The sequence below is a fragment of the Colwellia sp. MEBiC06753 genome (assembly GCF_053470325.1).
Genome location: NZ_JBQMTM010000002.1, coordinates 57,672 through 173,014, shown reverse-complemented (window position 1 = coordinate 173,014; position 115,343 = coordinate 57,672). Strand labels below are relative to the sequence as shown.

Sequence of the window (115,343 nt, the reverse complement as noted above, 5' to 3'; positions counted from 1 at the left end):
ACTGCAAAAAAGATCATGTTGAAGCGTTTATGCAAGCCTTTAAAGCCACCCTGCAAGCCAATAGCTTAGTCGATGAATCGCCGTGCCGTGTTTATGTCAAAGACATTAATCCTCAAGGTATTGAGCTATATGTGCTTTCTTATATCAATACCCTTGACTATGAAACCTACCTTGCTACAACGAACGACCTTAACTTAAGTATTTTAGCTTTGTCAGCTGAGCATCATTGCCCACTCGCTAAAGTGCCAGAATTAAACTGAACTTACTTTAAGTGTTAGCCCAATTTAAAACCAAGTTAAAAAGAGGCCAATATAGCCTCTTTTTTTACTGATTTTTATACTTTAAATTGATTAACAATATTCGACAGCTGTTGTTCAAGTTGAATTAATTGCTCTGCCGTTGCGGTCAACTCCAACGCTCTCACAGATGACTCTTCAGCAATATCAGCGACTTGTTGTACATTAACGCTAATTTCATTGGCCACCGCTGTTTGTTGCTCTGCCGCTGTCGCAATTTGGGTATTCATTTCATTAATGACACCAACAGACTGGGTAATAGTGGCAAGTGATTGCTTAGCCTCTGCGGTTTTCTCAACGGTCTGTTGTCCTTTAGTCTGACTCGACTCCATTACCGATACCGCATTGGAGGCACCAGCTTGCAAGCGCTCAATCATAGTTTGAATTTCTTCGGTGCTTTGCTGAGTGCGGTTTGCTAAGGTTCTTACTTCATCAGCAACCACTGAGAAACCTCTGCCCATCTCGCCTGCACGTGCAGCTTCGATTGCCGCATTAAGTGCCAATAAGTTGGTTTGATCGGCTATATCTTTGATTACGTTTAACACATTACCTATATTGTCCGCATCATTACTTAGCTGATTAATTACCTCAGCAGCGTGAATAATCTCTTCTGACAAGTTAGTAATGGCAGCGATGGTTTCTTCAACAGTTTGTTGCCCTTTATTTGCTTCAATATCAGCGTCTCTGGCAGCTTCTGCAGCGCCTGCAGAACTGGCCGCTACCTGTTGTGCTGTTGTTGCCATTTGCTGAATGGCCGATGCCGCTTGCGTAGTTTCGCTGCGCTGACGATCAACATTAGCATTAGTGCTGTTAACCACTTGCCCCATTTGTGTGGTTGAGTCAGTTAAGTTTTCAGCGCCAGTTTTCAACTCTAAAATTGAACGATGAATCTTATCAACAAACATGTTAAAGCTTTTCGCCACTGCCCCAACTTCATCCGCCAAATACACTTTTAAACGCTGAGTTAAATCCCCTTCCCCTTGACTAATATCATCGAGCGCTAAAACGGTATCATGCAACGGTTTAGTAATACGTCCTGCAATATATAAACTTAATATCACGACAATAATAATAGCGATGACACTGATGCTGACAATGTATAAAAGTGCTTGAGTAATGCCACGCTCTGACTCTAATTTAGTTTTTGCGACTTCTTCTTCAATATCATCGATATAAAAGCCCGTGCCTACCATCCAGTCAAATTGTGGTAATGACACCGCATAACTTAGTTTACTAACATTGGCATTTTTAGAGGCCTTTAACCATTGATATTCAAAATACCCACCACCTGATTTTGCAATATCGATTAAACCTTTGATTACAAGAACACCATTGGGATCTTTTAAATCAATTAAATTTTTGCCTTCAAGCGAAGTGTTTGTGCGGGTGACAATGTTTGTACCGTCATACTTATAGACAAAAATATAACCGTCTTTAGATTGCTCAAAAACAATACTACGCAATTTATCTGCGGCTAAACGCTGCCGTTCAGCTATTGGGATTGATTGATCATTTATCGTTTGCTCTATCGATGACAGCGCAATATCAACATAGTTTTTAAGCGTAACTTTTTTCTCTTTCAGCATCGAGCTCTCAATTTTAGCAACCTCTTGCTCACCCAATTGCGTCAATTGATAATTAACAATAAACATCAAAATAGCGACTAAAAGTACAATTGGTGCTAACGCCAATAATATAATTCGCTGTTTAATATTCAATGTTGGCATAACTCAACTAGCTGTTGGTAACCTGCTACAAGTATTGCACAAAATTAAAAAAAAACCGTTGAACCGCAGCACACTTTGCTCGCTATCGATGCAAACTAACTAAAGGGCTGCGATAAATAAAAACTCTCGGGTGATCACTTCACTTCTCGACAAATTTAGGTATAAATATGACAAACAACAATAAAGGGTGGCTATGGAAACGTTTGATTTTATTATTATTGGCGGCGGCTCAGCTGGATGTGTGTTAGCAGATAAACTTTCAGCCTGTGGTCAATTTACCGTTTGCTTAATTGAAGCGGGTCCTAAAGATAGCTCTCCGCTTATTCATGTGCCACTTGGCGTTGTCGAGTTAATGAAAAGTAACAAATACAATTGGCGCTTTGAATCGGCACCAGAAGTAACGCAAAACCAGCGGCAAATCTATAACCCCAGAGGGAAAACTTTAGGTGGCAGCAGTTCAATCAACGCCATGCTCTATACCCGAGGACAAAAACAAGATTATGATCATTGGCAGGAGCTAGGCAACGAAGGTTGGAGTTATGATGATGTCTTACCGTACTTTAAAGCTACTCAACATCAAGAACGCGGTGAAGATGACTATCACGGTGTAAATGGTGCACTAAACGTCACTGAATCTCGTTCAAAATTGCCAGTTTTCGATCGCTTTATTGACGCGGCAAGCAACGCTGGCCACCCCAAAAATAATGACTTTAATGGTGAGCAACAAGAAGGTGTTGGCTATTTTCAGGTCACGCAAAAGGATGGCAAACGCTGTAGTGCAGCTCGCGCATTCTTAACACCTGCGTTAACTCGAAAAAAACTAACGGTGATCACCAATGCCTTGGTGACCAAAATACGCTTTGAAGCGAAAACTGCCGTTGGTATTGAATATAAAATTAAACAAAAAACTTATCAGCTAGCTTGTAAAAAGGAAGTGATTGTCAGCGCTGGCGCCTTTGGTTCACCTCAGTTATTAATGCTGTCAGGAATTGGCCCTAAATCAGAGCTAAATAAGCACGATATTCCGCTGGTTCATGAGCTAGCTGGCGTTGGGCAAAACCTGCAAGATCATGTCGATATTCTTGTGGTGAACGAATATAAAGACACAGATATTATTGCGTATCGGCCAAAAGCCTTAGCGAAACTTATTCCAAGCGCACTAAAATTTTCTACCGAACGAACAGGCATTTTAACCAGTACTGTAGCAGAAGCTGGCGGCTTTATTAAATCGTCACCAGAGCTCAATCGGCCAGACTTACAATTACACTTTATTCCGGCGGCAATGGACGATCATGGCAGAAACTTTAACATGCTCTGCCAATATGGCGTTGCCATGCATGCCTGTTTACTTCGACCTGAAAGTCGAGGCAGCGTAACCTTATATGGCAACGCACCGCATTTGCATCCTAAAATTCAACTTAATATGTTAGATCACCCCAATGATCAGGCACTTATGATCACAGCAGTAAAAAAACTAAGGGAAATATTTGCCCAAATGCCGCTTAAAGACAAACTGGGTAAAGAAATTTTTCCAGGCGAAGACTGTCTATCTGACAGCCAAATTCTCGAATTTTTAAAAGAAAAAGCGAACACCATTTATCACCCTGTTGGCACGTGTAAAATGGGAGCAGATGCTGACTCTGTAGTTGATAACCAATTAAAAGTACATGGCATAAAGCAATTACGCGTTATAGACGCATCAATAATGCCGACCTTAATCAGCGGTAATACTAATGCCCCCACTATTATGATCGCTGCGAAATCCGCTGATAATATTTTGGCACAATATAATGAAAAATAAACAGTAAATCAGTTGATTACTCAGTAAACTTCATTGCTCCATTACGTCCATAATGCTTATATTTAAGCTGCTTACGCGTTTTGCCATCATGAGTCCAGTGTAACGCCTGCGTTAATAATCGTTTTTTATACGTTATTACCAGTGCAGTTGTCTAAGGCAACGCTTGAAATCACAGAAATTATATTCAACTAGCGTATTTTTTAGGCTATTCAACGCATCACTTGCTTGTCTGTTATTTATTTCGCTATAGTGAGTAACAAAGTCAACAACGGAGTGTGTATGTTTAATAAAAATCAGCGCCACGGCAGCTTTACCTTAAATAAGGAGAATGACACTTTAATTGTTGACGCACTTGGGCCATTTAATCGAGAAACGATTTTAGATTATAAAATGGCTGTGAGCTCTGCAATTGATGCATTTAATGGTAAGCCATGGAATCAACTCGTTATAATGCGTCAAGAAAGTATTTTTACCCCAGAGGCAATCGATGAAATGGTAGCAGTAACAAGCTATCGAATGTCTCGAGGCTTGAAATTCAGTGCCGTGGTATTTATTGACTCGGTTGCCCGCTCGTTAATCGAACACCAACTCTCTAGCATTTACTTACGAGTAGGACTTGATTTTGATTTCTTTGATGATATCCATAGTGCCAAAAAATCGCTAGAAGTCTTAAGTCTTGCCTAAAGAAGCATTCTGTTAAAAACATTGCCTAAAACTCAAGATTAAACGCCCAATCTAGTTAGCGCTCAATAAAAACCGACTAACTAAAATTACGGACTTTTATAAAGAAATTAACGAAAAAGCCAGCAAATTTGCTGGCTTTTAATGCTTATTGCTTGATCAACAAGTAAGTTGGGTTTAATTAGAAAATAAACTCTTCTTCGCTGTGAGCCATCATCGCATCAGCGCCGTTTTCAATACAAGCTGCATGACCGTGAGCACGAGGAAGAATACGCGCAAAGTAGAAACGAGCTGTTTTAATTTTCGCTTCATAGAAGGCTTTATCTTCTGTGCCGTTAGCAAGTTGCTCAAATGCCACTTTCGCCATTTTCGCCCAGAAGTAGGCTAAAGTTAAATAACCCGAATACATTAAGTAATCAACCGATGCGGCACCAATTTCATCTGGATTTTTCATCGCTTTCATGCCAATTTCTTGGGTCATTTTCTGCCAAGATGGGGCAATAGTGATCATTGGTTTGATAAATTCACTCATGTGCTCATCGGTAATATTTTGCGTACAGAACGCTGTTACTTCCGCAGCAAATGGCTTAATTAACTCGCCTTTTGAACCTAAAATTTTACGTGCTAATAAATCTAATGCTTGAATACCAGTTGTACCTTCATAGATACAGCTGATCTTGGTATCACGCATTAATTGCTCCATACCCCATTCTTTGATGAAGCCGTGACCACCAAACACTTGTACACCGTGGCTGGTACACTCTAAACCTAACTCCGTTAAGAATGCTTTAGCAATTGGTGTTAACAGCGCTAGCTTACTATTAGCTTCTGCCACCTTGGCAGGATCTTTTTCTACTTCAACAATATCAACTAACTGGCCTAAATAGCCATTTAATGCTCGGCCACCTTCAGCAATTGATTTTTGCGTTAACAACATACGACGCACGTCTGGATGCACAATAATTGGATCAGCAGCACCTGATGGGTTTTTAGGACCAGTTAATGAACGCATTTGTAAACGATCTTTCGCATAGGCTAGTGCGCCTTGGAAAGCAGCATCAGCAGCAGCTACACCTTCATTTGCTACGCCTAATCGTGCCGCATTCATGAACGTGAACATGCAGTTAAGGCCACGGTTAACTTCACCAATTAAGTAACCTTTCGCGCCATCAAAGTTAATTACACATGTCGCGTTGGCGTTAATACCCATTTTGTGTTCAATAGAGCCACAGCTAACCGCATTGCGATCAATAATTTCACCATCAGCGGTTGCATTAAATTTAGGTACCGCAAAAAGAGAAATGCCTTTAGTGCCTTCTGGCGAGCCAGGAATACGGGCAATCACGATATGAACAATATTCTCTGTTAAATCATGCTCACCTGCTGAAATAAAGATTTTAGTACCGCTAATTGCGTAGCTGCCGTCATCATTTAATTCGGCTTTTGTACGCAGCATACCTAAGTCTGTACCACAATGTGGCTCAGTTAAACACATAGTACCAGACCATGTGCCTTCTACCAGCTTCGGCATGAACATCGCTTTTTGCTCTTCAGTACCATGAGCTTCTAATGTCGCTAACGCGCCATGGCTTAAACCTGGGTACATGGCAAAACTATGGTTGGCACCTGATAAGAACTCACCAATGGCAGTATTAAGTGAATGTGGTAAACCTTGACCACCAAATTCAACCGGTTGTGATAACGTTGGCCAGCCACCTTCAACATATTGTTGATAGGCTTCTTTAAAGCCGTCAGGTGTTTTTACATCGCCGTCTGTCCAAGTACAGCCTTGCTCATCACCAATTTGGTTAATTGGCGCAATCACTTCTTCGGTAAATTTTGCCGCTTCGGTCATGATCGCTTCAATCATATCTGGCGTTGCTTCTTCGAAACCTAAATTCTGATAATGCGTTTCGCAATCCAGTAACTCCTGCATCACGAACTTCATATCGCGTATTGGGGCTTTATATTCTGGCATTGTTTCTTCCTCAACTTGCTGTTGCCACTGGTAAGTGGTCTGATTTGTTCTAGTACCTGAATTAAATCACGTTAATCGGCATTTGAAAAGGATAAAGTTCAGCATTTACTTGCGTTACACCTAGTGGTCAACCTCTCATTCTTGGGCGTAGAACAATAGAGTATAGCTAAGAATACTAAACAATTTTTATTCATTCTAAAGGCAAAATCATCGCTAAGTATGTTGATTAAGTTACATTTTAAAAGCGAATTAAAAACAAACTAAAAATGGAGTAAACGTTAAAATTAAAGGAAAAAAAGGGAGCTAACAGCTCCCTTTTTTTGATAATTCAATTGCTAAATATTGAACATTAAGCGCGTGACTCAAAGTGAGCGAAAACCGTTTCAAAAGCTGTTTGCTGAAACTTCTTAAGACCTGTATCTCTAAAATCAATACCTACTTGGCTTTTTGCTAAAGCAGTTTTAACGAAACTACCTGAGACAATGCTAACATCTAATGCTTCAATTAATTGAATAGCCGCCTCTAATTTGAAGCCGACCGGGCCACCCGCAAATTTTCCTTTTAATGCACGGCCTTTAATGACCACCTTCTCTACTTTGTAATCTTCCATTAATTTGGCAAAGGTATTTTGAAATTTTTGCATTTGCTCTGCATCGCCAGCATCTGTAATGCTAATTTTAGGTACTCTTACCTGAGGAATATCGTAAAGGCCATTTTCCAATGCCAAAATGCAAATAATGGCATCATTTCCCTTGAGTTCAACACCACAAACTTTCATCAATTTCACCTCTTAAGTAATATGCCGCTATTATGCTTGGTTATGACAATGAAAAACACTGTTTTGCTCGAATATTCAATTTTCTTTATCAAAAGTATACCTTGCAAGCACCACCAGCATGATTACAACTCGACATCAAGTTCAGCCTCACCTACACTGCCTTGCAGCATACTTAAACGAATTTGGTTGTAATATCGCGTTTAATTAACCAAACTTATTATTCAATTCAATATTAACCTGATGAATTATATAACAATAAAAACTCTACATGCGTAATCAATCAGTCATTCAGGCCAAACAAGTAAGAAGTCAACGTACACAGCAAAAGCTTCTAGCAGCGTTAAATTCTTGCTTAAAAGAGCAGTTTTTCGAACATATCAGTATTGCACAGCTTACCGATGCCGCCGGCGTATCGGTTGGTACTTTCTATCGACGTTTTAAAAACAAAGAAGCGTTATTGCCAGACTTGTATCAAGATTTTGGCACTAATTTTATTCGCTGGTTAGCCACTTTAGAAAAACAACCTCAAGCAAACTTAACCGAGCAAATAGCATTTATCGTGCAACAAACCGCTAACTTTCTTAACGATCATCTGCATGTATTACGAACATTGCACTTAAATGCTCGGCTATACCCTGAGATTTTACCAGCCAGTCAGTTAAGTCAGCGTTCAAGCGAATACCAGCGACTAGCGGCATTGTTACTTGCACATAAAACGGAAATTTCTCACCCTAACCCAGTGATAGCGTGCGATATGGTAATTTTTATTATCAGCAGTAACTTAATCGACAAATTACTTTATGCTACATTAACGCCAGCTATTGCTTCACCATTATCGTTAGCTGAAAACTGTCAAGAGCTAACCCTGATGATTAAAGGGTATTTGCAGCCTTAAACCATTGAAATGATAGGCTTATAAGCAAGTTAACACGAACCAAATATCTCGACCAACAATAAGGCAAAACACCAATGGGCAAAACATGTGTTATCACCGGAGCGAGTTCAGGTATTGGCCTGAGCATAGCGCAGAAATTTATCGAACAAGGCGACACTGTTTATAATTTAGATATTCAACCCAGTGATTGCGGCCATTTTATTCCTTGCGATATGACCGATGTTGACGCCGTAAAAAAAGCAATAACCGAAATCGGTAACACCCAAGGTATCGATATATTAATCTTAAATGCTGGTATTCACTTTTCTGGCAACATTGAAAACACCACTGAACAAGACTTAGAACGTGTCTTTAATATCAATGTTAAAGGAGCCTACGCTGCCACTCAAGCAAGTTTGCCGTTTATGCGCCAGCAAAATAATGGCGCTATTTTATATATTGCCAGCGACCAAGCAGTAATTGGCAAACGTAATTCGTTTGCCTATAACCTGTCTAAATCGGCATTAGCCTCTATGGCACGCACTACTGCCCTTGATTACGCAGAATTTAATATTCGTGCTAATGCTTTATGCCCCGGTACCATTGAAACACCACTTTACCACCAAGCAATTGATAGGTACGTGCAAGCGAGTGACGCTGACAAAACACAGGTTCATCAAGAAGAAGCAGCTTTGCAGCCAATTGGCCGTTTAGGTCAGCCTAAGGAAGTTGCCGACTTCGCCTATTTTTTAACGTCGGATCAGGCCAGTTTTATCACTGGCAGTTTGCAGGTTATTGATGGCGGCTATACCGCGCAATAACGCAGTATGGCTTCCAAATAAGTACTTTGATGAAAATCGTCGATCCACACATACATTTATTTGATTTAGCTGAAGGTAACTATCATTGGCTAAAACCGGAAAACCCACCGTTTTGGCTAGATAAATCGGTGATTAATCGTAGCTTTTCCACTGATGATCTCGTGTTATCAGCGCCTCTTTCCCTCGCTGGTTTTGTCTATATTGAAGCGGGGTTTGACAACCAACAGCCTTGGCGTGAAATTGCTTGGTTAGAGGCTGCTTGGTCAAAAACTAAAAGTAACTTACCTTTTCGCAGCGTCGCGACCATTGATCTAACTTTGCCACCAGCTGAGTTTAACGCCATGCTACATCAGCTAACCGCATTTAGCTCCGTGGTTGGCGTTCGGCATATTTTGGACGATGATGCGATGCAAATTTTGTCATCGGAGCATTGTTTTACCAACTTAACCGCACTTGCAAAACACCAGTTATTATTTGAACTACAGCTGCCATTTTCAGCGCTTAAAGCGGTTGAGTTGTTTGGCGAATACCTTAATAACATTGAGTCACTAACTTGTATTATTAATCATGCAGGCTTGCCCAATTCCTTATCTCATGTGAACCATGACTGGCGGCAAGGGCTCTCGTTACTCGCTAATTACCCAAACGTGGCAATAAAGTGTTCGGGTTGGGAGATGATTGACCGGCAATATCAATTGACCGATGTGCAATTGATAATCAACCACATTATTGAAGCGTTCTCAATTGAACGGGTAATGCTGGCCAGTAATTTCCCACTAACGCTATTTACTCGCAGTTATAACGAACTGTGGCTGGGGTATGTTGAAAAGCTAACGCTGTCAAACGCACAGCAATCAGCGTTACTATTTAACAATGCCAAGCATTGGTACCAACTTGATCTTTGACTTATTAAAGCGTGTCAGATTGAGCGATAAAAAAAGCCAGCGAGATGCTGGCTTTTTGTTAATTTAGATTAACCAAATAAAAACTCGGCGCCACCTATATAGTAGCGCTCTCCTGTTATTTTACGTAAGCACGTGGCATATCAGTAGTAGCCATGTAACGATCACGTAACTTGTCTTGACGACTTTCTAGTGATTGTTCTTCGCCATTAATCCACACATGTTCTGCGCTAGTGCTTAATTCAAACGGATCTGCACTCCAAAGCACTAAATCAGCCGCTTTACCCACTTCAATACGACCTGAGTTTAGCTTGAACGTATCAGCAACGTTTGCTGTCACTGCCGCTAATGCTTGCTCATAGTCCATGCCATTAGCAACAGCGTTACCCGCTGTAAAGCGCAATTGATGGGCATTATGCGTATCTCCATCAACAGTTAATAACACTTTTACACCTGCTTTAGCCAATTTACCGGCATTGGCTAAATTAGTGTGCAGTGAATCAAAACTTTGAGGTAAATTGCGCATTGCGCCCATAATTACAGGCGTATTAGATTTGGCAATTTCATCAGCAACTAATACTGAATCCGCAGCACCTAATAGCACTAAATCAAGACCAAAACGCTGTTTAAGTGACAACATCGCTAAAATATCGGTTGCGCGATCAACATAAGCAAGTAATGGTTTTTCACCCGCTAATAGCTGATTTAACACCTGTTCATCACGCTTTGGCTCTTTGTCGTCTTTCTTGTCGTCTTTTTTCGCTTTAGCTAAGGCTTTTTGTGCATCTTCTAGCTTATTAGTTAATGCTTGTAATTCTGTAGCGCGCGAGCCTTCAGACTTACTTCCTAACTCAATTACTACACCATTTTGCGTTTGAATAATGCTATCAAATTCACCGGTTAAGTTAACGGCAAAGCTTTGGCCTTTAAACATATCATCACCGCCCTGAGGCACTGAGATATTGCTGGTGATACCGCCTTTACGGGTATAAGCGATAGCAGTAGATTTCGGGTTAAACGCTAAACTCGGATCAAAGGTAATATCAGCTTTCTTTTCACGAGCATCACGCGTGCGAGATACTGCGCCAACTTCTACTAAACCAAGCTGGTTAATTGATGTGATAAAGCCAGGCGTTAATACACGACCTTTAGCGTCAATAATTTGATCAGCAGAAACTGATTCAGGGTTTAATTCACTGATCACGCCGTCTACAACCACAACAGTGGCATTGTCTAACACGCCAGCACTAGAAGCTGTGTGAACTTTAGCATTAATAATTGCCAAACTAGCAGCTTGCGCTGATGCAGCTGTCGCCAACGCTAAGGCGATTAGAGATGATTTAAATAATTTCATAGTTATTTCCTCGCCTTATTCCTGACCTAACATAAAATCGCTTTGCGCTTGGTATTTTTCGTCAAAACGATCATACACTTTTGCGCCATCAACAAACACTTGCTCAGCTTGTGCGTAAACACTAAACGGGTTGGCGTTCCAGACAACCACATCCGCATTTTTGCCTTGCTCTAAGCTACCTGTTTTATCAGCAATACCTAATGATTTTGCAGGGTTACTTGTGATCCAACGAATTGCATCAGCCTCAGTTAAGGCAAAGCCATTTTCATTAGCACGGTACATAATTTTACCGGCTTCTTGGTTTAAGCGTTGAATTGTTGTGGCTGAATCTGAGTGAACAATGGCACATGAATTTTTCACCGCATCAACAACAGCAACATTTTCTTCAATCATGTCATAAGCTTCCATTTTGAAGCCCCACCAATCTGGCCACATTGCCGCACAGTTGCCATTTTCTGCTAAGTTATCAGCAATTTTGTAAGCTTCAATAGCGTGATGGAAAGTGCCTGATTTGTAGTTAAACTCTTTACCAAGGTCAATCATCATTGCCATTTCTTCGGCTTTGTAACAGTGGTTATGAATTAAAATATCACCGTCTAACACACCTTTAAGTGTATCTAATTCAATATCACGAACTGGTGCTTCTGGGTTTTTACCTGCGGCATAATCAGCTTCATATTTTTCCCAAGCACGTTTGTACTCAGTCGCTTCAGCCCATGCCATGCGATAGCCAGCCATATTCCCCATGCGAGTACCTGGTGCTTGTTTGCGGCTGCCATAAACGCGTTTCGGGTTTTCACCACAAGCCATTTTTAAACCGTAAGGTGCTTCAGGGAATTTCATGCCTTGCATAGTATGACTAGGCACGTTCTTTAAGGTAACACCACGGCCGCCGAATAAGTTCGCTGAGCCTGGTAAAATTTGTAAGGTCGTGATACCACCTGCACGAGCAGTTTGGAAACCTGGATCTTGTGGCCAAACACTATGTTCAGACCAAACTTCAGAGGTATTAGGCGCAGTCATTTCATTACCGTCAGAATGCGATTCAACCGACGGGCTTGGATAAACACCAAGGTGCGAATGCACATCAATAACACCAGGGGTTACCCATTTACCTTTACCGTCAACTACCTCAGCACCGTCAGCAGATAAATTAAGCCCAACTTGGCTAATTTTACCGTCAACAAATAAGACATCAGCACCATCTAGACGCTCACCATTACCGACTAAGACAGTGGCATTTTTGATTAGTGTGGCTTGTTGAGGTAGTACTTGATAAGTACTAGGGTATGGATTTTTATTAATTTTGACTTTAGCGTCTTGCTTTTCTGATTGCATACAACCAGTTAAAGCAACAGACACCGCCGCCATCACTAAAGATGGTATCAATTTCTGCATGGTGATTTTCCCGTTAGTTTTGCTCTTAATTGGCTAATCCAAAAAAATGGCTAGCAAGTGAGCAATATCGTTATTTAAGTAAGTCGTTATAACTATAAGAACCTAGCTACATTAGTATGAATAAATGTTAACAACAAGTTATCTTAGAGGTTTTCATCAGCAATTGCGACCAACTACTTGCCTAGCAAGATTAATGTCTATGCCAACTAATGTGCAGCGTTAAAATGCTAAATATAAATACTAAATATAAATACTTAGATGCAATGCTTAGTTAAGCTGCTTAAACAAGATGCTCAGTCGAGGTGCTCAGTCATTGTGACTAATTGCGGTGGCTAAATTGAATAGCAAATAAAATGGCTAGAACAACTGACAGAACAGACGTTTATGCAGTTTACTTCAGCCCTAGCCATGATTTAATGCGCTGCCAGCGTTGCGCCAGCAGAAATAGCGTAATAGCTGCATATAAACCAGGCTCATATATATCTGATTTCACTGACCAATAAAAATGTATCACCACCAAAACTGTCGCCACATAACCCCAGTTGTGTAGTCGCTGCCAGTTTATGCCCATTTGACGTTTTATTTTATCAACAGACGTAATAGCTAAACTGGTTAATATCAGCAATGCGGTAAAGCCAACGGTGATATATGGGCGCTCAATAATTTCACCAAATACTAATGACCAATTAAATTGCAATTCAAAGGCAATGAAATTTATTAAGTGAATCAAGGAGTAAGTAAATGCCCACAAACCCAGCAACCTTCTAAATTTAATTAACACTGGCTTTTTTAGGCGTTTCGCTAGCGGCGATAGAGTTAACGTAATAAGTAGTAAATGCAATGCGCCTATGCCGGTAAAATGAATGACCCGCTCGACTGGATCTGCACCGATAGTATCGAAATAAGCGCCCCAATATAACCAGACTAACGGCGCTGCCGCAGATAAATGTACTAAGGTTTTCCAAACAACTAGATTCAAAGATTAACTACCTTTTCAATAAACTATGCCAACTGAATTAATAAAACTTGCTTAAGTTCATGCCTTTGTATAAATGCGCGACTTGTTCAGCATAGCCATTAAACATTTGCGTTGGTATTCGATTTCGGGCAAATAAACCGCCATCACTAATACGACGCTCGCTCGCTTGACTCCACCTTGGGTGATCCACCGTAGGATTTACATTGGCATAAAAACCATATTCATGTGGGGCTAATAAATTCCATGTGGTTGGCGGCTGATGTTCGACAAGCTTAATGCCAACAATAGATTTAATGCTTTTAAAGCCATATTTCCATGGCACGACTAAGCGAATCGGTGCACCATTTTGTGGTGGTAGGGTTTTGCCATATAAACCAACACTGAGCAAGGTTAGTGGGTTCATTGCCTCGTCCAAACGCAAACCTTCAACATACGGGTAATTAATACCGCCGCCAATTCTACGACTTGCTTGCCCTGGCATTTGCTTAGGATCATACAGTGTTTGAAAGGCGACATATTTCGCTTTCGACGTGGGTTGTACTTTTTTTAACAGCTCTGCCAATGGAAAGCCTATCCAAGGAATGACCATAGACCATGCTTCAACGCAGCGTAAACGATAAATACGCTCTTCAAGCGGAAATTGCTTATACAAATCGTCGTAGTCTAACGTTATTGATTTTGCTACTTCACCGCTAATGGTCAGTTGCCAAGGGTTAACTTTAAATTGTTGAGCATTAGCCGCCGGATCTGATTTATCTAATCCAAATTCATAAAAATTATTGTGGGTAGTAATTTTAGCTTCAGGCGTTAATGTTTGTGTTGTTTGAGGCACTTGTTTATAGGTCAGCGCTGATTGCGCAAACTTGCTTGACTCTTTGTTCGAGTCTTTTGTCGACCAAAAATCGAAAGAGGTTGCGGAAGCATTCATTGACTGCGCCAACAAATTTCCTGCGCCAAGATAACCAAGTGATTTGAGTAACGTGCGCCTGCTAAGGTAAACCTGCTCATCGGTTACATCATGTTCGGTCAATTCACCAATGTTACGCGATTTAATTAGCATAAACCCTCCACTATCAACACCTTGTGGTAATTAGCTTAATTCGTTTAAAAAAATAGCGCATAAAATGCCATTTAAAACGTAAGCAAAAAACTTAAGCAGAAAAGCTTAAGCAATAAAAAAGCCGACTAAATGTCGGCAATATTTATAAAGACCTGCGCAGCAGCAAAAACTTTCAGCAACGAAGTTCAATCGCTACTTTTTTACTAAGTTTTCCAAGTAAGCAATAATGTCGTTTGATTCATATAACCACTGAGCACTGCTTGCATCAACACCGTCACCAGCTATACGTAAACACGGCACCGTTGGTTTACCACCAAATTGAACTAACTCATCACGAAAACCTTGTTGGGAGTCTTTGATATTTTTTAATTCAATATCAATACCTTGTCTTTTCATCGCCCGTCTTACTTTTACGCAAAATGGACAAGCCGGTAACTGATATAAACTTAAATGTGCCGTTTTTTCAGCAATATCTGCTTGCTGCTCGGCAGTTAATTTCGGTGATTTGGGTTGGGTAATAAAGTTAATTAATAACACAATACGCCCAACTAACCATCTGATGATTGCCATGAATACCTCTTTAATTCCTGATAAAAGTTCCTGAAAAAACGCCGCGGATTCTACCACAGCTAAATCATTACCACATTAAGTCATCAGGAATTTGATAAGCCGCATATGGGTCATCTTCATCGGCTACCTGCTCTGTTTTGTCATTTTTCAACAGCACAACATCTGCCGCTAAGCTGGCAATTTTTTCAGCGGTTTCAGCAGTCACCACATAAGTTGTTTCTTCAAGGCCGCAAATAGATAATCGGCCATTAATTAAGGCTTTCTGACTTACCTCATTGACCATTAATTTTTTAATTTTATTGCCAAAGGTATAGTTATATTCAAGTTCACCAGAAATATCGGCCACTTGATGATGCTGAAGAATTTGTAAAATACGCTGGTGCTTTTCCTTTTCCGCCAATTGCGCCTGACGCTCAGCATTTAGCGCGGCATCTTTGGCGAGCTTATCGGCTTTTTGCTTTTCAATATCCGCTCTTGCTTGCTCTTGCAAGCTAACTTCAACATTAACGCCGCTGCGCTTTTGCTTGTTTTTTTTACGTTTGTCAGTATTGGCTTGACGTGCTTTTTGCTTAGTGGTCAAACCCGCTTTTAATAGTTGCTCTTGAAGAGAAGCCATAATGTATTCCACTCTAAAATGTATTCCGCGCTAAATTGCTAGCGCGCTATTTCTTGGGCGCTATGCTACCAAAATCTGAATTATTCGGGTAATTGAAAAAGCTAAAATTGAGTAAAATTTTTAGGGTTAAATTCGCCCCATAAAAAAACGCCTAACCGTAGAATCTCGATTAGACGTTTTTAATGGTTGTTTTTGGCTTTCGCTAAATAAGCATTAGTGCCAACAAATTATTGTTAAATAAAGCTATTTGTTAATAACCATAGTATTTAATAACAGTACTTATTACTAACTAGATAATACCTTGTTTATTTAATGGTAGCTCTCGATACCGCTTGCCGGTTAACGCAAAAATCGCATTACAAATAGCCGGTGCCACGGGAGGAACACCCGGTTCACCAACACCACCTGGCGGATGGTCACTTTCAACAATGTCAACAATTGTTATCGGCGCATCGGTTATTCGAGCAATGGGGTAATCATGGAAGTTACTTTGTTCAATCACGCCATCTTTAGCGGTAATTTCACCAAAGAAGGTAAGCGAGATACCAAAAACAGCCGCACCTTCCATTTGTGAGCGAATGCGCTCTGGATTAACCGCTGTACCACAATCAACGCTCATCCAAACCTTATCAACCGATATTTTACCTGAGCTGTTTTTAGATACTTCAACAACACAAGCAACATAACTGACAAAGCTGCGATGAACCGCAATCCCTAACGCTTTGCCCTTAGGTCGTTTCTGTTGCCAATTTGCCAGATCTGCCACTCGATTTAGCACGTTTTTTAATCGTGCCGTGTCTACCGGAAAACTCTCTTGTGATTCACCATAGTTACCATATTTTGCATTCTCAGCGGCCAAATCAAGCAAGCGATCTTCGCCAATCAATGATAATAGATATTCTTTCGGATCTTGTTGAACTGCACTAGCAAGTTCATCAGCAAATGAGCAAATAGCAAACGCTTGATTAATGTTGGTAACCGAGCGTAGCCAGCCAATACGGGTATGGGCTTTAGCTCTACCTGCCGCGCATTGCACGTGGTCAATTTGATACGGCATATCGATTAGCCCTAAGTCAGCTTCTGAGCCAATCACATCTGCCCCTTTACTAAAGGTTGAGGCAATAGTTGGTAGCGCAACATTGTGTCGCCATGCTGTTACCTGATTATCAGCGGTTAATCCTGCCGATAATTTTTGATAACTCACCGCGTGGTAATAGCCGTTTTTGATTTCATCTTCCCGCGTCCACATGACTTTTACAGGTTTGTTACGAAGCTTGGATAATAGCGCTGCTTCAACGACAAAATCGGGCTTAGATTTTCTGCCAAAACCGCCACCAAGTAGCGTGACATTAATATTGACTTTTTCAGGTTCTACACCAAGTAATTGTGCCACCGTTCCTTGGGCAGATTGTGGCGTTTGCGTACACGCCCAAATATCAAAGATACCTTCATGATAATGAGCGGTTGCCGCTGGAGGCTCCATCGGTACATGAATTAATTCTGGCACGTAATATTCGGCATTAATCACTTTGTCAGCCGCTGCCAAAGCTGCTTCGACATCGCCTTTTTTACGTAAAATAGTATCCGCATTATAGCAACTGTCTGCCAGTACTTGTTTATAGCTTGCTGAGTTATAGTTTTGATGATCGCTATTTTGCCATTCAATTTCCAAGGCATCTCGCCCTTGCGTAGCCGCCCAAGTATTGGTTGCGATCACCGCAACTCCACCTAGCGGTTTAAAAATAACGGGCTCTTCAACATTATCCAAGGCCACAACATCAATCACGCCGCTAATTTTTTTCGCTTTCGTTGCGTCAAATTTGACCAATTTAGACGCCAGCACCGGTGGACGGGCTATAACTACGTATTCCATCTCAGGTAATTCAACATCAAAACCGTAAGTGGTGTTGCCCGTGACGATATCGTGCCCATCAACTAACGCGACATGAGATTTACCAATAAAGTTAAAGTCTTTTTTAGACTTAAATGCCAGCCCTTTGGCGTCAGGTACCGGCATAGTTGCAGCAAGGCCAACCAAGTCACCATAACTTACCGACTTATCGCTAGTTTTATGATAAATACGGCTTTCTTTGGCGTAACATTCTGTTACTGGCACATTCCACTGTAATGCCGCGGCATGTTCTAACATGGTACGAGCAATGGCGCCTGCTTCTCTTAGCGGCTGATAAAAACGTCGAACTGAACGTGAGCCATCGGTATTTTGACTACCATATTTTTTATCACCTAAGCCTTGAATGACCTTGATCGTTTGCCAGTCAGCAGATAATTCATCAGCCACGATCATTGGAATGCTAGTGCGAATGCCTTGTCCCATTTCTGAGCGATGAACCACAATACCTATAGTGTTGTCAGCATTAATATGCACATAAACACTGGGCTCAAACTTTGTCGCAGACTCAGCGGCAAGCGCTTTAGGAAGACCACTAATGTTACTATTAATGCCAGGAAGGTTAACGGCTAGTACAAGCGCACCAGAGCCAATACCTAATTGTTTTAAGAAGCTACGGCGGCTAACATTTTCTACTGTTTGCACATCGGTTTTAGCATTTGTCTTCACATCGACGTTCATGCCTTACCTCCTTTCACTTCAATGGCTAAGTCTGAAGCTAAATGAATGGCTTTTCTAACGCGCTCATAGGTGCCACAGCGACATAAATTACCACTCATTGCCATATCAATTTGTTGATCGTTTGGCTTAGGATTGGATTCAAGCAAAGCAACTGCCGACATGATTTGACCTGACTGACAATAACCACATTGCGGGACATTGAGTTGCTGCCATGCTTGTTGAACTGGATGCTCACCAGTTTCTGACAATCCCTCAATTGTCGTAATTGTTTGATCGCCGACCGTTGAAACCGGTGTGACACAGGCTCTAATTGGCTGACCATTTAGATGGACAGTACAGGCACCACATAGCCCTTTACCACAACCATATTTTGTACCGGTATATTTTAAAATATCGCGTAATGCCCACAGCAGTGGCATATTCTCATCATCGTGATATTGATGTTTTTTACCATTTACATTCAACGTGATCATTTGTAGTTCCTTGATTGCTTTAATTTTTATAATCGTTATTTATTCTTAATATCAACAGACCCTAACCTCAGGCTATGTAATTGTTCTGGCGTATCTAAATCAGCCCCAGCACTCGCCATCGGCACTAATTCACAATTGTGCATGTCACTGACTATGATAGGTTTAGCACCTCTGTTGCCTGAAAGCTCGGTTAAATTTGTAAACATTGCTTTCGGAAAAATGACAGGTGGCCCAAACGTAGTGCCTTCATTGATGTTTTCTTGCCAGCTACTGGCAATAATCTTAGTCGGATTTTGGCAATATTGCTGATAAAGCCGCGTAATATCGCTTCGAGTTAATTGCCATTGATCCACTAACATTAATAAAACCGCATCAGTTTGCTGATTTTTTTGATGGTGGAGTGCTTTAACACCCACCGCTATCGAACTGCCTAAACCAGATGCCCAGTTTTCATTGATTTTGATCACTAAAGAACTAGCGACGCGAGTATTAGTTTCATCATTAATTTCAACTTTACTGTCAACCTCATTTTCTATACTCGCGGCAATTCGCGTCGCATCTGCACCTAGTACAACCACTATGTGCTTAGAAACCGCTTTTGCTAAGGCTATTGCCCGATTTAATAAGGTTTTTCCTTGATACTGTACTAGCTGCTTGGGCTGCCCTAAGCGGCTGGAGTTGCCAGCAGCTAGAATAATAACGCTTAAGTTTGGTTTACTCATTGCCTGCTTCACTAACCCTAGCGTTAGCAACTAAGGTTTCCGAAACTAAGCTCTCCGAGACCAAGCCATCAGTAGCCATACCATCAATAATCTGGCATTGGTGGCTTACCACTTTTTCCGTTAGTTGCTGCTGAACCTGCGCTAATATAGATAAAGCAATGGCTTGAGGACTTCTGCCACCAATGTCCAAACCTACTGGGCCAAAAACTCGACTCGCAAGTTCATCACTATCAAACCCTAATTGTTTAAACATTTTCTGTTTGCGCGCAGCGGGCCCTAATAGACCAATATAGCCGACATCACTTGCCACTAAACAAGCTAAATATTGCTGATCAAAAGTTAAATTATGGGTCATCACCACAACACCATCTACACCATTAAAGTCGTCTGGTGTCGCATTGTCCGCCCTTAGCTCAAGTTTAATTAATGATTGTAAATTTGGACTGTCGGGCTTTGCGTGATGCTGAGCAAGCGCATTAATTCGATGGTCAAATAACTGCACTTGCCAGCCCATTTCTAAGGCCATAGTCACTAATGGCACAGCATCAGGACCGGCCCCAACAACGCCAAGCGCTATGGGTGGAGTAATAGGAATAGAAAGCCAACGCGATTTTTTATGGTCTGGGTTTGCATGTTCATTTGCTTGAGCACTTGTATTAGTACTTTTTATAGCTAAGGTCAGCTGATTAATATCAGGGTTAAATACTGCAAGCGCAGTTTGACTGTCAGCTTGATTTTCAATTCGACTATCAGTTCGACTATCAGTTCGACAATCAGATAGAGAGTCCGGCAGCTGTATCCAGTAGCGACCGGTTTGTCGATTGGCTACTGCTGCTAATACATGGTCAAACGCTAAATAATGATTGTCTGGTGATAATAGCAACAGCAAAATATCGATAACACCTTCACAGCCGAGTCCTAATCCCCAGAGTAAGTCGGCATCTGCGGTGAGATCATAATGGACATATTTCGATTGATTGCCATCAAAAACCGACTTTGCATGTAGAGCGATATCAGCTTCTAAACAGCCTCCACTTAACAGACCAGTACATTCCCCAAGCTCGTTAATTAACATCATGGTGCCAGCTTTGCGGTAAGTAGCGCCTTGGGTGTTAACAATAACCGCCAAAACAAAACGCCCTCTTTTGGCAAACTGCGCTGATATTTCCAACCAATTTTCTTGCATCTATTTACGTTTTCGCCTCGTAAAGTTTTAAACTCTAGTCGTGAGTTATGCTTACTTATCGTCTCTTGATTTTACTAACGGTTTATTGTGATTCGCTTTTCTGTGACTGGCTTAATTGTGATTCTGTTTTGGTTAAACATTTCACTGCTACTTGCCATGGCAGTAAAGCACACTGTTTTCGTATTGGAAAATTAAATACTGCATTGAGTGGCGCGATATCTCCGGTTAATTCGCTATTATCGGTTATGGCATTAAATACTGATGTCACTAGGCTAGTTGCCGCTTTTAGGTCAATACTGGTTAATTGCTGACACAATATTGAAGCCGATGCCCGACAAATTGCGCAGCTATGACCGGTAAATGCACTTGCCGCAATAACCTTATCCGCGCCTTTGCCGTTGCCACCAGCAAATTGCAGTTCAATAGTAATTTCATCACCACAGGCAGGGTTATAACCACTTTCTTGTCTATCTGCTCGAATAGCTTGTTCAAAACCACAAGGGTTTTGATAATGAGTTAACATTGCTTGCTGATAAAGCGTATGATCCATAAGTCGTTAGACTTTCCTAATTATTGATTAAAGTAGCACTTAACTTTGTTGCTGATTTAGTGATGGCTTTAAATTGGCGCTTGGCTGAAATATAGCAACCGCGCGTTCTAACCCGCTAATTAATGCATCGATATCTGCTTTATCATTATAAAGCCCTAATGACGCTCGAACACTGGTGTTACAACCTAATGCCTGATGTAAAGGCTGAGCACAATGATGGCCCGCTCTAACAGCAATATTATCATTAGCTAATACAGAGGCGACATCATGACTGTGAATGCCATTTAAGTTAAATGCAACAATACCACTCGCTTGCCCCTTAGGGCATAGCAACGACACTTCAGCTATCGAGTTAAGACGCATGAGTAAATAATCACTTAACTTAGCAATATGATTTTGCGCGTGATTTATTCTGGCATCGGCTAAATAGCTAAGCGCTGCCGATAAACCAAATAGTGCTTGGGTATTTAACGTGCCCGCTTCAAATTTTCTAGTACCACTTAGCCAAGTGCTATGATCTTTTGTTACGCGCTCGACCATGCCACCACCTAGTATTACTGGAGACATCTTAGCAATGCCCTCATCGCTGGCGATCAGTACGCCAATGCCATTGCCGCCATATAATTTATGGCCAGAGCACACGTAAAAATCGCAACCGAGTGTTTGAAAATCTAGCGGGTTATGGGCAACGTACTGCGCACCATCAACCAAGACTTTGGCATTAAATTGCCGCGCTAGTTTAACAATAGCCGTGATATCATTAGTGGTGCCCAAAACATTGGAAGTATGAAATGCGGTAATGATTGCGGTATCTTCATTGAGCTGTTCGGCAAGTACCTCCAAGTCCATCTGCCCCATGTCATTAACCGGAATAATCTTGAGCTCAGCCCCTGTTTGCTGAGCCAATTGCTGCCACGGTAAGAAGTTAGCATGATGCTCTGCGGCACTAACAATGATATTACTTTTTTCAGTCAGTAGCGACTTAATATAGCCATGGGCTACTTGATGAATTGCCGCTGTCGTGCCAGAAGTAAAAATAATATTATTGGCCGAGGGCGCACGAAAAAAATCAGCCACTTGCTGACGAATTTTTTCAACCTGCTCGGTTAATATTGCCGATAGCGGATAAAAACCACGATGACTATTGGCATGAAAGTGTGCTTGATAATGGTGGCTTGCTTGAGCAACCACTTTAGGAATTAAACACGTTGCCGCGGTATCTAAATAGTGTAACGGTAAACTAGCAGCCGTTGGCTGGTACGACGGAGAAAAAGGTAACGCTGACCATATTGGATTGTCAGTCAGCACAGTAAAATCACTTTTCCAGCGACTTGTCATACCTAAGTTACACACCACGTTAAGCCAGTACTCTTTAAAAAGGATTACTGGCTAGCTTAACTAACTGGTGATTTTTAGCAATATTGATTCGGTAACAAATAATGAGCTAAGCAATGGTTAACGAATTATTTGTTAGTTATTTGTTAGTGAGGATTTAATGAATCGCCTTTGAGATATCATACTCTGCCAAGGGTTGTGGCATATCAATACCATAACCCTGAACAAAATCGACACCAATATCACTAAGTAAGGCTTTGGTATTGTCGCATTGGACAAATTCAGCAATGGTTTTCATGTCCATGGTTTTTGCCATAGTAGCAATAGCCTTAACAATGGAATGATCACTATTATTAGTCAGAATTTGTTCAACATAGCTGCCATCAATTTTAATATATTGTGCAGGTAAACTTTTTAAGTAACTAAAGGTGCTAAAGCCTTTGCCAAAATCATCAAGGGCAATGTTAAAGCCAGCATCTCGAAGTTTATCCACCATGATTTTAGCTTTTGCTAAATCAGCTATGGCCGCGGTTTCAGTAATTTCAAAACAAATTGCTGAGCTTGGGAAGTTACATTGTTGATGACTAGCCAAAACTCGTTCAATAAAGTCATTATTGGTAACACTGTCACCTGATAAATTGATCGCAACCACCTGATTCTGCCAAATACTCGGCTGTTGCTCTAACCAAGCAAATGTCTTCGATACCACCCAGAAGTCAACTTTATCCGCTAAACGAAAACGTTCCACTGCAGGCAAAAACACGTTCGGGCTTAATAACTTGCCTCCCGACTTCAAACGCAGCAGAATTTCAATATGTTGCTTTTCTCTACTACTCGCATCTAATGCCTGAATTGATTGAAAGAACAAAACAAACTGATCACTTTCTAACGCTTGGTGGATCCTTGCTGCCCATTGCGGCTCTTGCTGCAGAGAGGTTAATTGGCTATCACTTTGGCTAAAAATTTGATTGTGGTTAATCCCTTTATTTTTTGCGATAAAGCAGGCGGTATCAGCTTGCTGTTTTACTTCGGTTAAAGGTGGTGATAACCGATTAATTAGCGTTGCACCTAAGCTTGCGCCTACTTCAAAAACCTGACCAGAAAAATTAAAAGGCGTTTGTTTAAGTGCTTGGTTCAGCTTGTCCATCACTTTCTGAACTATCTCAGGGGTAATTCGATACAGTAAAATCGCAAATTCATCACCGCCAATACGGGCGCAAACATCACTAGAGCGCACATTTTCACGTAAGATCCCAGCAACATTTCTCAATAATTGATCGCCAGCTGCATGACCAGCATTGTCATTAATCAGCTTAAAACGATCCATATCAATATGAACTAGCGCGTGTTGTACATCGCTGTCTATTGCTTCATGCCATGCATCGGTTAAACGCTGTTCAAACTTATAACGATTATACAGCTTAGTCACATTGTCGTGATTCGCCTGAAAACGCAGACGTTTTCTCAGCTTTTCAGCCTTAGTAACGTCACGCAGCACTATAACGGTACCGCTAAGTTTTCCGTGCTGATAAATAGGGGTAATTTGACGCTCAATAGCAAACAAACGATTATTCATATCAACATGAAATACCGACTTAAATAAAACGTTACCTTGCGATTGCTGCTCAAGTTTTATTAATACCTCACTAAAATCAATATGATGATCTTCGCAAGCTATCGCGCGCTGACATAAATCATAATCTTGATTAAGCAATGCTGAGTGTTCACAATTAAATAACGCTAAACAAGCATTGTTTACTGCCAGCACTTTTCCTTGGTTGTCCGTTCTTATTACCGCATCATTTATCGCGTCTAATGTTGCCGCAAAACTATCTCGCTCCAACGTTAAATGATAAATATATTCTTCAACGCGGCGAATATTTGACGAAAGCCAAGATGAAATTAGGTTAGGTTTTTCAGCTGGTCTATTAGATAAAATACGAATAAAAATTTGGCTGATTTGCCAGTTAATTTGCTTACGATATAGATACATTGAAATCGTCAATACACCACTAAACACCAGAAAAGTTTCCACAGGTGAAATGGAGTTCATCATGACAAGCGGCAGCAGCGATACAGCTAAGACACTGAATAAAAAATAAAATTTTCGTTTAACGATATACAACAAAACTATCTCAAAACAAGTAGTACAAAAATCGCGCAGGATAATAGCAAAAATCAGACATACGATCCATCGTTGTCTTCTTTTTATTTAATTGAAATTTTCAGAATATATTAGGTGTACAGAGGGTTGTATACAATATTACAAAGCTATTTCACTAACTTAATGTAGTCAGCGTCCGTGTTTAATTTTTCATCAGAAACCGTTGATTTTTTTACTTTAACTTCTTTAGTAACCGATTTACCGTTGTGGTATCTATGATAAGAGAAATTATCCAGCCCCATCATTTCAGTGAACTGATAAAACGTCATAAAGTCTTCTTTCGTAAACTCTTCTTCAGATTTAGTGACTAAACCATCAACATACATAGAGTCACCATTAATATTACAGTTAGCGATTGCAGAATAAGGCTGACCATATTCTTTAACTTTCAATGCTCTGACTAACTTTAATTCAAAGCACCAATCGCCAATTTGCACAAATCGTTTCACGTCTTCAGACATGTAACCTCCTGATTTTTATTGTTCTTAACATGATTACAATAATAGACGCCAAAGCTTTTGCCTTGTTTGAAGTTATTAACCAGTAACCGTTAAGGATTGAACTTACCATTATGTCGAACAATATCGAATACTGTCGAATAATGTCGAACAGCTTTTATATCAAGCCTATTTACTAATAGCCTCAATATAAAACTTGCATAAAATAAGCCACCAACCCGCCAATATTATTACATTGTGCTAACATTTCAGCTAATGATTATTTACACTAATTAAATTGTTAAGCTAAAACATTAGCTTAGTTTATAAACATAATAATGTGATAGGTTTAAAGCTGTCTTTTTCGACAGAGAATATCGCGCGTTGTACGTAAATAATTAGAAAATATAGGTGCAAGCTTTTGCCGCAAAACGTAAGCTAGAGCAAACAATTCTATAACTCGCAGGCTTGGAAAGGTTTTAAAACCAAATTTAACGCTAAATTCCATATAAACTTAGCCCAAATAACCTAGCTAAAACAACCTGCCCAAATAACTTAGCCAAAACAACTTGGAAAGTAACGTTCAATTTAATTAAACAATAATAAAAAACGACATGAAAAATATTAAACAAATTCTAACCGCCGTACTGCTTTTTTTAATATTGATCTTTGCCACTATAGCGGCATGGATATATAGCCAAATTGACAGTGCTTTGCCGCAGCTTGAAGGCAATGTCACTTTGTTTGGCTTACAAGAAACTGCGACAATTGAACGAGATGAAAATGGTGTTGCCACTATTACCACAGAAAACCGCAATGATGCGGCTATGGCGTTAGGCTTTGTTCATGCCCAAGAACGCTTTTTCCAAATGGATTTACTTCGACGAAACTCTGCCGGAGAGCTATCAAGTTTATTTGGCGAAATGGCATTAGATTATGACAAAAAAATTCGCGTACATCGCTTTCGTGAACGTGCCAGAAAAATAGTTAGTCAGTTAAATCCGAATGAGCAAGCCATTCTTAAGGCGTACACTCGAGGTGTAAATCAAGGTCTAGAACGACTAAATGTTAGCCCACTTGAATACTTACTACTCAGACAAACACCTGTACTTTGGCAAGAAGAAGACACCGTATTATCTGTATTTAGCATGTATTTAGACTTGCAATCGTCAGATGGTAGCCGCGAACGTAGTCTAGGCATTATGAAAGCGGCTCTATCTGAGGAGTTATTTGCTTTTTTAACCCCCAAAGGTAGCCAATGGGATGCTGCAATTGACGGTACAACGTTCAGCCCTTCAGCTATGCCCACTAGTTTTCCTAGTGACATACTAACCAGTTTAACCAATGCTCGTAATCAGCTTGCTGATATAAACGTTATTGGCTCCAATAGCTGGGCAGTTTCGGGGGATCTATCCTCCACTGGAGCGGCAATTGTTGCCAATGATATGCACCTGAATATTCGCGTACCTAATACTTGGTATCGAGCGTCCCTTCACTATCAGCAAGACGATCAAGATGTGGTCGTAACTGGTGCTACCTTGCCGGGCACACCCAATGTTGTCGTAGGCAGTAACAGTAATATCGCTTGGGGCTTTACTAATAGCTATGGCGACTGGAGTGACGTTATAACCCTGAAAACAACAAAAGATAAACAGCAATACCTAACACCAGACGGTTATAAGCCTTTTAGCCAACACCGCCAGATTATTGCAGTTAAAGGCCAAGACTCAGTTGAATTCAACACCCTAGAAACTATTTGGGGACCAGTCATTGGCGAAACTGCCCAAGGGCAATTACTGGCTTATCGCTGGGTAGCACATGATACTAACGCTGTAAATTTAGCTCATATCCAACTTGAAGCCGCAACATCTGTTGACCAAGCTTTTGCAATTGCCGCAACCTCAGGTATTCCCGCCCAAAATATGATGGTTGCCGACAAACATGGCGATATAGGCTGGACCATTATGGGGCCCATGCCACGTAAAGTAGGTTCAGTAGGTGATTTACCCAGCGATTGGTCAACAGGTGAGAACTATTGGAATGGCTATTTACCGGCAGATGAATATCCCAAAGTAAAATCGCCAGCACAAGGCCGCTTATGGACAGCAAACTCTCGTATTGTCGGGGGTGAAATGTTGGCAAAAATCGGCAACGGTGGTTACAGTCTTGGTGCTCGCGGCCAGCAAATTCAAAAACGCCTATTTGAAAAAACACAATTTTCAGAAAAAGACTTACTAGCAATTGCCTTAGATACAGAAGCGTTATATTTAAAACGCTGGCAACAGCTATTGTTATCAGATGTTTTAACAGAAACGTCAATTAAGCAACATGCTGATTGGGGAGAGGCCAAGGCGTTATTAACCACAGATAAACTTGCAGCAGCGGTAGACTCAATCGCTTATCGTTTGGTTAAAACCTTCAAAATAAAATTAAAAGAACGAGTATTTAACCAACTCGATCATTATTTAAGCCAAATTGATAGCAATTTTGAGTTAAAAAATATTCGCCATCAATTAGAAATAGTGCTTTGGCAATTAGTTGAAAATAAACCTCAGCACTTTTTGGCTGATAACCTTACTTGGCAACAATTGTTCGATGAATCATTACAAGCTGCATTAACCGAAATGACTGCCGAGCAGCCACTTTCAGACGCAACTTGGGGCAAATTAAATGCTGCGGCAATTAAACACCCGCTTGCTAACGCCATTCCATTATTTGGTGACTCGCTCAATATGCCGGTAGAACCATTGCCTGGCGATAGCTATATGCCCAGAGTTGACGGCGGTAGCTTTGGTGCATCAGAACGTATGATTGTCTCTCCTGGTCATGAAGAATCTGGGATATTTCATATGCCGACTAGTCAAGCTGGGCATCCTTGGAGCCCTTATTTTGGCAAAGGTCACAGTGACTGGGTTAACGGCAAACCAACGCCATTTTTACCACAAGCAACCAAGTATAAATTAACCTTGAGTAGCTATTAGTGCTTGAACTCTATCTCAAGGATCGCTAGAGTAAAAAAATGAACATAAAAAACACATTCGCACTCTTTATTTTCTTTTTTACCTCACTTAGTTGAGGGGCGTTTTTTGTGTAAAAATTTTACGAAGCAGAAAACCTCCGCATAAGGAGGTTTTTTTATCCCTAATATTTATTTTTATCGCTGATACAGAGGAACCATAGTGGATCAAGAAAAAGAGCAAAAGCAAGAACTAGATCTCAATCAAATAAGAGCCCAAATTACTGAAACTGATCAGCAGCTATTAGCATTGTTTGCCAAACGTCGCGCACTTACGTTAAATGTCGCTAAAAGCAAAGCCCATCAAGTGCGTCCAGTTCGAGATCAGCAGCGTGAGCAAGAGTTACTTATCCGTTTAATCACTGAAGGAAAAAAACTGGGTTTAGATGCGCATTATGTCACTAGCGTCTTTCAAACCATTATTGAAGATTCAGTATTAAACCAGCAAGCCTACCTACAAACGCTCACCAACCCTAACATTCAAGTGCCTATGGTAAGCGTGGCGTTCTTAGGCGACAAAGGCTCTTACAGCTATTTAGCTAGCCATCGTTACTTTTCACGTCGCGCTGAAAAAATTATCGAATCTGGTTGTCAGAGCTTTGCCGAAATTATGCAGTTGGTGGAAGCAGGTCACGTTGATTACGGCATGTTACCGATAGAAAACACCAGCTCTGGCAGCATTAATGAAGTTTATGATTTACTGCAACACACCAATTTGTCGATTGTTGGCGAAATTACTCAACCGATAGAGCATTGCCTGTTGACGGCAGTAAACACCCAGCTTGCAAAAATTAAAACGATTTATGCCCACGGCCAGCCGTTTACTCAATGCAGTAACTTCTTAGACAAGCAACATGATATGCGCATTGAATACTGTGACAGCACCGCTGATGCCATGGCTAAAGTATTTGAGCTACAAGATGAAACTGTGGCGGTAATTGGCAGCGAAGAAGGTGGCCAACTGTATAAGTTACATGCGTTAGAAAAATCAATTGCTAATCAAGAAGAAAACCACAGCCGCTTTATCTTAGTGGCAAGAAAACCGGTTGATGTTGCCGAGCAAATTCCGGCAAAAACCACGGTAATTCTAGCGACCAATCAAAAACCGGGCGCGCTGGTTGATTCACTATTAGTGTTTAAAGATAAAGGCATTAATATGTGTAAATTAGAATCCCGTCCGATCCAAGGTCGTCCATGGGAAGAAATGTTTTATATTGATGTCGAAGCCAATTTGAAAACACTTGCCATGCAAGAAGCGATTGCCGAGCTCACAGAACTAACAAACTTTATTAAAGTGCTAGGCTGCTACCCAATTGAGCATATTAGCCCAACAAGCGTGCCAAGCAGCGCGGTATAACGGTAGCGCGGTATAACGTTTAGCATGTACCCGCTATAAACGTCATCACTAAAAAAGGGCCTTTGGGCCCTTTTTGTTATGTGTATCAATGAATATTTAGCCATTAATAACGCGTTAATGGGCTTAAGCTCGATAAATTCATAACCGCGGTTTTACGATAATTTTCCTGCCAAAAACCAATGGATTTATGTAGTGCATTCGACTGCAATGACAATTCCAACTGCCCTAATTCTGATTGATAAAAATCGATGTATTTAATCAAATCATTGTCGTCGATATCGCGATATAAATAATAAGAAAGTAACGATATTTGTTCAGATAAATCATTTTCAAGTAAGGCGCGCAACTCAAACAGTTGCTGATTAATGCTGTCTTGATCAAAGCCACTTTCTTTTGCCGTAGGTGAGTCCAATAAAGCCACCATCACAGGCTCGCTCACTGACAGTGTGAGCTCCACCATAGCGTCGACAATTTGTCTAGCGTCAAGTAACTGATTAATCAAGGCGCGCTTTTCTAGTGAAGGTAAACTGTTAGGTAATTGCTGAGCAAAGTTATAAAACTCTTTACTAAAATCGTGCTGTTCGGTTAGTGCTTCTTGCTGCTTAATAATTTGCATAACGCCACTATTTTGCCAATCAACTAGCGCGGTTAACTGAGTATCGTCTACTAACTCAGCGAGCGAATTAATTAAACTTTGCTGAATTTGCTGCTGGCTCCAAGCTTGTACTAACGCTGCTAGAATTTTCGTATCACCAGCATTCTCGCCCTGTTCATCAACGGCTTCTAGATACATAGTTTCAATTTGCTCAGGTATTGACGTTAATATTTGATTAACGCCAGCCAGCTCCAAATATTGAGCTAACAATACTGGGTTAGCCTGAGGACTTTCGGTTTGATTGATAGAGTGCTGATTAACGTGCGATTGGTTAGCATGTGGTTCGCTGGCGTTACTGGTTAATGAACAGCAAATCCCTATGCTATAAATAAGCGAAAAACATAATTTTTTCAAAAGATTAGATTCCCTAAAACTAAACCTACTAAAGCTAAATCTACTAAAACTAAGCCTCACAAAAACAAAGCCTTAAATAAGCAAAACATTCGCAAAAATCGAGTCCTGTTAAGCACTACAAACTGAAGGCAACTTCCAGATAAAATTTTTACTGCAATCCAGCATTCTAGCTTAGTAGATATAACCTAGACAAACAAAAAAGCATGCTAAATTGCATGCTTTTTATTCACTTATTAGTCCTGCGATTGCGCCTCATTGTTTTGTAAGGCTTTTATTTTATTTTCCAGTGCTTTTGGTGAGCCAGTATGTCGACATAACCAGTAATAAGCACTTGGTACAACAAACAAGGTAAAGATACTCGCCAATGAAACCCCGGCAAAAATTACCACACCAATAACCATCCGGCTTTCAAAACCAGGCCCCGAAGCCATAACCAAAGGTACCGAGCTCATTACTGTAGTAAAGGTTGTCATTACAATTGGGCGTAAACGCTGCTGCGCGGCATTAATTAGCGCCTGTTCAAACTCAACACCTTTATCTCGTAATTGGTTAGCAAACTCTACGATTAAAATACCGTTTTTCGCTGCTAAACCAATCAGCATAACAATACCAATTTGACTGTAAATATTCAGGCTCATGCCCATATACTCTAGGCCAGCCAAAGCGCCCACCAGCGCTAATGGTACGGTCAGCAGTATAACAAATGGATGAATAAAGCTTTCAAATTGTGCCGATAACACTAAATACGTGATCAGTAGTGCTAAGGCAAAAATAAACAATACAGAAGTACCAGACTCTTTCAGCAACATTGACTGACCTTTATAATCAACTTGCGCTTCATCCGGCAATTCTTCATCAACCACTTGATTTAAGAAATCTAAAGCGTCACCTAACGCATAGCCGTCGGCAATATTGGCACTAATGGTGACACTTCTTAGTCGGTTATAACGATTTAATCGTGAAGAAGTCGCACTTTCAGTAACTGTGATCAAATTCGACAATGGAATTAATTCACCTGAAGTTCGAGAGCGCACATAAACATTATTGATATCTTGTGGGCTAGCAAAGTCATGTTCGTTACCTTCGATAATTACGTCGTATTCTTCACCACGATCAACAAACGTTGTCACTCGGCGTTGTCCCAGCATGGTTTCCAATGTTTTACCGATATCTCCGACCGGCACGCCTAAGTCGTAAGCACGGTTGTGGTCAATCTCGATTAAAAACTGCGGATAAGTTTCTTTATAGTCACTATCAACATCAGAAAAATTTGGATTTTCCTGCGCTTTGGCAATAACAATATCACGCCATTTCGCTAGGTCTTCGTAGGTATTACCCTGTAGTACAAACTCAACCGGCTTGCTGTTTCCGCCACCACCTAAGCCTTGACGCATAATGGCATAAGCACGAACGTCAGTAATGGAAGCAAGTTCAGCATTAAAACGATTAGCAAACTCGACAGTTGAGAACGCGCGCTCTTCCCATTCAGGTAAACCAATAATGGCAACGCCACCACGACCGCCCCAACCTGGCACTCGAATTAACACTCGCTCTAGCTCACCACGCTCGTGATAAGCTAATAGCTTCTCTTCAATAATTTGCATGTGCTTAACGTTATTTTCATAACTAGCACCCTCTGCACCTTGCATAGCGACAAACAAGTTACCTCTGTCTTCTTTGGGTGCATATTCAGACGGTAATTTGTTAAACAAGCTATAAACCAAGAATAAGCTAACACCAATTACTGCCACTAACATAATTGGCTGATGGACAGTGTTTTTCAATGCTCGACCATAAGCCGCTTCAAGCTTAGCAAAGCCGTTATCAAGTAATTGACCAAACGAAGAGCTACGCTCACGGTGTTTAAGCATTTTCGAGCACAACATTGGCGTTAACGATAATGCGGTTAAACTTGAGAAAATAACCGCTGCGGCAATCGCTAAGGCAAACTCAGTAAACAGCCGCCCAATATTGCCCGATAAAAACACCAAGGGCACAAATACCGCTACTAACACTAAAGTGGTCGCAATTACCGCGAATGCTACTTCGCGACCACCTTCATAAGCAGCAAGTAACGGCGGCTGACCATTTTCAATTCGGCGATAAATATTTTCTAAAACTACAATAGCGTCATCAACCACCAAACCAATGGCAAGAACAAAGGCAAGCAGTGTTAGTAAGTTAATTGAAAAACCGAGCCAAGATAAGACGGTCATTGACCCGATCAACGCAATAGGTACGGTCAATGCTGGAATAAGTGTTGCGCGAATATTACCTAGGAAAATAAAGATCACAATGACTACCATCAACATGGCAATGCCTAGGGTGTTATACACTTCATCGATTGAACCTTGAATAAATACCGATGAGTCATAACTATTAGCGATAATCGTACCTGGCGGTAGCGACTCTTTGATTTTTTCCATTTCTTTAGCGGCGGCTTTTACCACATCGAGGGTATTAGCTTTAGATTGCTTGATAATGCCCAAGCCCACCATGTTTTTGCCATTACCACGGAATAAGTTTTCATCATCGCGGGCATCAACCCCCACTTTGGCAATGTCGCCTAAGCGTACAAGTTCATTATTGCTACCTCGCGCAATTACCATAGCGGCAAAGTCAGCTTCGGTGCGATAACTACGCTCAACACGCACGGCAAAGTCGCGATCGATAGACTCAATTTCACCTGCCGGCAATTCGACATTCTGTGCACGTAATGTCGATTCAACGTCATCAACGGTAATGCCGCGAGCAGCCATAGCGACGCGATCGAGCAATATTTTCATGGCATAAGTGCGACCACCACCGACTCGTACTTGAGCAACACCATCAACTACCGCAAAACGATCAACAATATAACGTTCAGCATAATCGGTAAGCTGTAAGGTGGTCATTGAGTCACTGCGTAGGTTGTACCAAACAATGACGTTTTCATCGTCGTTGGCTTTAAAAACCTCAGGCGGATCAGCTTGATCAGGTAATTGTCTTAACGCCCGAGAAATACGATCACGAACATCATTGGTTGCCGAGTCAATATCACGGTCAAGTTCAAACTCTATCGTGATGTTCGAGCGTCCCACTCGGCTACTAGAAGTGATGTTTTTCACCCCTTCAATACCGCTAATGCGATCTTCTAAAAGTTGTGTAATTTTGGTTTCAACAATTGCCGCAGCAGCACCTGGATATGAAGTATTTATACTGACCACTGGTGGATCAATATCTGGATATTCCCGAAGTGGCAGCATTAAAAATGCCACGATACCGAAAGTCACCAACAATAAGTTGATTACCGTGGCAAATACCGGTCGTTTAACTGAAAGATCAGATAAAATCATGGTTATTGCTCCAGCACTTTAACTTGGCTACCGTCGCGTAATTTCAGCGCCCCCTCTATAACAATGGCTTGGCCTTCTGAAATACCTTGTTTAATTTCTACAATGCCAGGCTTACGACGGCCAACCACGACTTCAGTCATTACCGCTTTTTCGCCTTCAACCACATATACGTAGTTCTTTTCTTCGATCGGAATTATCGCGCTTTCAGGTAGCTGTAAAACGTTATCAACTCGACGTTCAACACTCACTGATAACAACATGCCTGAGCGTAAAGCGAAATCTGAGTTGGGTATTTCTGCACGAATGCTAACCGTTCTCGTTACATTGTCGATACGAGGATCAACTGAAATAACCACCCCTTCAAACAAGCGATCGCCGTAAGCAGTATTTTTTGCTTCTACTTTTTGACCAACGGTAATTGTCGTGTAAAAACGCTCTGGCACATTAAAATCAACTTTAACCTTGCTTAAATCATCTAAACTGGTGATGACGTCACCTGCTTTAACATACGCACCGGCACTCAAATCTCTAAAGCCTAAAACACCATCAAATGGCGCTCTAATGGTTAATTCATTTAGCTTAGTTTTTGCAATTAATAACTGCGCAGCTATGGCTTTGGCTTTAGCTTCTTGTTCATCTACGGTTGACTTAGATGCCGCTTTTTTCTTTAACAAGTCTTGGAAACGATTAAGCTGAGCAACAGATTCTGCTAAATTAGCTTCCATTTCACTAACTTTCGCCGCCTCTTCTTTATTATTAAACTGCACTAGAATGTCATTTTTCTTAACCAGTTGACCATCAGTAAACGAGACATAATCAACAAAGTCAGCATACTTAGAGGTAATAAGTACTTGCTCATTGGCGCGCACACTACCTAAGGCTTCAATAACATCACGAAAATCGGCTTTCTGGACCTCGACAACCTTCACCGATACTACGCGTTGTCTGCGTTGCTGTTCTTGCTCAGCTGAAGGCCAATTAAGATACGCCGCTAATGCGACGAGTAACCCTAGTATAATTAGATAAGGTAATCGTTTGCTGATTGAATTAGACATAACTTCCATTAACTCATTATTTTAATGATATAAATATACCGCAGACGCCATATTGGCGACGAGGTAACTCATCCGAAAATATAGGACGTTAAACGTATAAACGACAGTTATACGAATAATAAGGCGTTAACGGTTCAAATATGGATATAATAACTGCAACGTTTCCAAGATCTTAGATGTTATGAATAAATTAGCTAGTTTAGCCATGATCGTGCTGTTATCGCTTGGTGGACTAATGTGGTATGCCGCCAATGGTTCAATGAGTGAATACCTACAACATGCCGAACAACAAATTACCCAACAATTGCCATCAGGTAGCCAGTTCTCCATAGATCAATTTCATGTAACCAAGGCCAATAGTCAGGGCGAGGTAACCCATATTTATTTATCTGTACCACTTAGCGATAAAGAAGTTAATAACGGTGAAGATAACGAGAGTGAAGTTGGCAATGATGACATTGATAATAACGCCAATACCCAAAAAATTAGCAAAATCGTGATTTCTATCCCCAGCATTCAGTGGCAATTTGAAGCACGTAGTTTAAAAAAATCAGTTGTAAATGTTGAGCAAATTTCCTTACCTGAAGTGTCAATTACACTGCCAAGTTCGCTAAATACAAACGCAATTGCGCAATTAACAGCTACCATCACACAGCTCATAGCTAATGCCAGTTCAAATGAAAGTGATGACCAACTAGGCTTGTTCGGTAGGCATGAATTTTTAGTCAAAGCCCAACAACTCTATATTGAGCAGTTATATATTACCTTAACCGACGGTGATAACCCTGTTGAAGAAATTATTGCTGGCCAGATTTCATTAACACCAAAGCATTTATCAAATGATAATCGCATGACCATCACGGCGGCCTATATTTTTGAAGCAATATTGAATGCTGCAGATCAAGAGCTAGCGAAACACATCAATTAAACCAAATACTTGTATTGTGCCAATGGCGGTGTAATCTATAGATATAAGATCAAAAGGAATAAGTCATGTTACAGATAAAATCACTAATAAAGTGTACCGTTTTATGCGCATTAGCCTGCGCGAGCATTCAAGCTAACGCCATACAAAAGGATAATAAGAAAGGTTTCGAAATTACCCCTTATTTAGGCTATATGATTGGCTCTGATATAGCGGAAGCTGATGGCTCGGATATCGAGCTGTCAAAGGATGCTCACTATGGTCTAGCGTTTTCTTGGCAAGACTCGCCAAGCGGTCAAGGACAAATATTAGTGAACTATGTCGCTCATGATTTTGATTCAGCGACAACTCAAAGTAATGAAGAATTAAAAGTGTTGTATGCTCACTTTAGTGGTGTTGCCCAATTTCGTGAGCGAAACTACATTACAACATTTAGCATCGGCTTAGGTGGTGCTTATATGGATGGCGGTGATAACACAGAAATCTATCCATCAGCGACTGCGGCATTAGGTACTCGCTATGAATTTTCACCTAGCTTTTCCGTATTTACTGAGTTACGCGCATACGCCACTCTTACTGATGAAGACGATGACTTATTTTGTAAAAATGATGTGTGCGCCGCACAGTTTGATAACGCGCTGTATTTTGATACCTCATTGTCGGTTGGCTTAGCTTTTAGCTTCTAAGCACAATATAAATACCATAACGATAACAAGCAACCTCGGGTTATGTAGTTACAAGACGTACTGAAAAAATCGTTAAAAGAATAACAAAAGCCAGCATATTGCTGGCTTTTTTGTTGACGGTTATCGCTTTGTTCAATTGCGCTAGGATTTAATAAATTGCGTAATATCAGTAATTAAATCTGTTGCCGGTCGCTCAATAATACGCCCGACTTCACGACCATCAATTTTAACAACAATGGTCGGTGTATATTTGATATCAGCTATTTTTTCACGCCCTAACGGCTCTTGCTTATGACCATCAAGTGCGACCAAGTTCACTGCCACCTTTTGATTATGAGCTAAAGCTTTTAACAACCTAGGTACTTCGCGCTGACTATCATGACACCAAGTACCAAAGTAAATATCCAGCGTTAAGTTATTGGGAAACTGTTCAACCATCGCTATTTGCTCTGGCGTTTCTTGAAAGCTAGAAAACTCAGCTAAAAACGACGGATATTCTGCCAGCAGTTGAGTTTGATTGATATCGCCAACGGCGATACTCGCTTGCTGCCCAGTACTTTCTGCCGTTGTAGAACAGGCTAACAAGGTAAAAGTAAGTGTTAACACACTAAAGATTTTTATTATATTTTTCATTACTGCCCTATTTTATTTCATTGGCTTTTTGCAGCATTAATTTACTTTCTTCCAAGAACAGCTCGGCATAATCGCCGAACCAATCAGACACTTGGTTAAACATAGCTACAAAAGCAGTTTTATCGCCCATTTCAACATCTTCTAATAATTCTAAGAAACGATAGGCAAAGCGCTTCATCATAGCGACATTATCTGAATTGGCAAAAATTATATCGCTATAAAGCACAGGGTCTTGAGCGAATAAGCGTCCAACCATAATCAATTCCAAACGATAAATTGGTGAGCTCAAGTCGACTAATTGCTGCAAATTAGCACCTTCAGTCATCAGATGATAGCCATAAGCGATAGTGGAAAAATGGCGCATTACCTGCACCATCGCCATGGCTTTATCATGCTCAAACGCCGAAACCGGATATATACTAGCGCCCCACACTTTAAATTGTTCGAGTAGCCACTGGTAGTGTTCGGCACCACGGCCTTCACAGGTAATTATTGTTTGCTTTATTAGCCCGGAAACATCAGGGCCAAACATCGGATGCAAACCTACTACCGGCCCCGAATGCACCTTCATCATTTCATATAAAGGCGATTCTTTAATACTAGTAACGTCCGCTAAAATGCAATGTTCAGGCAGGCGAGTTAACTGCTGAATAACTAGTGCGGTATAACGAATTGGCACAGCCACAATGACCAAACTGGCTTTAGCTAATACTTGCTGACTCAGCGCCCAGTCATCTTTTTCAATAATATGTACTTGGTAACCAGAACGCTTAAAAAGGTCGACAAATATCGCGCCCAGTTGCCCTTGCCCACCAACCACGACAATATCTTTAGCATCAGGATTAACGCAACGATAGCCGCTTTCATCTTGGCTTGAATAAGAGTCTTGCATCATGCGACGCAAAATATCTTCAATCAGCTTAGGATTCACCCCCCGCTCGCTTGCTTGTTCACGACGTTCTTTAAGTAATGCCGCTTCGCGATCTGGGGCATAAATTGGCATGCCGACTTCACTTTTGAGCGCACCAATTTTTCGCGTAATTTGCCGCCTTTTCGCTAACAGTTCCACCAGCTCGCTATCGAGCGCATCAATTTCTTGACGATAGTTTGCTAACGCTTTAGATATGTCTTTCATAAATAATAAGTTAATAGCTTAACGATTGTAATTATTAAGAAATTCTTGATGGTAACACCGATGCCAATTTCTGACTCGCTTTTTCAAAAAGTATCTTAGTTTCATCCAAATCAATGCAGGCATCTGTCACCGATACCCCATATTTTAATTCAGATTTAGGCAAGTCAGCACTTTGATTTCCTGCGTGAATATTACTTTCGAGCATTAAGCCAATAATTGAAGTATTGCCCTCACATATTTGATTGACGACATTATTGGCCACCATAGGTTGGCGGCGGTAATCTTTATTTGAGTTGCCATGACTACAATCAACAACAATTGCCGGCTCAAGACTATGACTCGCTAAGTCTTCTTCACACAAGGCGATATTAACCGAATCATAATTAGGCTGCTTACCACCACGTAAAATCACATGGCCATCTGGGTTGCCCGAGGTCTTGATTAACGCCACTTGTCCTTGGCGGTTTATCCCCATAAAGCGATGTGATGATGCTGCCGATTGCATGGCATTAATTGCCACCGACAAACTACCATTCGTGCCATTTTTAAAACCAATCGGCATAGACAAACCACTGGCCATTTCACGGTGAGTTTGTGATTCAGTTGTTCGCGCGCCAATTGCCGCCCAACTGAATAATTCTGCTAAATACTGTGGGCTAATAGGATCCAATGCCTCGGTCGCCAACGGCAAGCCCAAATCCGTCAAGTAAATGAGTAACTCTCTCGCTTTTTTCAAACCGGTTTCTACATCAAATGAGCCGTCCATATGCGGGTCGTTAATTAAGCCTTTCCAGCCTACCGTTGTTCTTGGCTTTTCAAAGTACACGCGCATTACCACATACAAGGTATCTTTATATTTATCGTGCAACTGCTTTAACTCATGGGCATAAGCTTTTGCCGCCTCAACATCATGTACTGAGCACGGACCGCTGATCACCAGTAATCTTGGATCTTTTTTGTGAATAATATTTGAAATAGTTTTGCGTGACGCTTTAACAAACTCACGACCAGCCTCACTCAGTGGCAATTCATTACGCAATTGCTCTGGCGTGATAAGAATTTCTTCTGCGTTAACGTGAATATCGTTCAAAGTTTTGATGTGCTCTGTAGTAGACATAATAATCTTCCGGTGAAGTTCGTTATAAAAATAAATATAGGGTACAGGGGGTAGTAAGCAATGCTTACTTAATAAAGTAGGTAAAGCGCATTGCTAGTGAATAGCAATAATATCGATAACAAATTGTCAGAATTGAGTGTGGCATTATCGTCGCTAAAATTTGGGTTTATCTATCAGTTAGTACTAATTAAGGTACAAATTAAGACACTAATTGAGTATTTGCTCTGTGCCTGTTGACGACATATTAGCCCGCAAAAATCACAATTGTAAAGTTTTATTTTCACCTTTTGTAAACAAAATAAAACAGCCATTATATTTACTTAACCTCAGGTTTGTATAAGAAGTTGTGTTAAGCTTTATAAAACAAAGATTTCTCTGTTTCTTAATTTCAGCCAATAAAAAAGGCCACCGAAGTGACCTTTAATTTAAGATTTTAGCAATTAGCCATTTACTAGTAGACTAATTCATCAAACTTTTACCTATTTAACTCAGCAGTTGCTTAAGCGTAAACAGGGAAGCGAGCACAAATATCTTTTACTTGCTCTTGAACGCGCTTGCTTACTTCTTCGCTTTCAATGTCATCTAAGATGTCACAGATCCAGCCAGTTAATTGCTTAGTTTCTTCAACACCAAAACCACGACGAGTAATTGCCGGTGTACCTAAACGTAGACCAGAAGTCACAAACGGTGAACGCGGATCATTTGGTACCGAGTTTTTGTTTACTGTGATGTGGGCTTTGCCTAATGCCGCATCAGCATCTTTACCTGTGATATCTTTGTCAATTAAGTCAAGCAACAATAAGTGGTTTTCAGTACCGTTAGATACGACTTTGTAGCCTCGTTTTTGTAACACTGCCACCATAGCCTTAGCGTTATCTAATACTTGCTGTTGGTATGCTTTAAATTCAGGTTGTAATGCTTCTTTAAATGCAACAGCTTTTGCAGCAATTACGTGCATTAACGGACCACCTTGACCACCTGGGAATACCGCAGAGTTTAACTTTTTGTAAACTTCTTCATCACCACAGCCAGAAACAATTAAACCGCCACGAGGGCCTGCTAATGTTTTATGAGTTGTGGTAGTCACAACGTGAGCATGTGGTACTGGGTTTGGATATAAGCCTGCTGCGACAAGGCCTGCAACGTGAGCCATATCAACCATTAAGTAAGCACCAATTTTATCAGCTATTTCACGCATACGCGCCCAATCAACAATGCCTGAGAATGCTGAGAAACCAGCGATAATCATTTCCGGCTTGTGCTCTAACGCTAAGCTTTCCACTTCCGCGTAGTTAATATCACCCGCTTCATCTAAGCCATACTGGAACGCTTCATAAGACTTGCCAGAAAAGTTTACGTGAGAACCGTGAGTCAAGTGACCACCATGAGCTAAGCTCATACCTAACACTTTTCCACCAGGCGTAACTAACGCTTGGAATACCGCGGCATTAGCTTGCGAACCAGCGTGAGGCTGAACGTTAGCGTAATCTGCACCAAACAATTCTTTAGCACGCTCAATCGCTAATTCTTCTGCTTTATCAACGAATTCACAACCACCATAGTAACGCTTACCCGGATAACCTTCCGCATACTTGTTAGTTAGTTGAGAGCCTTGAGCTTCTAATACGCGTGGGCTGGTATAGTTTTCAGATGCGATTAATTCGATGTGTTGTTCTTGACGAACAACTTCGTCTTGCATGGCCTGCCATAATTCAGCATCGAAATCTGCAATATTCATATCACGAGTAAGCATGTTTTATCCTCTGTGGTGATAGCGTTAGACTTAAGTATTTTAAGGCGAAGTATTTTGCCCGAATCTGATTGATTTGTACACGATAAAGCCACTGGATTTTCACGAAAACGCGATGAATTTCACAATAAAATATTTCACAACGGCCATCAGCTTATCGAGCTTTTGAATATATAAGAACCAAATCCCATATTCAACGATTTTAATTCCATCAAAGCAACAATAAGCAAAATATTATTCGACAATAAACCATGAAACCATTTGTTATTTGGTCATTCGATTTAACTCAACCGCTCGGCGTCGTTTAAAGATCACACCACCAATGACCATCACAGTAACCAGAGCATTGGCCATTATATAAGCGGGCAATATTGGCTTTGTCGCAGTTTTCCCTAGCTCCCAAATATACCAATTAACCAAGGGATACATTAAATAGCTGGTATAAATCCAAAGATTAGCATAGTGAATTGCGCCCTTTATGCCACTAATGCTTTTTTCAAACGCCTGCTGAGGATCGCTGGCATCCAGCTGCCAAGTACGAATACGAATGCGAAATTCTAAAATGGTATACACCAATGACCCCAAGCCGCCAACCGCTAGAAAAACCAAGGTTGCAGTATCATCTGGGTCAGTTTTTAATTGATAAACTAAGCAGCCAAGCAAAAATAGGGTTGCCAATATATCAAAGGCTAGTATCACTTTTGCCATCAATGTGCGATGCGACAATTGCTTAACCAGCTTATCGATATCTTGCGCTTGATAAGGCTGAGACTGCCAATCATCAACCAGTGTTTGCCAATTGTCATCTAAAGGCGATTTTTCACTCATGATGCCTCCAATATTTTCATAAGAGATGCTTTTGCTCTGTTCAAACGCACCCCCACTAGATTTTGGCTAATCGATAAAATATCAGCCAACTCTTGATAACTCATACCTTCTAGCGCCAAGGTAATGACTTGTTGTTGCTCGAAACTCAGCTGCCTAATAGCTGAGGAAAGTCGTTGTTGGCGCTGGGCTTGATCTAGCGCATGGTAAGGTGTCGATTGACCATCACTTACCAGCTGACAGTCATCAATATCTTGATCGGCTTTAATAGTACGCACCGCTTTAGCAACATGGGTCGCTAAAATATTATGGGCAATACGTGCAACGAAGGTTTTTACCGAGCTATTGCCCTTAAATTTAGGCAAGGCCTGCCAAATATTTAAGGCAACCTCCTGATACAACTCTTCTTGTAAGGCGGGCTTCGCTTCAAAGCCATGGATGATATGTTTGAGCATGCGATCATGCTCGCTCATCCATTGGCTAAACTGTTGCTGTTTGTTTAAATTTAACGTCATAAAATCAAGCGTTTGATGGCATTAGCTTAATGCCATCACCACTTTTTCTGACTTAAGTTTTTTCGCCAAAATTAACACCAGTACTGCGGTTACAGCAATCGTGACAAAACTGGTCACGGCAAATGCCGGCCAATTTACCGGCAAGCCTTTAAATAGATTCTCTAAAATAATTGATTGCCCAGCAATTGGCGTCCAGTCTAGCCATAAAGGTCGATTATCTATAAACATTAAGGCGGCAGGAATAAACGCCGGTAACATAATTAACATAGTCACAGTTGATTGGGCTTCTTTAAAGCTTTTGGCTTGAAACGCGAAAAACAACTGCAACGCTGCAGCAAATACGCAAATAGGGATCAGCAGCAGTAATAGGGTTACAAAAGTAAAACCATCAATGCTAAAGGTTGCACCAATTTTAGTTAAATCAACAAAACCAACGCTGATTGTGGTCACGGTTAACATCAAGACAATGGCTAACGCCGAAATAGCACTTGAGCAGCTGAGTTTGGCTAAAACAATTTTTAACGTGCTCACTGGCTGACACAATAAAAGCTCTAAGACATTGCGTTCACGCTCACCTGCACTAGAGTCAATTGCGGTAGATAAGCCCGACATAAAGGCACCCATTAACAAATATAAGCCCAGCATAATGCTGATCATCATGGCGTTGCTGCTTGGTTGCGCTCTATCTTGTTCAATCACATTAAGCGGCTGCAAAATGCGCATATCAATGCCACGCATCATAATGCGTTTATAGCCAATAGCTCGGGCATGATCACTGATCACATCTTTGATACGGCGCACCGGGCTTAACGTCGGCTTATCGCTATAATCAGCATTAATAACAATATCAATCACCTCACCCGCGGCCATTAACTCGGCATAATCGGCAGGGATCGTAAGTTTAATTGCTCGTTTTTGCCAAATAGGCAAATCGCTGTCATCGGCTTTAGTGATCGAAAAAATATTGTCATCATTAAGTGCTTTGGTTAATTTTGGCGCGTATTCTGCGCCAGTAATTTCAGCGTAAACTGCAGGTTTATCCACCATTTCTTTAATCATGGTTTTTGACATCACCATAATCATCACCGGCGCCAATAACGACATACTAAATGCCACCAGTAACGCACGTTTATCACGAAATGCTTCTTTAAATTCTTTAATAATTAACGCTTTTAATTGGTTCACGCCGCGACTCCTTCATCCGAACCGATTAACTTGACAAAGGCTTCTTCCAGGTGTTGCTCGCCAGCTAATTCGCATAACTCATCTGGCGTACCTTGCGCTGCAAGTTTGCCGTTCGCCACTATGACTACACGGTCACATAATGCAGCCACTTCTTGCATGACATGGGATGAAAATAAAATACAATGCCCCTGCGCTTTAAATCGCGTTAAATAGTCGCGTAAAATGCGAGTGCTCATGACATCAAGACCACGAGTGGGTTCATCAAGTACAAAATTTTGCGGCTTATGCACCAAAGCCTGTGCCAATGTCACTTTCATACGCTGGCCTTGAGAAAAGCCTTGAGTTTTACGATGGGCTAATGACTCCATGTCCAAGTCACGAATAATTTCAGCAATTGCCGCTTTCTTTTTCTGCCCACTAAGGCCATGAATACTGGCAAAATAATCGATTTGCTCGTAAGCAGTTAAGCGTTCATATAAACCAAACTTGTCAGGAAAAATGCCAAGTTTTGCTCGTGCTGACAGCGGCTGTTCAACCGCACTGATCCCATCAATAGTCGCGGTACCTTGGTCTGCCTTAAGTAAGCCGTACAGTGTGCGAAGACAAGTAGTTTTACCTGCACCATTTGGCCCTAAAATACCGGTAATTTCGCCATCGTTAGCGGTAAAAGATAAGCCGTCGAGCGCTTTCACATCTTTACCAAACGTTTTATGTAAATTATCTACAATAATCATTTTTAATCCCTTACATATTGCCATTTAGACTGGTCATAAATGACTCATCGGGTAATTCTGTCAGGCAGGTTTCATCCAATGCCGCTAAATCTAACGTGTCAATAAACTGATTCACTAAACCAACCGCGCATTCGCTACTAGCAGCAATATGTGCAGCGTTTTTAATAATAATATGACGACTATTTACTAAGGTTTTATTAGCATATTCGCCGTTGCTTGGTGGCGTTACTGGATCTAAATTTCCCGATAAAATAAGTGTTGGCACTTTCGCGGTAACCGGCTGATAAAATTCATCAGCTACTTGATATTTAGGCCACAATGGGCAGGCCAATTGCCAACCGCGATGGCTAATTTTTCGGCCGAAATTATTGTCACCATCTTGCTGCCAAGCAGAAGGGCTTATTCGTGGAAAATCTTCATTACAAACAATATTTAACGTTAATCCGCTATAGATGCCACCCGCCTGATGCTCACTATCATTTTGCGCAACTAACCCCGCTAATGGCATATAATTACCTAGGTATGCTTGGTGGATCACTAAAGGAACAATTGTGCGCATCGGCATGCTATAAAGTTGCATTCGTAAGGTATCGACAAACTTTTCAACATCGACAACAAAATCAGTCGGCGTACCTAACCTTGGGTGAGCAATAGTTATGGTTTTCGCTTTTGCAGCTAACGCGCTATAAACTTCCTGAAACTCATTGGCTAAATTAGGGTAGGCTTGATGGCAAGCTGGCTCAGCGGCACAATTTTCTACTAACAAGTTAAACGAACGAGCAGCACTTTGACCAAATGGCCCGATCGGCACTTCAATTGGCCCGACACTATCTAATACCACACTGGCTAGATTTTCTGGAAATAATCGTAAATACACTAGCGCAGCGCGCGTACCGTAGGAGCCCCCGTATAAATTTATTTGCTCATAGCCCAGCGCTGCACGGACAGCATCAAAATCTCGGATGGCATTTTCTGAGTTATATTGGCCTAGCTCCTGCTTAAACTCGCTTAAACATTGATGAATTTCGTCAACATCAAATTCTGTTGAACTCATTTGATAAACATCTTTGATATTTAGCGCATTATTGTCACAAAGCAGTGGGCTTGATTGTCCAGTTCCACGCTGATCAACCAAAATAATGTCGCGGGTTTTACGAATTTCATAAAAGTTTCGACGGATCATTGGCGCTAATTCTGTTGCTGCCTGCCCCGGTCCACCCGCTAAAAACATCAGTGGTGATTTATTTTGCGCACTATCTATCGCAGGTAGCACCGCAAAATTGATTTCGATGGTGGTTGCTTCTGGTTGTTGGTAGTTTTCTGGCACGGTTAACTTACCGCATTTGACTTGTTCGCGAATGCCATCAAGGTGGCAGTCGTCAAAAATTAACGGGTAAGGTTCAGCGGCTTTAGCTGGTGTAATAAGCAATAAGGCTAAACCTAATAGAATGCCTAACTCTTTGCCTAATAATTTGCCTAAAGCCATGCCAAACAACTTAATTAAGTATGATTTCCACATTATATTATTTATATCCTTAAATAATCGTTCCAAGCTATTAGTGCTAATTATTCAAAATTTATTACAGTGAAAATAAAATTAATCAAAAAACTAGCGCGGGTAATGCTGTCAAAAATAAGCGCTTGAGACAACCATTACAAATATTTTATCAATTACTTACTGGTTGAATGCAGAGTTAAGTGCAGAGTTGAATATCGAGTTAAATACTGAGTTAAAAGTATTTGTTAGAATTTATTGGCTTTTAATTTAGATTATTCGTGACGAAGCGCTTCAATAGGGGTGGCTTGCGCCGCTTTAAGTGCAGGGAAAATTCCTGAAGCTAAACCAATAACGGCTAAAAACACTAACGTGGCAAAAAAGATAGATAAGTTAATTCCTTGCAAAACATCCAACCAGAAAAATTTAGTAAAAAACATCACCAGCAAAAACAAGGTAAACCCTAAAATGCCACTGAGTACCGCCATCGCGGTTGCTTCTAACACAAACAACGAAATCAATTGCTTAGATGAGCAGCCGAGCGCCCGCAATAAACCTATTTCACTGATGCGCTCTGAGACATTAATCGACATAATCGTCGCTATACCAATGGCACCAACAAATAGTGATATTACACCTAACGCTGCCCCTGCTATTTTAATCACATTCAAAATATTATCTAAGCTAGCCAACATGTCGTCTTGGGTCACTAAGGTAAAATCTTCCCGGCCATGGCGCTTAACCAGCAATTGTTTTATGGCTGTGGCCGTTTGACTGCTGGTGGCATTAGCGTGATAAAACACATCTATTTCCATTACGCTTTCACGATTAAATAATTGCATAGCGATTGCGGTAGGTACATACACCATTTCATCTAAATCTTGACCAACAAATTGCCCTTTAGGTTTAAGCACGCCAACCACGCGAAAACGTTTATCACTGATATGAATAAACTGGCCAATTGGACTCGTTTGACCATAAATAGCTTCAGCAACTTTACTTCCTAACACGGCAAAATTACGGGGCTGATTAATATCATCGCTTGGCAAAAACTGACCAGAAGCTAAGGATAATTGCCAGGCCTGCTCTGCTAATGAAGTAACGCCAACGATATCTGTGTAGCGAAATTTACTCTGTGCTTTAACTTTTGCGGTGCCCGCAATAACCGGCACTGTGTAGGCAACATGATTTAATTGGTTAATGGCAACACTATCAGCTAATGAAAGTGGTCGCACAGTATTAAGCAAGCCACCAACGCCAAAGGTTTCCGTTTTACCTGGTGATACCGCGATAATATTACTGCCAAATTGAGTGAATTCGTTCAAAATATATTGCTTTAATGACTCACCAATTGCCGTCATCATCACCACAGCGGCAATGCCAATGGCAAAGCCGGTAATCGACAATATTGCTCGCCTACCTTGAAATGAAATGGAACGACGCACCCAAACAACAATATCAGTCACTGTCATTTAATTGCCTCGCATCGCAATAACAGGGTCAAGCTGTGCCGCTTGCCGTGCTGGTAGCCAAGTAAAAGCTATACTTATGACCGTTGCAGATACAACCGCCAGAGCCGTCGACCACCAAGGTATGGCCATGGAAAAGTAGGGAATAAATAAGTTAATCGCAAAAACTAATGCATAACCGGCAATTACGCCAAATAAAGCACCGAGTAAAGTGAGTAAGCTAGACTCTTGAAGAAATAACGCTTGCACTTCTCGTCTGCTAGCACCAATGGCTTTGAGTAGGCCTATTTCTGGTTTTCGTTTAACCACAGAAATATAACTAACATTCATAATTAAAAAGCCAGCGACTAACAAACTAATGCCAGCAATAACGCCAATGGCGGCGGTCACTATGGTGGTAATATTATTAAAAGCGTCCATCATGGCATTTTGACTAACAATCGTAATGTCTTCTTCCCCTTCATGGCGGCTCTTAATTAAATCAATAAGTTGTTGCTTTGCTGCTTGTTCTTGAACTTGCGGCTTAAGTTCAAGAACAATGCGAAACAACGCCGTTGAATTAAATAATGATTCAGCCGAGCTAATAGGAATAATTACCATATCACGCATATCTAATCCCAATGATTCACCGCGCTCTGCCAATACCCCGACAATTCGATAGCGGCGATCAGCAATATCTAGCCACTGGCCAACAACATGTTCATCACCAAATAAACTGCGTTTTAATTTAGCCCCTAAAATAGCTTCATGGCGCGCTCGCTGTTCATTGTCAAAATTAAAACCACGGCCATGAGATAAGGTTAATTTGCGCACTTTTAAAAAATCAGCCGTTGAGCCAATAGTAATCACTTCTCGGCTAAGACTTCCGGCACTAATTAGCGCCGTGCCGGCATTAATTGGCGCAACATATTTAACATTGGGTAGCTGCTTAATTGCTTTTGCATCTTGCCAAGTCAGCTCTCTAGGGGTTGTGCTATAAAAGGGTAGCGAACCGCCAGAAGTTTGTTTTTTTCCCGGTAAAATAATCAGTAAATCAGAGCCGATATTACTAAATTCTCGATTGATATATTGCCTTGCTCCTTCGCCAATACTGGTCAGCAATAATACCGAGCAAACACCAATAGCAATCACCAGCAATAATATTGCGGTACGAGCAGGATTTAACATTAGCACTTGTAACGAAAATCGCCACCTGTCTTGCCATCTAATCACGGCTGTGATCTCCGGTGATTTCACCATCAACCATAGTAAGTTGCCGCTGAGCACGCTGCCCTAATGCCTGATCATGCGTCACCACTAACAGCGTAATGCCGGTATTATTGAGCGATTCCAAGACCTCAATAACATCGGAACCTGACTTTTGGTCTAAATTTCCCGTAGGTTCATCAGCCAATAAAATTTTAGGTGACATAACCATGGCTCTAGCAATGGCAACTCGCTGCAATTGGCCGCCAGATAGCTGCTTCGGTAAATGGTGCAAACGCTCAGCAATACCCAGTTGTTCAAAAAGCTGAGCAACTCTAGCTTTACGTTCTTTTAATTTAACTCCCGCCAGCATCATAGGCAGCGCAGCATTTTCTTCGGCGGTTAATCTAGGTATTAATTGAAAATTTTGAAAAATAAAACCAATACTATTGCGACGGATTACCGCTCGTTGCTCTTCTGGCAATTCGCTGGTTTCACATTGATCAATCGTTAGCTGCCCGCAATCTGGCCGATCAAGTAAACCTATCATATTTAGTAAGGTTGATTTACCTGAGCCCGACGGTCCCATAATTGAAATATATTCGCCTTGATTAATATTAAGCGAAATATTTTTAAGTACCTGTAGTGGCCGCTCTCCAAGCAAATAGCTTTTATTGACTTGCTGCAGCTGAATGAGCGGAATCGTCATGTTTCAACTACTCGGCTTTAACTTGCACTGCATTAGCCTGCTGACCTTCTGCAAGTCCAGTAACAGTAAGTGATGTAATAACCCTATCTGAAGCTTTGAGTCCTTGGGTGATTTCACTGTATTGCCAGTTAGTAAGACCTACTTCAACATCTTGTTTTCTAACAACATTATTGTCATCAACAATATAAACGAAGCGGTTATCCAGCACTAATTCACTGGGCAGGCGCAGCACTTTATCCGCTTTAGCAACCGTAATGGCAATATCAGCGCTATAGCCGGTTAATAATGGGGGCTCATGGTTATCAACTTCATCGATAAATTCCACGTCAACATCAACCGTTCGTGCTTGTTTGGCATAATCTTGCACGTAAGGTGAAATTCGACGAATTTTTCCATTAAACGGGTGCTGTTTAAATGCATCTATTTCAATAGTCACTGGCATACCTAAAGTTAGCTGTCCTGCATCAACTTCATCTATAGGCGCGGTTACGTAATGGCAATCATGGGTTAAAATATCAATTGCTGGCGGCATCGGGATCCCAGGAGGTGACGGTGTGGCATATTCGCCAAGCTCGCCAGTTATTTCAGCAACCATACCGGCAAAAGGCGCATAAAGCTCCGTTTGTGCCAAACTTGCTTCAGCCACTTGCAGCAGAGCTTTAGCCACATCAACTTCCGATTGCGCTGATAAACAAGCTGCTGCAGATGCCTCAGCCGCTGCAGTAGTATTATCTAAAATTTCTTGTGAAGTCAGTTTTTGCTGAAGTAGCTGCTGATGGCGTTTAACTATTTTTTTATCATTGGCGGCGGTAACGCAAATACTTTGCTGATGTTGTGTTCGTGCATTGATTAAGGCTTGTGCTTCAATAACTTTTGCTTGGCGATCTTGTTGCCACAACATCATTAGGCGTTGCCCTTGCTCAACCATCTGCCCTTCTTTAACGTAAATAGACTCTATTTGCCCGCCAATAGCAAACGACATCTTGGAGCGTTGGCAGGCTTCAACAGTGCCTGAACGGGTATTGGCAACGATGGTCGCAACATCGGCAATTTCCGGATGCTGCCAGCTAACGTTAATGGATGAGTCTCGATTCAGCCACCAAATTACACTTGCTATTATTGCCACAACAACAAGCCATTTAATTCCCTTTGCCATAACTTTTTGCCTAATTGTCAGAACGCCTATTTGCTAGAACTGCTTTTAGGTTAGATGAATATTTGTGGTAAACCAATGATCTAGCACAAAGTAACTCAAGTTTTTAAAGACAAAGACAACCGTTAATTAAGGCCGCGAGAGCACCAAAAAATGGCTTTTACCAAACCTTTAAGCGTTCAGGTAAAAACATATCTCGCTTTTCAACAAAATAGCCCAACCAAATAACCAGCAAGGCGGGGATTTCGGCACTGATGAGTGGCATCAGTAAAATATGATTAACCGCAATAGCAAATGTCAATAAAATACAACTCGGTAAAATCAACCAAGCGATATGATCGCTCACTTGTACTCGACATAATTTCGGCATGAACATCACCAGCAACGATGCGACGATAATTGCAAAAATGCCAATAACAACACTATGGTAATAATTGACAATAAAGTCGGGATAACCATGAAAAGAGCTTGGTACTTCGGCATGTATGCCTATATCCATCATGCCTAAATAGCTGTACGCCAATAAGCAGCCAATAATGAAAGTTACCAACTTTTTACTTTTTTTATGCGCCTCATGCTTCATCAACCCCATACATTCACCCCGACTATCCATATAAATTATTTTTATTATCAAGGTTATTTATAACGAATGGTTATTTTTTGTGCAAGGCATTTATTCGGCTGGTATTGAAACTATACCAACCAAATTGGGAGGTTTTAAACAGTTGAAAAATAATAATTATTAGGGCGCGTTGAGCTTTGTTGTTCAATTTTTATTCGAGATAAACGCGGTTTAATCGCGGCGTGAGGTGTGATGCCTAGTCACCTAAGCAAACCTACTCACAACCTTTTTTTTAACAAAAAGAATAAAACGCTTTTAGCCGAAACCTTTCAGGCAGCGTTTGTTGTCATTTTTACTGTGTTAGCACTTTATCATGTGGAATAACCACACATTAAAAGTGCTGCCTTATATAAATTTCCAACAAACTGCTGCAAAAACAAACTTGAAAGGTCAACACGCCCTAGCTATCTGGTTTAATAGCAATAACATCTGACTTCAATAGCTTCAACACTTTCTCAGCTGTGTTTCCCATCACTCGACCAGCAATGCCTTTACGTGCAACGGTACCTAACACCACGACACCTGCTTTCACATTCGCCGCAGTACTTGGGATGACTTTTTCAGGTTGGCCAGCTTTTAAAATAAAGTGACTAGCCGGAATATCGAAAGTAATCGCAAGCTCGGTAATTTGTTTTTCTAATACTCGATTAGCCTGAAGCTCTAATTCATCAATATATTGAATACCTAAATCTCTTAATAGTGTCGAGAATGGAATGGTATAGCAGACATAAAGCTCAGCAGATCTTGCGTCTGCCAGCGCTTTCGCTTGCTTCAAAATTTTACTGTTTAGTGCCTGCTTACTTGGGTTTGTTGTCTCTAAATCAATTGCCGCAAGGATATTCGGGGCTTTACGCCATTTAGTTTCAGAAGCAATCATTAATGGCGCATCGCATTCGCGTAATAATTGCCAGTCGGTCGGCGTATAAAACAAGGTTTCACTACGATGGCCGGTTTTAATCACTAATTTAGGTTGCTTTTCATGAACATAGCGTTGTGTCCATTGGGGTATATGTTTTTCCCAAACGACATCAAACGTCACTTCCACACCTTCAAAATTTATCGCTGCTAATTGCGCATTGGCGGTAGCGGTTAATGACGCCATTATTTTTTCTTTTATTTGCGCTTTATCGCCGGCGACATGACGTAAATTTTCGTAGCAAAAATAAACAATATGCATTGCAGTATTATAAATTTTTCCACACTCAATAGCGCGTTCAATGGCAATGGTTTGCTCTTCATTAAAATCTGCAATAACAAGAATATTGTTCATGTCTACCCTTCCTTAATATGGTGTAACTATCCACACACTATAAATAAAATAGCTGTGGTGGTGCAAATCATAAATTTCCCAATTAACAATACCTTGATAGTGATCAACTAAGTATTGGCTAATATGATAATGAATGCATCAAAGCAAGGTTAATTGCCAACAACCCCATTGTTATCAGCATAGCATTCAACTGCTATGACCATTAATATTATTAAAATAAATCATTCCATTATCGAGCAAGACAAGATAAAGTCAGGTTATCTACTATAGCCAACATTGAGGTAGCGTTATGGAAATTAACCAATGGGTAGACGAATTATTTGAAGTATTTGATGAAGACAAAGACGGTATGATTAATCGTAGCGAGTTTGTTGAATTAATCGATTGTTTATTACAAGACAAAGGGCTTCGTATGTGCGAAACCATCTTCAAACGTTTCGACACAAATCACGATAATGCCATATCAAAAGAAGAACTTCGTGAAATGGTGATTGAGTTAGCCCTTTAACTCATCATCACGTTCTCTTTTTAGCAGCTTTTATTGACTAGTCTTTCACTGTTCGTATTTTACTACTCCCTCCTAAATTACCAAGATTTATTTAGAAAAGTTCGCGTGAATTAACGCCAATTGAGCGATAACAGTTAGCTAACTCACGGTAAACCTAAACATTATTGCTCAATAAAATTCACATTAACAAACTAAAGTAAACATGCAGATTTCTTTGAAATTCATCAAGTTTTAGCTATACCTTTAATATGGTTTCTTGTGTGTTTTTACTATGCCTCTGTCATTTCTAAATAAAGATCAAAAAAATACTCTACCACCATGGAAAATAGCCATTGTTGATGATGAAGAAGACGTTCATGTCGTCACAAAAATGGCATTAAAGCGTTTTACTTTGGATGGAAGAAACCTCGAATTTATTGATGCCTATTCAGCAGAAGAAGGTAAAAATCTTTTTGAACAAGAATCGGATATCGCCTTAGTTTTTTTAGATGTGGTAATGGAAACCGATGAAGCCGGGCTCACTTTAGCAAAGTGGCTAAGACAAGAAAAAAACAACCATTTTACTCGCATTGTATTAAGAACTGGCCAGCCCGGACAAGCCCCAGAAGAGCAAGTTATTGTCGATTACGACATCAATGACTACAAAGAAAAAACCGAACTTGATCGAAAAAAACTATTCACAACGGTATTTGCTGCTTTGCGCGCTTACCGCGACATTATCAATGTTGAAGAGGCACGAAAATATCAGGAAATTTACCGCTCAGGTTTAGAGCGCGTTATTGATTCAACTTCACAAGTACTTGAAAAAAGAACATTACAACCGTTTTTTAGTGGTTTATTACAACAAGTTGTATCGCTACTGAAAATTAATGATGAAAGTCTCTTGGTTCAGCTTAAAGGCTTAAGTGCTGTATTCTCAGAGAATGATTATGAAGTTTTGGCTCATATCAACGCTGGGGAAAACGTCGTGGTTGATGAGGAAGTTAAGCGTTATTTAAACCAAGCGCTTGAAGCTAAACGCAGTATTTATCAGGACGATGTTTTAGTGGGCTATTTTCCCAGTCAAAGTGATAAAGTCAGTTTATTGTATTTAAAAGGCATTAAAAGCCTAAATGAGATAGACAGCAAATTATTAGAAATATTTTCCGGTAATGTCAGCCTAGCATTTGATAATTTGCTACTTAATAGAGAAATCATTGAAACCCAAGAAGAGCTCATTTATCGGTTAGGTGATGCGGTAGAGTCTCGCTCAAAAGAAGCTGGCAATCATATCCGCCGCATGTCTGAGGTCAGTTACATTTTAGCCAAAGAAATTGGTCTACTTGAAGAAGAAGCTGAGCTACTTAAACAAGCAGCACCCATGCATGATATTGGCAAAATTGCTACCCCAGATAGTGTGCTATTAAAACCCGGTAAACTTACCGAAGATGAATGGCAGGTGATGAAAGCACATCCCAATATTGGTTATGAAATTTTACGCGGTTCAAGCCGCCCCATATTAAGTTCTGCGGCAATTATTTCACAGCAGCATCATGAAAAATATGACGGAAGTGGTTATCCTGATGGTCGCAAAGGTGAAGATATTCATATTTTTGCCCGTATTGTTGCGGTGGCCGATGTTTTTGACGCGTTAACCCACAAGCGTTGCTATAAAGATCCGTGGCCGCTAGAACAAGTTGTCGATTTTCTTAAACAAGCATCAGGAAACCACCTTGATCCTAAGGTTGTTGACGCAATGCTTAGGGTTATTGATCAGGCGGTAGAAATAAATGAGCTTTATCAAGATGGATAGCAGCGACAAACCACCAGTTTATATTTATTAAAATAGTTTAGCCTTAGCTGTGCTGAGTCAATCAGAGCTAAGTCAATCAGAGCTAAATCAACCGGTGTTGAGTTAATAAACGCAAAGCAGCGGTGGAATGGCTCTTAGTTAATCTGACAGTTTACGTTGAGGGCTTTAAATATTATCTAACCAACGGTTATGTGTGAATTTTACGCATTCAGTCAAAATAAAAATAACTATCGTCATCCCGTGTTTTTTTTACACGGGATCTCCAGCAATTGTGAAGAGCCTTAAAAACCTTCAGTTATAGCAACTCTTCAAATCGAGGAGATTGCGGCCTTCGCCGCAATGACGCAGAAAGTTGTTAAGTGTTAGGAAATGTCAGTTATTGCCACTAAGCCGTTAACCTACGACAGATTTGATTAAGCTCTAAAAATACAACTTGGCAGGTTAAGTTAAGGCTTATTCAGCTAAAGCTTATATCTGTATGTACTCTATATCAGCTTTCAAGTTGTGACGGGAACTTAATGAAGTACGCTAAGCCCTTTCCTATCTCACTTTTTGCTTCTATCCGCCCTTTTAACGCTGATGTCACAAGGTTATAGACTAAATGAGTACCCAAGCCACTGCCGCCATCGCCACGTTTAGTGGTAAAAAATGGGTCGAATAATTTAGCCATCGCTTCTTCCGAAATACCATTACCATCATCGGCGTAGCGAACAATGGTAAAGTCATTTTTCTGTTCAACAAAAATCGCAATATTGCCCGGTTCAATGCCATCAAAACCGTGCTTGATTGAGTTCATGATCAAATTAGAGATAATTTGCGAAATTGCCCCGGCATCAGTTGTTATTTGAATATTTTCATCACACGAAACTTTAATTTGATGTTTAATTCGTTTTAACGTTGGTCGTAAACTCAGCAGAATTTCATCTATATATTGCTTCAGTTTAATTTGCCTTACGCTATTACTAGATTGGTCAACCGCCACTTGCTTAAAGCTTTTTACTAAATCAGCTGCTCGTTGAATATTATTATCAAGAATTTTACTGGCTTCAGTCACTTCCTTTAAATAATCCATTAGACCATCCTCGGTCAGACTGCCATCGGCAATGGAACGCTCAAGGTACTTTGTTTCTTCGTGTAAATGGCTAATTCCCGTTACACAAATGCCTAATGGAGTATTGATTTCATGGGCGATTCCGGCAACTAAACCACCAAGCGATGCCATCTTTTCTTGTTGAACTAGCTGCTGTTGCGTGGATTTCAGTTTGGCCAATGTTGATTGCAGTTCACGATGACTTTCTTCCAACACTCGGTGTTGTTTAGCAAGTTTAAGCTGCGCCTCTTTACGTTGTTGCTCATTAAGGGTTGCCTCAATAGCGTTAGCAACGTGACTGGCAATATAATGCATTAACTCGACATCTTGCTGGGTAAAAATTATTTTTTCATCATAACTTTGCACCACCATCACCCCGTGCAAAATATTCGACGAAATCATCGGAACCCCTAACCAACAGGTATAATTTTGCGAGCCCCGAAGCGCTCCTATTTCCTTAGTTTGCACCAAATCATTGACTTTAACAGGGGTTAATAACTGAGGTTCACGAGTTCTAATAACATATGAACTTAACCCTTCGCCAACTGGAATAATCATCCCTTGCTTAATTTCATTATCAATTTCATCAACAAAATAGCCTAATGTTAATTCCTGTTTGTCTTCATCAAGCAAAGCGATATAGAAATTTTTTGAATAAATTAGCTGATCAATTATTTGGTGTACCGCTTGAAAGAACTCATCAAGCGGTGGTGATTTAGCCGTTAAGCTGGCAATTTGGTACAAAGCATTTTGTAGCTTTGCCGCGTGTTTACGTTCAATCAGCTCCTGAGAAAGTGCTAGGTGCGTATCATCTAACTCTGCTTGCACGGCACTCTCTATTCGATGCTTTTCCAGTGCCGAAGCAATGATCGAAGCAAATAATTTAAAAATGGCAATATCTTCTTCGGTATAGCTAATTGCCTTGTCATAACTTTGAATAACAATAGCGCCGATACATGTGCCTGTGCGCGCAATTAACGGCACGCCAACCCAATGCTCAGACTTAGTTCCTTCCCCCCAATAATCACCAGTAAATGTAAGTAAAGGTGCTTTTTCACCGTCAAGTATCAGCATTTTACGATTGCCAATCACCCATGCAGTAGGAGACTGCTCTGGTGTGGCTAAAGTAAATTTTCGCTCTGGTGGCAGGGGTTCATCCTTTTCGTCTACGTTGTAAAGGTACTGAATGGTCTTTTCTTGGCTATTAAAGCTGGCTAAATAAAAGTTTTTCGCAGGCATTAATTTAGCCAATAGCTTATGCACATAACCAATATAGTCATTTAATGACTGTGCTTTAGGGTAGAAGCTATCAAGCTTTACAAAGGTTTGAAATATCTGTTCTAAACGTTGAAGTCGTTGTTCTTTATTAGTCATACGCTACTCAATACTGCAAACAAAAGCGTGTTGACCTTTGTGGTATGAGTTTTGTTCTAATTTAATGGCTTTTAATTTAGGTACACCAAGTAAGATTTAGTTATTCCAAATAAATGCGGTGTAACAACGAGTAAAAACCGTACAGCCAAGATTAACACGCTCTATCTAATACTAGTTAATAACTTATAAATTGCGAGCCATAAACAACTGACGTTGGTAACAAAAAAGCCAACATCATGTTGGCCCTACTCGTTTAAACTACACATCTAAAATAAAAACTAAAACAAACGGCTAAAGTTCAAAGTCACCAAAGTCCATATCATCAGAGGTTACTAATTTGGATTTGGTGGGAGGATCAAGTAAAGACGGTTGCACTACAGTAATTTCAGTAGCCTCTTCTTTGACTTGCTTAACGGCAGATTTGCGCTTCTTGCGCTGCTGACATTTTTTGATCACTTTTTGCTTGTCGTCTGAAGTTAAATTAATCCAAGTTTGACGTTCTTCACGCGTACGAAAGCAACCTTTGCAAAGGCCTTTCTCATCTGATTGGCAAACACCAATACAGGGACTAGGAACATCAAAAAACTCTAATTGCATCTATTTTTAATTCGTCAAACGATCATTAGTTAAAGCTTAATCTAGCTTCAACAAGCGGTTAAGCAGCATAAGTTAACCTAACCGCAAAAAAAAGCGAACTATTTTAAGTATAGCTCGCTGTTAGTATTCAGTAACGTTAGGCTAATTTGTCACTGGCAATGTGATAGTTAGGGTCTTCAATAACATTCACTTCAACTAAATCACCGGCCTTTTCAAGCAATAGCTTACATTCTTGACTTAAATGCACTAAATGTATGGTTTTGCCCTGACTAATATAGCGCTCTGCCAAGGTATCAATTGCTTCAATGGCAGAATGATCGGCAACGCGTGAGTATTTAAATTCAACAATGACATCGTTGCTATCTTGGTCGATATTAAACTGCTCTAAAAAGCTACTTACCGAGCCAAAAAACAGTGGTCCATGTACTTCATATACCGTAGAACCTTGATCATTTGTCGAGCGTTTTACCGTCACATGTTTAGCATGCTCCCAAGCAAATACCAGTGCCGATACGATAACACCAACGATTACCGCAACCGCTAAATCGGTAGCTACCGTTACACCTGACACCAACACTATGACAAAAGCATCTGCCTTAGGCACTTTCCTCATAATACGAAAGCTTGACCACTCAAATGTACCAATTACAACGATAAACATCACACCAACCAATGCAGCAAGCGGGATCTGTTCAATCAAGCTAGAGGCAAATAATATAATTCCCAATAAACCTAATGCTGCGGTTATGCCAGACGCTCGACCTCGGCCACCAGAGTTAACGTTAATCATTGATTGGCCAATCATGGCACAGCCACCCATACCACCAAAAAAGCCATTCACTGTATTTGACGCACCTTGGGCAATACACTCTTTATTACCTCGACCACGAGTGCCCGTTAACTCATCAATTAACGTTAGCGTTAACAGCGATTCAATTAAACCAATGGCGGCTAAAACAAGGGCAAATGGGAAAATAATTTTTAAGGTTTCAAAAGTAAAAGGCACGTTTGGAATTGCAAATTGCGGTAAGCCACCAGCAATAGTTGCCGCAGGATCATTAGTCATATCACGCACATAATCAACCACAGTGCGAGCATCTAAATCTAAGCTTTGCACTAATAAAGTAACAACGACAATTGCCACTAATGAAGACGGTACCGCTTTAGTCAACTTAGGTAAGAAGTGAATAATCGCCATGGTTAACACAATTAACCCAGCCATAGTGAATAACTGATTGCCCTGCATCCAAACAAAAACACCTTCAGCATTGGCAACTTTAAACTGGCCGAGTTGTGCTAAAAAGATCACAATCGCTAAACCGTTTACAAAGCCGAGCATAACCGGATGCGGTACTAAACGAATAAACTTCCCGAGTTTAAATATACCAGCCAAAATTTGTAGGACACCAGTAAGCACAACGGTGGCAAACAGGTATTCCACACCATGAATAGCCACAAGCGACACCATAACAACGGCCATCGCCCCTGTTGCGCCGGAAATCATGCCCGGTCTACCACCAAAAATGGCGGTAATTAAGCCAACCATAAATGCAGCATAAAGTCCGACTAATGGCTCAACCCCTGCAACAAATGCAAAAGCTACGGCTTCTGGCACTAAAGCAAGCGCTACGGTTAATCCAGATAGCACATCATTTTTCAGGCTAGTAACCTTACTCGCATGAATTTCAAACATTTTTTTCTCGCGTATTTTTAAGAATGTTAGTTAATTTAATTGATGCTGTACTAGTAAAGGTTAGCCAGCAAACATCCACTGCCGTGAAAAGTGAAGGATAATTGGTGTTCAAACCAATGAATTCAGGGCTCGTGACGGAACAATAAAGGGAGGGGATAGTATAGATTTGGTGAAAAAATGTCAATAATTGTTAACAGCGCCGCCCTGCACCATTAACAACTATCTGATTGAAAAATAAGAATAATTAAGCTTTTGCGCTTTCTCTTTGTAACAAGAACTCTTTGATCTCATCGCGAGAGCCAAGAATATGTTGGGTAAGCAGCGCTACGGCTTTTTCAACATTTTTAGCTTTGCAATACGCTAAAATATTATTATGTTCCGATTCTGCTTTAGACATGCCACCCGCCCACAATAAATGCATACGAATATACCGATCGGCATTCTTATTTAAGGTATTCACTAAATCTTGAGTTTGCGGGCGATTAGCCGCCGAATATAAACAATTGTGATAGTCAGAATTCAGCTCACTCCAGGTATTTGCTGCATTTTCTTTTCCTAGCGCATTATCTAGTTTTTGCAGTAACACCGTCGCTTGCTCCAACGCTTCGTCGGTTAAATTTGGAATTGATGCTGCTAATAAATCGGCTTCAAGCATTGCTCGTAATTCAAACAACTCGTCAACTTGCTCAACATTAAGTTCGGTCGCTGTCGCGCCCTTGTGTGGTTCAAAAGCAACTAAGCCTTCAGCTTCCAACTGCAATAATGCCTCACGAACAGGAATACGGCTAACATTTAACTCTTCAGCTAACGCGGCTTGTCTTAATGGTTGGCCAGCGGTAATTTCGCCACTAAGAATTTTTTCCCTTAAGGTCTCTACCACTAATTGAGTTCTAGTTTTATATACAATTGCCATGAATAATGTTCCCTGTGTTGGACTGCGAACATTATAAGAATTGTATTCAAAATGCAAAGTGCATCAGACAAAAAACTAAAAAACGAAAAAAGGGCATAAATGATAAAATAAATGCCCTGTGTAAAAATAGGAAGGGATTACACAAATAAAACCATTATTTTAAAACCAATATTTCCTAACCTTTTAATAACTCTGGCAACAATTCCAGTGGCATATTTTGATAACATATTGGCCGCTGAAATCGCTTAATTGCCTCACCGCCAACAGATGTCGAGCGAATATTAGTTGACGCAGGGAAAGGCCCACCATGGTTCATGGAATGACAGACTTCAACCCCCGTTGGCATCTGGTTGTATATCAATCGGCCAACCTTATGCACCAGCTGTTGCGCAATTGTTGCTGTCTGGGGCAAATCTTGCTCACTTGCATGAATACTGGCGGTCAGGTTGCCTTTAAGTAGGGTAGTTAGTTGCAACATTTGTTCGATATCAGCACATTTGACGATTAACGCACAAGGGCCAAAAACTTCTTGCTGTAAATCATTGTGTTCAGCAAAACCAGCCAAAGTGGTGGTAAAAAGCATTGGCGTAGCGAAATGCTTTGGAGTTTCCGGCAAATGATCGCCAGTGGCGATGCAGTCGACTCCAGACAAGGTTTGCCACTTAGCAACACTATTTTGATAGCTGTCAGCAATTGCAGGTGTTAGCAAAGCGCCTGGCATTTGATCAACAATTAACGCTTTTGCAGCGTGTTCAAATGCAGCATAATTCTCATCAGCCAATACTGCCCAAATGCCAGGGCTGGTGCAAAACTGGCCAACGCCCATCATCATCGAAGCAACTAAAGCCTCAGCAATCGCCGCGGGGGCTTCAGCAACTTTATTTGGCAAGATAAATTGTGGGTTTACGCTACCAAGCTCGCCATAAAACGGGATGGGCTCAGGTCGCTGATTAATTTGCTGCTGTAAAATCATGCCCACACGCTCAGAGCCAGTAAAGCCGACGGCTTTAATTAATGGATGAGTGACAATTTGACTTGATATCGCGTGATTTTCTCCTTGGATAAGCGAGAATACTCCCGCGCTTAGCTGGCATTTATCAATGGCAGTTAAAATCGCTTGCGCCACTAGCTCAGAAGTTGCGGGGTGCGCCGTATGAGCTTTCATCACCACAGGGCAGCCTGCCGCTAACGCCGATGCAGTATCGCCGCCAGCAGTTGAAAACGCTAAAGGAAAATTACTTGCGCCAAATACTGCTACTACACCCAAGGGTAAATACCCCAATCGTGTATCGGGCTTTGGTAATGGCTGTCTTTGCGGTTGCGCGTGCTCAATAATCGCCTGATATTCACCGTTTCGTAAAATTTCAGCAAACATGGTTAATTGATTAATAGTGCGGCCACGTTCACCTTCTAATCGCGGCTGAGGTAACCCGGTTTCTTGGCAAGCGGTTTTTATCAATTCGTCGCCTAACGCCAAAATTTCCTGCCCTATTGTTTCTAAAAACTCAGCTCTTTGCACTGCACTTAGCGCACTATAACTATGAAAAGCATCGTTAGCTTGAGCAATTGCCGAGTCCACTTCTTGGCTGGTTGCATCAATAAATAACTGCGATAAAGGCTGACCTGTTTCAGCAGCAAAAGCATTAAAAGTTGCGTTACCGGCTGCCTGCCACTTTCCTGCTATTAAACTTTTTCCAGTAATTGTCATATTTAATCCTATGAATGTTATTTACATTAAGTAACGATAAAACCAAACGCATAAGGATCGTCATCATCAATGGTAATAGTGTTTTGTCCAAAGACATGCGCCCAGCCAGAGATAGACGGCAAAATCGCTTCAATAGCCCCACCCTTAGTGTCGATAGCGATCGTCTGTTCAATACAGCCAGTAAACTGACTGCCAATATAGCTTTCGTGCACAAATGGCTGACCTTTCGCTAAATGACCTTTCGCGTATAGTTGCGCCATGCGTGCACTCGTGCCGGTACCACAAGGTGAGCGATCGATTGCCTTATCACCATAAAACACTGCATTTGCTGCGTCCGAATTATCTTGCTTAGGCTTACCTGTCCATAATAGATGACTAGCACCTGTTACTGTTGGGTCTTGAGGGTGCACACAATCTAGTGTTTGATTAACAATAGTGCGAACAATCGGTGACCAAGTTAAGATATCACTAGCCGACCAATGCTCTATGCCTGGAAAGTTTGCTTGTGGTTCAACAATAATATAAAAATTGCCACCATAAGAAATATCCACCACCAACTCACCAAGCCCAGGTACATCAATATGAATATTACGGTGCGCTAAAAATGCCGGCACATTGTAAATTTTAACACTGGTAACTTTTGATCCCTGCTGCTGATAATCAACCTTAATTTGCCCAGCTGGCACATCTAAAATAAGCTGACCAGCCACTTTAGGGTTTATCACCCCATGCTCGATAGCGGCAGTAACAGTGCCGATAGTACCGTGACCACACATCGGCAAACAGCCAGAAGTTTCAATAAATAAAATTGACGCATCAGCATTGTCACTGCAAGGCGGATAAATAAAAGCGCCAGACATCATGTCGTGGCCTCTAGGTTCAAACATCAACCCCTGTCTTATCCAATCAAATTCATTGATAAAATGTTGGCGCTTTTCACTCATATTCGCGCCCAATAAATTTGGGTGTCCACTGGTGACTAGACGTACGGGGTTGCCACAGGTGTGGGCATCGATACAATTAAATGTGCCTTTGATCATATTGTTAATCTAATTTGTATTAATTTAAGTTGGGTTAATCTAAGTTATATTTAGTTAAATCTAATCGCGTGGCGACCGCTTCACGATAAAGTTTTTCAACGCGTGCTCGTTCCTCGCCAACTAGCGGTAAGCGTGGTGCCCTAGTCATTTCAGAGCCTCTACCTGCTAATTGTTCACAAAACTTAATACATTGTACTAGCGTTGGAATAGTGTCTAAACGTAATAAAGGTAAGAACCAGCGCCAAATTTCTTTGGCTTCTTCAAAGCGTCCTTGGCTCGCCAATTTAAATATAGCCACTGACTCTTGTGGGAATACATTGGTTAAGCCAGAAATCCAGCCAGTACAACCTAACATGATGCTTTCAAGCGCAATATCATCTACGCCACCAAAGACAATAAAGCGATCGCCAAAGGCAGAGAATAATTCTGAAATTCGACGCGTGTCTTCAGTCGCCTCTTTTACCGCAACAATATTTGGCTCTTTAGCCAGCTCTCGCATGCCTTCAATTGACACATCAACACCGTAAGTAACGGGATTGTTATAGATCATAATTGGCAACTTACACTGCCTAGCAACCTGTTGATAATGGTAAATTGCCTCGGCTTCAGTAGAGCGGTAAACCATACCCGGTAGCACCATTAAGCCATCTATGCCAATTTGTTCACAGGCAATGGCATAGTCAACAGCAAATTGGGTAGTGGTTTCGGCAACACCCGAAATTAACGGTACTCGGCCTGCGACAACCGCTTTAACCGCTTTTAAAATTTCAATTTTTTCTTCCTTGCTATGAGAGCAATTTTCACCAACAGTCCCTAAAACTATGATGCCATCAACCCCTTCTTTGATCAGCGAATCAACCATTTGCTGAGTGGCATCGAAATTAATCGACATATCGTCAAAATATTGGGTGGTGACCGCAGGGTAAACGCCTTGCCAATTTACTGTCATAAGTTGTTCCTCAATGTTTATTTAATTATTTTTTTCAAAAGTTAATGCAAAAGTTAATTTCAAAAATGTGCTTGTGTAATTCAATGATAGATATATTTTGATATATTGTATACAATTTATTTTGTCAGACAAGTACTGGCGAAATTTACTGTAGCTTTAACTAGAGCATGTTGCTTTTTGTGGTATTAATATTGAACAACAACTTGGCTACTAGTGTGATAATTTTTAGCGCTAATTAATAGCAAGCATTGATAATGACAACGACTAATAACATCCAACAATCAAACAACAATCAGCAACACATTGCCGTCTTAGGCGCGGGTATCATAGGGATAAATTGCGCAATAGCCCTGCAAAAAAAAGGCTATCGAGTCACGGTTATTGATAAAGACGGTACAGCACAAGGCTGCTCAAAAGGTAATGCTGGGCACTTTGCCACAGAGCAGGTATTTCCACTAGCTCACGCCAGCATGCTGCCACAAGTTCCCAAAATGCTTCTTGATCCTTTAGGTCCGATCTCAATAAAAACTCAGCATTTATTAAAATCGCTACCTTGGTTTGCCAAGTTTGTTATCAATATGATGCCAAAACAGGCACATCGTACTCACCTTGCACTTAAGGCACTTAATCAACATGCTCTTGATTGCTATCAAACCTTGGTCGAAGAAGCTCAGTGCCAACACCTACTAACCTTAAAAGGCAGCTTACTAACGTTTGAGCAAACGCCACTTAATAAAATTCAACAACTAGCTCGCCATTATCAAAATGGTGGCGTCACGGTTGAGATTCTAAATAATCAGCAAGTTAAGCAACTAGAGCCAGCATTAAGTGATATCGTCAACTATGGGTTATTTTTCCCAGATGTCGGTCATACCATAGATCCTTATCAGCTTTGTCTCAAATTAGCGGACTATGCACAGCAATTAGGCTGCGAGTTTATCCAAGAAAATGTAGCGCACATCTCACCGCAATCAGATGGTGTTTTACTGAGCATGAATGGCCAGCAGCAATCATTTGATAAGTTAGTGATAGCCACAGGTGCTTGGTCGCCAACATTATGTAAGCAATTGGGCTATAAATTACCAATGCAAGCAGAGCGAGGCTATCACCTTGAATGTCAGCAATTTAATGCCTTAAGTCGACCTGTCGCTTCTGCTGAGCGCAAATTTATTATCACACCGATGGTAAATAGTTTGAGGTTGGCAGGGACGGTTGAATATGCAGCGCTAAATGCGCCGGCCAATTACCAAAGAGCACAAGTATTGTTTAGCCATGGTCAAGCTTTGATAAAGCAGCAGCTAACAAAACATGAGGTAGATAGTGTCTGGATGGGGGCCCGCCCATCATTACCAGACTCGCTGCCGGTGATATGTCAGGCTCCCAAGCATTCAGCAATATATTTGGCCTTTGGGCACCACCATTTAGGATTGACGCAAGGGGCAATAACCGGCCAGTTAATTTGTGAATTAGTGGCTGGAATCCCAACAACTATCGACGTTTCACCATTTAATATTAAGCGTTTTAATTAAATTAAATTAAATTACGATAAGTTAAGATTGAGCCTTCTGGGCGCCGCCAACAAACTCAATTGGCACTTTTACTTTAAAACAGCAACCTGTATCAACATCAGGACAAGTAATGGTACCACCTAGCTTGGAATGCACTAAGTTAAAGACAATATTCAACCCTAAGCCCGAGCCACCTTGCCCACGCTTGGTGGTAACAAAGGGATCAAAAATAGTTTTTCTGACATCGGGATTAATGCCATTTCCATTGTCTTGATAAAGTAAGGTTAAGAAACCATTACTTTCGGTAAATTGAATCGAAATTTCCCCTTCATCACGTCCTTCAAAGCCATGAATATGAGAGTTCATTAGGAAATTAGTGAGAATTTGGTTCCAAGCACTTGGAAAGGTGACAAATTCAAAGTCTTCATCAACCTCAACATTAATATGATATTTCTTGCGTTTAAACATGGTTTTAACGGTATTTACCACATCGTTCACGTGTTGAGCTAAATTAATTTCAAGTTCAGGATCAGTATGTTGCTCAACGGCAACCGATTTAAAGCCGCGGATCAGCTCGACAGACTTATCTAGGCTGCGCTCAATGATTTGTTGATACTCAGAGAGTAAATCTAAGGTGTCTGTAAGTTGAGTTTTAGTCAATTCTTGTGCTGCTACCGCATGTTTTAACGAATCAACTTTCTCTTTAAGTGCGGTAATTGAAGTTACACAAATACCTAATGGTGTATTTACTTCATGGGCAACACCGGCAACAAGCTGTCCTAGCGAAGCCATTTTTTCTGATTGCACTAATTGGTCTTTGGCTAAGGTTAAATCATCTAATGACTTTTTCAATTGGGTATTACTTTGTTCAAGTTTTGCCGTGCGATCGAACACCTTAACTTCTAGATCGCCGTTGAGCTTTAGTAAAGCGTTCTCCGCTTCTTCTAACTTGATGATGTCACTTTTAATTTGTAAGCGCATAGTATTTATCGCATCAACTAAAAGGTCGAGTTCATCTTTGGTTTTTGGACGATTTTCTAACTCTAAGCTGACATCTAAATTATCGGCGGCAAGTTGTTGCGCATAGTTAGTTATTTGATAAATATGGCGAGTCACCAACCAATGGACAACAAACATAATGGCAAAGGCAACAATAAAAATTTTAAAGAATTCGAAGGTGATGATAAAGCCAGCTTTTTGCCATAAGCGTTTGATTATATCGTCATAATCAGCGTATACCTGCAGCACGCCAATTTCGTTGTCACCATAAAATATTTTGTATTCTTCAAAAATGCTGTGAGATACCACCGACTTATCACCAAAGTCGTGCTCATTGCCTAAATCGGTAATCACTTTGACGTAAGAAATATCAGGAAGATCAACAATACCTTTGATTTGTTGTTCCATTAATGGCTTATTGAAATCCCATAAACTGGTTGCCATCGAAGGAATATAGCTGGTTTCAATATTATTAAAGCGCTGTTCTAAGCTCACAATATCGTCATTATAGTCTGCATACAGCTGCATCCCTGTCGAGAACAAGGAAAGCACAACACTACAAAGAAGGATATAGCCAAGCACTCGTTGGCTTAACTTATTGTTATAGTAAAAAAGCTTACTCATGAGCTAAGTAATTCACTCCTGTGAAAACGTCCAAGTTACACAGTCGTAACTTCAGATAGACTAACTTTTATGCGACTTTCACGGTGATGTCAATAAACAGATATCGACGACACCAAATGTTAACAATTTAGTTACACCCAACTTGATAACATTAACTTTTATTTTATATATCAACTATTAGCATACCACTCTTAGTTTTTTTTTGTACTTATCTCATTGATTAATTTGTAACCACAAGCCAGTTACAGCTCTTTTAGTGATAAAAAAAAGCCAGCTTACGCTGGCTTTTTACACAAAGTTTTTTCTTAGTTAGTGCGAGATAACATGTATTCCGCTACCGCTAAACGAGTTTCTTCATCTAAGTAATTTTGCGGTGGCATTTCAGGATAATCTTCACGCTTTTTCACTGGGTTAGCAATGTAGTCAGCTAAGCCTTTGGGGTTATCCATATAAAGCGCCTGAATAATTTGTACAGGAGGACCAATCATGCGTCCCGTGTAGGTATGACAACCAGTACAAATTCCTAAGTAAGCAATTTTACCTTTTTCACTGCCGTTAATTTCACGTGGCGCTACTGGCTCGTCCAAGATATAGGTATCAATACTATCCGTATTGGTAAATGAACACTCAGCCCAATCTTTAACACCAACAGTGACATAACGATGACGATTGATAATACAGCTATCGCGGCTAGTACCCACACGTATAATGTCAGGGTTGCCTTGTTTAAACTCAGTTAGCATCAAGGCTTTAGCTTCATCAATCGTATCGTAACCATTATTCATCATCAGGTTATTTAAGATCATTATCTTGTCAGGTTTTGAATCAGCTTCAGGATCGATTGTCGTATTTGGTGCATTTTCGTGGTCAGTAATGATAATACCAGCGGTTTTATTGCCAGTGATAATGTTGTCTTCAACAATCACTTCGTCAGCCGCCATAATCAAAATACCAGTACCCGCTGGAATACCAGCTACAGTTGAACCCGGTGCCCCAAAGTTTTTCGTGTTGTTATTAACAATAAAGTTGTCACGAATAATAACATCGAATGTGGTTTTAATCGGTAAGCCTGGCGTGATAAACGCTAAAATACCGCCAGTATTGTTATGCACATAATTATTTTCAACAATTGCGTGGCGAGAGTTCTCAATTTCGATACCTGCAACCGAATCAAACACTTCATTGCGCGAGACATGAATATTGTCACTCATACCTACGTAAATCGCAGCGTCTTCAATACCCGAGATAACATTACCTTCAACAATACCGTTTTTCCCCAACTGCGGGAAAATACCGTATACACCAGTATCAACAATAATATTATCGCGAATTTCAAAGTTGTTACCGGCTTGGCCCATAATGGCATTGCCTTTATATTTAGTGATCATCATATTCTGAACAATTATGTTGTTGCCCGAATATAAAATGGCATCATTAAGCTTGCCCTGACCATCCATTGTCGCGCGTTTACCTTCTTGGATAACGCCAATAATATGAATGTCATCTTTATCGATATATACCGTTTCATGGTAAGTACCCGGCATAACTTGAATAGTATCACCAGGGTTAGCCGCTTTAACCGCTTCCATAATAGACTCACCATCTTTAACAACATGAGTCTGACCAGGTGTTGTTCTAGCACTAACCGCCGACTTAGTGCCAGAATTCGTGCTTGAGCTATCAACATCACTATTTTTGTCATAACCGCCTGAATAGCTAGCACCGCCAGAACTACTTGTAATAACGGGAGAACTACTACCGCCACCAAAGTACATACCAACAGCAAACGCTATTGCCAGTAATATTATCCCCAAAAGTTTATTCATATTATTCTCCAACCACATTAGTTGTTGTTTGTTTTATTAATTTTTTGTTATGCGTTAATTGATATTGCTGATCTACTGGCGGTAAACCAGAAGGTACTTGATTAGGTACTTGCGGCGTTAAACTTTCATCGGTTAATGTTCCTAAAAATTCGACAATTAAATCTAACTCTTCGTCGGTTAAGTTCGGCTCCCAAATATGCCAATGCAACTGTAAGTGTTCACCTTCAGGCACCGCATGACCGCGACCTTTATTGTAGAACTCGACCGAGTCACGCAAATTACTGAAATTGCCGGCATGCATATAAGGCGCAGTTTTCACTATGTTGCGTAAGGTTGGCACTTTAAATCCGCCACGTAACTTCTTCGCGTTATAGGTACGCTCTGCACCAACATCGAGCGGCACACCTTCGGCTTCTGGCACACCGATTACTGCAACTTGGTTATTGGTAAATAGCGGTGGCTGATGACATTCTGCGCAACGAGCGACAAATGAGCGAAAAATATTGTGCCCTTGCTTCTCTCTTTCGGTTAGCGCGTCGTGATAGCCGTGCGCGTATTGATCATAACGGCTATTAAGTGAAATCAATGATGTTTGAAACGCGGCTAGCGCCGTATAAATTTGGCTAACATCAATTGAATTTGAATCTGGGAATGCTTGAGCAAACATACGGCGATAATCTTCATTATTACCAATTGTTGCTATTAGCTGCGCTGGGGAGCTACCCATTTCTTTAGGATCAAAAAGTGGGCCAACAGCTTGTTGCTCCAAGCTGTTTGCTCGAGCATCCCAGAAAAACTTATCTAAAAATGCAACGTTCCACAAAGTTGGCGCCGAACGAGCAACTTTGTCGCCAGTTACACCAACACTGCGATCAAGATCATCGCTAAACCCTTTATCTGGCTGATGACAACTTGCACATGAAAGCGAGCCATCTTTAGACAATGCTGGATCAAAAAACAAATAACGGCCTAGGTCTATTTGCTGAGGTGTAAAACCATCGCGATTTGGCGGCAAGGCTGTTTGCGTTCCACCAACACCACGTCCTTGCACAGAGTCGTACATTTGATAACGGTTGACCAAACGGCAAACACCTGCCTGAGTAAACTCAAAGCTAGGGGGACAATGGCTAGCTAACTGAAAGGATGCCGCTTTATTTTTTTCCTGAGCACCAGTAAACGGCTGAGCACTGGTGAAAGTACTTATCAGGGCAAAAATGACCAGTAAACCATTCACCATTCCTTGTTTCAAAAGAAAAGGTTTCAGAATAAAAGCTTTCAGAGTAAAAGATTTCACCATAAAGATTTCGCTATAAACCGCTTATTGCTGAGAGATAAAATAAATAATGTCATTAAGATCTTTTTCATTGACAATTCTTGCCATCATCGACATTTGCTTACCGAATTTATCTTCAGCGTGGCTACCGCGAACTCCAGCAACAAAGTTTGCCATTTGACGCTTTAAGTAATCCGCATCTTGGCCCGCCAGTTTTGGCGCATTAAACGACTTATTACCTTCCGCTGCACCGCCATGACATGCGCCACATTTAGCTTGGTAATAACGATAACCATTTTTAGCATCGCCTTTTTGCGTAGAATTGTCCGCTTTTCCGGTTAAGCCACTAATATATTCAGCTAAAGCGGGAACATCCTTGTTTGGCTCTAGTTGACTGGCAATCGCGCGCATTTGCTGGCCATTAACATCTTGTTGATGGCTGCCACGCACGCCTGTAATGAAATGTAGAAGTTGTCTTTGAGTATACCAAGCATGCTGTCCAGCAATTACCGGAGCATTTAACGCTGGATTTCCTTGACCTTGATCGCCATGACAAGCCACACAAGTTTGATAACTAGCTGGAACTTCATTTGCATTGGCTGAAAGATTAGAGCCAGCTAAAACAGTCGTAAAAATAACGGAAAAAGATAATAAGTATTGTCTAAACGTCATGTGAACTCAAAGTAGACTTGATATTGGTAGGTTCACTATAAAGAGGGTAATTAAGATTTGCTGACGAATTCCAAAAAAAAGCTGACGAATTCTAAAATAACTCAGTTTTATTAGGCTTTAGCTAGTATTTGAACTATCTAATGCTTGAGGAATTTAGTATTACTGACGCTGCTTTCGGTATTCCGTCGGCGTTATACCATGAGTCGTTTTAAACGCTTTATTAAACGAACTTAAACTGCGAAAACCACTTTCCAACGCCAAAGTTAATACAGGTGTTTGAATAAACTCAGGCTGAATTAACTTTTCCGTCACTTCTTTGATGCGGTAATAGTTTAAAAAGTCATTAAAATTTCGATAATTCATTTCGCCATTAATCAAATGCCGTAATTTATATTCATGAATCGCTAAATGTTTAGCAAAACTTGCGATGGTAATTCCTTCTTGTTGATACAGCTTTTCTTGCTCCATCGCAGCAATAATTTTAGTCAGCTCTTTAGGTGGTGCCTGATTTTGTATTGGTGTCGGCTCTTTAGGTTTACTCGTCACAAACAGCACCGACAGCTTACTTTCAAACAAGAAATAATTAATGGCAGTAATTAAACCTGCCAGTAACATACTTTTAATGACTTCCAAGCCAGCCCATTCAACATTTAATAATTGTTCAAACACTATCACTAAAAAGATGTAGATTGCCGATACTGAAATTACACCGCCTCGAATGTAACGACGCTCTTGTACTAAGTCATTGCGCCAACTGTTAATAGACACATAAAGCGCATGAAAAATTAGGCCAAGCTCTAGGAATAATTGCAGGTAAAAATAGACTAATGCAGCATTTACATGGCTTCTTAGCTCAAAGCCAAATAGTAATTGCGCTGCTTTCATCAAGATAGGCAATAGTAAGGTTGAAGCCGCTAGCCAACATTGCCAGCCTTTAATATGGGTTTTATCCGCAAAAACACTCTGCGCGGTTAACCAGAATATTCCCGGCAAGGCGTTACCAGCAATAAAGCCAATATAAAATGCCAGAACCGAGTCATACGGGTATAAGCCACCAATAATGTAGCCGGCGCAAGACAACATTAACATCACGAAAAGTTGAACTGACTGGTTATTACGGCAGTGCTTTAAAAGCAGCAGAATGCACAAACATATTTGAGCGAAAGCAAAGTGAGAAAAGAACAAGTTCAGCATAGTAAATCAGCGGATTATGGTTATAGTTTTTAGCTTGTGATCCGCGACCATAGTAAACGTAACACCATTAAATGCAAGGAAGAATTATTCGCAGATCAGATGATTAGATTGACGAGTAATGAATAAGTTTATAGCCACTTCACTTCTTTCAAAGATAAAAAGCCTAGTTTTCACTAGGCTTTTCATGAGCACTTTTGCTGTATTCACCATATTATTTAAACAGTATGAAAATAATATGGGAGCATGTCATTAGAATGAGTATTTAATATCAACACCTGCTTCTAAACCACGGTTTATACGGCCAATAGGTGTACCTAAAACATCAGCAGTTAAACCACCGATACTCTCAACATAACGCTCATCAAATAAGTTTTTACCCCATAAACCAATTTCGATATTGTCATCATGATTCGCCCAAGATAAGCGAGCATTCAATAACGAAGTATCTTTAAAGTAGGCTTTAACTTCTTTTTTGTAGTCTTCTAAGCCAGGATCTTTATCGCGGGTATTTTCTAAAAATACATAATCCATATGGAAGTTAACCACACCAAAGTCAAAATCAGGTGCCCAATCTAAGGTTAATGTGTAATTTAAATCTGCATCTGACGTTGTTGTTTGTGCAGCAACCAACTCACCTTCACCATTATAAAATTCAGGTGAATTGTTATCCGTGCTGCGAATTTCAGACACGACACCTAACGTTAAGCTATCTGACGCTAACCATTGAATATCAAATTCTACACCCGTAATTTCACGGTCTTCATTAATAATTGTTGGTACTGCTTGCGGTGAACCCGGCGTTTTAGAATCAACAGAACGTTGCAGGTTATCTAACTCAAGATAGTAAGCACTTACATTCGCTATAACTTGTTGCCATAAAACACCTTTATAACCAAATTCATAGTTAGTGGTATCTTCTGGCTCAAATGCTTTAGTGCTTGGCGTTAATGAGTCAAAACCACCCGACTTATAGCCGGTAGAGTAAGAACCAAACAACATATGATCATCAGTAATTTGGTAACTCGCCACTAATCGCCCTGTGACTTTGCTCCAACTATCAGAAGCGGCTAAATCAACATTTTTAAACAATAAGTTACTCACGCCAGGGCGAACTTGAGCAAAGGTATTTTGCGGAATATTCCAAGTAAAATCCTTCTCATCTTTTGAATAGCGTAGGCCACCAATAATGTTCCACTTATCATCAATTTTGTAATCTACGTCAGCAAAAACACCCCAGTTTTTAAAATCACCGGTATTATTGACTGATTCTTGCCACCATTGACCGCTATAGCTAGGCCCCATCACCTCAGCAATACCAAGCTGAGCGGCAACTACGTCATAGGTTACATCACCAGTTGCATTAACAATATCAGCAGTTAATGGCACACCCGGCATGCCAATAGCAGCCATAATATCGCCGGCAAAACCTAAAGCATTTAATGCTCCTGCCCATTCATCGGCATTCCACATATGATCCATTGGGAAACCGTTAACTGCGTAGAATGTATCAACAGCACCGGCAAAAGTAACACCTGGGCCGAATGCCGCCTGAGCGTGGGCATCAGTATTGCCACCAATCATCGCAGCAATTTGTTCTGCAACGCCGCCCTTAATAAAGTTATTTAACTCACCAGTAATTAATCGTGCAGCAGTATCAGCGGTCAAATTTAACTCGGTTGTTTGGCTAACATCTTCTTTTGAATATGAAAAACCAGCAACAGCGTTTATTTTGTCGCTAATATAGTTAACCTGTAATTCGGTATAGAAAATATCAGAATCTTCGTTATTAGACGTATCGAAGTATCGAGTAATATCTGAAGTACCATCTTCATCTTCTCGGTTTACAGTTTCCCAATCACGGTATGAGACAACGTATTTCATTGACCAATGGTCGTTAAAGTCGTGGTTTAATTTGGCAGTAACGCCATACATATCACGCTTTTCAACACCATTTCTTACGTCATTTTGCGCTTTCGAAGCAAATGGCTTTTTACCATTGTTGTAGGCAAATTCACTAAAGCCAATCGCCATTGGTGGCCCTTGCTCTAGATCATCCCAATCGTAGGCGACTTGAAATTTGGTCGCGGCTGAAATATCCCACAAAAACGATACGCGCGCGGCATCATGTGAACGCTCACCTAGATCCCAAATTTTGTTACCTTCATTCCAATCAGGCTCGGCAATATTCTTTACTATGCCATCTTGAGAGTTGGACAATATGTTAGCACGCATATAAAAATTGTCGGTAATAGGTAGGTTAATCATACCTTCATAGCGACGTAGGTTATCTGTGCCTAAATTGGCTTTAACAAAACCTTCAAAATCGGCAATCGGTGAGTTAGGCACCATGTTGACCACACCCATCGCCGCGTTACGACCAAATAGCGTACCTTGCGGACCTTTTAATACTTCAACACGCGCCATATCGGAAAAAATTACGTTTTGAGCAGCACGTGGCATATATACATCATCATAAAATGCTGCAGAAGATGGATCACCACCAACACTGATATTTGGGCTTGAAATACCACGCATGGTAATGCCCGCTTGGGTCATATTGCCATCGCTAAATTCAAAACCAGGAATAAACTTATCAACATCACTTAATAATATTGAGCTACTTTCCTCTATCATGTCAGCACTAACACTGCCAACGGTCACAGGAACTTTTAGAATATTTTGCACACGCTTTTGCGCGGTTACTTCAATAACTTCTATCGCATTTTTTTCTTCAGACCCTGCTTCTTGAGCTGAAAGCCAAAGAGGCGTTACCGCAAGCGCAGAAATAATTGCTTTGGTGATGGCATTATGAGTACGCGTGCGACGACAACGCGAACCCTGATAATTCGGCTGATGGTGATCAGTCATATACTTTCCCCTGTTATTTATTGTTATTGCTGTTCTTTTTATTGCTGTTATAGCTATAGGTTAGCCATTTCAGTGTTAGCTGCTTAGCAAGCATTTATTTTTCTATTTTTTATTTTTTCGCCTTATCCCTAGCAAATTATTCTTATCTACTCTGACTATAATGAATCTTTTGTTTTGCTGGCTTGCGAAATGTTAAAAAACCCTGACGAAAGATTAAAATAACCTGAGTGATTATTTAAAAGTCTTGATATTTCTTGTCTGAAGGCGAGTTAACATTATTAAACAAAGTTGAAAATAGCTGTCCGAATATCGCGATTTTCTAATAATATCTTTGTTAAACTAACACAAATTTTCAAGCAAATTAGTTTACGAACGTGTTAGACAATGCCACTTGCCAAAGAGCAAGAATGAGTAAAGATGCTAGGTTTGATGGCAAGTTTTATACTGCGGTATTAACTACTGGCATTTTTTGCCGACCCATTTGCCCTGCCCGAGCACCCAAAGAAGAAAATGTCCGCTACTTTGAAACCGCGGCGCTCGCTCAGCACGCTGGATATCAACCGTGTAAACGCTGCATGCCAGAGCTCGCTCCTTCACAGCCTTTGCCCGTAGACCTTGAAAAATTAACCAAAGCGTTAGTTGACGATGGGCTATCAGTAACCGCTGCAGCAAGTCAGTGTCGGATGTCAGCACGTCAATTTCAGCGCGTATTTAGCCAGCATTTTGGTTTATCGCCAAGCGAGTATCAGCTACAACAACGATTATTAACAGCTCGCCAGTTACTGACCGGTACTAATATTCCAATGGCTGATGTGTGTTTTAATGCAGGGTTTAATAGCATCCGGCGGTTTAATGAAGCGATTAAAAAAGCTTATTTAGAAACTCCTAGCCAACTTAGATCAAGGCTCAACAAACAACTTCAAACCAGTGAATTAACTATTTTATTGAGTTATCGACCACCTTTTGACTGGCAAGGCATGTTAGCTTTTTTCCGCTTAAGACAGCTGCCCGGTATTGAGCTGGTAACCGATGATAGTTATCAACGTAGCATAACCTTAGAAAATACCGCTGGCTGGATCGAAGTTAGTGAAGTACCAGAAAAGCATGCGTTAAAATTACGAGTTGCTATCGACGATTTGTCATTGCTCAACAAAGTGATCAAAAAGGTACGGAAAATATTTGATTTAGATGCTGATATGCCGACTATCCATCAACATTTAGCAAGCGATCCATTGTTAGCAAACCAAATAGCTCAATCGCCTGGCATAAGACTGCCAGGTTGTTGGGATATTTTTGAGTTTTCAATTCGAGCAATTTTAGGGCAACAAGTATCGGTTAAAGCAGCGACTACTTTGGCGGGTAGAATTGCCAAACAATACGGCAAGCCGCTAGATAGTGAACACCCTACACTTAATTATTGCTTCCCGAGTGCCACAGAATTAAGTCAAGCAAGCTTTGAAAGTATCGGCCTTACGCAATCACGAATTGATACCCTTAAACGCTGGGTGGCTTTTTATCTAGAACAACACGAAATATTTAGCCAATATCAAAGCCTATCTGCGCTAGAACAAACGCTTACCTCCATTAAAGGCATTGGCCCATGGACCGTTAATTATCTTGCAATGCGCGGTTTAAGCGATCCTAATGCGTTTCCTGCCAGTGATTTAGGCGTAATTAAAGCACTAAGTAGCAGCCAAGACCCACACAGTAAGAAATTAACCACCAAGCAAATTTTGGCAATGGCAGCGCAGTGGCAACCTTGGCGCGCATACGCCACCATTTATCTATGGCTGTCATTGGCCGACAAGGAATAATGATGAATCAAGCAACACTTCAAACCGAGTTCCAGTCAATTTATCAATCGCCCTTTGGTGCAATTGCTATAGTTGCAAACCAGCAAGGCATTACGGCACTAGCATTTCAGCAAGGTAAAGCACCGATACTTATTGACGATAAAGCCTTAGAAAACGGTAAAGCGAATTCTGATATTTTCGCAGCAGTTCATCATCAACTTGATCAGTATTTTAACGGTACCAGAACCATATTTAATTTAGCTTTAGCCCCAAAAGGCACGCCATTTCAGCAAAAAGTTTGGCAAGCACTCACTGAAATTCCGTTTGGTGAAACGGTTAGTTATGGCTGGCTAGCGAAAAAAATTAATAATGAAAAGGCAGTAAGAGCCGTTGGTACCGCTAATGGCGCAAATCCCATTGCCCTAATAATTCCTTGCCATAGAGTGATTGGCGCCAATAAAAAATTAACCGGATATGCCGGTGGCTTAGCATTAAAAGCCAAATTGTTAATGCATGAACGGGCAGACTTTAAAATCTGACTTCAACGCCCGAAAATAATTTCTGAAACCAACACAAAAAACCGGCGCCTGAAAGCTATGCCTAAAAAAATGCCAGAAAGCTAGAAACTTACTGTGTTGAGTTGCCTTTAATCAAGGGCAAAAATCATCTCGACATGACCGGCCAGCACTTGCTCAAAGTCTAGGTTAAATACGTGTAACTGCGGATCAAGAGCCAAAGCTGATTGCACAACATCACTCGGGTGACAATTTGCCCAAGCACCAATAATACAATGATGTAGCATGATAAAACGTTGCATTAACTGGCTGGAGTTTAGCTGAGTATGTGGAGCAATTTGTCCGACTAAAGCCGCCATTTTCTGCGCTAAGCCACGTTTAAACGCTAATGCCTCTTCAACTGTTAAATTTCGTTCTAACAAAGTATGCAAAATACTGGTCATCTTGCAATACATTGGCACAGCTAACACTGCTTGCGTTATACGTTGCGTTAGACTTGCTGTGGCTTTAAGCAACGCAGCTTGTGCTATTAGCTGATCAATTTGTCGTTGGTAAAGCGCTAAAAACAACACTTCTTTCGTGCGAAAGTAACGATATAGCGCCGCTTTAGTAATACCGACATCACTAGCAATATCGGCTAAACGAATATCGTTAAAATGCTGGGTAATAAACCGCGTTTCTGTAGCATCTAAAATTTGCGTAATTCGTTGCTGTTTTTGCTGAGCACCTACCGCTCGCTGCTTAATTGCCAACCTGATGACCTATCGATAATGTTTATGAAAATGTTTTTAATATGCTACCACTTTTTATTTTACTAGCTCAAACAATCACACAGCTAATTAATGCCATTGCTTTTTAAGTGCTTACTGCTAGTATGCCAGCTGTAAATTTGTTGGTTAATTTAACTAACTTTAGGTTAACGAGCTTTTCAATCACTTTTCGCGAGTTTTTCGCAAACTGTTTCACCAGTAATGAGGTATTAATTTCAAGCATGGAAATTTTGGCTACTGCAGCAATTATGCTAATTGTTTGGATGTTATGGCAACTTTATCGGGCTCGACGTTTTAATCAATTCAAACGACATATAATCCGAGAACTTAAGCCGAAGGTGCAGAAAGCAGTTGACACTTGGCTAGTGGCTCAGCGCAGTGAACTAACCCCAAACACTGACGCGCATATTGCCGCTAGTCAAGCTTATTGGACTGCATACCCCAGTCGTACTTTACAAGCAGCACTGCGTTGGCATGTCATTGATCAGCAGTGGTTAATTGATTCAGGCAATGTGAGAAATTGCCAGCATTTGTTTTTTATCGAACAAGATAAGCTAGCACATTTCAACGATGAACAAACAAGTGACGATTAGCACTTTTCGAACTGTAAATCCCAAACTCCGTGCCCTAAATTTTGACCACGATTTTCAAATTTAGTTAATGGGCGATTTTCAGGTCTTGGCACATAATCATTAGTTGGTGATAAGTTTTTGTAACCCGGCGCACTTTGCATATCTTCTAACATACACTCTGCATAGTTTTCCCAGTCTGTTGCCATATGAAACACGCCACCGGCTTTTAGTTTTTGACGAATGGTTTCAACAAATTCAGGTTTAACAATACGGCGCTTATGATGCTTTTTCTTGTGCCAAGGATCTGGGAAAAACAATTGAACCGTTGTTAAGCTTTCATCAGGAATGCAATCAGCTAACACTTCAATCGCATCGTGTTCGTAAACACGTAGGTTAGTAACTTCCTGCTCTTTAGCTAAAGCAATACAAGCACCAACGCCAGGGCGATGTACTTCAACGCCTATATAGTTAAGCTCTGGCGCATTCTTTGCCATTTCAACTAAAGACTTACCCATGCCAAAACCAATTTCAAGCACCACTGGGTTGTTGTTGCCGAAAATTGCTTGTACATCAATTAAGCCATCAACATGGTTTAATCCCATTTCTTGCCAGTAGTTTTCCAGCGCGTGCGCTTGGCCTTTCGTTAATCGCCCTTCACGCTTTACAAAACTGCGCACAGTGCGAATATATTTACCTTCCTGTTGTGCTTGCTCAACAGTTTTATGAGTTCGTTCAGTCATGATTTCTTCGGCATAGTTAAGGTTCAAATTTTTAGGGCGCGTATTATCCTTTTTTATTGTAGTAAACTCAAATACGTTAATTAAATTTATTAGGGCGTTTGAACTTTGCTGTTTGATTTTTGTTCGAAATAAAAGCGTTTTAATCGCGACGTGAGGTGTGCCCCCTAGTTATCTAAGCAAACCTCCTCACAACCTTTTCTTTAAACAAAAAGAGTAAAACGCTTTTAGCCGAACCTTTCAGGCAGCGTTTGTTGTCATTTCTACTGTGTTAGCACTTTATCATAGGGAATAACCACACATCAAAAGCGCTGCCATGTATAAATTTCCAACAAACTGCTGAAAAAACAAACTTAAAAGATCAACACGCGCTAAAGTAATTAGGCAATTTTCCGATATTAAGCAATAATCTTTAGAATAAATTCATTATCTTAGGAAGTTGCCTTAATGAACATCAGCACTTGGTTTGAAAATCTTTCTATTAGAAAAACACTAATAGCCGTTATCACCATGTCATTAATTACCTTATCGATACTTAGCCTAGGGCTAAATAACTATATTTTTAGCGGGGTTTTTCAAGAAAATATTGAACAAGATGTACTGCCCAACCAACTAGCAAAAGTGGAAGCAAGAGTAAGGAAACAACTCAGCACACCACTTGAGTTATCAAAATCAATTACCCAAAACAAATTCTTAATTGACTGGGCTAATACTGGCGAACCTGAGGCGAATCGCCAGCAAGTAATTGATTTTTTAAGCTATATGCAAAAAGAAAATAACGCACTAACCGTATTTTGGGTATCAAATATTAGCAACGATTACTATACACAAGACGGCATTACTCGGCGAGTAAACCCTAATGATGACGGCTGGTTTTTCAGCTTTATCAATAGCGACAAACCCTTTGAAATTTCTTTTGATATTGAAAAAGGCACCACCAAATTAACCGCCTTTGTAAACTACCGAGTAAAAAGCCAAGGTAAAAGTATTGCCATTGCCGGTCTTGGCTATGCGGTGGATGAAATAAGCTCTGATATTCTAAAGAATAAAATTGGTGAAAACGGTTATGTGTTTGTCACTGACTACCAAGGCAATGTCATTATTCACCCTAATTTATCTTCACTAAAGAAAAAACAACTGAAGGAATTTGATGGTTTCGCTAAGGCGTCAACTAAACTATTAACCCAAAATGCTGGCTATGTCTTCGACCAAGTAACCTACGAAGACGAAGGTTTTTACGTTGCCAGCGTTGGCTTGCCGGAATTAAATTGGAAAATTATCGCCATGTTGCCAAAGGCAGAGCCGTTATCCAAAATCCATTCTGCACTCACTCAAACCGCAGCACTTAATTTAGTCATTGTCGGTATATTTATTTTGCTGATGGTGTTGCTGGCTAACCGCATTACTCGCCCTATTTTAAATATTGGCGCACGTCTATTGGAAATGGCCGGTCAAGGTGGCGATTTAACTCAACGCTTAGATGATAGTCGTAGCAACGAGTTAGGCAAATTGGCCCAAGGTTTTAATGCCATTATTGGCAAGGTTCGCGATATGATTATTGATATTAAGCAAACCGAAAATGTCATGACCCAATCTTTTGACCAATTAAGAAGCATGGCACAAAATGTTGAAGGCTGTGTCCAAGAGCAGCAAATAGAGTCTAGCTCTGTAGCCACCGCGACGACAGAAATGAGTCAAAGTATTCAGGAAGTCAGTACGCTCGCCAATAATACGGCCGACAAAACTAATAATGCCGAACAAAAAATCGAACAAACCAATGTCCAAGTAGATGATACCAGCAAGGTAATGCTGCAGTTACAACAAAGTAATGAAGTGACTCAGGAAAAAATTTCTGCACTTGCCGCGCAAGCCCAAACCATTAGCTCGGTAGTTGATACCATCAGCAGCATTTCTGAGCAAACTAACCTGTTAGCATTGAATGCCGCGATTGAGGCTGCCCGTGCTGGTGAACAGGGCCGAGGCTTTGCTGTGGTAGCTGACGAAGTAAGATCGCTGGCTGCACGCACACAAAACTCCACTAAAGAGATCAACGATGTTATTATCGCGCTGCAAAATCAGGCCAACGAAACCGTTGAGGCGATGAAGCAAAATACCTTGTTAGCAAGTTCAGGCTTTGAAAAAACTAATGAGGCAAAAGAAGCGCTAACGGAAGTTGTCGGTGAAATCAGTGAAATCACCGAAATGAACATGCAAGTAGCAACAGCAACAGAGCAGCAAAGTAATGTCATTAATGAGCTAAACGTTAATGTCACCAAAATTGCTGATATGGCTGATGAGGTCTCTGGGCTTTCAAATGCTACTGGCAATATTATCAACGAATTAGACGTTCAAAAAGAACAATTAGCCAACTTAGTTGCGCAATTTAAAACAGAGTAGAGTATTTCATGAAAGCACTATTAATCAGCATTACCGCTATTTTCTTTACATCAGGAGTGGCAGCAAAAACATTATGGCAAGACTTCAGCCTAACTTTCTTGCATGGTGAAAATTACAAGGTCGGACATAAAGAGCGTCAAGTAGCAACCATCGAATATGCCTCAGCAACTACTTGGGGTGATACCTTTATGTTTGTCGATCGACTGCACTCGAAAAATGGTGACAAAGAAACCTACATGGAATTTTCGCCACGTATAAAAGTAGTCGATTACCAAAATGCCCTTATTGAAAATGTTTATATTGCGACCACTGCCGAAGTTGGTGATGGGTTCACTAACTATCTATATGGTGTTGGCACTAAACTAAAAGTACCAAGCTTTCATTACTTCAATTTAAACTTTTATCGTAGAAATAATGATGGCGCTGATAATGGCTACCAAACAACAATCTCTTGGGGCGTTCCTGTGGGACCATTATATTTTGACGGGTTCGTCGATCACGTACCGTCGACCGACGACAGTGCCACTACCACAAACTTTACTTCTCAGTTAAAGTACGACATCGGCCAAGTGCTTGGTTTAGATACTAAATTATATGTAGGCCTTGAATACGCTTATTGGAATAACAAATTCGGTATTAACGGCATTGATGAACGTAATGGCAGCCTACTGGTGAAATATCACTTCTAAGTCAGATTTTATTGTTCAAAAGTAACAAGGTGGCGAGAATTACTCTTGCCACCACACATCATATAGTTCACTTACTGCAACCGCCGTTGCCCCATTGTCAGTTAACCATTGCTCAACCGCCGCGCGATTCTCTTCTGTACACTTACCTAATTTCTGCGTACAAATTAAGCCATGCCACAAGGTATCGCCTTCGCCACCGAAACCTAAACCATTTGGCTCAATGATCTCGATAAAAAAACGATCTACAAAGTTATCAATACTTTCGTCGGTAGAGTCTTCTGGTAAACGCCACGCAACATCAAAACCTAACTCCTGAAATTCATCAACTCTCAGTTTTTTACGTAAGCGCAAACTGCGATTTTTGGCATCTAGTTTCATTCATTAACCTCTGCATTAAATAGAATCTATTAAAAGCGTGAGCATAGTGGTTAATCACAGTTTTGCCAACCCTCTATCTGATTACAATAGTTTCTAAAAAGTGTGGTTTTCGATACACTGGCGCGCTATGACGACACAAATTTCTATTTCACCAAAGTCAGCTAAACAATTTAGCGACAACATTCTTAGTTGGTATCATCAACAAGGCCGTAAACATCTACCTTGGCAACAAAATAAAACGCCCTACAGAGTATGGATTTCGGAAATTATGTTGCAACAAACGCAAGTAGCAACGGTCATCCCTTACTATCAACGCTTTATGGAAAGTTTTCCTGATGTTGTTAGTTTGGCAAATGCCGATGAAGATACGGTACTGCACCACTGGACTGGACTGGGTTATTATGCGCGCGCTAGAAACTTACACAAAGCAGCAAAAATTATTGCAGCTGATTACAAGGGTAAGTTTCCAGAAGATATTGAGCAAGTCATGGCCTTACCTGGCATTGGTCGTTCAACCGCCGGCGCAATATTAAGTTTATCGTTAAAGCAACATCATGCAATTTTAGATGGTAACGTCAAACGTGTACTTGCACGTTGTTATTTAGTCGAAGGACACAATGCTCAGGCAAAATTTGATAAAGCTCTGTGGCCGATCACCGAAACGCTAACACCAAAATCAGGGGTAGAGTTTTTTAATCAAGCAATGATGGATATTGGCGCAACCATCTGCACGCGCACTAAACCTAAATGTGAATTATGCCCAGTGCAATCAGGCTGTATGGCTTTTGCTACTGATGAACAAGCTAATTTTCCCCAAAAAAAGCCAAAGAAAACAACGCCAGTAAAACAAACCATTATGGTGATCCCTCGGTTAGACCAAACAGTTTTATTGGAAAAGCGGCCACCGGCTGGCATCTGGGGCGGGCTATGGTGTTTTTACGAGGTTAACTCACTTTCTGATATTCCAGAGTTGTTACAAGCTTTAGGCTTACAACAAAGCAAACAAACACAACTTACCGAGTTTAGGCATACCTTTAGCCATTTCCATTTAGATATTACCCCGATTATGGTTGATTGTGACGAGCTATCAAAGACACAGACGACAACAATCCACGAACCTCGCACACAACAGTGGTTACCGATAAATGGTTCAAATGCTGTTGGTTTATCTGCCTCTACGGTTAAAATTTTACAGGAAATAGCTGAATTAAATTTAGTGAATTAATGTGCTTACCACTAAATTTATACTCGGAAAAATTAAACGGAAAATGTTATGATAGCGGGCAAATTTTTCGTTAAATTTATGCCTCAATATTTTACGACAAGTAATTTTACGGTAACGACTAACTTCAAAGAGAAAACATTATGAGTAGAACGGTTTTTTGCCAAAACCTGCAAAAAGAAGCTGACGGTTTAGACTTTCAATTATATCCAGGTGAAATTGGCAAACGTATTTTTGATAACATTAGTAAAGAAGCTTGGGGTAATTGGCAAAAAAAACAAACCATGTTAATTAATGAAAAGAAAATGAACATGATGAATCCCGATGATCGCGCTTTTTTAGAAAAAGCCATGGTTGACTACCTTTTTGAAGGCAAAGAGCCAGAAATTGAAGGTTATGTTCCTCAAGCCAAAGGCGAATAATAACGATGGAATCATTTTTCAGTATTGACTGGCGCGTATTTTTTACTATTTTTGCCTCAGTATTTATTGCCGAGCTTGGTGATAAAACACAATTAGCAACCATGTTATTTGCCGCTGACGGTAGTTCAAGCAAATGGATGGTGTTTGCCGCCGCATCTGCTGCTTTAGTAGTCGCATCTGCTATAGGTGTACTTGCCGGTACATTTTTATCAGCCTACATTAGCGAAAAATTATTAGCTTATATTGCCGGCGTTGGCTTTATCATTATTGGTGCTGTTACCATTTATCAAGCATAAAGTTTGAGCAATTAGTTGTTATTAACATCGAAAAGCACAAAAAAGCAGCGAACAAATATTTTTTTTAAAAAAAGTGTTGACGTTAATTCAGAAAAACAGTTTAATACGCCCCGTCTTCAGGACAACGCGGTGAAAGCCCAAAGTCTTGTTAGATTGCCCAGATAGCTCAGTCGGTAGAGCAGGGGATTGAAAATCCCCGTGTCGGTGGTTCGATTCCGCCTCTGGGCACCATCTTTTAAGTTATGGTTTATTTTAGATAACGGTAACTTGGTGCCAGGGTAAATATTTCCAAAAGAATATATTTATCGCACACAGCTTTGTGTGCCGACTTAGCTCAGTTGGTAGAGCAACTGACTTGTAATCAGTAGGTCGCCAGTTCGATTCCGGCAGTCGGCACCATTCCTTCTTTTGAAGACAGCAAGCCTCAACTTCGGTTGGGGCTTTTTTGTATTTGCAATCAACCAACCTGCTTTCTGTTCATTATTACGCTTTCGCTATATTTAAATGGTAAAAGGCCAACTGCTCATTTAATTAATCAAATGTTGCGCTAACATTTCGTGTAATCGTTTTAACCCCTTTCCTTTGTTAACTAGTTTCCATGCCATATAAATATTATTTGGTTGAGTTGTCTGGTCTACTTCTATGGCCACCAATTCGCCACTGGTTATATATGATTCAACACGGTTTATCGGCAAAAAACCTACACCTAAGCCAGCTTTTATTGCTTCAATTTTATGGTTAACAGAGGTCACGTATAAATGTAGGCTTCGTTCAATTAGGTTGCTTGACCATGGAATTGCGCGCTTTGCAGAGTCATGCACCACCACAGTACGATAACTTTGAATATCTTTTTTAGCTATCGGCTGTTTAAGTTGAGTCAATTCATGATCTTTAGGAACAATGAGTGCGTGCTCCAGTTCAAATAACTTTATCGCTCGAAGACCTTGTTGATTAGGTACGGGTTCAGGTGCGCCTATAATTAAGTCAGCACTATCTTCAATTAGCGCCTCCCAACTGCCGCTCATCACTTGTTCTGAAATATCTATCTCAATATTAGGATGTTCAATTAAGAACTGCTTTAGTACAGGGTAAAGCGCTTTAATGTCAAAAATAGAGTCGATAGCAATTCTTATTTTAGGCTCCCAGCCATGAGCAATAGTTTGGGTTTGCTCAGAAAGTTTACTAACAGCCCCAAGTAGCTTACGCCCTTCTTCAAGTAAATGGCGACCTGCAGGCGTTAACACTGAACGCCTGCCCTGTCTCACAAACAAGGTGACGGATAAGTTTTCTTCAAGCTTTTGGACAATATAAGAAAGAGCAGAAGGCACTTTATTAAGTTGCTCTGCGGCGCCGGCAAAACTGCCTCTTCGTTCGATGGCGTCTAACACCAACAGCGCTTCCATAGTAATTGATGAGCTATACATTTTTCCACCATTAATTATTCAAATTTTTTGAACATACCATTCATTAAATCACGGTTATTCGGTTAAATAAAGCGCAGTACAATAGCTTCAACTTAAACAAGTTACTATTTCTAACTGGGATATATACAAATGAATACATCAACTATTAAGAACATTTTCACATCGAATGCAACGTTAGCTAGCTTACCGTTACGCTTAGCGGCAGGTGTTATTTTCGCAGCACATGGCAGCCAAAAATTATTTGCATGGTTTGGCGGCTATGGCTTAGACGGCACAGGCCAATGGATGGAATCTATCGGATTAGCTCCGGGCTTTTTAATGGCATTACTCGCTGGTAGTGCAGAGTTTTTTGGTGGTTTATTACTGATTGTCGGGTTGCTTACTCGCCCTACGGCACTAGTGTTGGCATTCACTATGCTAATTGCCATCTTCAGTGTGCACTTTGACAACGGCTTATTTATGTCAAACAACGGCTATGAATTTGGCTTAACCTTGTTTGCTATGAGTCTTGCTTTAATGTTCCAAGGTGGTGGCAGATTCTCATTAGATAACCTTATTGCCGGTAAATTTTAAACGGCTATTACGCAAGTTCACTACTTAGACTTAACAAGGGGTAACTGTTGAAGAAACGCAACGGCCCCCTAATACTTTTTAAAAAACATCTCTCAGGAGGCAAAACATGGGCTTAATCGTTGAAGGTAAATGGCACGATAAATGGTATGACACCGAAAAATCAAAAGGAGAATTTCAACGTCAAGCAAGCCGCTTTCGCAATACAATATCTAACGCAGACAACGCTCAATATCCTGCAGAAGCAGGTAGATATCACTTATATGTATCGTTGGCTTGTCCTTGGGCACACCGTACGCTTATTTTTCGCCAGCTAAAAAGCCTAGAGCCGATTATTTCAGTCAGCGTGGTAAAGCCAGAAATGCTGGAAAATGGTTGGGAATTTGGTGAACAAGGCTGTAAATTTGCCGATCCGCTATATGGCCATGAGTTTTTATATCAATTGTACTTACATGCGGCAAGCGACTACCAAGGCCGGGTTACCGTACCTGTTTTATGGGATAAAAAAACGCAAACCATAGTTAATAATGAATCGAGCGATATTATTCGTATTTTCAACAGCGCATTTAATGATTTAACCGGTAATCACGATGATTACTATCCTAAAGCGCTGCGCACCGAGATAGATAAACTTAACGATCGCATCTATCACACCATTAATAACGGTGTATACCGAGCAGGGTTTGCCACCACTCAGCAAGCGTATAATCAAGCCTATGATGAACTATTTGATAGCTTAGACTGGCTAGAGTCGCATTTAGCCAATAATCGCTATTTAGTGGGCAGCAAGCTAACTGAAGCAGATTGGCGGTTGTTTACAACATTACTAAGGTTTGACGCGGTATATCATGGCCACTTTAAATGTAATCGCAATAAACTCAGCGAATTTCATCATATTAGTCATTATGTGCGTGAGCTATATCAAATGGGTAATATCGCGAACACAGTCGATATCGAATATACAAAAATCCACTATTACGCGAGCCATAAAACCATCAATCCAACGTTGATAGTCCCCAAAGGACCAAGGCTCGATTTTTCACTGCCACACGATCGCGAACAGCTTAGTTAATAATGCGATAGGAATTTATCATGATTAAACATTACCCTTTTCAAGCGTTAGGTAAAGCAAATCACGGTTGGCTTAAATCGAGCCATCATTTTAGTTTTGCAAACTACTACAATCCAGCACGAATGGGCTTTGGTACATTGCGGGTAATTAATGACGATTGGGTGGAGCCAGGTAAAGGCTTCCCTCCTCACCCACACCGTAATATGGAAATTATCAGTTTTATTCGCTCGGGTGCAATTAGCCATCAAGACAGCACTGGCAACAAAGGCGTAACACGTACTGGTGAAGTGCAAGTAATGAGTGCAGGAACGGGGATTGTTCATTCAGAATATAACCGATCATCAGTGCCGCTAACCTTCTATCAAATTTGGATAACTCCACATACGGTTGATGTTAAGCCTCGATGGCAAAGCAGCGTATTTCCACAAAAGGAAAATGATAATGAATTGCCGCTATTAGTGTCGGGTTATCCTGAAGATAAAAACCAAGCCTTGTATATTCACCAGCATGCTCGTATTTATGGTGGTCAACTCAAAGCTGGTGCATCGGTAGAGCAAACACTAGATCACCAAGGCTATGTGTTAGCATCTAAAGGAAGCATCACTTTAGTGGATAATGGTAAAGAAGTGACACTCCAACAAGGCGACGGTGCTGAAATTACCAATCAACGACACTTTATGATAAACGCAACGCAGTCGGCAGAAGTGATTGTTATTGATGCGCCAAAACACTAGTAGCATTTATCACTTATTAGCTTTTAAATGTCAGATTTTGTTACACAATTTAAACCTCTTATAATTCGTAACAAATTAAAAATAATTATTTCAACACTTTGTCAATCCGGCTTTGTTTTTGCTTAGCGTAAGAAACGAGCAAATTGTTTATTAACTAAACATAAAAGACTTGTTGGCTAATCATTGTATTTTATAGCTTGTTTATCGAGTTAAATACACAGTCTAAAAATAACAACAATGCAGACAGAGGATATAATGAATAATTTATTAGGATCTTTAGGAGCTATAACCCTTCTAGCTTCATCAGTCGCGACAGCGTCACAAACCGAAAGCCTACCAAGAACAGCTGCTGAAGCCTCACCAACCGCTTGGTTTGTGCAGTTAGAAAGCAAACCAGGAAGTAGTTCAAAATCATTAAACTCAGAGCGTAAAGCTTTCCGTGAAGCAATGAAATCGGCAGGAATATCGTACAAAGAACGAAGAAACTTTGAAAAGCTATGGAATGGTCTATCTATTGACATAAGTGCAGAGGATGCTAATAAAATTAAATCCTTTTCGGGAATAAAAGGTGTATGGCCTGTCGTAAAATTTGACATGCCAGTGATAGACGCAACATCGTCCCCTGATTTGATATCTGCTATAAAAATGACAGGTGCAGATATTGCTCAAAACTCTTTGGGTTACAAAGGCGAAGGCATTAAAGTTGCCATCATGGATACTGGTATTGACGTAGATAGTGAAGACTTCGGTGGTGATGGCGTAGCTCGCAATGATAGCTCGCTATTTCCAAGTGAACGGGTCGCCTACGGTTATGATTTTGTCGGCGATGCATATGATGCTCGATTCCCAGAAACCTCTACTCCAATGCCAGATGACAACCCTGATGATTGTCAAGGGCATGGTACACATGTCGCCGGTATCGTAGGTGCTAATGGACCTACAATTAAAGGGGTAGCTCCAGAGGTTACGTTAGGTGCATACCGAGTATTTGGCTGTGATGGATCCACAGACGCCGACATTATGATTGCGGCAATGGAAATGGCACTAGAAGACGGCATGGACGTGCTCAATATGAGTATTGGTTCATCATTCCAATGGCCGCAATATCCAACAGCTGTTGCCGCTTCAAATTTAGTTGACCAAGGTATGGTTGTTGTTGCCTCTATTGGTAACAGCGGCACATCAGGGCTTTATGCAGCTGGCGCACCTGGCTTGGGCGAAAAAGTAATCGGTGTTGCCTCAATAGACAATACTGAAGTTTTATCTTCTTACTTTGAGGTAAATGGTCAAGCAGTTACCTACAGTAGCATGTCATTTGCTGGTGATGCGCCAACGTCTGGCTCAAGTGAATATGCCTATGTTGGTCTTGCTTGTAATGGTATGCCATTAGAAGCTGATGTAACAGGAATTACAGCCTTAATTTCTCGTGGTGGTTGTGCGTTTAGAGATAAAGCTGTCAATGCGATTAATGCAGGAGCAACTGCTGTGATTGTTCACAATAGTTCTTCCGGAGGCTTTAACGGAACATTAGGCACCCCAATAGATGGTGCAACACCAGTTGTAGGTATTTCACTTGAAGATGGTGAGTTTATGAGGGCTCAATTGGCTGGTAGCACAGTTAATTGGTCAGACTCTTTAATTTCTGCACCTAACCCTACAGGTGGTCTAATATCATCATTCAGTTCTTTTGGTTTGTCCCCTGATTTAGCACTTAAGCCTGACATTTCTGCTCCAGGTGGCGCTATCTACAGTACCTATCCATTAGAAAAAGGTGGTCACGCAACATTAGGTGGTACTTCAATGGCTTCACCTCATGTCGCAGGTGCTGCAGCGCTTGTACTGCAAGCTAAGCCCAATACTCCAGCAGGTGAAATGCGAGCTTTACTACAAAATAGCTCAGATCCTGCGTCTTGGTCTTTAAACCCACAATTGGGGTTACCAGACCACGTGCATCGCCAGGGTTCGGGTATGGTTGATATTGATGACGCTATCTTAGCAACAACAATAGTGACTCCGGGTAAAATTGCTACAGGCGAAAGTGATAGTGGTCCACATACAGAAACATTAACAGTACGAAATGATGGTACTGAAAGCATTACTTACAATCTTTACCATCAATGGGCAATTTCAACTTCGGGGGTCACCGATGTAACCGGATACTATGGAAGTGACGCTTCTGTAGTGTTCTCTCAACCATCAATTACTGTTGAATCTGGTAGCAGCGCATCATTTGATGCAACGATTAACCCAGCTACCGGACCAGCACCTGATGGTTTATATGGTGGCTACATTGTACTTGTTCCTCAAGATGGCGGAGAAGTTATTCGTGTACCTTATGCAGGATTTGTTGGGGATTACCAAAGCATCCAGCATATGACACCAGGTGACTATGGTATGCCTTGGTTAACCTACTTAGAAGGTGGCTTGTACAATAAAGTTAACTTCGCTGAAGATCATACGTTTACTATGGAAGGTGATGACATTGCATACTTCTTAGTGCACTTTGATCATCAAGCCGAATACTTTGAAGCAAACATTTATCATGCGGAGACAGGTGAACTCGTTCATCCGGTATTTTATCATGCATTCGTCAATGAATATTTACCTCGCAATGATGCGCAAGATGGCTTCTTCGAATTTAGCTGGGACGGCACTCGATTGCACAGTAATGGTTCAAATGGTAAAGGGAACGATAAGCAAAAAAGAAAGACGCTGGAAAATGGCAACTACATAGTAGAGTTAAGACTACTTAAAGCAAATGGTGACGTTAATGATCCTTCTCATTGGGAAACTTGGACATCACCAGTTGTATCCATTGAACGTCCATAAAATAGGTTTCTAATCTATCAATGAAAAGCCTTCATGTATTGAAGGCTTTTTTCTATATAAAAAAGATTAATAAATAGCTTTTTGAACAAGGTAATTTACAGGACATTAGTAGATTACGCCGACAGCAAAAACACTATAAGTATAAAGAAAATAGCACTTTCTTACTCGATTTCTGCTTTACATCATCATCAAAGCGTGACAATTATGTACATGGCAACTTGGATATCAAGTTATTAACCATAATGATAATTATCAAGGACATTTATGGATATTCTTATACAAAATATAATTAACCTAGTGTTTAGCGTGCAGTTTGTTTTACTGGTTTTGGTATTAGCTATACTCAAAAGCGGCATTAAGTTTGTTCCACAAAATCGCGCTTATGTCATCGAAAGATTTGGTAAGTACAGCCGGACATTAGAGTCTGGCTTAAATTTTCTAGTGCCTTTTATTGAGCAAATAAGTGCTGATCGCTCATTAAAAGAACAAGCAGTCGATGTACCGAGTCAGGGGGCTATTACCAAAGACAACATCACGTTAACGGTGGACGGTGTCTTGTATTTTCGAGTACTTGATCCTATGAAGGCGACTTATGGCGTAGACGACTACAACTTTGCGGTAACCCAATTGGCACAAACCACCATGCGCTCTGAAATTGGTAAAATGGAGTTAGACAAAACCTTTGAAGAGCGAGATGCAATTAACTCTGCAATTGTCTCAGCGATTAACGAAGCCGCGCAAACTTGGGGGGTTCAGGTTTTACGTTATGAAATTAAAGACATCATTCCACCACAATCAGTGATGAATGCGATGGAACAACAAATGAAAGCCGAAAGGGAAAAGCGCGCGACCATTCTAGAGTCTGAGGGGTTAAAGCAGTCACAAATCAACAAAGCTGAGGGCGAAAAGCAATCAAAAATTCTTGCGGCAGAAGCTGACAAACAAGAACAAGTACTTAAAGCTGAAGGTGAAGCCGAAGCCATAATTAAAGTGGCCGAAGCGCAAGCGCAAGCAATCGAGAAAATAGGTGAAACAGCATCGACACCAGAAGGTCAAAAAGCAATAGAGTTAGATTTAGCTACTAAGGCCATCAGTGCCAAAGCCGCAATAGCAAAAGACTCAACAGTGGTGTTATTACCTGATGGGCAAACAGAAGCCGGCTCGTTAGTTGCACAGGCCACAAGCATTTTGAACGTGATGAATCAAAGTAAACAGCTTTAGTTAAATTAAGGTGAAGTTATGGAGTTTCTGTTAAATAATTTAGGCGAATCTCTGATGTCATTTGGCATCCTAGCCCTTATTCTAGAAGTTGCGATTTTTGGCATGTCGTCATTTATACTGACTTTTGTTGGCTTAGCGGCAGTTTTGTGTGGCGTGTTGGTTTTGCTGGGAATACTGCCGGAGACCTTTGTTATGGTGTCGCTGGCATTGGCGTTAAGCTCAACGCTATTTGCTTTTATTTTATGGAAGCCGTTAAAGAACTTTCAAAATAAAAACATTACACAAGAAGTGAGTAATGACTTTATCGGTTTAACCTTTATTCTTAATGACGATATTGACGCACTCAACAGTTCCACTCATAAACTATCTGGCGTTGACTGGAAAGTCATTGCCAACGAACCTATAGCCAAAGGAACGGAAGTCAAAGTAACCCACGCCAGTGTTGGCGTATTAAAAGTTGTCGCTATATAACAAAATATAGAGTCAATAAACCAAACCATTAACTTCCAATTAAAACGCAATACATTGTTTAAGCATTGGGATTTCGGCGGAGATCCCTTTAGTTTCCCATAGGCTATCGGCAAGTACATCAAGCGCTGTTGCCTCGCCATGGACTAATACCACTTTGGGCTCACTATTAAAATTAGCCACCCAATCAATTAGCTCACTTTGTCCGGCATGAGCGGAAAATCCGCCTAATGTTTCAATATTGGCTTTGACAATAATATCTTCCCCAAAGAGTTTTATTTGGCTCGCGCCCTCAACAATGTTGCGACCAAGGGTGCCATTAGCTTGATAACCAACAAACACCACAGTATTTCGGCTGTCCCAAATTCGATGTTTAAAATGATGAGTAATGCGGCCGCCGGTGCACATACCGCTGCCGGCAATAATAATGGCGCCTTTGGTAATTTTATTTATCGCCATTGAATCATCAGCTTTAACCGTTAAATGTAACGTTGAAAGAAAGTTTTTTAATAACGTTTGTTCACCCGTACATAAAGGTTTTACCCCTTCACAATCAAGCGTAGGCAACCATTGATCGTATATTTTAGTCACTTCAATTGCCATCGGGCTATCTAGAAATATCTGCCAATTATCTAACTCACCAGCGTGTTGAAGTTTGCCTAAATACAGTAATAATTCTTGGGTTCTGCCGACAGCAAAAGACGGGATCATCACATTGCCGCCTCGCGTGTATGCGTTGTGCAAAATTTCTTTAAATTGAGCAAGGGTATCACCCATCGATTTGTGCTCTCTATCGCCGTAAGTACCTTCCATTAAAACAATATCAGCAGAGGTTAAAAACGTTGGGTCATTCATCAACAAGGTATCTTTTTTACCTAAATCGCCAGAGAACACTAGGGTTTTCTGTTTACCTTTTTCGGTAAGTTTAATTTCTGAAATTGCGGAGCCAAGAATATGACCAGCATCATAAAAACAACAGCTAGCATTTTGCGATAGGTGAAATGTTTCTTTATACGCTTTAGGTTCACACAGGGCTAAAACATCAATAACATCAGTTTTAGAGTAAATCGCTGGAATTTCTGGCTTGCCTTTTCTGCGCAACTTGCGATTCTCACGCTCCAATTCACTTTCATACAAACTCAACGCATCAAATAACATCACTGGCAATAATTGCGCTGTGGCTTGCGAGCAATAAATTTTTCCTTCAAAACCATCATGGACTAATGCCGGCAAACGCCCTGAATGATCTAAATGGGCATGAGATAAAATGACAGCATCTATTGTGCGAGGGTTAAAACCAAATTGCTCTCGACTTAGCTGTTTCCTTGAGCGGCTACCTTGATGGAGGCCACAATCAAGCAAAATTTTGCCGACTGCTGGTGAACTTAATAAATGACAAGAGCCTGTAACTTCCTGTGCTGCGCCGTGAAAAGAAATGGTAGCCATTGACGTTCCTTGAATTCAAATTGTTTATGCCATTAAGTGTAGAAGTAATCGTATCAAAGCGGGAAAAATTATTAGTGTTTCTTAATCTAAAACAAATAAATAATGTTATTTATTAATAACTAACAGCACAGCCACCTTTAAATTCATAAAAAAGCCCCGAACCATATGATTCAGGGCTTTAAAATAACCAAAGCTAAAGTCTTAGCTCAGAAAAATTACATATAAACGGTAATTATTTACGCAATTCTCTACGTAAAATTTTCCCTACGGTTGATTTTGGTAACTCTTCTAAAATCGTTACTTTCTTCGGCACTTTGTAATTGGTTAAATGCTCACGGCAATAATCAATCACCTCTTGCTCAGTAACCTGTTGTTTTAATGAAATATAAGCATGAACGGCTTCGCCGGTTTTAGCATCTTCTTCACCAATTACCGCCGCTTCTAAAATCGCAGGGTGCGAAACTAACACATCTTCAATTTCATTAGGGTAAACATTAAACCCTGAAACAATAATCATGTCTTTTAGGCGATCAACAATTTTGATGTAACCATTGGGCAAGCGTAAACCAATATCACCCGTTTTGAAAAAGCCATCACTTGAAATTGCCTTAGCGGTTTCTTCAGGCATATTCCAATAACCTTTCATAATTTGCGGGCCGCGAGCAACGATTTGACCACTTTCTCCCTCAGCTACTGGCGTGTCGTTTTCATCCCAAAACTGAATTTCAGTGTCAGGTAACGGTAAACCAACGGTTCCAATTTGTTCTTCACCTGGCGTATTAAGGGTTAAAACCGGTGAGGTTTCTGATAAACCATAGCCTTCAGAAATCGTGCAGCCCGTCACTTCTTGCCAAATACTAGCTGCAGCACTGGTTAATGCTGTACCACCAGAGACAGTTAAACTTAATTTGCTAAAGTCTAGCTCTCGAAATTCTGGCTTAGTGCACAAGCCAACAAACAAGGTATTAATCCCAGAAAAACCGGTCATACGATACGGTTTAATGGCTGCAATAAAGCCATCTAGATCACGTGGGTTAGGAATAAGTACATTTAAATTACCTTTGGACGCAAACAACAACATGTTCACCATAAACGCATAAATATGATAAACCGGTAAAGGACAGATAAATATTTCCTGCCCTTCTTTACAGTGCTCCCCTAAGCGCTGCTCTGTTTGAATAGTATTAGCAATTAAGTTGCGGTGAGTTAATTGGGCACCTTTTGAAACACCTGTAGTGCCACCGGTATATTGCAATACCGCGACATCATCAATGCTTGCTAGAGACTCGACAAGTGCCAATGACTCACCTGCACTAATTGCCGGGTTAAAACCGATTAGTGAACAGCCTGAAGCCCCACTTGCTGCTAATTCATTATCGGATAATGCATCGGCGCCAGTTAGTAAATCAGCAGCACCAGTGATAATCACATGTTCAATACCAACCTCTTGTTGTATTTCTGCAAGCTTAGGGTAAAGGTCTTTCAGAATAACAATGGCTTTGGCACCAGAGTCATTAAACTGGTGTTTCATTTCACGCGGGGTATAAAGTGGGTTGGTATTTACGACCACCAGCCCGGCTTTAAATGCTGCATAAGTGGTAATTGGATATTGGGTAATATTGGGCAGTTGAATAACAATACGATCACCGGCTTTCAACCCTAACGACTGAAAATATGCCGCAAGTGCCGTTGATTTTGCATCAATTTCGGCAAAAGTTAGCTCTTGTCCTAAACAGCTATAAGCGGCTTTATCTTTAAATTGCTGCATAGCTTCACTTAGAAAATGGCTAAGATTGTGATAGTCATTTACATTCGACTGCATGAATTCTTTCCTCATATTGGATCAATTAAAGGAAGTTACCTTCCCTTTATTTGTGCCAAGCTTACCGTTTTCTGTATAACTTGGCATTTTAATTGTTATTTTTATAACGAATAATAGTTTACTTGTTATAGTCGGCAAGGCCACTCGGTTTAATATATTTAACTTTCTTATTATCGCGCTCAGCTGCTACATGAATCATTGCTTCAATCCAGCCCGCGTCCATAATATTCAAGAAGTTATCGTCTTGATCAAAGTTAATATTTGCTCCTTGAACCATCATCACCGTATCAGTTACACCTTCATTAGTAACCGGAGTTTCAAGCTGGTGAATTGAACCGCCTGGTTCATACAAGTAACAACCCGCTGTTTGTGGTTGATCTGGGTATTCAACGTAGTTCCAGCTGCCGCTCATGGTATATAAATGTACTACACCAGTGTGAAAGTGTTTAGGTAAAACTACACCCGGTTCAAATTGTACTCTTAATACCCAAATACCATTTTCAGGATCTAGAAACAAGGGCGACACGTGTACGCCAGGTATACCTGGTAACGCATCCCTAACAAATGTGTCTTCGCTAGTCGTTAATGTTAATAACGCATCTTGGTGATTAATTGCTGTAGGTAGTTGCATAATTTAATTCTCTTATAGTAATAAAGCATTTTGCTTATTTTTCGTTAACTATTTGTCGTTAAAATAGTTTTGTTTAATTTCTGCCATCGCCATATTTAGGCTGATATAAGGTGTATAACCCAGCTGTTGTTTCGCTTTATCATTGATAAAAACACTTTCAACACCGGTTAGGCGGTAAGCTAAATTCGTTACCAATGGCGCTTTTTGTTGATTAATCAGGTGACCAAACCATTCAAGTGTTGGTGCTAAGATTTTAGCTAACCAGTTAGGAATACTTTTAGCTCGCGGTAGGTTTAATGTTGTTGACAGTGCATCGAGATATTGTCGCCAAGTAACGCCAGCATCATCGGCAATCACAAAAATTTCGCCGCTTGGCAAGTCAACTTTGGCAGCGGCTAAAATGAGTGCCTGAACCACATGCTGCACGTGAACCAATCCTGCATCCCAATCGCCAGTACCCATTAATGCCGGCTGCTGTTGGCTTAACAGCTCAATATAACGATTAACCCAAACGCTTCCAACGCCATAAACATTGGCTGGTCGAATAATAGCTGCACTTAAGCCAGCATTGTTTACCGCGTCTAACGTTACTTGCTCTTGTTGCTGCTTTACCTGTTCATAATAAGATGCTGCACTGCCGCATGGTGTTGTTTCATCAAGATGGCCACGGCCTAAGGCGCTGCCAAACGCGGCAATACTTGTAGTGACCACCAAACGAGCAGAATGAATTAAACAAAGGGTTATCGCTTGTTTCGTGCCATTAACGGTAATATCAACATGATCTTTTTTGGCGCCCCAATCACTAACGATGGCCGCTAAGTGAAAACAAGTATCAAAGCCACCAATTTGATCGGAAAGTTCAACCAGGTTACGAACATCACCAGTGACAATATGAACTTTACCTAACCATTCCTCTGGTACAGATTCACCTGGCATCATCAATGCGGTCACTAAAACTTGTTCTGTTAATAATTCACGCACCAAATGACGACCGATAAAACCACCTGCGCCAGTAACAAACACCTTATTCATGTCCGCTCCTAAAACTGAGTATTTTCTAGCTCACCAGAGCGCCATGGCTCAATAATAACTTTGATATGATCATTCAGTTTAAGTAGCTGTTCAAAAGCCCCAGCAACACCATCAAAGCCTACTTTTCCTGTACACATTGACTGCCAATCAACTTTACCCTTGGCAATATTATCCAACGATTGGGCAAATTCTTCAGGTGTGTAGTAATAAGAAAAACGGATATCCATTTCTTTGACTGTTGCGTAGCCAAAATTAACTTGGGTATCTGCGGTATGAATGCCGGTGATCACTAACGTTGCATGAGCAGGCGCGCGTAAAATAAAGCTATTAATGAGCTGATGGACACCAACACATTCAAATATCACCACGCGTTTACCATTGGCTATTTGGCTAGCTAATGCCACTTCGTCATCAACACTTGGATCAACCAGATGCGTAGCGCCAAATTGCTTGGCAATAGCGCGTTTACTCGCTTGTGGATCGGAAGCGACAATATGCTTTACCCCTTGCAGCTTAAGCGCAGCAATTGCCGCTAAACCGATAGGACCACAACCGGCAACTAATGCAATATCGTCTTCAGTAATTTCCGCTCGATTAACCGCATGCAAGCCAACAGCCAGTGGCTCAGTAATGGCAGCAGCTTCTGATGAAACATTTTTAGGAATAGCAATGAGTAAGGCCTCATCGACAATAAAATATTCGGAATAAGCACCGTATAAACCTGGTGTCACACCAACACCCGCACCACCCATGGTCATTAACATAGGCACACAGGTCACGCGGCTACCAATGGCAATATCGCCTTTGGTTTGTTCACCGTATTCAACAACTTCAGCGGCAAATTCATGACCAAGCATTATGCTAGGAGTTTCACCGCCGATATCTGGCATCACACCAAGCTTTTTATAGATATCAAAGACTTCATCACCGTGGCGCGTAATATGTAAATCTGAGCCACATATGCCGCATGCAAGGCTTTTGACCAACACTTGGCCAGCAGCCGGTTTTGGCAAATCGATTTGATTTACTGTGATTTTGCCATTTGTCATACAAATAGCGTTCATTTGATTCATGTTGTTTTCTCCTATTAAAGCCTGCAACTAGCCCTCAAGCTAAAAGCATGCTTTTTAAAAGGTGCTCCCCCACGCTTGGCTTAGCCAAACGCTCTGATGCGATTTTTATTATTATTATTTTGGTAATCTGACGAGCTTTGCTTATGTTATTAATTAACGTGATTTATTGTTATCAAAGTCTCTTTTATAGTTTTAGCACTATTAAATAGATAGCGGCTTGACACTTTACGACACCAACATGACAATATAAGACAATGATGGAAATCAGTTGACTGGTTTTCTGCATTCTCATTTATCAGAGTAAAGCGCTCGTCAACAACATTAGAGGCAAAATGCAATACTATTTAAGGGCTGGTGCTTTAGCAGGTTATATAGAGTTAGTAGAAGAGCTAGGTGGCGACCCTATCGCGTTATTAAATGCCGCCAATATTATTCCTGCACAACTTAACAATCCCGATAATATGATTTTGTACAGTCACTTCGGGGACTTATTAGAGCTCACTGCCGATCATTTTGATCTTCCAACCTTTGGCACGGCATTGAGTTTTAAGCAAAACATTACCACGGTAGGTTTGATTGGCGCCTATATGTGTCAACAGCCAACGATAGGTGATGCATTACAAGTCGCACAAAAATATACCTATATGCACGCGCAAGGCGCAATTTTTGACTTGCAACTTAGTGCTAATGGCAGTTGTGAAATTAGCTTGGAATTACTGGTCAATCGCTATCATAGCTACCCACAGTTAATACAATTAAGTGTCGGCTTGTTTTATCGAATTATTGCCGATTTAGCCGGTGGTCATTGGAAACCAGATAAGCTTTGTTTTAGGCAAAGTGCACCTAATAATCAACAAAAAAATGACTTTAGTCGCTATACAGTAAAAACCTTATTTGACCAAGCAACGGATGGTTTGCACTTTTCGTCGAATGTACTTAATCGCAAACCAGCTATGCCGCAAAACTTAGTTAAAGATATTGTGGCAAAACAGTTTAATCAGCAGCCACTATCGCCAGAAATCGATAATACCGCCATTGTTTGTCATGCGATTAATATGCTGTTACCCACAGGGGATTGCAGCAAAGAAAACGTTGCCTTAAGTTTAGGGGTTCATCCGAAAAAGCTTGAACGTATGTTAACTGGCCACCACACCAGCTATCGCGCTTTACTTGAAGAAACCCGTAAAGACATTGCCACTCGCATGCTACAGTTGAATGATATGTCGATGACCGCATTAGCGCTTAACTTAGGCTACTCGGAATTTTCAGCTTTTAGCCGAAGTTTCAAAACTTGGTTTGGTATGCCGCCTAGCCAATATAGAAGCGAACAACAACACTAATCACGAATAACAAGGTTAATTGCGCGTTCACTGTTGGGCTAAGTAATTTTTTTGGCTAAGTAATTTTGTTTGGCTAAGTAATTTTGAAAATATGGATTATTTATGTTTTTTAAACAAAATCCCCTGCGCTGCATTGTTTCAATATACTGCCCGCGTTATTTTAACAACTGCGTTTACCCATCTTTGATTGTTCAATTCCTTGTAATTGCCTAGAAGGTAATACTTACAAGACGATACTATCAAGATGACCTAGACAAAAGTTGTGACCTAACCGAATGACCATAAAACTGCGCCTTTTCCATAAACTGTTCTTAGCTAACCTCTCTGTACTCATATTGCTATTTATTGCGCTAATGACGATGAATTACATCAATCATAGCGCCGTTTCAGAGTACATAAATCAAGCAACACAAAAAGAAGAACAGGCGGTAGTTATTAGCCTGTCGCACCATTTGGCGCAATATTATGATCGAAGCCATAGTTGGCAAATGCTAGTTAATGATAAGCAGTTTTGGCAGCAATATATTGAAGGCATTATTACCGATGAATTACTAGCAATGGCACCGCCAAAACCCGCTATGCCAGATCATTTACCGCCTCCCCACTTCGATAAGTTTTTTGACGATAAAAAGCCGCCTGAAAATGCTCAACCTGTTTTTCAGCCAGATCAATTACCCCCGCAAAATTTCGAGCAGCCACCCGTTAGTGACCATAAATTTAGGTTACCTGTTGAGATAAAAGCGGCGAATATCGCTAGTCGAATCTCCTTATTGTCGGTTGATAATCAACCGTTAATCAAGTCTCAAACAACGCTTGCGCAGCCAATGCAATTTAGCGTTCCAATCACACAAAATAATCAGGTTATCGGCCAACTCAACTTAGTTAAAGCAGATAACTCATCGTTAGCGATCGACCAAATATTACCTAGCTCTCAGTTTCACAACATATTTTGGCTAACGCTATGCGGCATTTTATTGGCTGCTATGGTGAGTTTTTTTGTGACTAAGCATTTGGCGGCACCAATTAATCAACTAATGGCAGGAAGTGTGGCACTAGCACAGCGACAGTTTCGCCAGAAAATATTAATCAACTCGAATGATGAATTAGCTGAGCTTGCACAGCAGTTTAATAATATTGGCAAACAACTGGCTAACTATGAGCAACAACAAAAGCAGTGGCTACAAGATATTGCCCATGAATTACGCACCCCACTCACCATAATGCGCAGTGATGTTGAAGCTATGGTTGATGGCGTTATGCCGGCAAATGAAGAAAATCTGGCGTTACTCAAGTCAGATATTTTAAGGTTAAATCGTTTAATTAATGATTTACATGAGCTCTCTGTTACCGATCAACTGCAACTGAATAACCAAACCGAAACGATCAATATCGCTGAACTGCTCGAACAACAAGTTAAGAGGTTCCAACCAGCTTTTAATCAGCAAAACAAACAATTAATGGGGGATTTTCAAGCATTATCGATAGGGGTGATATCAATCGACTCGCGCAAGTGATCACTAATTTACTGGAAAATTGTTTAAGATATACCGAGGCAGATGGAACTATTTGGCTGTCCTGCTATCCATTAGATAATTATGGTTACATTAGTATTGAAGACTCTGGCCCTGGCGTTAATGTAACTGCCTTAGATAAGCTGTTTGAGCGTTTATATCGAGAAGATAGCTCTCGCAACAGTCAAACAGGCGGATCAGGGTTAGGGTTGGCTATTTGCAAAAATATAGTTAACGCTCACGGCGGCGACATTAATGCAACCAACAACCAACACGGTGGCTTGACCATAACAATCAGACTGCCCAAAGTAATATAAGCAGGCGTTCTTTTGAAAAAATTTCATGTGCTTTTAGTTGAAGATGAACCGCGCATAGCTTCAACACTGGCTAAATATTTAGCGTTAGAGTCATACCAGTATACGGTGTTATCTTCTGGTGAAAATGTCATTGATACTGTGCGTAATCAACAAATTGATATTTGTATTCTCGACATTATGTTACCCGAAAAAGATGGTATCAGTTTATGTAAAGAAATAAGATCTTTTAGCAATATTCCGATTATCTTTTTAACCGCAAAAGTAGAAGAAATTGATCGGTTAATAGGTTTTGATGCTGGTGCCGATGATTATGTTTGCAAACCTTTTAGCCCGAAAGAACTTATGGCGCGTATTGGCGTTTGGTTAAACCGCAAACAAGTTGCCGCTAAACACAACAAGCAATTAACTTTCAATGGCTTAGTCTTGGATATTGAGCTTTTCCAAGTCACAGTAGAGCAACAACCAATAAAGCTTACGGTTAACGAATTTAATATTCTACAACGCTTACTTGAACATCCTGAAAAAGTGTTTAGTCGCAAAGAATTACTGTTAGCAGCTAAGCAGCGCGACATAGAAATTTATGAACGAACCATAGACTCGCATATTAAAAACCTAAGAAAAAAACTCTCCTCTATCAGCGGCAATGGCTATATCAATGCGATTTATGGTGTCGGCTACACATTAAAAGCCGTCGCACAATAACAGCTCTTTTTTGCACACCTAATAAAGTTCAGGTTAATTAGTGGTAATAAAAAAGCTAAGCTTGGTTAGCGCTTAGCTTTAAATAATGATCAATATTTAATGGCCAATGTTTAATGGCCAACGAATTAGCCGCTTATTTTATGCTGGTGAATATACTGCACCAGCACGACTACCAACTCGTTAAGCGCTAACATCAATCGATAATGAGCTCAGTAACGAACTCATTAAACTTTGCTGTTCATCAGTTAGTTGCGCTATTTGGCTATATAACTGACTTTGTGCATTTTCTTCCTGTGGCGGTGGACCACCAGCAGGTCTTTCCATTTTATCTTTCATCTCTGAAAAGTGTTAGTGCTTTTCATTGAAATAAGATTCTAAATCAATACCCTCTTGCTCTGCGTAAGCTTGCAGCGACTCTGGCGCATTAGCGGCAAGAGTTGCCGCATCAAAATTGCCGGACATTTCCATTTCCATCGCACTGCGCATAAATTCCCTGACTTCTTCGTCATCTTGAGCAGTATTTAAAAAGCCCGATAGTGCATCATCCTCAGGCAACATAGGCGGCTCACCTTGTGGCATAGGCGGACGAGCACCAACATTATTTACCTGTGAAAATTGCACATTTGAATAGCCTTGTGATATTTCCATTATTTTTCTCCTATATGTAAAACCATTATTGGCCCCCTATTTCAAGCAAGCCAAATTCCATAAGCAGTGGAGAAAATATGTTGTTTTCACGCTAAATGTGAAGAAATTGTGAGGAACCTTATGCCAATCAATCTAACCTTATAAAATAGTAAAAACGCAAACTTACTCCATAATTTACACACAATCTTTTGCTAGCTTATGTCGACAGTAAACCGTCTCCTCGATTTAAAAGTTCATCACATAGGTAAATACGCAAATGAAAGTAAACCGCAGAAAATTTATTCAGCAAACCACCGCCTTAGCCTTAACTATGCCAGTGCTTGGCTTAATAGGTTGCGGCGACAGCTCGACAAATTCGTCAAATTCGTCAAATGAAGAAGATAACCAAGTTGATAATGGCAATAACAATTCAGGCGACAGTGGTAACAACACTGGCGGAACAGAAGGAATTACACCTGAAAACTGGCTATCAGGCGGTACTCAAGGCATGTACCAAAACTTTCCAGATACTAGCTTATTCGATACAGCCAGTACTTGTGCCATAGCCTTAACACCAAACTTCACCGAAGGACCTTGCTATTTTGCCGTCGATGTTATTGATGATATTTCTGCCGAACAAGTAGGTTTGCCTTGCCAACTTTGCTTGCAAGTTGTCGATCAAAATTGCGTACCGCAAAGTGGTTTAGAAGTGGAAGTATGGCATTGCGATGTCCGCGGTATTTATTCAGGCGATACCAGCAGTAGCGCCGATGCTGATCGTTTTGCGGGAAGTTTTTGTACCGCCAATGATACTGCCTCATTAAAGTCCACATGGTTTAGAGGAACAGCGGTAACAGACAGTGATGGCCGAGTAAACTTTAAAACCTGTTTCCCGGGTTGGTACTCTTCACGCACCATTCACATTCACTTTAGAGTAAAAAATAATAATAATGATCAAGTCATTTCCCAGTTTGCCTTTACTGAGTCATTGACCACAGACATCTGCACTTTACACCCTGAATACGCTGATCGTGGAATACAAGATACGCCTATCGCAAACGACACCGTGTTTCGCGGTGAAAGTGATGAATTTATTATGGATGTTAAGCAAAACGAGGAAGGCTCTTTATTGCTTTATAAAACTATTATGATCAATTAAGCCATTGCTATAAATACAACTCACCATATGAAAGTGGCTGTTTATTATAGCCACTTGCTACTTTTTTCACCGCTGAAAGTAAACCAACTTCGCCTTCCCTAACGCCTATATCATTCCTCATCGAATGCATATATCAGCTTTAAAATATCCATTTTTAATCTACTGCATTGATAAGTAATAACATTTCTAAATTTTAGTGCTCTAAAATAATTCCTACACAAAAAATAAGTAACATTTTATTAACAAACCTTTGGACTTTTGAACAATACTTGCACTATGCTGAGTGTTACAACAACATCAGATTGTTGACTAAACTTATAAATACGATGCTCTAAAACAAAGCAGTTTTTGTTTTAGTAAAGAGCACAACAGCAGAGAGTAGTAACATGAAAAAATTATCTATTGTCGCGTTTTCAGTACTAAGCGCACTATCCACCCAAGCCCTTGCCGAACGAGTTATTCTCCAAGTAGATAACGACCATAAAGGTTTAGTAAAAGCCTTAGTCAAAAAAGCTGGTGGCGAAGTAAATGTCGATGCTAATGGCTTTGTAGCTGCTTCATTTGACGGTAAAGACTTAAGCTCAATTAAAGGCCTACTAAACAATCCGCACGTTAAACTCGTTGAGCAAGATCACAAACGTAAATTACTCGGGTTATATAACGACGATAGCGGTAATCCAGAATTAGGCCAAATCACGCCTTATGCCGTTTACCAATCTCAAGCTGATCAAGTAACGTTTGATGCAAGTGCAGGCATGAAAGTCTGTGTGATTGATTCCGGTTTAGATCGTTCAAATGTTGACTTTGAATGGAATAAAATCACTGGCGATAATGACAGTGGCACAGGTAACTGGGATCAGCATGGTGGCCCACACGGAACTCATGTTGCAGGTACCATTGGCGCTGCAGACAACAACGTTGGTGTAGTTGGTATGGCACCGGGCGTTGATATGCATATTATCAAAGTATTTAACGCCGAAGGCTGGGGCTATTCTTCTGATTTAGCTCAAGCGGCTAACTTATGTGCTGATGCTGGCGCTAACATTATCAGCATGAGTTTAGGTGGTGGCGGCGCTAACGCTACTGAAGAAAACGCCTTTAAAAACTTCGTAGCAAACGGCGGTTTAGTAGTGGCTGCTGCTGGTAATGACGGTAACGATGTGCGCTCATATCCTGCTGGCTATTCGTCTGTGGTGATGGTTGGTGCAAATGACAACAACAATGCAATTGCTGACTTTTCTCAATACCCTAGCTGTCTAAGTGGCCGTGGTAAAAAAGCTAAAACCGATGAAACGATCTGTGTAGAGGTTACTGCTGGTGGTGTTGATACGCTATCAACATACCCTGCTGATTTAGCAACAGCATCTTCATTAACCGCAGACGGCCAATTTTTTGCCTCTGCCGCAATGGAAAACTCAGGAAGCGCGCAAGCTGATACTTATTTTATGGGTACTGCCGAAGCTATTGACGGTAATGCAGCAGGTAAAATCTGTGTGATTGACCGCGGTAATATTTCATTCCACGATAAAGTGAAAAATTGTGAAGATTCAAATGGTATCGGCGCCGTCATCATTAATAACGAAGCAGGTATGCTATACGGCACTTTAGGTGATACTAACCTTACCTCTATTCCTGCTGTTGGCGCAGCATTTGAAGACCGTGCAGCTTTGATTAGTGCAACAAATATTATTGTAGATATTTCAACCTCTGATTATGGCTTTATGAGCGGTACGTCTATGGCAACACCTGCCGTATCAGGCGTTGCAGCATTAGTATGGTCTAATTTCCCTTCATGTACAGGCGAAGAAATTCGTAATGCATTGAAACAATCTGCAGAAGATGCAGGTGCTTCAGGTCATGACGTTAACTTCGGTTATGGTATTGTAAAAGCGAAAGCGGCAGCAGATTATCTATCAGCTAACGGCTGTGCTGGTGATAATAGTGGCGAACCTGGTGGCGATTTCACATTAACCGCTTCAGGTTATAAGTCTCGTGGCGCACAAGTTGTTGATCTAAATTGGTCAGGCAGTTCAGCAACTAATGTTGATATTTACCGTAACAACGCGCTGATTGATACGGTATCAAACAGCGGTAGTTACACCGACAACTTAAATGTTAAAGGCGGTGGGTCTTATAACTATCAAGTGTGTGAAGCAAGTACAGCTACTTGTACAACCACAGTTAATGTAACGTTCTAACCTTGAAGCTAAGCATATTATTAATATGCTTATAGTAAAAAGCCGAAGCATTTGCTTCGGCTTTTTGTTTTATATAATTTTAACTATCGATAAAGTTGTTGAGCAGGCAAATACATCACCCAAGATGCCAACACATACTTATCATCGGAAGTAGGCGTCAATCCCCTGTGAGTATGTGTAAAACAACATGGCGATAATACCAATGATCCCTGGCTTGGTTTAATTCGCGCTTGTTGATACAAGAATTCAGTTTCGCCACCTTCATCAACATCATTTAAATACACCAACCACAGTAAAGTTCGATGTAAACTTTTTTGTTGAGGATCTTTAGGGTGTGGAAAATGCTCAGAATGCCAATGACTAAAATTACCTGTGTTTTTGCTATATTTTTGTAAATTGATTTTGTCAAAACAAAACACACCTTTTATCACTTCTGACAACATGGCATCTGGCATTGCGGCTATATCTTCAACTTTAAGTTCACGCGCTTGCCCTGTTTTAGCATCTAGTATACTTGGTGTCACAGCACCAATTAATATATGTGGAAACGCTCGGATATATTGAGCTAGTGCAGTATATAAAGTAGAAACAATAACCTGATTTTCCGCTTGCCAATGCGCCAATTCAGAAATATGTAAATCAATGCTATTTTTCTTTGAAAGATCTACGCCAGATCCGACTCGCCCGGGCACAGTATTTTTATCTTGCTCAAAATTTTCTATGAGTTTTTCACAAAATGATGCACTAAATGCCTGCTTAAATTCCGCAATAAAATGTTGCATTCTAAAATTCTAATTTTACCTAATTCGGTCATATGTTAACCTTTTGTAAATAACATTGTCACCCAAACATTGATGTCAGCAAGGTTAGCAGCTTTAACAATCACTTATGATAATTAGCCAAAGATGATGGAAGAAAAATAGCTTATTAGGCTGATTAGCGCTAAACTAAAGGACAGTATCCTAGCAGTTAAGGAGGAATTGAATGGAATCAGTTCAGGAAAATATTATGACGACAGAACGCAGACAGTTTACCCCTAGTAAATTAGCCTTAATGTCACGTTTATCTACGTCACAAAAATTTGCAGTAAATAGTCTTACTCGTTATGGCTATCAGATTGCTTTTACTCGAAATACCGATCAAGGATCTCTTGCTATTTTGATGTGTGATAACAATATTGCCACTGTAGACGACCAAGGCGATATTAATACCGACCCAAGTATTATTATTCGCACTTAAGAGTTAATCTGCAACTTAGTTATTCTAATATGTCGACCTTGAGCTAGCCTTAAGCGTCGGCATATTTTTATGACATCACTATGACAATTCAGCGCTTAGATAAATGAATTAAATTAATTCGTCAGGTGATTTCTTCTCGTTTGTCATCATTTTGTAGTGCAACTACACTAAATTTGTTTTCGAAATCTCCCCCGATTTCTAAACTATTAGACACTTACTTTTTTATTTGTCAGGGCACTCATTAGAGTGCCCTTTTTTTTGCCTTCATGCACCAACAAGGTGCGCATGCCAATTGGCAGAGCACCCTCTTTAGTTCAGCAAATAACAATAAAGACATAACCTATTGAAACTATTAAATTATTTGAGTTGGTCTATCATTTGCAATAATTAGGACTGAATTTTTCAAATGCAACGTTATTTATTTTCATGACTATTCAAACGCCAATTCGTGGCTTACGCTCATTTTGTATTGCAGCTAAATGTTTAAGTTTTAAACACGCAGCTTCACAGCTATTTCTGACTCCCTCAGCGGTAAGCCATCAAATAAAACAATTAGAAGACCAATTAGGCACACCTCTTTTTAAACGCCAAACCCGCGCCATAGAATTAACGAGTGCCGGTAAGCAATTTTATAATTCGGTTTACCCTATCATTACCAGCTTAGAGCAGACCATTGCCGACTTTACTAACAGTCAACAAAATAAAACGATCACGATCAGCTTACCCGAGTTTTTTGCTAGCGAATTATTTGTCCCTAAATTAAGTGAGTGGGCAGAGCTCAACCCAGACATTAATTTACAATTGGAAACCGTAAAATCAGCCAGCCAAGCACCAGCAAAAGCAGACCTATCTATTGTCTTGGCCAATGGCAAACCTAATGGCAGCGTTGTTCATGAGTTATTTCCAGTACGCTATGTACCTGCTTGTAATAAAAAGCTTTATAAGAAGTGGGCGTCGCATGGATTGGAAGCACTCAGTTCAGTGCCACTAATATTGCATCAGGCGCGTCCTTGGTCATGGCATCAATGGGCAGATCGCAATGATGTAGTCAATTTTGATCCTAAACAAATTATTCAATTTGACAGTATGTTTGGTGTAGCTCGTGCCGCACAACAAGGAATGGGCATTGCACTAGTGCCAATGCCAATCAGTAAGGCCTGGTTTAGTGAGCAATTGCTTGTGAAGTTATTTGAACAAGAGCTAGTGACAAACGACAAATACTTCCTATTGCAACATGAGCCAATTGAGTCAGCGCCTGAGCTAACCACTTTTGCTAACTGGGTAATAGAGAATTTCACTCATTAGTTTTAACACAGGTATTGATTGTAAGATTCTAAAATTCATACCTTTTAAATACGCGAAATTAATTCACGTATTACGTGTTTTTTTATCGTTTGTCAGTTATCGGCGCTTTTCCTAAAGTTAACGTGTCACCACTTTGGTGGTCGTTCATTTACTTTAGGAGAAAATGTTATGAACAAGTATATCGTAAAAGCCACACTGTTAGTTGCTGTTGCCACATTTGTTGGTATTAGTGCAAATACGGTTGTGGCAAATACTATGGATAGCTCAACCAGTTTACGAGGTTTAAAAGTTGCCATTGTCAAAGACGCTATTGGTACACAAGACATTGTTTCTGGGGACTATCGCTCAGGCTTAAACAAAATTGCCTCAACAACTGCTAGAGTAGCCTCGCCTTACGATCAAGCAATGGGCGCTTGTGTTGCCAATATTAAACTCAAAAAACTAGCGCAAGCCAATAGCGACTGTAGCCAAGCCATTAATGCTATAGACGAAGTAAGCGGTCGCAGTCGCCAAAAAGAATTTCTAAAGTCAATGGCTTATAGCAATCGTGCGATTGTCCGTTATCTTGCCCAAGATAATATTGGCGCATTAGACGACTTAACTAGCGCGCTGCTCGTTGACGATAATGAAATAGTCAAAAGCAATATCATGGCGTTTAAACATATTAATGCTAAAACTTCAGATAGTTTATATAGCGCTACAATTTATACCGAATAACATTAACGACCAAAGGAGCAAGTCATGTTACACAATTCAATGAACAAAATTCGTTATTCAATTTCATTTTTATGGCATTTAAAAGATATTGATATTAGCCAATGGGAAGTTGAACAACCTCAACACCAGCGACAACAATACTAATAAAAAGGTGAAAAAATGCAGCAGTTAACTAACGGTATGATTGCCGATAAGTCGGCAATCATATTTTTGATTTAGCCAAACTCTTTACTTTCCGACCTAATTTTTAATCAAAAAACGATAAAAATTAAATCTGTTTTGACCTCGACACTAGAATTTCCCTACCACTCACTGTTAAAATCTAGCGATTGATTAAATTATTAGATAGTAGCGTTTAACATGGGTAGAGCTTACCAAAACCGAAAAGAATCCATGGCCAAAACGGCCGGCCAAAAAACCAAAGTTTATTCAAAATACGGTAAAGAAATTTACGTTGTTGCCAAAAATGGCGGTACCGATCCTGATACTAACTTATCACTTCGTCGCTTAATCGAAAAAGCGAAGAAAGATCAAGTACCTACTCACGTTATTGAAAATGCTATTAAAAAAGCATCTGGTGTTGGCGGCGAAGATTATGCTGAAGCACGTTACGAAGGCTTTGGCCCAGGTAACTGTATGGTTATCATTGACTGTTTAACGGATAACGGCAATCGTACCATTAAAGATGTGCGTCAATGTTTTACTAAAACTAATGCAAAAATTGGCTCTACTGGCACGGTATCGCACATGTTTGATCATCAAGCAGTATTTGCTTTTAAAGGCGAAGATGATGAAGCGGTATTAGAAAATTTGATGATGGCAGATATCGATGTAACTGATGTTGAGCTTGAAGATGGCATTATTACTGTTTATGCACCGCATACTGAGTTTTATAAAATTAAAACTGAATTTGCTAACAGCATGCCAGAGTATGACTTAGAAGTGGAAGAAATTACTTGGGTTCCACAAACTTATACTGAAATTACCAATGAAGATGATATTGCTAATTTCGAGAAATTTATGGCAATGTTAGAAGATTGTGATGACGTGCAAAACGTTTATCACAACGCTGATTTACCTAACTAAGATAGGCAGCACTACTGAACATATAAAAAAGGCGCAAACTGCGCCTTTTTTATATCTCTGTGTTTTTACACCATTCACTCACATTAAGATCGGAAGTTAATCTTCTAAACGTATGGTATTAATAATTTCTGTGGTTGAAATTCCTTGTTCAAAGTTTAACACTTTAACTTCACCACCAGCGGCAATCACTTCCTGCCCTCCTGCAATTTCTTCGACTTTATAGTCACCGCCTTTCACTAAAATATCAGGCAGAATGTTTGCAATAATGCGCTGTGGCGTGTCTTCGGTAAATTCTACTACCCAATCAACAGCGCCTAAGCCAGCTAAAACTGCCATGCGACGATCGCAGCGATTAACCGGACGACCTTCACCTTTTAACCGTTTAACTGATGCATCGCTATTCACCGCAACAATTAATCGCGCCCCTAACTCTTTTGCGTTTGTTAAATACGACACATGACCGGCATGTAAAATATCAAAACAGCCATTAGTCATAATAATGGTTTCACCGCGAGCCTTCGCTGCATCAACGGCAATTTTTAACTGATCTTCAGTCATCACACCAAAGCCGCTTTCTTGTCCGCTTTGAACAGTCGCGAATAGTTCAGCTTCACTCACCGTTGATGTACCAAGTTTACCAACAACAATACCAGCAGCAATATTTGCTAGTGCTGATGCTTGGGTATATGACGCCTGTGCAGCTACGGCTAATGCTAAGGTTGCAATGACCGTATCGCCAGCACCAGTAACGTCATAGACTTCTCTGGCTTGAGTCGGTAAATGCAGCTCTTCTTGATCTTTTCTCAGTAAGGTCATGCCTTGTTCACTGCGAGTAATTAATAACGCTTCAAGCTCAAGCTCAACCAGCATTTGCTGGCCTTTATCAACAATTTCCCGCTCATTAGCACAAGCGCCAACCACAGCTTCAAACTCTGACATATTCGGGGTTAATAATGTTGCACCTTTATATTTATCAAAGGCACTACCTTTAGGATCAACGAGCACTGGGACATTAGCCGCTTTTGCTGCTTGGATTAAGGTTTGAACATCAGATAACGTGCCCTTGTCATAGTCCGACAACAGCAGCACATCATGGTTAGCAAGCTGTGCAGCAACATCTTGGTTAAAGCATTGTTTATTTAAGCTTGCTAAAGATTCTTCAAAATCTAAGCGAATGAGCTGCTGATTTCGGCTCATCACTCGCAGTTTAGTAATAGTGGGTACTTCAGGTTGGTGGCTAAAAGCACAGGCAATATTCAATGCCTGCAGATGAGTATTAAGAATGTTTGCCGCTTCATCTTCACCAGTAATTCCCGCTAACGTTACTTGGCCGCCTAGTGAGGCAATATTTAGCGCCACGTTGGCTGCGCCGCCTGGGCGGTCTTCATTATGATTTATTTTAACTACAGGTACAGGAGCTTCAGGAGAGATGCGCTGTGTCGGCCCCTGCCAATAGCGATCTAACATAATATCGCCAGCTACCAAAACGCGCGCTTGTTTAAAAGCGGGAATATCTACTTTCATCCTAACTTCCAAAAAGAATATAATGTCAATAGTTTACCATGAGTAGAAAAAGATCGCGTGAGCAAAAATAAAGTTTTACAACCTAACTTCAAATTATCATTTCTGTTACCTAAATATTGGCTCACTTGGCTTGGCGTCTTTGTTTTATACAGCATTTCTTGGTTACCATTTAAGTGGCAATTAGCGCTTGGCCGAAAAATTGGACAGCTGATGTATCGCATAGGCGGTACTCGCAAAAAAGTAGCCGACACCAATTTAAAACTTTGCTTCCCTGATATGTCAGCCGAGGAGCGCGAAAAGCTACTTAAGAAAAATTTTGAAAACACCGGTATTGCCCTATTAGAAACGGGGATGGGCTGGTGGTGGCCAGACTGGCGAGCTAAGCGCAAAGTTAAAGTCATTGGCCTTGAGCACTTAGAACAATCACAAGCCGACGGTAAAGGCATTTTACTGCTAGCCATGCACTATTTAACCGTAGAGTTTTGTTGTCGTGGTATCGGTTATTCCAACCCTATGGTGGTATTTTATCGCCCACACAACAATGAGCTGATGGAATATTTTCAATTTAGAGGTCGAGGCCGCTCTAATAAATACATGCTAGGTAAGCGCGATGTTCGTGGGTTAATCAGCGCCCTGCACGATGGCGAAACTTGTGTTTATTTACCGGATCAAGATTACGGCCGCAGTCGCAGCTTATTTGTGCCATTTTTTAATGTACCGGATGCTGCCACCACCACCGGCACATTAATATTTGCCCGTCAGCCAAACGTTAATACCCACATGGTTATCCCATTAAGAAATGACGATGGCACAGGCTATACCATCGAAATACTGCCAGCCATGGCACCATTTACTGAAGACGATGATGAAGCAGATGTTATACGTATCAACCAAGCACTTGAGCAAGCAATTTTACGTAAACCGGAGCAGTATATGTGGTTACATCGACGCTTTAAAACAAGACCAAATAAAACCGACCCATCATTGTATAAATAGCGTAAATTCAGTATGGTAGGCTTGTTTATCACCTATTAAGTAAAAACGTAAGTGCATGAGCTTTTGGATTAGAAACGGCATTTTTGCCTTAATATTGTCGACATTAGCCTATATTTTACTGACCAATCATGAGTTGATCTTATCATTGGGCGGTGAAAGTAGCAGTGACGCCAAAAAAGAGGCGCCTCCGGTCATCGATGATGTCCCGACTAAACCAGTTCAAAGCTACAATGAACCAGAAAAAATTGTCCAAAAGAATAAGGCCGCAGAAGGTTTATCGCGTTTTTACGCCAATTTACAAGGTGAAGACGAAGATGAGGAAGGCCCGAAAATTCGCAACAACGTGGTATTTTTAGACGAACCTAAAGGCGATTTAGAAACACTACTGCAAGCCAAAGCCATGGTTACCCGACCGCTTAAACCTAACTGGCAAAGTGATAAAGTAAATAGACCATTTCGCCAAGGTTTTACCTTGTTACAGAAGCTAATGGAGTATGCCGAAGACGAAGGCTTAGAGGTTATTTGGCGCCTTAATCGTGATCTAATCATTAAAGATCCGTTTAGAATCGACAAAGACATACTGCAAACGGCTTACCAAATTGGTGCTGGCATTTCTGGACATTTCCCCGAAGGCGTTTCCGTGTATTTTTGTTATCAACAACGAGCAATAGTCTTTAATACGGGGCCGAACGAATACTTAGATACTGAGTGTCGTTTGCTTACCTCAAAGGCTGCACCTGCCAATACCCGAAGTTACTAGGCGCGGGCAAAAATACTAGCGTTTAATATCCAATAACCTAGTATCCAATAACTTAATATCTGATTACTTAATTTCCCATAAACTGTTGCCAAATACCCCAGACAGGTGATGCCAACGACTTAAACTCTACCGCGCTCAGCTTGGCATCACTATTATTTAACACGGCTCTATGCCCCATATTACGTAACGCACAATAGCAGTTGATTAGTGCGCTTGATTGCTCAGGCGTTAATAACTGCACTTGTGTTAATTGCTCAAAGATGCGGACATTATCAGAATATTCAGTCAATGTTGGCTGCTTAGCGCTATTGGCTAACACTAAAAATTGTGCCAAAAATTCAATATCAACCAAGCCCCCCTGTGCATGTTTAATATCAGAAAATTCATCGGTTGATTTATCCAAATGACTGCGCATTTTATTACGCATTTCAATAACGTCACTTTTTAATTGTTGTGGGTTTCGTTCCATCGACAAAATTTGCTGACGAATATCATCAAAACGTTGTTTGATTGCTTGATGGCCATAAACAAAACGCGAACGCACTAATGCTTGATGCTCCCATGTCCAAGCCTCCTGTTGCTGATAGTCTTTAAATGAATCAACATGAATAACCAAGACGCCTGAATTACCAGAAGGGCGTAATCGCAT

The 115,343-nt window shown here is 40.6% G+C and carries 101 protein-coding genes and 2 tRNA genes (2 of these 103 cut by a window edge); 41 read left to right on the top strand and 62 right to left on the bottom strand.

Features of this window, described 5'->3' with window-relative positions; translation table 11 throughout:
* Nucleotides 1-260, top strand: the 3' portion of a protein-coding gene (locus ACOB82_RS02630) for a mechanosensitive ion channel family protein (RefSeq protein ID WP_448211389.1). 1,357 nt of this gene lie to the left of the window's left edge; only the last 260 of its 1,617 coding nucleotides appear in the window; the start codon falls outside the window, past its left edge; the stop codon is at nucleotides 258-260.
* A gap of 74 nt (nucleotides 261-334) precedes the next feature.
* On the opposite strand, the gene ACOB82_RS02625 is transcribed toward ACOB82_RS02630, so the two are convergent.
* Entirely contained in the window at nucleotides 335-2,023 is a 1,689-nt protein-coding gene (locus tag ACOB82_RS02625) for a methyl-accepting chemotaxis protein (protein WP_448211388.1), read from the bottom strand.
* A 193-nt stretch (nucleotides 2,024-2,216) separates the two neighbouring features.
* On the opposite strand from ACOB82_RS02625, the gene ACOB82_RS02620 reads away from it, so the two are divergent.
* Nucleotides 2,217-3,824: a GMC family oxidoreductase gene (locus ACOB82_RS02620; RefSeq protein ID WP_448211387.1), complete on the top strand. Its 1,608-nt coding sequence runs from the start codon at nucleotides 2,217-2,219 to the stop codon at nucleotides 3,822-3,824.
* Between the two features lie 279 nt (nucleotides 3,825-4,103).
* Nucleotides 4,104-4,508 (top strand): hypothetical protein, encoded by a 405-nt coding sequence (locus ACOB82_RS02615; RefSeq protein ID WP_448211386.1) that lies wholly within the window; start codon nucleotides 4,104-4,106, stop codon nucleotides 4,506-4,508.
* Between the two features lie 178 nt (nucleotides 4,509-4,686).
* Here ACOB82_RS02615 and ACOB82_RS02610 read toward each other — a convergent pair whose 3' ends face one another.
* Both ACOB82_RS02610 and ACOB82_RS02605 read right to left on the bottom strand, forming a co-directional pair.
* Nucleotides 4,687-6,483, bottom strand: a complete 1,797-nt coding sequence (locus ACOB82_RS02610; RefSeq protein WP_448211385.1) for an acyl-CoA dehydrogenase C-terminal domain-containing protein — start codon at nucleotides 6,481-6,483, stop codon at nucleotides 4,687-4,689.
* 349 nt (nucleotides 6,484-6,832) lie between these two features.
* Complete coding sequence (locus ACOB82_RS02605) at nucleotides 6,833-7,261, bottom strand: DUF3010 family protein (RefSeq protein WP_448211384.1); 429 nt, start codon at nucleotides 7,259-7,261, stop codon at nucleotides 6,833-6,835.
* A 268-nt stretch (nucleotides 7,262-7,529) separates the two neighbouring features.
* Here ACOB82_RS02605 and ACOB82_RS02600 point away from each other — a divergent pair, with 268 nt between their 5' ends.
* The 3 genes from ACOB82_RS02600 (at nucleotide 7,530) to ACOB82_RS02590 (ending at nucleotide 9,861) form a co-directional block, all read left to right on the top strand.
* A complete protein-coding gene (locus ACOB82_RS02600; protein ID WP_448211383.1) occupies nucleotides 7,530-8,156 on the top strand; it encodes a TetR/AcrR family transcriptional regulator in 627 nt (208 codons plus the stop codon).
* A 74-nt stretch (nucleotides 8,157-8,230) separates the two neighbouring features.
* Nucleotides 8,231-8,956: an SDR family NAD(P)-dependent oxidoreductase gene (locus ACOB82_RS02595; RefSeq protein ID WP_448211382.1), complete on the top strand. Its 726-nt coding sequence runs from the start codon at nucleotides 8,231-8,233 to the stop codon at nucleotides 8,954-8,956.
* Nucleotides 8,957-8,985: 29 nt separating this feature from the next.
* Entirely contained in the window at nucleotides 8,986-9,861 is an 876-nt protein-coding gene (locus ACOB82_RS02590) for an amidohydrolase family protein (RefSeq protein WP_448211381.1), read from the top strand.
* A gap of 115 nt (nucleotides 9,862-9,976) precedes the next feature.
* Here ACOB82_RS02590 and ACOB82_RS02585 read toward each other — a convergent pair whose 3' ends face one another.
* The 14 genes from ACOB82_RS02585 to ACOB82_RS02520 form a co-directional block, all read right to left on the bottom strand.
* The gene (locus ACOB82_RS02585) at nucleotides 9,977-11,212 is read right to left on the bottom strand and encodes an amidohydrolase family protein (RefSeq protein ID WP_448211380.1); all 1,236 of its coding nucleotides are present in this window, start codon (nucleotides 11,210-11,212) and stop codon (nucleotides 9,977-9,979) included.
* A gap of 15 nt (nucleotides 11,213-11,227) precedes the next feature.
* Nucleotides 11,228-12,610 (bottom strand): amidohydrolase, encoded by a 1,383-nt coding sequence (locus ACOB82_RS02580; protein ID WP_448211379.1) that lies wholly within the window; start codon nucleotides 12,608-12,610, stop codon nucleotides 11,228-11,230.
* A gap of 391 nt (nucleotides 12,611-13,001) precedes the next feature.
* Nucleotides 13,002-13,589: a protein-methionine-sulfoxide reductase heme-binding subunit MsrQ gene (msrQ, locus tag ACOB82_RS02575; protein WP_448211378.1), complete on the bottom strand. Its 588-nt coding sequence runs from the start codon at nucleotides 13,587-13,589 to the stop codon at nucleotides 13,002-13,004.
* Nucleotides 13,590-13,626: 37 nt separating this feature from the next.
* Entirely contained in the window at nucleotides 13,627-14,649 is a 1,023-nt protein-coding gene (gene msrP, locus ACOB82_RS02570) for a protein-methionine-sulfoxide reductase catalytic subunit MsrP (RefSeq protein WP_448211377.1), read from the bottom strand.
* A gap of 192 nt (nucleotides 14,650-14,841) precedes the next feature.
* Nucleotides 14,842-15,219 carry a glutaredoxin family protein gene (locus tag ACOB82_RS02565; protein WP_448211376.1) on the bottom strand — a complete coding sequence of 126 codons (378 nt, stop codon included), beginning with the start codon at nucleotides 15,217-15,219 and terminating at the stop codon, nucleotides 14,842-14,844.
* A 67-nt stretch (nucleotides 15,220-15,286) separates the two neighbouring features.
* Nucleotides 15,287-15,835, bottom strand: a complete 549-nt coding sequence (locus tag ACOB82_RS02560; protein ID WP_448211375.1) for a DUF2058 domain-containing protein — start codon at nucleotides 15,833-15,835, stop codon at nucleotides 15,287-15,289.
* A 289-nt stretch (nucleotides 15,836-16,124) separates the two neighbouring features.
* A complete protein-coding gene (locus tag ACOB82_RS02555; RefSeq protein WP_448211374.1) occupies nucleotides 16,125-18,425 on the bottom strand; it encodes a molybdopterin cofactor-binding domain-containing protein in 2,301 nt (766 codons plus the stop codon).
* Nucleotides 18,422-18,898: a (2Fe-2S)-binding protein gene (locus ACOB82_RS02550; RefSeq protein ID WP_448211373.1), complete on the bottom strand. Its 477-nt coding sequence runs from the start codon at nucleotides 18,896-18,898 to the stop codon at nucleotides 18,422-18,424. Before ACOB82_RS02550 ends, ACOB82_RS02555 begins: the two co-directional genes overlap by 4 nt.
* A 35-nt stretch (nucleotides 18,899-18,933) precedes the next feature.
* The gene (locus tag ACOB82_RS02545) at nucleotides 18,934-19,620 is read right to left on the bottom strand and encodes a nucleotidyltransferase family protein (RefSeq protein WP_448211372.1); all 687 of its coding nucleotides are present in this window, start codon (nucleotides 19,618-19,620) and stop codon (nucleotides 18,934-18,936) included.
* On the bottom strand, nucleotides 19,613-20,806 hold the full coding sequence (locus tag ACOB82_RS02540; protein WP_448211371.1) for an XdhC family protein: 1,194 nt from the start codon (nucleotides 20,804-20,806) through the stop codon (nucleotides 19,613-19,615). The genes ACOB82_RS02545 and ACOB82_RS02540 overlap by 8 nt, the downstream gene beginning before the upstream one ends.
* An 82-nt stretch (nucleotides 20,807-20,888) precedes the next feature.
* Complete coding sequence (locus tag ACOB82_RS02535) at nucleotides 20,889-21,356, bottom strand: iron-sulfur cluster assembly scaffold protein (protein WP_448211370.1); 468 nt, start codon at nucleotides 21,354-21,356, stop codon at nucleotides 20,889-20,891.
* Nucleotides 21,357-21,395: 39 nt separating this feature from the next.
* Complete coding sequence (locus ACOB82_RS02530) at nucleotides 21,396-22,694, bottom strand: aminotransferase class V-fold PLP-dependent enzyme (protein WP_448211369.1); 1,299 nt, start codon at nucleotides 22,692-22,694, stop codon at nucleotides 21,396-21,398.
* Nucleotides 22,695-22,848: 154 nt separating this feature from the next.
* Nucleotides 22,849-24,747, bottom strand: a complete 1,899-nt coding sequence (locus ACOB82_RS02525; protein WP_448211368.1) for a putative bifunctional diguanylate cyclase/phosphodiesterase — start codon at nucleotides 24,745-24,747, stop codon at nucleotides 22,849-22,851.
* 215 nt (nucleotides 24,748-24,962) lie between these two features.
* A complete protein-coding gene (locus ACOB82_RS02520) occupies nucleotides 24,963-25,316 on the bottom strand; it encodes a hypothetical protein (RefSeq protein ID WP_448211367.1) in 354 nt (117 codons plus the stop codon).
* Nucleotides 25,317-25,906: 590 nt separating this feature from the next.
* Between ACOB82_RS02520 and ACOB82_RS02515 the strand changes: the two genes are divergently transcribed.
* Entirely contained in the window at nucleotides 25,907-28,273 is a 2,367-nt protein-coding gene (locus tag ACOB82_RS02515; protein WP_448211366.1) for a penicillin acylase family protein, read from the top strand.
* Nucleotides 28,274-28,471: 198 nt separating this feature from the next.
* Complete coding sequence (pheA, locus tag ACOB82_RS02510) at nucleotides 28,472-29,665, top strand: prephenate dehydratase (protein ID WP_448211365.1); 1,194 nt, start codon at nucleotides 28,472-28,474, stop codon at nucleotides 29,663-29,665.
* Nucleotides 29,666-29,768: 103 nt separating this feature from the next.
* Here the strand turns inward: pheA and ACOB82_RS02505 are convergent, their stop codons facing one another.
* The 3 genes from ACOB82_RS02505 to ACOB82_RS02495 all read right to left on the bottom strand — a co-directional run bounded on the left by ACOB82_RS02505 (nucleotide 29,769) and on the right by ACOB82_RS02495 (nucleotide 35,064).
* Nucleotides 29,769-30,674, bottom strand: coding sequence for a hypothetical protein (locus ACOB82_RS02505; RefSeq protein ID WP_448211364.1), 906 nt, complete (start codon nucleotides 30,672-30,674; stop codon nucleotides 29,769-29,771).
* Nucleotides 30,675-30,907: 233 nt separating this feature from the next.
* A complete protein-coding gene (locus tag ACOB82_RS02500; protein WP_448211363.1) occupies nucleotides 30,908-34,009 on the bottom strand; it encodes an efflux RND transporter permease subunit in 3,102 nt (1,033 codons plus the stop codon).
* 2 nt (nucleotides 34,010-34,011) lie between these two features.
* Entirely contained in the window at nucleotides 34,012-35,064 is a 1,053-nt protein-coding gene (locus ACOB82_RS02495; RefSeq protein ID WP_448211362.1) for an efflux RND transporter periplasmic adaptor subunit, read from the bottom strand.
* Between the two features lie 181 nt (nucleotides 35,065-35,245).
* Here ACOB82_RS02495 and ACOB82_RS02490 point away from each other — a divergent pair, with 181 nt between their 5' ends.
* On the top strand, nucleotides 35,246-35,992 hold the full coding sequence (locus ACOB82_RS02490; RefSeq protein ID WP_448211361.1) for a hypothetical protein: 747 nt from the start codon (nucleotides 35,246-35,248) through the stop codon (nucleotides 35,990-35,992).
* Between the two features lie 65 nt (nucleotides 35,993-36,057).
* Complete coding sequence (locus ACOB82_RS02485; RefSeq protein ID WP_448211360.1) at nucleotides 36,058-36,675, top strand: hypothetical protein; 618 nt, start codon at nucleotides 36,058-36,060, stop codon at nucleotides 36,673-36,675.
* Nucleotides 36,676-36,816: 141 nt separating this feature from the next.
* Here the strand turns inward: ACOB82_RS02485 and ACOB82_RS02480 are convergent, their stop codons facing one another.
* From ACOB82_RS02480 to ACOB82_RS02410, 15 genes are all read right to left on the bottom strand, one after another.
* On the bottom strand, nucleotides 36,817-37,308 hold the full coding sequence (locus ACOB82_RS02480; protein WP_448211359.1) for a thioredoxin family protein: 492 nt from the start codon (nucleotides 37,306-37,308) through the stop codon (nucleotides 36,817-36,819).
* A 7-nt stretch (nucleotides 37,309-37,315) separates the two neighbouring features.
* Nucleotides 37,316-38,443 carry a bifunctional chorismate mutase/prephenate dehydrogenase gene (gene tyrA / locus ACOB82_RS02475; protein WP_448211358.1) on the bottom strand — a complete coding sequence of 376 codons (1,128 nt, stop codon included), beginning with the start codon at nucleotides 38,441-38,443 and terminating at the stop codon, nucleotides 37,316-37,318.
* A 34-nt stretch (nucleotides 38,444-38,477) separates the two neighbouring features.
* Nucleotides 38,478-39,560 (bottom strand): 3-deoxy-7-phosphoheptulonate synthase, encoded by a 1,083-nt coding sequence (locus tag ACOB82_RS02470; protein ID WP_448211357.1) that lies wholly within the window; start codon nucleotides 39,558-39,560, stop codon nucleotides 38,478-38,480.
* 499 nt (nucleotides 39,561-40,059) lie between these two features.
* Complete coding sequence (glyA, locus tag ACOB82_RS02465) at nucleotides 40,060-41,313, bottom strand: serine hydroxymethyltransferase (protein WP_448211356.1); 1,254 nt, start codon at nucleotides 41,311-41,313, stop codon at nucleotides 40,060-40,062.
* A gap of 261 nt (nucleotides 41,314-41,574) precedes the next feature.
* Nucleotides 41,575-42,138, bottom strand: coding sequence for a hypothetical protein (locus ACOB82_RS02460; RefSeq protein ID WP_448211355.1), 564 nt, complete (start codon nucleotides 42,136-42,138; stop codon nucleotides 41,575-41,577).
* Nucleotides 42,135-42,650 (bottom strand): RNA polymerase sigma factor, encoded by a 516-nt coding sequence (locus ACOB82_RS02455; RefSeq protein ID WP_448211354.1) that lies wholly within the window; start codon nucleotides 42,648-42,650, stop codon nucleotides 42,135-42,137. The genes ACOB82_RS02460 and ACOB82_RS02455 overlap by 4 nt, the downstream gene beginning before the upstream one ends.
* A gap of 21 nt (nucleotides 42,651-42,671) precedes the next feature.
* Complete coding sequence (locus tag ACOB82_RS02450; RefSeq protein ID WP_448211353.1) at nucleotides 42,672-43,835, bottom strand: ABC transporter permease; 1,164 nt, start codon at nucleotides 43,833-43,835, stop codon at nucleotides 42,672-42,674.
* Entirely contained in the window at nucleotides 43,832-44,569 is a 738-nt protein-coding gene (locus ACOB82_RS02445; RefSeq protein ID WP_448211352.1) for an ABC transporter ATP-binding protein, read from the bottom strand. Before ACOB82_RS02445 ends, ACOB82_RS02450 begins: the two co-directional genes overlap by 4 nt.
* Nucleotides 44,570-44,579: 10 nt before the next feature.
* A complete protein-coding gene (locus ACOB82_RS02440) occupies nucleotides 44,580-46,088 on the bottom strand; it encodes an alpha/beta fold hydrolase (RefSeq protein ID WP_448211351.1) in 1,509 nt (502 codons plus the stop codon).
* 251 nt (nucleotides 46,089-46,339) lie between these two features.
* Nucleotides 46,340-47,536 (bottom strand): ABC transporter permease, encoded by a 1,197-nt coding sequence (locus ACOB82_RS02435; protein WP_448211350.1) that lies wholly within the window; start codon nucleotides 47,534-47,536, stop codon nucleotides 46,340-46,342.
* Nucleotides 47,537-48,745, bottom strand: coding sequence for an ABC transporter permease (locus ACOB82_RS02430; protein WP_448211349.1), 1,209 nt, complete (start codon nucleotides 48,743-48,745; stop codon nucleotides 47,537-47,539).
* Nucleotides 48,738-49,427 carry an ABC transporter ATP-binding protein gene (locus ACOB82_RS02425; RefSeq protein ID WP_448211348.1) on the bottom strand — a complete coding sequence of 230 codons (690 nt, stop codon included), beginning with the start codon at nucleotides 49,425-49,427 and terminating at the stop codon, nucleotides 48,738-48,740. Before ACOB82_RS02425 ends, ACOB82_RS02430 begins: the two co-directional genes overlap by 8 nt.
* 7 nt (nucleotides 49,428-49,434) lie before the next feature.
* Nucleotides 49,435-50,583: an efflux RND transporter periplasmic adaptor subunit gene (locus tag ACOB82_RS02420; protein ID WP_448211347.1), complete on the bottom strand. Its 1,149-nt coding sequence runs from the start codon at nucleotides 50,581-50,583 to the stop codon at nucleotides 49,435-49,437.
* A gap of 157 nt (nucleotides 50,584-50,740) precedes the next feature.
* The gene (locus ACOB82_RS02415) at nucleotides 50,741-51,193 is read right to left on the bottom strand and encodes a hypothetical protein (RefSeq protein ID WP_448211346.1); all 453 of its coding nucleotides are present in this window, start codon (nucleotides 51,191-51,193) and stop codon (nucleotides 50,741-50,743) included.
* Between the two features lie 409 nt (nucleotides 51,194-51,602).
* Entirely contained in the window at nucleotides 51,603-52,472 is an 870-nt protein-coding gene (locus ACOB82_RS02410) for a universal stress protein (protein ID WP_448211345.1), read from the bottom strand.
* Between the two features lie 289 nt (nucleotides 52,473-52,761).
* Between ACOB82_RS02410 and ACOB82_RS02405 the strand changes: the two genes are divergently transcribed.
* Together ACOB82_RS02405 and ACOB82_RS02400 are read left to right on the top strand one after the other, a co-directional pair.
* The gene (locus ACOB82_RS02405; protein WP_448211344.1) at nucleotides 52,762-52,980 is read left to right on the top strand and encodes an EF-hand domain-containing protein; all 219 of its coding nucleotides are present in this window, start codon (nucleotides 52,762-52,764) and stop codon (nucleotides 52,978-52,980) included.
* A 271-nt stretch (nucleotides 52,981-53,251) separates the two neighbouring features.
* A complete protein-coding gene (locus tag ACOB82_RS02400) occupies nucleotides 53,252-54,772 on the top strand; it encodes a DUF3369 domain-containing protein (protein ID WP_448211343.1) in 1,521 nt (506 codons plus the stop codon).
* Between the two features lie 490 nt (nucleotides 54,773-55,262).
* On the opposite strand, the gene ACOB82_RS02395 is transcribed toward ACOB82_RS02400, so the two are convergent.
* The 7 genes from ACOB82_RS02395 to ACOB82_RS02365 all read right to left on the bottom strand — a co-directional run bounded on the left by ACOB82_RS02395 (nucleotide 55,263) and on the right by ACOB82_RS02365 (nucleotide 64,136).
* Nucleotides 55,263-57,236 carry a GAF domain-containing protein gene (locus tag ACOB82_RS02395; RefSeq protein WP_448211342.1) on the bottom strand — a complete coding sequence of 658 codons (1,974 nt, stop codon included), beginning with the start codon at nucleotides 57,234-57,236 and terminating at the stop codon, nucleotides 55,263-55,265.
* 291 nt (nucleotides 57,237-57,527) lie between these two features.
* Nucleotides 57,528-57,833, bottom strand: a complete 306-nt coding sequence (locus tag ACOB82_RS02390) for a DUF1289 domain-containing protein (RefSeq protein WP_448211341.1) — start codon at nucleotides 57,831-57,833, stop codon at nucleotides 57,528-57,530.
* 136 nt (nucleotides 57,834-57,969) lie between these two features.
* On the bottom strand, nucleotides 57,970-59,526 hold the full coding sequence (locus ACOB82_RS02385; RefSeq protein ID WP_448211340.1) for a SulP family inorganic anion transporter: 1,557 nt from the start codon (nucleotides 59,524-59,526) through the stop codon (nucleotides 57,970-57,972).
* 244 nt (nucleotides 59,527-59,770) lie between these two features.
* Nucleotides 59,771-60,439 carry a GntR family transcriptional regulator gene (locus tag ACOB82_RS02380; protein WP_448211339.1) on the bottom strand — a complete coding sequence of 223 codons (669 nt, stop codon included), beginning with the start codon at nucleotides 60,437-60,439 and terminating at the stop codon, nucleotides 59,771-59,773.
* Nucleotides 60,440-60,614: 175 nt separating this feature from the next.
* Complete coding sequence (locus ACOB82_RS02375; RefSeq protein ID WP_448211338.1) at nucleotides 60,615-62,147, bottom strand: aldehyde dehydrogenase (NADP(+)); 1,533 nt, start codon at nucleotides 62,145-62,147, stop codon at nucleotides 60,615-60,617.
* Nucleotides 62,148-62,173: 26 nt separating this feature from the next.
* The gene (locus tag ACOB82_RS02370) at nucleotides 62,174-63,187 is read right to left on the bottom strand and encodes a 4-hydroxyproline epimerase (RefSeq protein WP_448211337.1); all 1,014 of its coding nucleotides are present in this window, start codon (nucleotides 63,185-63,187) and stop codon (nucleotides 62,174-62,176) included.
* A 34-nt stretch (nucleotides 63,188-63,221) separates the two neighbouring features.
* Nucleotides 63,222-64,136, bottom strand: a complete 915-nt coding sequence (locus ACOB82_RS02365) for a dihydrodipicolinate synthase family protein (RefSeq protein ID WP_448211336.1) — start codon at nucleotides 64,134-64,136, stop codon at nucleotides 63,222-63,224.
* Between the two features lie 254 nt (nucleotides 64,137-64,390).
* Between ACOB82_RS02365 and ACOB82_RS02360 the strand changes: the two genes are divergently transcribed.
* Entirely contained in the window at nucleotides 64,391-65,665 is a 1,275-nt protein-coding gene (locus ACOB82_RS02360; RefSeq protein ID WP_448211335.1) for an NAD(P)/FAD-dependent oxidoreductase, read from the top strand.
* A gap of 21 nt (nucleotides 65,666-65,686) precedes the next feature.
* Here the strand turns inward: ACOB82_RS02360 and ACOB82_RS02355 are convergent, their stop codons facing one another.
* The 6 genes from ACOB82_RS02355 to ACOB82_RS02330 all read right to left on the bottom strand — a co-directional run bounded on the left by ACOB82_RS02355 (nucleotide 65,687) and on the right by ACOB82_RS02330 (nucleotide 75,100).
* Nucleotides 65,687-67,267, bottom strand: a complete 1,581-nt coding sequence (locus ACOB82_RS02355; protein WP_448211334.1) for an ATP-binding protein — start codon at nucleotides 67,265-67,267, stop codon at nucleotides 65,687-65,689.
* Between the two features lie 305 nt (nucleotides 67,268-67,572).
* Nucleotides 67,573-69,093 carry a parallel beta-helix domain-containing protein gene (locus ACOB82_RS02350; RefSeq protein ID WP_448211333.1) on the bottom strand — a complete coding sequence of 507 codons (1,521 nt, stop codon included), beginning with the start codon at nucleotides 69,091-69,093 and terminating at the stop codon, nucleotides 67,573-67,575.
* Between the two features lies 1 nt (nucleotide 69,094).
* Entirely contained in the window at nucleotides 69,095-70,390 is a 1,296-nt protein-coding gene (locus ACOB82_RS02345; RefSeq protein WP_448211332.1) for a cytochrome-c peroxidase, read from the bottom strand.
* A 21-nt stretch (nucleotides 70,391-70,411) separates the two neighbouring features.
* Nucleotides 70,412-71,038 carry a c-type cytochrome gene (locus ACOB82_RS02340; protein ID WP_448211331.1) on the bottom strand — a complete coding sequence of 209 codons (627 nt, stop codon included), beginning with the start codon at nucleotides 71,036-71,038 and terminating at the stop codon, nucleotides 70,412-70,414.
* Between the two features lie 159 nt (nucleotides 71,039-71,197).
* On the bottom strand, nucleotides 71,198-72,121 hold the full coding sequence (locus tag ACOB82_RS02335) for a helix-turn-helix domain-containing protein (protein WP_448211330.1): 924 nt from the start codon (nucleotides 72,119-72,121) through the stop codon (nucleotides 71,198-71,200).
* A gap of 360 nt (nucleotides 72,122-72,481) precedes the next feature.
* Nucleotides 72,482-75,100, bottom strand: coding sequence for a TonB-dependent receptor (locus ACOB82_RS02330; protein ID WP_448211329.1), 2,619 nt, complete (start codon nucleotides 75,098-75,100; stop codon nucleotides 72,482-72,484).
* A 374-nt stretch (nucleotides 75,101-75,474) separates the two neighbouring features.
* Here ACOB82_RS02330 and ACOB82_RS02325 point away from each other — a divergent pair, with 374 nt between their 5' ends.
* On the top strand, nucleotides 75,475-76,914 hold the full coding sequence (locus ACOB82_RS02325) for a DNA-3-methyladenine glycosylase 2 family protein (RefSeq protein WP_448211328.1): 1,440 nt from the start codon (nucleotides 75,475-75,477) through the stop codon (nucleotides 76,912-76,914).
* 2 nt (nucleotides 76,915-76,916) lie between these two features.
* Nucleotides 76,917-77,432 (top strand): methylated-DNA--[protein]-cysteine S-methyltransferase, encoded by a 516-nt coding sequence (locus ACOB82_RS02320; protein ID WP_448211327.1) that lies wholly within the window; start codon nucleotides 76,917-76,919, stop codon nucleotides 77,430-77,432.
* A 107-nt stretch (nucleotides 77,433-77,539) separates the two neighbouring features.
* Here the strand turns inward: ACOB82_RS02320 and ACOB82_RS02315 are convergent, their stop codons facing one another.
* Complete coding sequence (locus ACOB82_RS02315; RefSeq protein ID WP_448211326.1) at nucleotides 77,540-78,160, bottom strand: TetR family transcriptional regulator; 621 nt, start codon at nucleotides 78,158-78,160, stop codon at nucleotides 77,540-77,542.
* 239 nt (nucleotides 78,161-78,399) lie between these two features.
* Here ACOB82_RS02315 and ACOB82_RS02310 point away from each other — a divergent pair, with 239 nt between their 5' ends.
* Nucleotides 78,400-78,771 carry a hypothetical protein gene (locus tag ACOB82_RS02310; RefSeq protein WP_448211325.1) on the top strand — a complete coding sequence of 124 codons (372 nt, stop codon included), beginning with the start codon at nucleotides 78,400-78,402 and terminating at the stop codon, nucleotides 78,769-78,771.
* On the opposite strand, the gene trmB is transcribed toward ACOB82_RS02310, so the two are convergent.
* The gene (gene trmB / locus ACOB82_RS02305; RefSeq protein ID WP_448211324.1) at nucleotides 78,768-79,490 is read right to left on the bottom strand and encodes a tRNA (guanosine(46)-N7)-methyltransferase TrmB; all 723 of its coding nucleotides are present in this window, start codon (nucleotides 79,488-79,490) and stop codon (nucleotides 78,768-78,770) included. The genes ACOB82_RS02310 and trmB overlap by 4 nt on opposite strands.
* Before the next feature lie 444 nt (nucleotides 79,491-79,934).
* Between trmB and ACOB82_RS02300 the strand changes: the two genes are divergently transcribed.
* The gene (locus ACOB82_RS02300) at nucleotides 79,935-81,884 is read left to right on the top strand and encodes a methyl-accepting chemotaxis protein (RefSeq protein WP_448211323.1); all 1,950 of its coding nucleotides are present in this window, start codon (nucleotides 79,935-79,937) and stop codon (nucleotides 81,882-81,884) included.
* A gap of 8 nt (nucleotides 81,885-81,892) precedes the next feature.
* Nucleotides 81,893-82,573 (top strand): nucleoside-binding protein, encoded by a 681-nt coding sequence (locus ACOB82_RS02295; protein ID WP_448211322.1) that lies wholly within the window; start codon nucleotides 81,893-81,895, stop codon nucleotides 82,571-82,573.
* Between the two features lie 39 nt (nucleotides 82,574-82,612).
* On the opposite strand, the gene ACOB82_RS02290 is transcribed toward ACOB82_RS02295, so the two are convergent.
* Nucleotides 82,613-82,951, bottom strand: a complete 339-nt coding sequence (locus ACOB82_RS02290) for a YggL family protein (RefSeq protein WP_448211321.1) — start codon at nucleotides 82,949-82,951, stop codon at nucleotides 82,613-82,615.
* A 127-nt stretch (nucleotides 82,952-83,078) separates the two neighbouring features.
* Between ACOB82_RS02290 and mutY the strand changes: the two genes are divergently transcribed.
* The 5 genes from mutY (at nucleotide 83,079) to ACOB82_RS02265 (ending at nucleotide 85,290) form a co-directional block, all read left to right on the top strand.
* Nucleotides 83,079-84,176 carry an A/G-specific adenine glycosylase gene (gene mutY, locus ACOB82_RS02285; protein WP_448211320.1) on the top strand — a complete coding sequence of 366 codons (1,098 nt, stop codon included), beginning with the start codon at nucleotides 83,079-83,081 and terminating at the stop codon, nucleotides 84,174-84,176.
* Nucleotides 84,177-84,316: 140 nt separating this feature from the next.
* Nucleotides 84,317-84,595 (top strand): oxidative damage protection protein, encoded by a 279-nt coding sequence (locus ACOB82_RS02280; RefSeq protein ID WP_448211319.1) that lies wholly within the window; start codon nucleotides 84,317-84,319, stop codon nucleotides 84,593-84,595.
* Nucleotides 84,596-84,600: 5 nt separating this feature from the next.
* On the top strand, nucleotides 84,601-84,891 hold the full coding sequence (locus ACOB82_RS02275; RefSeq protein WP_448211318.1) for a TMEM165/GDT1 family protein: 291 nt from the start codon (nucleotides 84,601-84,603) through the stop codon (nucleotides 84,889-84,891).
* A gap of 155 nt (nucleotides 84,892-85,046) precedes the next feature.
* Nucleotides 85,047-85,122, top strand: a tRNA-Phe gene (locus ACOB82_RS02270).
* 92 nt (nucleotides 85,123-85,214) lie between these two features.
* Nucleotides 85,215-85,290: transfer RNA gene (locus ACOB82_RS02265), tRNA-Thr, on the top strand.
* Between the two features lie 128 nt (nucleotides 85,291-85,418).
* Here ACOB82_RS02265 and ACOB82_RS02260 read toward each other — a convergent pair.
* Nucleotides 85,419-86,315, bottom strand: coding sequence for a LysR substrate-binding domain-containing protein (locus ACOB82_RS02260; protein ID WP_448211317.1), 897 nt, complete (start codon nucleotides 86,313-86,315; stop codon nucleotides 85,419-85,421).
* A 129-nt stretch (nucleotides 86,316-86,444) separates the two neighbouring features.
* On the opposite strand from ACOB82_RS02260, the gene ACOB82_RS02255 reads away from it, so the two are divergent.
* From ACOB82_RS02255 to ACOB82_RS02230, 6 genes are all read left to right on the top strand, one after another.
* Nucleotides 86,445-86,888 carry a DoxX family protein gene (locus tag ACOB82_RS02255; protein WP_448211316.1) on the top strand — a complete coding sequence of 148 codons (444 nt, stop codon included), beginning with the start codon at nucleotides 86,445-86,447 and terminating at the stop codon, nucleotides 86,886-86,888.
* Between the two features lie 106 nt (nucleotides 86,889-86,994).
* Nucleotides 86,995-87,957, top strand: coding sequence for a glutathione S-transferase family protein (locus ACOB82_RS02250; protein WP_448211315.1), 963 nt, complete (start codon nucleotides 86,995-86,997; stop codon nucleotides 87,955-87,957).
* A 20-nt stretch (nucleotides 87,958-87,977) separates the two neighbouring features.
* Nucleotides 87,978-88,691, top strand: coding sequence for a pirin family protein (locus tag ACOB82_RS02245; protein ID WP_448211314.1), 714 nt, complete (start codon nucleotides 87,978-87,980; stop codon nucleotides 88,689-88,691).
* Between the two features lie 255 nt (nucleotides 88,692-88,946).
* Entirely contained in the window at nucleotides 88,947-91,520 is a 2,574-nt protein-coding gene (locus tag ACOB82_RS02240; RefSeq protein WP_448211313.1) for a S8 family serine peptidase, read from the top strand.
* Nucleotides 91,521-91,784: 264 nt separating this feature from the next.
* On the top strand, nucleotides 91,785-92,741 hold the full coding sequence (locus tag ACOB82_RS02235; RefSeq protein ID WP_448211312.1) for an SPFH domain-containing protein: 957 nt from the start codon (nucleotides 91,785-91,787) through the stop codon (nucleotides 92,739-92,741).
* Between the two features lie 18 nt (nucleotides 92,742-92,759).
* Nucleotides 92,760-93,212: an NfeD family protein gene (locus ACOB82_RS02230; RefSeq protein ID WP_448211311.1), complete on the top strand. Its 453-nt coding sequence runs from the start codon at nucleotides 92,760-92,762 to the stop codon at nucleotides 93,210-93,212.
* A 39-nt stretch (nucleotides 93,213-93,251) separates the two neighbouring features.
* On the opposite strand, the gene ACOB82_RS02225 is transcribed toward ACOB82_RS02230, so the two are convergent.
* From ACOB82_RS02225 to ACOB82_RS02205, 5 genes are all read right to left on the bottom strand, one after another.
* A complete protein-coding gene (locus ACOB82_RS02225; protein WP_448211310.1) occupies nucleotides 93,252-94,655 on the bottom strand; it encodes an MBL fold metallo-hydrolase RNA specificity domain-containing protein in 1,404 nt (467 codons plus the stop codon).
* Nucleotides 94,656-94,887: 232 nt separating this feature from the next.
* Nucleotides 94,888-96,477 carry an AMP-binding protein gene (locus ACOB82_RS02220; protein ID WP_448211309.1) on the bottom strand — a complete coding sequence of 530 codons (1,590 nt, stop codon included), beginning with the start codon at nucleotides 96,475-96,477 and terminating at the stop codon, nucleotides 94,888-94,890.
* A 118-nt stretch (nucleotides 96,478-96,595) separates the two neighbouring features.
* Nucleotides 96,596-97,108: a 2,4'-dihydroxyacetophenone dioxygenase family protein gene (locus ACOB82_RS02215; RefSeq protein WP_448211308.1), complete on the bottom strand. Its 513-nt coding sequence runs from the start codon at nucleotides 97,106-97,108 to the stop codon at nucleotides 96,596-96,598.
* A gap of 48 nt (nucleotides 97,109-97,156) precedes the next feature.
* Nucleotides 97,157-98,140: an NAD-dependent epimerase/dehydratase family protein gene (locus ACOB82_RS02210; protein WP_448211307.1), complete on the bottom strand. Its 984-nt coding sequence runs from the start codon at nucleotides 98,138-98,140 to the stop codon at nucleotides 97,157-97,159.
* 8 nt (nucleotides 98,141-98,148) lie between these two features.
* Nucleotides 98,149-99,213 (bottom strand): zinc-binding dehydrogenase, encoded by a 1,065-nt coding sequence (locus ACOB82_RS02205; RefSeq protein ID WP_448211306.1) that lies wholly within the window; start codon nucleotides 99,211-99,213, stop codon nucleotides 98,149-98,151.
* A 332-nt stretch (nucleotides 99,214-99,545) separates the two neighbouring features.
* Between ACOB82_RS02205 and ACOB82_RS02200 the strand changes: the two genes are divergently transcribed.
* The 4 genes from ACOB82_RS02200 to ACOB82_RS02185 all read left to right on the top strand — a co-directional run bounded on the left by ACOB82_RS02200 (nucleotide 99,546) and on the right by ACOB82_RS02185 (nucleotide 103,083).
* Nucleotides 99,546-100,553 carry an AraC family transcriptional regulator ligand-binding domain-containing protein gene (locus ACOB82_RS02200; protein ID WP_448211305.1) on the top strand — a complete coding sequence of 336 codons (1,008 nt, stop codon included), beginning with the start codon at nucleotides 99,546-99,548 and terminating at the stop codon, nucleotides 100,551-100,553.
* A gap of 275 nt (nucleotides 100,554-100,828) precedes the next feature.
* Entirely contained in the window at nucleotides 100,829-102,067 is a 1,239-nt protein-coding gene (locus ACOB82_RS02195; RefSeq protein WP_448211304.1) for a histidine kinase dimerization/phospho-acceptor domain-containing protein, read from the top strand.
* Nucleotides 102,064-102,381 carry a sensor histidine kinase gene (locus ACOB82_RS02190; RefSeq protein WP_448211303.1) on the top strand — a complete coding sequence of 106 codons (318 nt, stop codon included), beginning with the start codon at nucleotides 102,064-102,066 and terminating at the stop codon, nucleotides 102,379-102,381. The genes ACOB82_RS02195 and ACOB82_RS02190 overlap by 4 nt, the downstream gene beginning before the upstream one ends.
* 12 nt (nucleotides 102,382-102,393) lie before the next feature.
* Nucleotides 102,394-103,083 carry a response regulator gene (locus ACOB82_RS02185; RefSeq protein WP_448211302.1) on the top strand — a complete coding sequence of 230 codons (690 nt, stop codon included), beginning with the start codon at nucleotides 102,394-102,396 and terminating at the stop codon, nucleotides 103,081-103,083.
* Between the two features lie 180 nt (nucleotides 103,084-103,263).
* On the opposite strand, the gene ACOB82_RS02180 is transcribed toward ACOB82_RS02185, so the two are convergent.
* Together ACOB82_RS02180 and ACOB82_RS02175 are read right to left on the bottom strand one after the other, a co-directional pair.
* Nucleotides 103,264-103,407, bottom strand: a complete 144-nt coding sequence (locus ACOB82_RS02180; RefSeq protein ID WP_448211301.1) for a hypothetical protein — start codon at nucleotides 103,405-103,407, stop codon at nucleotides 103,264-103,266.
* A gap of 24 nt (nucleotides 103,408-103,431) precedes the next feature.
* Nucleotides 103,432-103,731, bottom strand: a complete 300-nt coding sequence (locus ACOB82_RS02175; RefSeq protein WP_448211300.1) for a hypothetical protein — start codon at nucleotides 103,729-103,731, stop codon at nucleotides 103,432-103,434.
* Between the two features lie 256 nt (nucleotides 103,732-103,987).
* Between ACOB82_RS02175 and ACOB82_RS02170 the strand changes: the two genes are divergently transcribed.
* Both ACOB82_RS02170 and ACOB82_RS02165 read left to right on the top strand, forming a co-directional pair.
* The gene (locus tag ACOB82_RS02170; protein WP_448211299.1) at nucleotides 103,988-104,869 is read left to right on the top strand and encodes a dioxygenase family protein; all 882 of its coding nucleotides are present in this window, start codon (nucleotides 103,988-103,990) and stop codon (nucleotides 104,867-104,869) included.
* 386 nt (nucleotides 104,870-105,255) lie between these two features.
* A complete protein-coding gene (locus ACOB82_RS02165; protein WP_448211298.1) occupies nucleotides 105,256-107,067 on the top strand; it encodes a S8 family serine peptidase in 1,812 nt (603 codons plus the stop codon).
* 83 nt (nucleotides 107,068-107,150) lie between these two features.
* Here the strand turns inward: ACOB82_RS02165 and ACOB82_RS02160 are convergent, their stop codons facing one another.
* Nucleotides 107,151-107,849, bottom strand: a complete 699-nt coding sequence (locus tag ACOB82_RS02160) for a 2OG-Fe(II) oxygenase family protein (RefSeq protein ID WP_448211297.1) — start codon at nucleotides 107,847-107,849, stop codon at nucleotides 107,151-107,153.
* 202 nt (nucleotides 107,850-108,051) lie between these two features.
* On the opposite strand from ACOB82_RS02160, the gene ACOB82_RS02155 reads away from it, so the two are divergent.
* From ACOB82_RS02155 to ACOB82_RS02140, 4 genes are all read left to right on the top strand, one after another.
* On the top strand, nucleotides 108,052-108,306 hold the full coding sequence (locus ACOB82_RS02155; protein WP_448211296.1) for a hypothetical protein: 255 nt from the start codon (nucleotides 108,052-108,054) through the stop codon (nucleotides 108,304-108,306).
* A gap of 432 nt (nucleotides 108,307-108,738) precedes the next feature.
* Nucleotides 108,739-109,611, top strand: coding sequence for a LysR family transcriptional regulator (locus ACOB82_RS02150; protein WP_448211484.1), 873 nt, complete (start codon nucleotides 108,739-108,741; stop codon nucleotides 109,609-109,611).
* 168 nt (nucleotides 109,612-109,779) lie between these two features.
* Nucleotides 109,780-110,328, top strand: a complete 549-nt coding sequence (locus ACOB82_RS02145; protein WP_448211295.1) for a hypothetical protein — start codon at nucleotides 109,780-109,782, stop codon at nucleotides 110,326-110,328.
* A 360-nt stretch (nucleotides 110,329-110,688) separates the two neighbouring features.
* Nucleotides 110,689-111,414, top strand: a complete 726-nt coding sequence (locus ACOB82_RS02140) for a YebC/PmpR family DNA-binding transcriptional regulator (RefSeq protein ID WP_448211294.1) — start codon at nucleotides 110,689-110,691, stop codon at nucleotides 111,412-111,414.
* A 96-nt stretch (nucleotides 111,415-111,510) separates the two neighbouring features.
* On the opposite strand, the gene hldE is transcribed toward ACOB82_RS02140, so the two are convergent.
* Complete coding sequence (gene hldE / locus ACOB82_RS02135; RefSeq protein ID WP_448211293.1) at nucleotides 111,511-112,938, bottom strand: bifunctional D-glycero-beta-D-manno-heptose-7-phosphate kinase/D-glycero-beta-D-manno-heptose 1-phosphate adenylyltransferase HldE; 1,428 nt, start codon at nucleotides 112,936-112,938, stop codon at nucleotides 111,511-111,513.
* Nucleotides 112,939-112,995: 57 nt separating this feature from the next.
* Here hldE and lpxL point away from each other — a divergent pair, with 57 nt between their 5' ends.
* Nucleotides 112,996-113,934 carry an LpxL/LpxP family Kdo(2)-lipid IV(A) lauroyl/palmitoleoyl acyltransferase gene (gene lpxL, locus ACOB82_RS02130; RefSeq protein WP_448211292.1) on the top strand — a complete coding sequence of 313 codons (939 nt, stop codon included), beginning with the start codon at nucleotides 112,996-112,998 and terminating at the stop codon, nucleotides 113,932-113,934.
* Between the two features lie 55 nt (nucleotides 113,935-113,989).
* Nucleotides 113,990-114,694: a TcpQ domain-containing protein gene (locus tag ACOB82_RS02125; protein ID WP_448211291.1), complete on the top strand. Its 705-nt coding sequence runs from the start codon at nucleotides 113,990-113,992 to the stop codon at nucleotides 114,692-114,694.
* Nucleotides 114,695-114,761: 67 nt separating this feature from the next.
* Here ACOB82_RS02125 and glnE read toward each other — a convergent pair whose 3' ends face one another.
* Nucleotides 114,762-115,343, bottom strand: the 3' portion of a protein-coding gene (glnE, locus tag ACOB82_RS02120; protein WP_448211290.1) for a bifunctional [glutamate--ammonia ligase]-adenylyl-L-tyrosine phosphorylase/[glutamate--ammonia-ligase] adenylyltransferase. Its footprint extends 2,283 nt past the window's final position; only the last 582 of its 2,865 coding nucleotides appear in the window; its start codon lies beyond the right edge, outside the window — the gene reads right to left on this strand; the stop codon is at nucleotides 114,762-114,764.

Excerpts from the sequence above, each read along its gene's own strand:
- ACOB82_RS02605 (WP_448211384.1), bottom strand. The coding sequence starts at position 7,261 with ATGAAAGTTTGTGGTGTTGAACTCAAGGGAAATGATGCCATTATTTGC.
- ACOB82_RS02220 (WP_448211309.1), bottom strand. The coding sequence starts at position 96,477 with ATGCAGTCGAATGTAAATGACTATCACAATCTTAGCCATTTTCTAAGT.
- ACOB82_RS02155 (WP_448211296.1), top strand. The coding sequence starts at position 108,052 with ATGGAATCAGTTCAGGAAAATATTATGACGACAGAACGCAGACAGTTT.
- ACOB82_RS02535 (WP_448211370.1), bottom strand. The coding sequence starts at position 21,356 with ATGGATCATACGCTTTATCAGCAAGCAATGTTAACTCATTATCAAAAC.
- ACOB82_RS02375 (WP_448211338.1), bottom strand. The coding sequence starts at position 62,147 with ATGACAATTACTGGAAAAAGTTTAATAGCAGGAAAGTGGCAGGCAGCC.
- ACOB82_RS02560 (WP_448211375.1), bottom strand. The coding sequence starts at position 15,835 with ATGGCTTCTCTTCAAGAGCAACTATTAAAAGCGGGTTTGACCACTAAG.
- ACOB82_RS02210 (WP_448211307.1), bottom strand. The coding sequence starts at position 98,140 with ATGAATAAGGTGTTTGTTACTGGCGCAGGTGGTTTTATCGGTCGTCAT.
- ACOB82_RS02550 (WP_448211373.1), bottom strand. The coding sequence starts at position 18,898 with ATGATCACGTTGAATGTAAATGGTAAAAAACATCAATATCACGATGAT.
- ACOB82_RS02610 (WP_448211385.1), bottom strand. The coding sequence starts at position 6,483 with ATGCCAGAATATAAAGCCCCAATACGCGATATGAAGTTCGTGATGCAG.
- ACOB82_RS02445 (WP_448211352.1), bottom strand. The coding sequence starts at position 44,569 with ATGATTATTGTAGATAATTTACATAAAACGTTTGGTAAAGATGTGAAA.
- ACOB82_RS02420 (WP_448211347.1), bottom strand. The coding sequence starts at position 50,583 with ATGGCAAAGGGAATTAAATGGCTTGTTGTTGTGGCAATAATAGCAAGT.
- ACOB82_RS02230 (WP_448211311.1), top strand. The coding sequence starts at position 92,760 with ATGGAGTTTCTGTTAAATAATTTAGGCGAATCTCTGATGTCATTTGGC.
- ACOB82_RS02235 (WP_448211312.1), top strand. The coding sequence starts at position 91,785 with ATGGATATTCTTATACAAAATATAATTAACCTAGTGTTTAGCGTGCAG.
- ACOB82_RS02215 (WP_448211308.1), bottom strand. The coding sequence starts at position 97,108 with ATGCAACTACCTACAGCAATTAATCACCAAGATGCGTTATTAACATTA.
- ACOB82_RS02600 (WP_448211383.1), top strand. The coding sequence starts at position 7,530 with ATGCGTAATCAATCAGTCATTCAGGCCAAACAAGTAAGAAGTCAACGT.
- glyA (WP_448211356.1), bottom strand. The coding sequence starts at position 41,313 with ATGCTTACTCGTGATATGAATATTGCAGATTTCGATGCTGAATTATGG.
- mutY (WP_448211320.1), top strand. The coding sequence starts at position 83,079 with ATGACGACACAAATTTCTATTTCACCAAAGTCAGCTAAACAATTTAGC.
- ACOB82_RS02545 (WP_448211372.1), bottom strand. The coding sequence starts at position 19,620 with ATGAGTAAACCAAACTTAAGCGTTATTATTCTAGCTGCTGGCAACTCC.
- ACOB82_RS02245 (WP_448211314.1), top strand. The coding sequence starts at position 87,978 with ATGATTAAACATTACCCTTTTCAAGCGTTAGGTAAAGCAAATCACGGT.
- trmB (WP_448211324.1), bottom strand. The coding sequence starts at position 79,490 with ATGACTGAACGAACTCATAAAACTGTTGAGCAAGCACAACAGGAAGGT.
- ACOB82_RS02125 (WP_448211291.1), top strand. The coding sequence starts at position 113,990 with ATGAGCTTTTGGATTAGAAACGGCATTTTTGCCTTAATATTGTCGACA.
- ACOB82_RS02590 (WP_448211381.1), top strand. The coding sequence starts at position 8,986 with ATGAAAATCGTCGATCCACACATACATTTATTTGATTTAGCTGAAGGT.
- ACOB82_RS02200 (WP_448211305.1), top strand. The coding sequence starts at position 99,546 with ATGCAATACTATTTAAGGGCTGGTGCTTTAGCAGGTTATATAGAGTTA.
- ACOB82_RS02515 (WP_448211366.1), top strand. The coding sequence starts at position 25,907 with ATGAAAAATATTAAACAAATTCTAACCGCCGTACTGCTTTTTTTAATA.
- ACOB82_RS02530 (WP_448211369.1), bottom strand. The coding sequence starts at position 22,694 with ATGACAAGTCGCTGGAAAAGTGATTTTACTGTGCTGACTGACAATCCA.
- ACOB82_RS02350 (WP_448211333.1), bottom strand. The coding sequence starts at position 69,093 with ATGAATAAACTTTTGGGGATAATATTACTGGCAATAGCGTTTGCTGTT.
- ACOB82_RS02460 (WP_448211355.1), bottom strand. The coding sequence starts at position 42,138 with ATGAGTGAAAAATCGCCTTTAGATGACAATTGGCAAACACTGGTTGAT.
- ACOB82_RS02525 (WP_448211368.1), bottom strand. The coding sequence starts at position 24,747 with ATGATGAACTCCATTTCACCTGTGGAAACTTTTCTGGTGTTTAGTGGT.
- msrP (WP_448211377.1), bottom strand. The coding sequence starts at position 14,649 with ATGCTAATTAAATCGCGTAACATTGGTGAATTGACCGAACATGATGTA.
- ACOB82_RS02295 (WP_448211322.1), top strand. The coding sequence starts at position 81,893 with ATGAAAGCACTATTAATCAGCATTACCGCTATTTTCTTTACATCAGGA.
- ACOB82_RS02470 (WP_448211357.1), bottom strand. The coding sequence starts at position 39,560 with ATGTCTACTACAGAGCACATCAAAACTTTGAACGATATTCACGTTAAC.
- ACOB82_RS02290 (WP_448211321.1), bottom strand. The coding sequence starts at position 82,951 with ATGAAACTAGATGCCAAAAATCGCAGTTTGCGCTTACGTAAAAAACTG.
- ACOB82_RS02415 (WP_448211346.1), bottom strand. The coding sequence starts at position 51,193 with ATGGATAGTCGGGGTGAATGTATGGGGTTGATGAAGCATGAGGCGCAT.
- tyrA (WP_448211358.1), bottom strand. The coding sequence starts at position 38,443 with ATGAAAGACATATCTAAAGCGTTAGCAAACTATCGTCAAGAAATTGAT.
- ACOB82_RS02310 (WP_448211325.1), top strand. The coding sequence starts at position 78,400 with ATGGAAATTTTGGCTACTGCAGCAATTATGCTAATTGTTTGGATGTTA.
- ACOB82_RS02435 (WP_448211350.1), bottom strand. The coding sequence starts at position 47,536 with ATGACAGTGACTGATATTGTTGTTTGGGTGCGTCGTTCCATTTCATTT.
- ACOB82_RS02405 (WP_448211344.1), top strand. The coding sequence starts at position 52,762 with ATGGAAATTAACCAATGGGTAGACGAATTATTTGAAGTATTTGATGAA.
- ACOB82_RS02490 (WP_448211361.1), top strand. The coding sequence starts at position 35,246 with ATGAATAAATTAGCTAGTTTAGCCATGATCGTGCTGTTATCGCTTGGT.
- ACOB82_RS02320 (WP_448211327.1), top strand. The coding sequence starts at position 76,917 with ATGAATCAAGCAACACTTCAAACCGAGTTCCAGTCAATTTATCAATCG.
- ACOB82_RS02180 (WP_448211301.1), bottom strand. The coding sequence starts at position 103,407 with ATGGAAAGACCTGCTGGTGGTCCACCGCCACAGGAAGAAAATGCACAA.
- ACOB82_RS02260 (WP_448211317.1), bottom strand. The coding sequence starts at position 86,315 with ATGTATAGCTCATCAATTACTATGGAAGCGCTGTTGGTGTTAGACGCC.
- ACOB82_RS02275 (WP_448211318.1), top strand. The coding sequence starts at position 84,601 with ATGGAATCATTTTTCAGTATTGACTGGCGCGTATTTTTTACTATTTTT.
- ACOB82_RS02250 (WP_448211315.1), top strand. The coding sequence starts at position 86,995 with ATGGGCTTAATCGTTGAAGGTAAATGGCACGATAAATGGTATGACACC.
- ACOB82_RS02455 (WP_448211354.1), bottom strand. The coding sequence starts at position 42,650 with ATGACGTTAAATTTAAACAAACAGCAACAGTTTAGCCAATGGATGAGC.
- ACOB82_RS02425 (WP_448211348.1), bottom strand. The coding sequence starts at position 49,427 with ATGACGATTCCGCTCATTCAGCTGCAGCAAGTCAATAAAAGCTATTTG.
- ACOB82_RS02555 (WP_448211374.1), bottom strand. The coding sequence starts at position 18,425 with ATGAACGTCGATGTGAAGACAAATGCTAAAACCGATGTGCAAACAGTA.
- ACOB82_RS02400 (WP_448211343.1), top strand. The coding sequence starts at position 53,252 with ATGCCTCTGTCATTTCTAAATAAAGATCAAAAAAATACTCTACCACCA.
- ACOB82_RS02485 (WP_448211360.1), top strand. The coding sequence starts at position 36,058 with ATGTTACAGATAAAATCACTAATAAAGTGTACCGTTTTATGCGCATTA.
- ACOB82_RS02330 (WP_448211329.1), bottom strand. The coding sequence starts at position 75,100 with ATGACTGATCACCATCAGCCGAATTATCAGGGTTCGCGTTGTCGTCGC.
- ACOB82_RS02410 (WP_448211345.1), bottom strand. The coding sequence starts at position 52,472 with ATGAACAATATTCTTGTTATTGCAGATTTTAATGAAGAGCAAACCATT.
- ACOB82_RS02160 (WP_448211297.1), bottom strand. The coding sequence starts at position 107,849 with ATGCAACATTTTATTGCGGAATTTAAGCAGGCATTTAGTGCATCATTT.
- ACOB82_RS02370 (WP_448211337.1), bottom strand. The coding sequence starts at position 63,187 with ATGATCAAAGGCACATTTAATTGTATCGATGCCCACACCTGTGGCAAC.
- hldE (WP_448211293.1), bottom strand. The coding sequence starts at position 112,938 with ATGAAAGTAGATATTCCCGCTTTTAAACAAGCGCGCGTTTTGGTAGCT.
- ACOB82_RS02540 (WP_448211371.1), bottom strand. The coding sequence starts at position 20,806 with ATGCAAGAAAATTGGTTGGAAATATCAGCGCAGTTTGCCAAAAGAGGG.
- ACOB82_RS02365 (WP_448211336.1), bottom strand. The coding sequence starts at position 64,136 with ATGACAGTAAATTGGCAAGGCGTTTACCCTGCGGTCACCACCCAATAT.
- ACOB82_RS02625 (WP_448211388.1), bottom strand. The coding sequence starts at position 2,023 with ATGCCAACATTGAATATTAAACAGCGAATTATATTATTGGCGTTAGCA.
- ACOB82_RS02355 (WP_448211334.1), bottom strand. The coding sequence starts at position 67,267 with ATGAGTAAGCTTTTTTACTATAACAATAAGTTAAGCCAACGAGTGCTT.
- ACOB82_RS02335 (WP_448211330.1), bottom strand. The coding sequence starts at position 72,121 with ATGTTGTCTTGCGCCGGCTACATTATTGGTGGCTTATACCCGTATGAC.
- ACOB82_RS02195 (WP_448211304.1), top strand. The coding sequence starts at position 100,829 with ATGACCATAAAACTGCGCCTTTTCCATAAACTGTTCTTAGCTAACCTC.
- ACOB82_RS02395 (WP_448211342.1), bottom strand. The coding sequence starts at position 57,236 with ATGACTAATAAAGAACAACGACTTCAACGTTTAGAACAGATATTTCAA.
- ACOB82_RS02595 (WP_448211382.1), top strand. The coding sequence starts at position 8,231 with ATGGGCAAAACATGTGTTATCACCGGAGCGAGTTCAGGTATTGGCCTG.
- ACOB82_RS02620 (WP_448211387.1), top strand. The coding sequence starts at position 2,217 with ATGGAAACGTTTGATTTTATTATTATTGGCGGCGGCTCAGCTGGATGT.
- ACOB82_RS02440 (WP_448211351.1), bottom strand. The coding sequence starts at position 46,088 with ATGTGGAAATCATACTTAATTAAGTTGTTTGGCATGGCTTTAGGCAAA.
- ACOB82_RS02345 (WP_448211332.1), bottom strand. The coding sequence starts at position 70,390 with ATGGTGAAATCTTTTACTCTGAAAGCTTTTATTCTGAAACCTTTTCTT.
- ACOB82_RS02170 (WP_448211299.1), top strand. The coding sequence starts at position 103,988 with ATGAAAGTAAACCGCAGAAAATTTATTCAGCAAACCACCGCCTTAGCC.
- ACOB82_RS02225 (WP_448211310.1), bottom strand. The coding sequence starts at position 94,655 with ATGGCTACCATTTCTTTTCACGGCGCAGCACAGGAAGTTACAGGCTCT.
- ACOB82_RS02140 (WP_448211294.1), top strand. The coding sequence starts at position 110,689 with ATGGGTAGAGCTTACCAAAACCGAAAAGAATCCATGGCCAAAACGGCC.
- ACOB82_RS02205 (WP_448211306.1), bottom strand. The coding sequence starts at position 99,213 with ATGAATCAAATGAACGCTATTTGTATGACAAATGGCAAAATCACAGTA.
- ACOB82_RS02360 (WP_448211335.1), top strand. The coding sequence starts at position 64,391 with ATGACAACGACTAATAACATCCAACAATCAAACAACAATCAGCAACAC.
- ACOB82_RS02520 (WP_448211367.1), bottom strand. The coding sequence starts at position 25,316 with ATGTCTGAAGACGTGAAACGATTTGTGCAAATTGGCGATTGGTGCTTT.
- ACOB82_RS02565 (WP_448211376.1), bottom strand. The coding sequence starts at position 15,219 with ATGGCAATCATCAGATGGTTAGTTGGGCGTATTGTGTTATTAATTAAC.
- ACOB82_RS02340 (WP_448211331.1), bottom strand. The coding sequence starts at position 71,038 with ATGACGTTTAGACAATACTTATTATCTTTTTCCGTTATTTTTACGACT.
- ACOB82_RS02585 (WP_448211380.1), bottom strand. The coding sequence starts at position 11,212 with ATGAAATTATTTAAATCATCTCTAATCGCCTTAGCGTTGGCGACAGCT.
- ACOB82_RS02495 (WP_448211362.1), bottom strand. The coding sequence starts at position 35,064 with ATGTCTAATTCAATCAGCAAACGATTACCTTATCTAATTATACTAGGG.
- ACOB82_RS02580 (WP_448211379.1), bottom strand. The coding sequence starts at position 12,610 with ATGCAGAAATTGATACCATCTTTAGTGATGGCGGCGGTGTCTGTTGCT.
- ACOB82_RS02615 (WP_448211386.1), top strand. The coding sequence starts at position 4,104 with ATGTTTAATAAAAATCAGCGCCACGGCAGCTTTACCTTAAATAAGGAG.
- ACOB82_RS02175 (WP_448211300.1), bottom strand. The coding sequence starts at position 103,731 with ATGGAAATATCACAAGGCTATTCAAATGTGCAATTTTCACAGGTAAAT.
- ACOB82_RS02480 (WP_448211359.1), bottom strand. The coding sequence starts at position 37,308 with ATGAAAAATATAATAAAAATCTTTAGTGTGTTAACACTTACTTTTACC.
- ACOB82_RS02390 (WP_448211341.1), bottom strand. The coding sequence starts at position 57,833 with ATGCAATTAGAGTTTTTTGATGTTCCTAGTCCCTGTATTGGTGTTTGC.
- ACOB82_RS02380 (WP_448211339.1), bottom strand. The coding sequence starts at position 60,439 with ATGGCAATTGTATATAAAACTAGAACTCAATTAGTGGTAGAGACCTTA.
- ACOB82_RS02165 (WP_448211298.1), top strand. The coding sequence starts at position 105,256 with ATGAAAAAATTATCTATTGTCGCGTTTTCAGTACTAAGCGCACTATCC.
- ACOB82_RS02255 (WP_448211316.1), top strand. The coding sequence starts at position 86,445 with ATGAATACATCAACTATTAAGAACATTTTCACATCGAATGCAACGTTA.
- ACOB82_RS02240 (WP_448211313.1), top strand. The coding sequence starts at position 88,947 with ATGAATAATTTATTAGGATCTTTAGGAGCTATAACCCTTCTAGCTTCA.
- ACOB82_RS02145 (WP_448211295.1), top strand. The coding sequence starts at position 109,780 with ATGAACAAGTATATCGTAAAAGCCACACTGTTAGTTGCTGTTGCCACA.
- ACOB82_RS02500 (WP_448211363.1), bottom strand. The coding sequence starts at position 34,009 with ATGATTTTATCTGATCTTTCAGTTAAACGACCGGTATTTGCCACGGTA.
- ACOB82_RS02280 (WP_448211319.1), top strand. The coding sequence starts at position 84,317 with ATGAGTAGAACGGTTTTTTGCCAAAACCTGCAAAAAGAAGCTGACGGT.
- ACOB82_RS02300 (WP_448211323.1), top strand. The coding sequence starts at position 79,935 with ATGAACATCAGCACTTGGTTTGAAAATCTTTCTATTAGAAAAACACTA.
- ACOB82_RS02385 (WP_448211340.1), bottom strand. The coding sequence starts at position 59,526 with ATGTTTGAAATTCATGCGAGTAAGGTTACTAGCCTGAAAAATGATGTG.